The sequence below is a fragment of the Variovorax sp. AB1(2024) genome (genome assembly GCF_037482385.2).
In the GTDB taxonomy this organism is placed as follows: Bacteria; Pseudomonadota; Gammaproteobacteria; order Burkholderiales; family Burkholderiaceae_C; genus Variovorax.
Genome location: NZ_JBBHKP020000001.1, coordinates 57,158 through 167,455, shown reverse-complemented (window position 1 = coordinate 167,455; position 110,298 = coordinate 57,158). Strand labels below are relative to the sequence as shown.

Genomic DNA, 110,298 nt, shown 5'->3' with positions numbered 1-110,298 from the left:
ACGGGGACGAAGTGCCGCAGCGGTTGGCCGCGTATGCGGCGCGGCAGTGGCAGCGGCCTTCGGTCCAGCGGTGGGTGAATCTGGCGCGCTGACCCGCGTCAGCCCACCACCACTTCGCTGATCTGCATCACCGGCGCGATGTCGGTGTAGTTCTTCACGTCGCCCATGATCTCCTTCATGTGCGGGCCGAAGGCCTTCTGGAAGGCTTCGACGGATTCGCTGAACACGTGGCACATGCCGACGTAGGTGGGCGGGGAGCCAGGCGCGCCGCCGGCCAGGCCCTTGTCGATGGTGTACGAGAGGCAGGCGTCGCCCATGCGGGCCTTGAGCAGCGGCATGTGCTTGTCGCGGTAGTAGTCGTGGTCGAACCGCGCGCCGGGGGTGTGGGGGTACATCACGCTGACTTTGATCATGGGTGTCTGTCTCCTGATGAAGTTAGGCGTTCGAGCATAGCCATCCGTGCGCGCCGCGTCAGCGGCTTCACTAAGATTCGGCCCCATGCGAATCACCGTCTACCTCACCGACAACCGCCCAGACCCCTGGATCGAAGGCCTCAAGGCCGAACTCCCCGATGCCGTCATCGAGCCCTGGAAGCCCGGCGCGCCGCAGGCCGACCATGCCGTGGTGTGGGCGCCGCCGCAGGAGCTCATCGACGAGCAGCCGAAGCTGCGCGGCATCTTCAACATCGGCGCGGGCGTCGATGCGCTGCTCAAGCTCAAGGTGCCGGCGCACACGCGCATCGTGCGGCTCGACGACGCGGGCATGTCGGTGCAGATGGCCGAGTACGTGTGCCACACGCTCATTCGCCACTTCCGCGAGTTCGATGCCTACGAGGCCGATGCGCGCGAAGGCAAGTGGAGCTATCGCAAGCCGAAGCTGCGGCGCGACTTCCCGGTCGGCATCATGGGCCTGGGCGTGCTGGGCGAGCGCGTGGCCAGGGCCGTGGCGCAGTTCGAATTCCCGGTGCTGGGCTGGAGCCGCTCGCCGAAGGACATCGACGGCGTGCAGGTGTTCAGCGGCGAGGCGCAGTTCGACGAGTTCCTGTCGTCCACGCGCGTGCTGGTCAACCTGCTGCCATTGACCGAGGCCACGCGCGGCATCCTGAACCGCAAGACGCTCGGCAGGCTCAAGCCCGGGGGCTACCTCATCAGCATCGCGCGCGGCGGCCACCTGGTGGAAGACGACCTGATCCCGATGCTCGATGCAGGCGAACTCGCGGGCGCCACGCTCGACGTGTTCCAGGTCGAGCCGCTGCCCTCGGACCATGCTTTCTGGCGCCATCCGAAGATCACCGTGACGCCGCACGGCTCGGCGCGCACGCTGCGCGAGGAGTCCATCGCCCAGATCGCCGGGAAGATCCGCGCGATGGAGCAGGGCCTGCCGATCGCCGGCGTGGTCGATCCGGCGCGCGGCTACTGAAGGCAGGCGCCACCGCTTCCGGCGCTGCCGTGATTCGGCGCGGGCAGGGGAAACCCTGAAGCGCGAGTTTTTCACAAGCATGAAAATCTTTTCATGACTGTGAAAACTGCGTTTCGGGTGATCGAGATCGTCGAGCTGTTCGCCCGGGAGAAGCAGCCGCTGGCGCTTTCGGAAATGGCGCGGCTGCTCGACATGCCGGTGTCCAGCTGCCTGGGGCTGATCCGTACCCTCGAAGAGCAGGGCTACATGTATGAAACCGGCCGCCGCCAGGGCTACTACCCGACCGGCCGGCTGCTGGCGATGGCGCAGGTCATCGCCGCCCACGACCCGGTGCTCGACCGGGTGAAGGCCACGCTGGAAGAACTGCGCGACGCGGCGCGCGAGACGGTGGTCTTCGGCAAATTCCGCGACGCGGGCCAGGTGGTGTACCTGGAGGTGCTGAGCGCACCGCAAGCCATCCGCTATTCCGCCGAGTCGGGCGAAACGCGCCCGGCCTATGCCAACTCGCTGGGCCGCGCGCTGCTGTCCACGCTCGAACCCGAGGCGCGCCGCAAGCTGCTGGACGGCATGGCGCTCGCGCCGCTGACCGAAGCCACGCTCACCACCGCCGAAGCCATCGAAGCCGAGCTGCAGCGCGGCGCCGCGCGCGGCTGGTACGGCAACCTCGGCGAAAGCATTCCGGACCTGATCGGCCTGGCCTGGCCGCTGCGCATCGGCGGCGAGGCCTACGCCATCTCGGTCGCGGGCCCGCGCTACCGCATGGAGCCGCGCATCGAAGACATCGCCGCGATGCTGCGCTCCGCCTGCCTCGCCATCGAACCCAAGACCGAGAACCCCCGATGACCACCTCCACAGCCCGCTACTTCGTCCGGGAAGCCGACATCGCCGGCTACCACCCCGCCAACCACACCGGCACGCTGAACAAGCGGCTGATCGGCCCCGAGACGGTGGGCGCGAAGCAGCTCGAGGTGCTGGTCGGCCACATACAGAAGGGCAAGGGCGCGCTGCCGCATGCGCACCCTGGCATCGAGCAGGTCTGCTACATGCTCGAAGGCCGCGCGGTCGCCGAGGTGGGCGGACAGCGGCAGGAGCTGCAGCCTGGAGACAGCTGCTTTTTCCCGGCCGACGCGATGCATACCTTCACGGTGGTGAGCGACGAGCCGGTGCGCGTGCTGGTGATCTACAGCCCGCCGTACGAGGAATCGCCGGAGCGCGTGATCCGGCCCTGAAGCGACAACAACCCGGAGACAAGCAAATGCAGACAACGAAGAACGCGACCGAGAAATCGGTCGTGGTGGCAAGCCGCCGCCGTTTCATTTCCATCGGTGCCGCCACGGGCCTGGCCAGTGCGGCGCCCTGGGCCTTCGCGCAGGACGGCGGCTACCCGAAGCAGCCGATACGCATCGTCGTGCCCTTCGCGGCCGGCAGCGGCACCGACGCTGTGGCCCGCATCGCCGGGCAGATGCTCGGCGATGCGATCAAGGGCTCGGTCATCGTCGACAACAGGGCAGGCGCAAACGGCGTCATTGCGGCCGAGTACGTCGCCAAGGCGGCGCCCGATGGCTACACGCTGTTCATGACCACCAACACCACGCACTCGGCCAACCCGAGCCTGATGAAGTCGCTGCCCTACGACCCGGTGAAAGACTTCGCGCCCGTCAGCCGCATGGGCAACCTGCCGTTCATGCTGGTGGTGAACAACGACCTGCCGGTGAAGAGCGTGGCCGAACTGCTGGCCTGGGGCCGCGCACATCCCGGCAAGCTGACTTACGCGAGCGGCAACAGCACCGGCATCGTGAGCGGCGCCACGCTGTCGCGCATGAGCGGCGTGCCGATGCTGCACGTGCCCTACAAGAGCACGCCGCCCGCGATTGCCGACCTGATCGGCGGGCAGGTGTCGATGATGGTGGTCGACCTCGCCGCGGGGCTGGCAACGGTGAAGGCCGGCAAGATGCGTGCGATTGCCGTCACCACGCAGGAGCGCACCAAGCTCTTTCCCGAACTACCGCCGTTGGCCGACACGCCGGAGCTGAAAGGCTTCGACATCACCTCGTGGAACGGCGTGTTCGCACCGGCCGGCACGCCGCGCGACATCGTGCTGAAGCTCAACAAGGTGCTGTCGGACATGGCGAACGGAACGGTCTTCCGCGAGCGCGTGGCGAAGCTGGGCTTCGATGCCTTCGGCAGCACGCCGGAGGAGCTGGGGGCGTTCACAGTGTCGGAGCTGGCGAAGTGGAAGAAGCTGATCCAGGCGGCCGGCATTCAACCCGAATGAGCGAGCTGAACTTCTCCCTCGCCCCAGAGGGGTAAGGAGCCAACACAAAGACATGAGTACATCCGGACCTCTCCAAGGCATCCGCATCCTCGACCTCACGGCCGTGGTGATGGGCCCTTATGCCACCCAGACGCTCGGCGACCTCGGCGCCGACATCGTCAAGGTCGAGCCGCCCGGCGGCGACAACCTGCGCGCCGTGGGTCCGATGCGCCATGCGGGCATGGGCGCGATGGCGATGCACCTCAACCGCAACAAGCGCTCCATCGTGCTCGACCTCAAGCAGCCCGAGGGCCGCGAGGCCTGCTTGAAGCTGGCGGCGGGCTGCGATGCGCTGATCTACAACACGCGACCGCAGGCGATGGCGCGACTGGGGCTCGGCTACGAAGCCGTGGCGGCGGCCAACCCCAAGATCGTCTACCTCGGCGCCTTCGGCTACGGCGAGCAGGGTCCCTACGCGGGCAAGCCCGCGTACGACGACCTGATTCAAGGCGCGGCCGGCATCGCCTCGCTGTTCGCGCAGCAAAGCGGCGGCGAGCCGCGCTACGCGCCCGTCACGCTGGCCGACCGCGCCGTGGGCCTGCAGGCGGCCATCGCATTGCTGGCCGCCGTGCTGCATGCGCAGCGCACCGGCAAGGGCCAGGCGGTGGAGGTGCCGATGTTCGAGGCGCTCTCGCAGTTCGTCATGGGTGATCACCTTGGCGGCCACAGCTTCGAGCCGCCGCTCGGCCCCACCGGCTACGCGCGCCTGCTCGCGCCGCACCGCAAGCCCTATGCGACCTCGGATGGGCATCTCAGCGTGCTGATCTACAACGACAAGCACTGGCAGGCCTTCTTCGACGTGATCGGCCGGCCCGAGCTGCGCGACTCGCCCATGTTCGGCACGCACACCGCGCGCGCCGCGAACATCGGCGCCGTGTACGCCTTCGTTGCCGAAGTGATGGCCACGCGCACCAGCGACGAATGGTTCGCCGCGCTGGCGGCGGCCGACATTCCGGTCGCGCGCCTGCACAGCACCGACAGCCTGCTCGACGACCCGCACCTGCGTGCCGTGGGCTTCTATCCCGAGTTCGACCATCCGAGCGAGGGGCGCATCCGCACCCTCGCGCCGGTCGGCCGCTACAGCGCCACGCCCACTGGCATACGCCGCCTTGCGCCGCGCATCGGCGAGCAGAGCGTGGAGCTGCTGCGCGAGGCGGGCTACGACGACGAGAGCATCGAACGCATGCTGGCGCGCGGCGTCACGCTGCAACCGGAACCAACGAAAGACAGCGAATGAATTTTTCCCTGAACGATGACCAGCGCTCGCTGGTCGCGGCCATCGAGCGCCTGTGCGAAGACTTCCCGGCCGACTACTGGCGCGACCATGACGACCGCGCCGTGTTCCCGCACGAGTTCCACCGCGCCGTGGCCGAGAGCGGCTGGCTCGGCATCGCCATGCCCGAGGCACAGGGCGGCGCGGGCCTCGGCATCACCGAGGCGGCGCTGATGATGCGCGCCATCAGTGCGTCGGGCGCGGGCATGTCGGGCGCGTCGTCGGTGCACATGAACATCTTCGGGCTCAACCCGGTGGTGGTGTTCGGCACAGAGGAACAGCGCCAGCGCTTCCTGCCGCCGCTCATCGCCGGCACCGAGAAGGCCTGCTTCGCCGTGACCGAGCCCGACGCGGGGCTCGACACCACCAGCCTCAAGACGCAGGCGGTGCGCCAGCCCGATGGCGGCTACCTGCTGCACGGCCGCAAGATCTGGATCTCGACCGCGCAGGTGGCCGACCGCATGCTGATCCTCACGCGCACCACGCCGCTCGACCAGGTGAAGAAACCCACGCAGGGCCTCACGCTCTTCTACACGCCGCTGGACCGCAGCAAGGTCGAGGTGCGCGAGATCCACAAGCTCGGCCGCGCGGCGGTGGACTCCAACATGCTCTTCATCGACGGGCTCGCGGTGCCTGAAGAAGACCGCATCGGCGAGGAGGGCAGGGGCTTCGAATACATCCTGCACGGCCTCAACCCCGAGCGCATCCTCATCGCGGCGGAAGCCATCGGCATCGGCCGCGCGGCGTTGCGCATCGCCTCGCAGTACGCGCAGGAGCGGGTCGTGTTCGGCCGGCCCATCGGCCAGAACCAGGGCGTGGCGCATCCGCTGGCGCGTGCCTGGGCCAACCTGGAGGCGGCCGACCTGATGATGCTCAAGGCCGCCACGCTGTACGACGCGGGAGAGCCCTGCGGCGTCGAGGCCAACGCCGCCAAGTACCTCGCGGCCGAGGCTGCGCACGACGCCTGCCAGAACGCGGTTCTCACGCTCGGCGGCATGGGCTATGCCAAGGAATACCACGTGGAGCGGCTGCTGCGCGAGAGCTACATACCGCGCATCGCGCCGGTGAGCCCGCAGATGATCCTGAACTTCATCGCCGAGAAGGCGCTGGGGCTGCCCAAGTCGTACTGAGCCGCGCGGCTGGCACCATTTGCAACCCCGCAGGCAGGCATTGCTACCTTCCGCGACTCGTGCGGCGAGCAGGGCATTTGCAGGTGTCGGACAATCGCAGGCGGTCTTCCATCCTCCCGCGATACAAGAGACATCCCATGAAACTCCCCGCCCAAGTCAAGATCATCGACGTCGGCCCGCGCGACGGCCTGCAGAACGAAAAGCAGCCGGTCTCGGCCGAAGTGAAGATCGGCCTCGTGCACCGCCTGCAGGACGCGGGCCTGAAGGAGATCGAGGTCACCAGCTTCGTGTCGCCCAAGTGGGTGCCGCAGATGGCCGACAACGCCGAGGTGATGCACGGCATCCGCCGCCAGCCCGGTGTGCGCTACTCGGTGCTCACGCCGAACATGAAGGGCTTCGAGGCCGCCATTGCCGCGCCGCGCGAAGAATGGCCCGACGAGATCGTGGTGTTCGGCGCCGCCAGCGAAGCCTTCAGCCAGAAGAACATCAACTGCTCGATCGCCGAGAGCATCGAGCGCTTCGCGCCCGTGGTGGCCGCGGCGCTCGACAAGGGCATCCGCGTGCGCGGCGCCATGTCGTGCACCGTGGGCTGCCCCTATGAGGGCGAGATCGCGCCGGGCAAGGTCGGCTATCTCGCGCAGCTGATGAAGGGCATCGGCGTGCAGCGCGTGGACGTGGCCGACACCATCGGCGTGGGCACGCCGCGCAAGGTGCAGGCGGCCATGGAAGCCACGCTGGCGCACTTCGATGTCGACGCCGTTTCAGGGCACTTCCACGACACCTACGGGCAGGCGCTGGTCAACACGCTGGCGGCACTCGAGCTGGGCGTGTGGAACTTCCAGTCGTCCTCGGCCGGCCTGGGCGGCTGCCCCTACGCAAAGGGCGCGACGGGCAACGTGGCGACGGAAGACGTGGTCTACATGTTGCACGGCATGGGCATCGAGACCGGCATCGACCTCGACCGGCTGATCGACGCGGGCGTGTACATCAGCGAGGCACTGGGCCGCGAGCCGAACTCGCGCGCGTCCAAGGCCATCCGCACCAAGCGGGCGGGTTGAAGCATGGACCTGAATGTCTGGCTCGCATTCCTGGTGGCGAGTTGCGTCATCGCGGTGTCGCCCGGTTCGGGCGCCGTGCTCAGCATGAGCCACGGCCTCAGCTACGGCGTGCGGCGCACCACCGCGACCATCGTCGGCCTGCAGCTGGGGCTGGCGGTGATCCTGCTGGTGGCCGGCCTCGGCGTGGGCGCGGTGCTCACCGCCTCGGCCACCGCTTTCACGGTGATCAAGGTGGTCGGTGCCTGCTACCTGCTGTGGCTGGGCTGGCGCCAGTGGCGCGCGCCCGTGGCGCCGGCGGCGAGTGCAGAAGGCGGCGACGCAGCGCGCGAGCCCGACCTCACGGCGCCGCAGCGCGTGCTGCGCGGCTTTCTCACCAACGTGACCAACCCCAAGGGCATCGTCTTCATGGCCGCGGTGCTGCCGCAGTTCATCCAGCCGACGCGGCCGCTGTGGCTGCAGCTGCTGGTGCTGCTGGCCACGACGGTGATGGTCGACGTGACCGTGATGCACGGCTACGCCTGGCTGGCCGCGCGGCTGCAGGGCGTGCTGCGCAGCGTGCGTGCCCGGCGCGCGCAGAACCGCGTCTTCGGCGGCGTGCTCATGAGCATGGGCGCCTTCCTGTTCCTCTTCAAGCGAAGCGCCTGATAGATTCGAATCCCATGTGCGGCTCCGAACTCCACTCCCTCCCCGAAGGCGTCCAGCGCGTTTCCCGCGTGCTGCAGGACGCCGGCCATCCCCATTCGCCACGCATGCTCGATGACGCCTGCCGCACCGCGCAGCAGGCGGCCGACGCGCTCGGCATTTCCGTCGGGCAGATCGCCAAGAGCATCATCTTCCGCCGCAAGAGCGACGAGGCGGCGGTGCTGGTCATCACCTCCGGCGACAAGCGCGTGGACGAGAAGAAGGTCGATGCGCTGATCGGCAAGACCGGCCGCGCCGACGCCGACTTCGTGAAGGCGCGCACCGGCTTCACCATCGGCGGCGTGTCGCCCGTGGGCCACCTGACCAAGCCGGTGGTGCTGATCGACCGCGAGCTGTTCCGCTTCGAGGAAATCTGGGCTGCGGCGGGCCACCCGCATGCGGTGTTCCAGCTGCGCCCGCAAGACCTCGAGAAGCTCACCGGCGCGCCGGTGGCGGACGTGGTGTGAATTTCGGCGAGGCGCAGACGCTGGCCGAGCGCGCCGTGGCCGTGCAGGCCATGGCCGAAGACGTGCCTTCGCCCTGCTCGTCGGTGTGCCGCATGGACCGCCTGAGCGGCTTCTGCGAAGGCTGCCTGCGCACCATTCCCGAAATCGCGGGCTGGAGCAAGATGGAAGACGAGACGCGGCGCCATGTGTGGCGCGCGATAGAGTTGCGGGCGCTCGCCGGCATCTGGCGCGCCCCAGGAGACCACGCCGCATGAAGCACATCGACTTCTATCTCGACTTCATCTCGCCCTACGCGCACCTTGCGTTCGAGCACCTGCCGGAGGCGCTCGAAGGGCTGAGCTACAGCGTGGCCTACAAGCCGGTGCTGCTGGGCGCGCTGCTCAAGCAGCACGGCCAGCTCGGCCCGGCGGAGATTCCGTCCAAGCGCAGCTGGACCTACCGCCATGTGCTCTGGCTGGGCCACGCGCACGGCATCCCGATCGAGATGCCCGCCTCGCATCCCTACAACCCGCTGGCGCACCTGCGGCTCGCGCTGTCGACCGGCGACGACGGCACCGTCAGCCGGCTCGTGGCGGAGACCGTCTTCCGCCATGTGTGGCGCGGCGGCGAGGAAGCGGGCGACCCGGCCCGCCTTGCCGCGCTCACCGCGCAGCTCGAGCCCCTGCGCGACGCGAACAGCGACGAGAGCAAGGCCCTGCTCAAGCGCAACACCGAAGAGGCGCTGCAGCTGGGCGTGTTCGGCACGCCGGCCTACGTGGTCGACGGGCGCCTGTTCTGGGGCTTCGACGGGCTCGCCATGCTGCGCGCCTACTTGAGCGGCGACGCATGGTTCGACGGCCCGCAATGGACCGCCGCAGACCAGCGCCCGTCCCTGCTGCGCAGCGGCAAGCAGGGCTGAGGACAAACCCGAGCAAGGGTCCGATTTCTTACAAGCTGAAACGCACGGCGCGGGTTTCACCCTAATCCGTAAGCGTCGATTCAGTTTCGCGAAAGCCTCGGGTCAGTCGCGCCTCCAAGAATGCCCCACGGTCCCCGGAATCGGTGGAACCGCATGGACGCATACACACAGGAGACGACCAAATGGCAGCCACACTAGATTCGCGGGGAGTGCCGCATCCGGCCCCCCGGCCCATGTCAGCGGAGGAGAAGAAGGTCATCTTCGCCTCGTCGCTCGGCACCGTGTTCGAGTGGTACGACTTCTATCTCTACGGCTCGCTGGCCGCGATCATCGCCAAGCAGTTCTTCAGCGGCCTCGATGCGGGCGCGGCCTTCATCTTCGCGCTGCTGGCGTTCGCGGCCGGCTTCCTGGTGCGGCCGTTCGGCGCCATCGTGTTCGGCCGCCTGGGCGACATGATCGGGCGCAAGTACACCTTCCTTGTCACGATCCTGATCATGGGCCTGTCGACCTTCATCGTCGGCCTGCTGCCCAGCTACGCGACCATCGGCGTCGCGGCGCCGGTGATCCTGATTGCGCTGCGCATGCTGCAGGGCCTGGCGCTCGGCGGCGAGTACGGCGGTGCCGCCACCTACGTGGCCGAGCACTCGCCGCACGGCAAGCGCGGCGCCTACACCTCGTGGATCCAGACGACGGCCACGCTCGGCCTGTTCCTGAGCCTGCTGGTGATCCTGGGCGTGCGAGAAGGCCTGGGCGAGGCGGTGTTCAACGACTGGGGCTGGCGCATTCCGTTCCTGGTGTCGATCCTGCTGCTGGGCATCTCGGTGTGGATCCGCCTGACGCTGTCGGAGTCGCCCGCCTTCCAGAAGATGAAGGCCGAGGGCAAGACCTCGAAGGCGCCGCTGGCCGAGTCCTTCGGCCAGTGGAAGAACCTGAAGATCGTGATCCTGGCGCTGGTGGGCCTGACGGCCGGCCAGGCGGTGGTCTGGTATTCGGGCCAGTTCTACGCGCTGTTCTTCCTGACGGCACAGCTGAAGGTCGACGCGACCACGGCCAACCTGATGATCGCCGCGGCACTGCTGCTGGGCACGCCCTTCTTCGTGATCTTCGGTACGCTGTCCGACAAGATCGGCCGCAAGCCGATCATCATGGCCGGCTGCCTGCTGGCCGTGGTCACCTACTTCCCGGTCTTCAAGATGCTGACCGAAGCCGCCAACCCCGACCTGGCCCGCGCACAGGCCACCGCCGGCGTGACGGTGACGGCCGACCCGGCGACCTGCTCGTTCCAGGGCAACCCGGTGGCCCGCGAGATCGACTTCAAGAGCTCGTGCGACATCGCCAAGCGCTACCTGGTGCAGAACTCGGTGAGCTATGAGAACGTGGCCGGCGCGCCGGGCTCCAAGGCCGTGGTGAAGATCGGCGACAAGACCGTCGAGGCGCCCATCGGCAACGTGGTGAACCTCAAGTTCGACGAGAACTCCGCCAAGGAAATCGCCGCCTTCAAGAAGGGCGTGGCCGAAGACCTGAAGGTCGCGGGCTACCCGTCCAAGGCCGACCCCGCGAAGATGAACAAGGTGCTGACGGTCCTGCTGCTGTTCTGGCTGGTGCTGCTGGTGACGATGGTCTACGGCCCGATCGCCGCGATGCTGGTCGAGATGTTCCCCACGCGCATCCGCTACACCTCGATGAGCCTGCCGTACCACATCGGCAACGGCTGGTTCGGCGGCCTGCTGCCGACCACCGCCTTCGCCATCGTGGCTTCGACCGGCAACATGTACAACGGCCTCTGGTACCCGATCATCATCGCGGGCATCACGCTGGTGATCGGCACGCTGTTCATCCGCGAGACCAAGGACGTGGACATCTACGCCAACGACTGATTCCGCCGCACGCAGGAGGGCGCAACGCCCTCCGTTCAACAAAGAGGCTTCATGCCACCCCGCATGAAGCCTTTTTCTTGAGCCCTTTCCCTTCATCCCCCCAGTTTTTCAGGAGACCAGACCCATGTGGAAGATCGTCGTCGGCTTCATCGCTTTTGCCGCACTTGCCCTGTTCGTGATTTCCAAGGCCGGCGACAAGGTCGACATGTCTGGCGAAAAGCACGGCGGCGACACGACCACGCACGAGCCCGCGCCGGCCGCCGCGCCGAAGTAGGTTCGCGGAGCTGGCTGGCTAGCGCTTGAAGCGGCCGTCGCTGATGATCGACAGGTCGGCGAAGTCGATGCCGCTGTGGTCCTGCGGCGAGTAGCTCACTTCGAGCCCGCCGCCCAGGTCGAAGCCCTTGATGCTTTCCAGCGCGGCCGTCACCTTGGCGCGCGTGGGCTTGGGGCCGGCGCGGCGCAGCGCCTCCACCAGCACCTTGGCCGACGCGAAGCCTTCCAGCGCGGCGGGCGACAGCTCCACCTGGCCCTTGGCCTGCGCCAGCGTCAGCGCTTCCTTCACCATGGGCTGGCCCAGCGAGCGTTCGTTAGGGAACACCTGCGTCACGATCACGCCCTTGCTTGCATCGCCCAGTTGCTTGATGAAGCCCGACGATGCGTTGTTCGACAGCGTGACCACCTGCGCCGCCGAGCCGGCCGCGCGCAGCGCCTTGATGCCGTCCACCACGGCCACGCCCGAGCCGATCCACACCACGGCCTGCGCATTGGCCTCCTTGATGGCCGGCACGATGGCCTTGTAGTCGGGCTTGTCGCGGTCCGCGGGAATGGTCGCGGTGGGCTTGGCCCCGCCCTTGGCGAAGCCGGCCATCGCGCCTTCCAGCGCGTCCTGCCCGAACGAGTCGGTCACGTACACCACCGCGATGCGCGTGAGGCCGATGGTCAGCAGGTGCTGCACCGCCTTTTCCGCCTCGCGCTGGTAGGTGGCGCGCACGTTGAACACATGCTTCTGCAGCGGCTTGTGCAGCACCATCGCGCCGGTCGAGGGGCCGATGAGCGCCACGTCGTACTTGTCGAGCCAGGGGATGATGGCCTGCGAATGCGGCGTGCCCCGGCTCATGAACAGCGCCAGCACTTTCCTGTCCTCGATCAGCGCGCGGGCGTTGTCGCCGGCGCGCTTCACGTCGAAGCCGTCGTCCATGCGCAGCACCTCGATCTTCTCGCCGTGGATGCCGCCCTGCGCGTTGACCGCGTCGATCACCAGTTGCGCCCCGCCGATGGTCTCGTTCACGCTCGCGGCCACCGAGCCTGTCATGCCTGCGGTCTGGCCGATCAGGAGCTGGGCCGAGGCGCCGGCGGCGCTGAAAGCCAGCAGGGCTGCGGCGCAAAGCGTGCGCGTCTTCGTCATGGAAACCTTTCGGAACAGGGCTGGGAAGCGGTGTGTGAATTGGCGTAAACAAACGTCGTATTTGTTTCCAGAAGTGTCTCGAACTCCATTCGGACAAACCCCTGCGCGGGCACGGACCTTGTGACCCACCGCGCAAGCCCGTCATGGACCACTCCCTAGAATGTTTGCCCCACCCCTCAAGGCATTCATGACACAGGGCTCCATCCGGATTCGCGGCGCGCGCCAGCACAATCTCCAGAACCTCGACCTCGACATCCGCACCGGCGAGATGACCGTGGTCACCGGGCCCAGCGGCTCGGGCAAGTCGAGCCTCGTGTTCGACACCCTCTATGCCGAAGGACAGCGGCGCTACGTGGAGACCTTCTCCGCCTATGCGCGCCAGTTCCTGGACCGCATGGACAAGCCGGCCGTCGACAAGGTGGAGGGCGTGCCGCCCGCCATCGCCATCGACCAGACCAACCCGGTGCGCTCCTCGCGTTCCACGGTCGGCACCATGACCGAGCTGAACGACCACCTGAAGCTGTTGTTCGCGCGCGCGGCCGATCTGTTCGACCGCGAAACCGCGCTGCCGGTGCGGCACGACTCGCCCGACAGCATCTATGCGCAGATCGTCGAGCGCGCAGCGGCTGCGGGCGACCCGCGCCTGGTCGTCACCTTCCCGGTCGAGCTTCCCGCGAGCACCACGGCGGAGGAAGTCACGCAGTGGCTGTCGGCCAGCGGCTTCACGCGCGTGCAGGCCGAGCGCGAAGTGGCCACGCCCACCGGCCCGCGCAAGGTGCTGGACGTGGTGGCGGACCGCTTCCGCGCCTCGAGCGCCGAGCGTTCGCGCGTGGTGGAGGCCATCGAGGTCGCGCTCAAGCGCGGCAGCGGGCGCGTCACCGTGCATGCCACGGGAGCCGAGGAAAACGCTGCAACCGATGTGTGGAAATTTTCGACCGGCCTGCACTGCCCCGAGAGCGACATCCGCTACGCCGACCCGATCCCGTCGATGTTCTCGTTCAACTCGGCCGTGGGCGCCTGCGACACCTGCCGCGGCTTCGGCCGCGTGATCGGCGTCGACCTGGGCCTGGTGATTCCGAACGACAAGCTCACGCTGCGCGCGGGCGCCATCAAGACCATCCAGACGCCCGCGTGGAAAGAAGCGCAGGACGACCTCATGCGCCACGCCGAGACGGCGGGCATTCCGCGCGACACGCCCTGGAACAAGCTCACCGACGAGCAGAAGCACTGGGTGATCGAGGGCACGCCGAACTACAAGGAAGGCAACTGGAACAAGCAGTGGTACGGCGTGCGCCGCTTCTTCGCCTACCTGGAGAGCAAGGCCTACAAGATGCACATCCGCGTGCTCTTGTCCAAGTACCGCAGCTACACGCAGTGCCCGACCTGCAGCGGCGCACGGCTGAAGCTCGACAGCCTGATCTGGCGCATCGGCAGCAAGGAAGACGCCGACGCGGTGCTGCCGCCCGGGAAGCGCTTCATGCCGACCGGCGCGAAGTGGACGCGCGCGCAGCTGGAGGCGCTGCCGGGGCTGTGCCTGCATGACCTGATGCTGTTGCCCATCGAGAGGCTGCGCAGGTTCTTCGACCGCATGGGCAACGGCATGGCTCCCTCCCCCGCTGGGGGAGGGCAGGGGTGGGGGCACGCGGCCTCCGCAAAGGCCGTGGCCGTGGTGGAGGCCGAGAGCCCCCATCCCGACCTTCCCCCGGCGGGGGAAGGAGCAAGACAGGGCGAGGCGCAGGCGCTGAAGCTGCTGTTCGAAGAAATCACCACCCGCCTGCGCTACCTGCACGACGTCGGCATCGGCTACCTCACGCTGGATCGCCAGAGCCGCACGCTGAGCGGCGGCGAGGTGCAGCGCATCAACCTCACCACCGCGCTCGGCACTTCGCTGGTCAACACGCTGTTCGTGCTCGACGAGCCCAGCATCGGCCTGCATCCGCGCGACATGAACCGCATCACCGAGGCCATGCTTCGCCTGCGCGACGCGGGCAACACGCTGGTGGTGGTCGAGCACGACCCGGCCGTGATGCTGGCCGCCGACCGCGTGATCGACATGGGCCCCGGCCCCGGCGCGCGCGGCGGGCAGATCGTGTTCGACGGCACCACCGACCAGTTGCGCGACGCCGACACGCTCACCGGCCAGTACCTGGGCGGTCGCAAGAAGATCGGCATGGGCTTCAAGCGGCTGGTGAGCGAGAACACGCACCGGCTCATCCTCGAAGGCGTGCGCGAGCACAACCTGAAGGACGTGACGGTCGAGTTTCCGCTGGCGCGGCTGGTGTGCGTCACCGGCGTCAGCGGCTCGGGCAAGTCCACGCTCATACAGGACGTGCTGGCGCCCGCGCTCATGCGCCACTTCGGCAAGGCCACGGAAACGCCCGGCGCGCACGACCGCATGCTCGGTGCCGACCACCTCGGCGACGTGGTGTTCGTCGACCAGTCGCCCATCGGCAAGACCGCGCGTTCCAACCCCGCGAGCTACGTGGGCGCGTGGGACGCCATCCGCGAAATTTTCGCGACCGCGGCGCTGTCGCGCCAGCGCGGCTACACCGCGAGCAAGTTCAGCTTCAACTCCGGCGACGGGCGCTGCCCCACCTGCGGCGGCTCGGGCTTCGAGCACGTCGAGATGCAGTTCCTGTCCGACGTGTACCTGCGCTGCCCCGACTGCGACGGCAAGCGCTACCGCCCCGAGATCCTCGAAGTGCGCGTGGAGCGCAAGGGCAGGAGCTACAACGTGGCCGACGTGCTCGACCTCACCGTGGCCGAAGCGGCGGCGGTGTTCGAGGCCGACCGCGACGTGCTGCGCGTGCTGCAACCCATCTCCGACGTGGGCCTGGACTACGTCAAGCTGGGCCAGCCCGTGCCCACGCTTTCCGGCGGCGAGGCGCAGCGCCTGAAGCTCGCCGGCTTCCTGGCCGAGGCCGCGAAGAACGCGACCGCCAGCAAGCAGTCGGTGGCGCGCAAGGGCACCCTGTTCCTGTTCGACGAGCCGACCACCGGCCTGCACTTCGACGACATCGCGCGGCTGATGCGCGCGCTGCGCAAGCTGCTGGACGCGGGGCATTCGCTGATAGTGATCGAGCACAACCTCGACGTGATCCGCGCGAGCGACTGGCTCATCGACCTCGGCCCCGAAGGAGGCGAGGGCGGCGGCCAGGTGGTGGCCGAAGGCACGCCCGAGCAGCTGCGCGAGAACCGCGCCTCGCTCACCGGCGCCGCGCTGGCCGACTACGAGCTTGCCATCGGCCCCGACGCCTACAAGGTGGCCGAGCGCGCCGCGCGCCGCTACATCGCCAACGCGAAGACGGCGCCGGGCAGCAATGCCATCAAGATCGTCAACGCGCGCGAGCACAACCTGAAGAACCTGAGCGTGGACATTCCGCGCGGCAAGTTCAGCGTGGTGACCGGCGTGAGCGGCTCCGGCAAGTCGACGCTCGCGTTCGACATTCTCTTCAACGAAGGCCAGCGCCGGTACCTCGAGTCGCTCAACGCCTATGCGCGCAGCATCGTGCAGCCCGCCGGCCGGCCCGAGGTGGACGCGGTGTACGGCATTCCGCCGACCGTGGCCATCGAGCAGCGCCTGTCGCGCGGCGGCCGCAAGAGCACGGTGGGCACCACCACCGAGGTGTGGCACTTCCTGCGGCTGCTGTACGTCAAGCTGGGCATCCAGCACTGCATTCACGACGGCGCCGCCGTGCAGCCGCAGACGCCCGACAGCATCGCCGCGCAGCTGATGCGCAACTTCAAGGGCCAGCACATCGGCCTGCTCGCGCCGCTGGTGAGCAACCGCAAGGGCGTGTACACCGAGCTGGCCGACTGGGCGCGCCCGCGCGGCTTCACGCACCTGCGCGTGGACGGCGACTTCCTGCCGACCACCGGCTTCCCGCGCATCGACCGCTTCAAGGAACACAGCATCGAGCTGCCCGTGGCCAGCCTCGACGTGCTGCCGTCGAAGGAAACCGAACTGCGCGAGGCGCTGACCAGGGCGCTCGAACACGGCAAGGGCGTGGTGCATGTGCTGAGCGAACTCGACGGCCTGCGCGCCGCGATGATGGCGGGCGTGTCCGCCGCGGGCATCGGCCGCGTGAACGTGTTCTCCACGCTGCGCGCCTGCCCGGTGTGCAGCACCAGCTATGCCGAGCTCGATCCGCGCCTGTTCAGCTACAACAGCAAGCACGGCTGGTGCCCCGATTGCGTGGGCACCGGCGTCAAGCTCAGCAAGGACCAGCGCAAGGTGTTCGACGACTCCGTGCGCGACGACGACAACAAGGGCCGCGAGCAGACCTTCGCCGAACCCGAGGTCGAGGACCTGGCCGACGTGGTCTGCCCGACCTGCGAGGGCACGCGCCTGAACGCCACCGCCCGCGCCGTGGGCTTCGGCACCGCGGCCGACGGCACGGGCGGCATCGGCATCACCGAGCTTGCGCGCATGAGCGTGACCGAGGTGCGCCAGTGGTTCGAAGGGCTGGCGCTCACGGGCCGCGAAGCCGAGATCGCGCGCGACTTGGTGCCGGAAATCAAGAGCCGGCTCGAATTCCTCGAAGAAGTGGGCCTGGGCTACCTCACGCTCGACCGCGGCGCGCCCACGCTCTCCGGCGGCGAGGCGCAGCGCATCCGCCTGGCGGCGCAGCTGGGCAGCAACCTGCAGGGTGTGTGCTACGTGCTCGACGAGCCGACCATCGGCCTGCATGCGCGCGATAACCAGATCCTGCTGAACGCGCTGCACAAGCTGGGCGACAAGGGCAACACGCTGGTGGTGGTGGAGCACGACGAAGACACCATCCGCCGTGCCGACCACATCATCGACATCGGCCCGAGCGCGGGCAAGCGCGGCGGCCGGCTGGTGGCCGAAGGCTCGGTGGCCGACATCCAGAATGCCGGCGATTCGCAGACCGGCCGCTACCTGCGCGATGCCATCCGGCACCCGCTGCAGGCACGCCGCACGATTCCCTCGCCCGACCCGAAGGCCGAGGAGAGCGGCGATTGGCTCACCGTGCACGGCGCCGACCTGCACAACCTGCAGGACGTGACCGCCACGCTGCCGCTGCACCGCCTGGTGGTGGTCACCGGCGTCAGCGGCTCGGGCAAGTCGACGCTGGCGCGCGACGTGCTGCTGGCCAACGTGCAGGGCATCGTGGTGCAGCGCATGACGAAGGCGGGCCGCGACGCCGACGCCGCCGGCAAGCGCCCGGCATGGGCCGGCTGCAGGAAGGTCGACGGCTACGAGACCATCGACCGCGTGCTCGAGGTCGACCAGACGCCCATCGGCAAGACGCCGCGCAGCTGCCCGGCCACCTACATCGGCTTCTGGGACACCATCCGCAAGCTCTTTGCCGACACGCTCGAAGCCAAGGCGCGCGGCTACGGCCCGGCGCGCTTCAGCTTCAACACCGGCGAAGGCCGCTGCCCGGGCTGCGAGGGCGCGGGCGTGCGCACCATCGAGATGAGCTTCCTGCCCGACGTGAAGGTGCCCTGCGAGGTCTGCCACGGCGCGCGCTTCAACCCCGAGACGCTGGCCGTGAGCTGGCGCGGCAAGAGCATCGGCGACGTGCTGAAGATGGAAGTCGACGAGGCCGTCGAGTTCTTCGCGAGCATGCCCAACATCGCGCATCCGCTGCAGCTGCTGAAGGACGTGGGCCTGGGCTACCTCACGCTGGGGCAGCCCTCGCCCACGCTGTCGGGCGGCGAGGCGCAGCGCATCAAGCTGGTGACCGAACTCAGCAAGGTGCGCGACGACATCACCCGCCGCGGCCAGAAGCCGCCGCACACGCTGTACGTGCTCGACGAGCCGACCGTGGGCCTGCACATGGCCGACGTCGAGAAGCTGATCCACGTGCTGCACCGGCTGGTGAACGGCGGCCACAGCGTGGTGGTGATCGAGCACGACCTCGACCTGATCGCCGAGGCCGACTGGATCCTCGACCTGGGGCCGGAAGGCGGCAACGCGGGCGGGCGCATCGTCGCGGCGGCGCCGCCGGAAGAAGTGGTGCGCCTGGGTACCCACACCGGGGTGGCGCTGGCGCCTGTGCTGGCGCGCTGACCGCCGCCGCTCAGGCGGGGGCCTCCCAGCCGGCAGCCCCGCGCAATGCCTCCAGGCAGGCGGCCACCGCCGGCCTGTCGCTGTCCGAACCCTGCAGCACGCCCAGGCCCTCGAACTCGCCGCCGAGTTCGTAGGGCACACGGGCGACCACGCCCCACTCCACGAAGGGCGCGATGATGCTGCGCGGCACCAGCGTCAGCACGCGGTGGTTGCGCAGCAACTCGAGCACCAGCGGCAGCGAGGTGCTGGAGATCGGGTGAAGCTGGGGCTTCGGTGCATCGGGCGTGTCGAACAGCGCATCGAAGACGCTGCGCACGCCGATGCCGCGCACAGGCTCCATCCATCGCGCGGCGTGCAGATCGGCCAGCGTCGGCCGGGCATTGCGCACGAGCGGATGGCGGCGACCCGCCACGATCCAGGGGACGTCCGGCGCGAGCATCTCGAAGGTGCAGGGCGCGGGCAGTTCGGGCGGCCGGCGGCACAGCGCCATGTCGACGCGGCCCGACATCACGTCGGCCAGCAGTTGAGCGCCGGGGGCCTCCAGCACCTCGATGCGCAATGACGGGTGCCGCGTTGCAAACGCGGGCAGCACCCGGCACAGCAGGCCACCGACGCCGGCGGTGATCGCGCCCACGCGCAGCACGCCGCCGGCGCCTTCCGCCAGCGCATGCACCGTGTCAGCGGATGCGCGCAAGGCGCTCAGCGTGTTGCGCGCCATCGGCACCATTGCGTGGCCCGCGGGTGTGAGCCGCATGCCGCGCACGTGACGGTCGAACAGAGGGGTGCCGAGCAGGAACTCGATGTCGGCCAAGGCCTGCGTCGCCGCCGGCTGGCTGATACCTATTTGTTCGGCCGCGCGCCGCACGCTGCCCGAATCTGCGACCGACACCAGGAGCTGCAGGTGCCGCAAGCGTCCCTTCGTGACCAGCCGGGAATAGAGGACGGAGGAGGCTGGTGTCGCGGCGTGCATGCGGGCTCCGGGGTATTGGATTTGCTTATACGAAGGGCCGCGAATTTATTGGATGCCGATCATGGGCGTCAACATAATCCGACAACTTTCGGCATACACGGATCACCAACCCATGAAGCTCTCACGTCGCCGGTTTGCCGCCATCCCGGCCGCCCTGCTGGGCCAGCTCGCGCTTCCGGCAGCGGCGCAGGACAGCTATCCCCAGCGCCCGGTCAAGCTGATCGTGCCGTTTGCGCCCGGCGGCTCCACCGACATCGTGGCCCGCCTGGTGGCGGACAAGATGCAGGCCACGCTGGGCCAGCCGGTGGTCGTGGACAACCGGGCGGGCGGTGGCGGGATGATCGGCTCGGAAGCAGTGGCCCGCGCCGAAGCGGACGGCTACACCCTGGGCATCGGCACCGTGAGCACGCTGACCGTCAATCCGGTCATGCTGAAGGCCAACCGCGTCGATCCGCTGAAGGACCTCGCACCGATCACCATGCTGGCGACCGCGCCCACGGTCCTCATGGTGCATCCTTCGTTCCCGGGGCGCAGTTTCGAGCAGGTGGTGGCCGAGGTGCGCGCCAGGCCCGACATCTACAACATCGGCTCGTCGGGCCCCGGTTCCATCAGCCACCTGCTGATCGAGGCGATGAATGCCGACCTCAAGTTCAGGCTGCGCCACGTCCCGTACCGCGGAATGGGGCCGGCCATGACGGCCGCGCTGGCGGGCGAGACCCAGGTGTCGATCGACCAGTACCCCTCGTCGGCCCCGCATGTCAAGAGCGGCAAGCTGGTGCCTTTTGCCGTGGGCGCCTCGAAGCGGCTGCAGGCGTTGCCTTCCGTGCCCACGCTCAAGGAACTCGGCCAGCCGGATCTCAACCAGCTTGCGATGACCTGGTTCGGCCTGGTGGCGCCGGCGAAGACGCCGGCCGCCATCCAGAAGAGGCTGCACGACGCCGCGGTGGCCGCGTTGCGCGATCCGGCGCTGATCGCGCGCCTGAACGAGATGGACGCGGACCCGGTCGGCGGTTCTGCCGACGCCTTCCGCTCGCAGATCGAAAGCGGGCTGGCGCGCAACCGCCGCATCATGCAGGCTGCGGGCATTAGTCCCGAGTGAGCGACGGCACCATGAACGTATTCAGCACGCGGTTCTCGCTCGCCGGCATCGCCGAGACCATCGAATCGCAGTCGCAGCGCCAGCATGCCGAGGTCGTCGCATGGCGGCGCCATATGCACCGCCACCCCGAACTCTCGTTCAAGGAGGTGGATACCGCCAACTTCCTCGAACGCGAGCTCGCTGCCATCAAGGGCCTGGAAGTGAGCCGTCCCACGCCGACCAGCCTGCTCGCGCGGCTGGCCGGCGGCAGGAAAGGCCGCACGCTGGCGATGCGCGCGGACGTCGATGCGCTGCCGCTGCAGGATCGCAAGCGCTGCGACTATGCCTCGAAGAGACCCGACGTCATGCACGCCTGCGGCCACGACGGCCACGCTGCGATGCTGCTCGGCGCGGCGCGCATCCTGGCCGGCCTGCGCGCGCAGGTGCCGGGCGAGGTGCGCTTCTTCTTCCAGCATGCCGAGGAACAGCATCCGGGCGGCGCCCAGCAGATGGTGGACGCGGGCGTGATGCGGGGCGTAGACCAGGTGATCTCGGCGCACGTCATGTCGACGCTGGACACCGGCAGCATCGCCGTGCTCGACGGCCCGGCGCTGGCCAGCTCCGACCGCTTCGTGCTGCGCCTGCGCGGGCGCGGCGGCCATGCGGCCAACCCCGACCGCTGCATCGATCCGATCATGATAGGCGCCCAGATCGTCGGCAACCTGCAGGCCGTGGTCTCGCGCAACGCCGATCCGCACGAGGCGCTGATCCTGTCGATCACCCGCTTCGAAGGCGGCAGCGCCTTCAACGTGATTCCGGACACGGTGGAGCTGTGGGGCTCGGTGCGCTGTTTCAGCGAGCATGTGCGCGAACTGGTACCGGCCCTGGTCGAACGCATCGCCAATGGTGTGGCGGGCGCGCACGGCGCCTCCTGCGACCTGGAATACGTCCGCGGCTACAGCCCGGTGGTCAACGACCCGGCCGTGGCCGAACGCATGCGCGAGGTGGTGCGCCAGGGCGTTTCCACGGCGGCGCTGCAGCCGATCCGGCCGCTGCCGAACAGCGAGGACTTCGGCGCCTTCCTGAAGCATGCGCCGGGCGCCTATGTCTTCATCGGTGCGCGCAGCGCGGCCAAGGGCATCGTGCATCCGCATCACCATCCGAATTTCGACTTCGATGAAGACGCGCTGCTGCACGGCGTGCAGCTGTTCGCCAACGCGCCGTTCCATCTGAACGCATAGGCCTTTCGGGGGCCTCGCCAAGGTCGTGGAAAGCGGCGCACAATGGCTTCAACCCTTGGCGCAGGCGCATCCTGAATCAGCCATGGTGGAGACCATTTGAAGGGGTGAAGCGCCGTGCCGCGGGCCACGCAAGGAGCCATGTCATGACCCGCTTCATCGATGTTCACAGCCTCGTTCGCCTGGTGGACGAGACCGGCGTTCCGCAATTCCTCGAGGCCCTGGCCGACGCGTTGCGCGACGACTTCCTGCGGTGGCGCGAGTTCGACAAGAAGGCGCGCGTGGCCAGCCATTCGCACCTCGGCGTGATCGAGCTGATGCCGGTGGCCGACGACGGCGCCTATGCCTTCAAGTACGTCAACGGGCATCCCCACAACACGCAGGTCGGGCTGCCGACGGTCATGGCCTTCGGCGTGCTGGCCGAGGTCGACACGGGCTACCCCATGCTGCTGTCGGAACTCACGCTCACCACCGCGCTGCGCACGGCCGCCACCTCGGCAATGGCCGCGAAGGCGCTGGCGCGGCCCGACTCGCGCAGCCTCGCGCTGATCGGCAACGGCTCGCAGAGCGAGTTCCAGGCCCTGGCCTTCCATGCGCTGCTGGGCATCGAGCAGGTGCGCGTGTTCGACACCGACTCGCACGCCACCGACAAGCTGGTGCGCCATCTCTCGGCCTGCACGCCGCTGGAGATCGTGCGTGCGCGCTCGGTGGCCGAAGCCGTGCGCGGCGCCGACATCGTCACCACCGTCACCGCCTACCAGGGCCGCGCGACCGTGCTCACGCCCGACATGATCGAGCCCGGCATGCACATCAATGCCGTGGGCGGCGACTCGCCCGGCAAGACCGAGCTGCACCCCGACGTGCTGCGGCTGGCGCGCGTGTTCGTCGAGTACGAGCCGCAGACCCGCGTGGAGGGCGAGATCCAGCAGGTGGCGGCCGACTTCCCGGTGCACGAACTGTGGCGCGTGCTGCTGGGCGAAGTGCCCGGCCGCGAGAGCCCGGGGCAGGTCACGCTGTTCGATTCGGTCGGCTTCGCGCTGGAGGACTACACCGCGCTGCGCTACATCCAGCGCATTGCCACCGAGCGCGGCATCGGCCAGCAGATCGCGCTGGTGCCCGAGCTGGACGACCCGAAGGACCTGTTCGGCCTCACGGCCTCGGGCCGGCGCCGGGCGGTGCTGCGGCGTGCGGCATGATGGGCGGCTTCATCACAGCCGATGCCGCTCTTCTTCATCCATGCTCACCATCTACAACGACCAGCACGTTCTCCACCAGGGCAAAGTCGAGATGTTCCGCGGCGAACTCGTGCCGTGCTTCGAGGTGCCCGCACGCGTCGACCATGTGAAGCATGAACTGGAGCGCCGCGGCCTCGGCCCGCTGCAGGCGCCCGATGCGTTCGACGAATCGCTGCTGGCCAGGGTGCATGCGCCGCGCTACCTGGACTTCATCGCGCATGCCTGGGACGAGTGGGTGGCGCTGGACCCGGCCAACGCGTCGCGCGATGCGCTGCCGTCGTACTGGCCCACGCGCGGCATGCGCACCGACGTGCTGCCCAAGAGCTTTCCGGCGCGCATGGGGCTGTTCTCGTTCGACTCCGGCACGCCGCTGATGGCCGGCAGCTGGGCGGCGGCGCGGCATGGCGCCGCCTGTGCGTGGACTGCGGCGCGGCGCGTCATCGGCGGCGAGCGCGCGGCCTTTGCCCTCACGCGCCCGCCGGGCCACCATGCGGGCGCCGATTTCTTCGGCGGCTACTGCTTCATCAACAACGCCGCCGTCGCCGCGCAGGCGCTGCGCGATGCGGGCGTGGGGCGCGTGGCGGTGCTCGACGTGGACTACCACCATGGCAACGGCACGCAGGCCATCTTCTACGAGCGCGACGACGTGCACTTCGCCAGCCTGCACGGCGATCCGCTGACCGACTACCCGTACTACCTGGGGCATGCCGACGAGCGCGGCGCGGGCAGGGGCGAGGGCTTCAACCACAACCTGCCGCTGCCGCGGGGCACCGATTTCACGGCGTGGCGCGCGGCGCTGAAGGCCGCGCTCGAGCGCATCGCCGAGGTGAAGGCCGGCGCGCTCGTGGTCTCGCTCGGCGTCGACACCTTCGAGGGCGACCCCATCTCCGGCTTCAGGCTGAAGAGCGACGACTACCTGCGCATGGGCGAGGACCTGGCACGCGCCGGCCTGCCGACGGTGTTCGTGTTCGAGGGCGGCTATGCGGTGGCCGAGGTGGGCGTGAACGCGGTGAACGTGCTCGAAGGCTTCGGGCAGGCATAGCCGCCGGCTGGCTGACGCGCAGGCGACTCGGATCGCCCCATTCACCCCTCGCCGGGCGGGAAATCAGGGCAGTCCCGATTGCCTTCGCGCACCGGGCAAGGCCCAATCGGCGCTTTTCCAAGTCAGGATCCAGTCAGCCATGCTCCGCCGTTCATCATTCCTCTGCGCCGCTACGCTCGCCGCGTGCGGCCTCGTTTCTCCTCTGGCGGCTTTCGCACAGGGCTTTCCCACCAAGCCGGTCAAGCTGGTCATCGCCTTTCCGGCGGGCGGCCCGACCGACATCACCATGCGCCAGCTTGCCGACAACGCGAGCAAGATCCTCGGCCAGCCGGTGATCATCGACAACAAGCCCGGCGCCGGCGGCACGCTGCCCGCGCAGGCGCTGCAGACCGCGCAGCCCGACGGCTACACCGTCGCGCAGATTCCGCTGGGCGTGTTCCGCCTGGGCTACACCACCAAGATCAACTGGGACCCGCTGAAGGACATCACCTATGTGCTGAACGTCACCGGCTATGCCTTCGGCATCGTGGTGCCGGCCGATAGTCCCTTCAAGACCTGGGCCGACTTCGTCGCCTACGCCAAGGCCAACCCCGGCAAGCTCACCTACGGCTCCACCGGCACGCTGACCAGCCCGCACCTGACCACCGAAATCGTCGCGCAGAAGGCCGGCATCGAGCTGCAGCACGTGCCCTACAAGGGCAGCGCCGACCTGATGCTGGCGGTGGTCAGCGGCCAGCTGATGGCCGCCGCCGACAGCACGGGCTTCGCGCCGCAAGTGGAAGCCGGCAAGCTGCGCGTGCTCAACACCTGGGGCGAGAAGCGCCTGGCCAAGTTCCCCGATGCCCCCACGCTGAAGGAACTGGGCTACGACGTGGTGCAGAACTCGCCCTTCGGCATCGGCGCACCCAAGGGCACGCCGCCGGAGGTGGTGAAGAAGCTGCACGACGCCTTCAAGCAGGCGATGGAAGAACCCAGCTACGTGGCGTCGCTGGGCCGTTACGACATGCTGCCGAACTACATGAGCTCGGCCACGTACACCAAGTTCGCGCAGGATACGGTGGTGCGGGAGAAGGCGGTGATCGAGAAGCTGGGGTTGGCGAAGGAAGTCAAGACGAACTGATCGCAAACAGCTCGTCCACCAGCCGCGCCGCCAGCTCCGGCTTCACCGGCTCACTCCCGAACACCAGCCTGAACACGATCGGCGCAATCAGGTGATCGATCACCTGCTGCGGCTCGGGCGCGCGCTCGCCGCGCGCATGCGCCTGCTCCACCAGCGTCAGCGCTTCCCTGCGGCGGTTGCGCAGGCAGTCGGTGTCCGAATCGCTGTTGGCCAGCGCGGCCGCGGCTTTCAGCAATGAGGTATTGCACGGCTTGGCCAGGTGCTCGATGAGTTCGCGCGCCCAGGCTTCCAGGTCCTGGCGCAGGGTGCCGGTGTCCGGCAGCGGGCGGTTCGGGTCCAGCCGATGGGTGGCCGTTTCGGCCAGCAGGCCCTGCAGGTCGCCCCAGCGGCGGTAGATGCTGGACGCGCTGACGCCCGCGCGCTCCGCCACGGCCGGCACGGTGACGCGCTCGCGGCCCTGCTCGGCCACCAGTTCTTCCAGCGCGGTACGCACCTGCGCCTGCACCTGCGCGCTGCGGCCGCCGGGACGCTTGTTGGGGAGGGTGACGTCGTTCATGTACGGACTTTAACGCAAAGATATTTGCTTTAGAAGATTCACAGGTCTAGAATCACAAAAGCAAAAAAAGTTGCATTAAGGATTCGACATGCCGTCCACCTGCCCCGAACTCGCAGCCGCCACCGCCGACATCGCCGCCCGCGCCAAGCCCCGGCGGCTACCTGCGAGCGTGGCGTTCCCGTTGCTGGCCGCCGTGCTGTTCGCCTTCTTCTTTGCGGCCGCGGCGCCATCGCCGCTGTTCGTGGTGTTCCAGCACGCCTGGCATTTCTCGTCGTCGTTGCTCACCGTGGCCTTCGCGATCTATGCCATCGCGCTGCTGATCTCGCTGCTGGTGGCGGGCTCGCTGTCCGACCACATCGGACGGCGGCCGGTGGTGCTCGGAGCGCTGGCGCTGCAGGCCGTGGCGATGGGGCTCTTCCTGCTGGCGCAGAGCATCGGCGGCCTGATCGTCGCGCGGGTGGTGCAGGGCGTGGCCACGGGCGTTGCGAGCGGCGCGCTGAGCGCGGCGGTGGTCGAGGCCGCACCGGCATCGCGCAAGCGGCTGGGCGCGCTGATCACCAGCGTGTCGCCGATGGCCGGCCTTGCGCTCGGCGCGCTGCTGACGGGCGTGGCGGTGAAGTTCTCGCTCCAGCCCGTGGCGCTGGTGTTCGGCGTGCTGGCAGCGGTGTTCGCGCTCGGCGCGGCAGTGGTGCTGTGGATGCCCGAGACGGTGACGCGCCGCCCCGGTGCCTGGGCCTCGCTGGTGCCGCGCGTGTCGATCCCGGCGCGCGCGCGCGCCGAGTTCGCGCGCGGCCTGCCGGTGTTCGTCGTGGTGTGGGCGCTCGGCGGGCTGTTTCTTTCGCTGGCGCCGTCGCTGATGCTGCATGTCTTCGACGTCGACAACGGCGTGGTCAACGGGCTCACGGTGGCGGTGCTGTCGGGTGTCGGCGCCATCGCGCCAACGCTGCTGGGCCGCCTTGCCGCGCCGCGGCCCGCCATCGTCGGCATGGCCAGCATCGCGGCTGGGCTGGTGCTGCTGCTCGCGTCGCTGGCCACGGGCTCGCTCGCTCTGTTCTTCGTCGGCACCGCCGTGGCGGGCGTGGGCTTCGGCGGCGCGTTCTCGGCGCTGGTGCAGGCGCTGGCGCCGCTGGCGCAGCCGCATGAGCGCGGCGAACTGTTCGCGGCCATCTTCGTGGTGAGCTATCTCGCGTTCAGCCTGCCGGCGATGCTGGCGGGCTTTCTCGTCAAGCCGCTCGGCCTGCTGGCGACGGTGGAAGGCTATGCCGCCGTGCTGCTGCTGATTGCCGCCTTCGGCGCATGGAACTACTGGGCGGTGCTGCGGAAGGCGCCCGGCGCCTGAGCCCCGGCGTCGGCTATGCGCGGCGCGCGGCCAGCACGGCGCGCGCCGCCTCGGCAAACCCCGTGCCGCGCTCTCCCTGCGTCACGTAGCGCGGCAGGTGCGCCAGCTGCGGCACGAAGCGCGCCACATTCGCCACCCCGATGCTGTGCGCGAAGGTGCGGAACATCAGCTGGTCGTTGGTGGAGTCGCCCACGTAGGCCCAGCGGTCCATCTCGTCGTCGAGCGTGCGGCCCCACAGCTCGCGCACGATCCAGCGCGCGCCTTCGAGCTTGTCGTTGTCGCCGTACCAGCCGTTGATGTGGATGCTGCTCACGGTGGCGTGCATGCCTTCGCCGCGCATCAGCGCCACCACCCGCGCCACGGTGGCGTCGTCGAGCTGGACGAACTCGCTGTGGTCGATGGCGATGTCGGTCTCGCGGCCCGGTGAATCGGTGGCGCGCGCGGCGCCGGGTATCTCGCGCTCGATGCGTGCCAGCACGGCCTGCATCCGCGCGAAGTTGGCGGCGCGCGTGGCTGCATCCTGCTGGTAGCGCTTCTCGACTTCCCCGCCCGCGGCCGGCAGCAGCGCCACCGCGCCGTTCTCGGCCACGATGGCATCCACCGGCCAGGCATTGACGAAGGGCAGGCTCCAGCCCACCGGCCGGCCCGTGATGGCAACCACCGCGAGGCCCGCGGCCTTGAGGTCGGCCAGCGCCTCTAGGGCGTCCGGCGTGATCGCGCCATCGCTGGTCAGCGTGTCGTCGATGTCGGTGAACACGCCCGTCAGCGCGCCGCGCGCGGATGCCTCCCAACGTGTCAGAGGCATCAGGTGGTTCGGCGAAACGGGCAGTGAAGACGGCGCTGGCATGGCGTGCAGGAGGGGGCAGATGAGGATGAGAGGAGGCGTGATCGTAGCGGCGCTTTTCGTGTAGCATCCCGCCCCCGCCGCGCATCGAGCCCGGTGCGGCGCCCTTCATGCCCCACATCCTCGTCGACAACCTCCTCAAGACCTACCGCATCTCCGAGCGCGACCCCGGCGTGATGGGCGCGCTGCGCGGCCTCGTGCACCGCCGCCATCGCACGGTGGAGGCGCTGTCGGGCGTGTCGTTCTCGCTCGAGCGCGGCGAGCTGCTGGGCTTCATCGGACCCAACGGCGCGGGCAAGTCGACCACCATCAAGATCCTCGCGGGCATCCTGCGGGCCGACGGCGGGCGCGTGGAGATCAACGGGCGCGACCCCTTCGCCGACCGCGAGCGGCACGTGGGGCGCATCGGCGTGGTCTTCGGCCAGCGCACGCAACTGTGGTGGGACCTGCCGGTGGGCGACGGCTTCGACCTGCTGCGCGACATCTACCGGGTCGACCCCGTGCGCTACCGCCGCACGCGCGACGAGCTGGTCGCGCTGCTGCACCTGGAGCGCGTGCTCGACCAGCCGGTGCGGCAGCTGTCGCTGGGCCAGCGCATGCGCGCGGAAATCGCGGCGGCGCTGCTGCACGAGCCCGACATCCTGTTCCTCGACGAACCGACCATCGGGCTCGACGCGCCGTCGAAGCTGGCGGTGCGCGACTTCGTGCGCCGCGCCAACCGGGAGCGCGGCACCACCGTGCTGCTGACCACGCACGACATGCACGACATCGAGGCGCTGGCGCAGCGCGTGATCATCATCGGCCACGGCCGCGTGCTGGCCGACAGTCCGGTGGAAGCGCTGCGCGCGCAGGTGATGGCCGAGCGCCGGCTGGTGGTCGACTTTGCGCAGGACGCGGCGCTGCCCGCGCAGGTGGAAGGCGCCAGGGTGCATTCGCGCGACGGCCAGACGCTGGTGCTGGACTTCGACCCGGCGGTGACGACGGCGCCCGCGCTGATCGCCCGCATCGCGGCCGGCCATGCGGTGGAAGACATCCGCCTCGAAGGCCTGGCCATCGAGGCCGTCATCGCGCGCTTCTACGCGATGCACGGAGCGGCCGAAGCGTGACGACGGTCCTGCGCGAACTCGCGCGCCCCTACATCGCGGCCTTTGCCTCGCGCTTCCTGCAGATGCTGCAGTACCGCACGGCCGCGCTCGCGGGCTTCGGCACGCAGTGCTGGTGGGGCGGCATCAAGGTGATGGTGCTGGCCGCGTTCTACGGCGGCGCGTCGATGGCCGGCACGCCGATGTCGTTGACGCAGGCGATCACCTACAGCTGGCTCTCGCAGGGCCTGCTGGTGCTGGTGCCGTGGCTCGGCGACCCTGAGGTGGCCCAGGCCGTGCGCACCGGCGCGGTGGCCTATGACCGCCTGCGGCCTGTCGATGCCTACGCCCTGTGGTTCGCGCGCAGCGCGGGCTGGATCGCGGCGCGCGTGTTGCCGCGCGTGGCGATGATGGCGGCCTTCGCGGGCATCGCGCTGCCGCTGGCCGGGCTGGGCGATTGGGCCTGGCAGCCGCCGGCGAGCTTTTCGGCAGCTGTCGCATTTCTCGCGTCCGCGGTGCTGGCGTTGCTGCTGTCCACGTCGATGGTCATGCTGCTCAACATCGCGGCGACCGCGGCGCTCAACGAGCGTGGCATCAACGCGCTGGCGGGGCCGGTGGTCATCGTGTTCTCTGGAAACCTGCTGCCGCTGGTGCTGTTGCCCGACGCATGGCAGACGGCGCTGCTGCTGCAGCCGTTCGCGGGCGTGGTCGACATTCCCGCGCGGATCTACTTCGGGTTGATGAGCGGCTGGCAGGCCATGCTGGGGCTGGGCCTGCAGTCTTTCTGGATCGTGGTGCTGGTCGTGTTCGGCCGCATGGCGATGCAGCGGACGATGCGGCGGCTGGAGGTGCAGGGTGGTTGACGTGCTCTCTTTTTCGTCGATGCATTCGGGGCTCGATCACGCCGCCTGGGTACTCTGCTCCGCGAATGTCCCCCGGCCTGCGGCCTCCTCCTTTATTTCGCTGCGCAGAGCACCCAGCCGGCGTGATCGTTCAGAGCACTGGTTGATCGGCGAGCACGACGGCAGCGTCCACTGTGCGCAGGGCGCCGGGTGGCTCCCGCAGCGAAATGAAGGAGGAGCCCGAAGGGCGGGGGACATTCGCGGAGGGAGCTACCCGGTGGCCTGTGCACGCACCCACAGCACACGCAAAACAATTCGGAGCCACTGAACAAATGGGATCGCTCCGCCTACTCATGAGGCTCATCGCAGCCTCGCTCAGCGGCCAGGCACGCTATCCAGCCTCGGCGCTGATGCTGACCACGGGCCAGTTCCTGGGCACCGGCATCGAGGTCATCGCAGTGTGGGCCTTGTTCCATCGCTTCGGCGAAGTGCAGGGCTGGCAACTTGGCGAAGTGGCGCTGTTCTACGGGCTCGTGAACTGCATGTTTGCCGTGGCCGACGCGCTGGGGCGCGGCTTCGACACGCTCGGCACCGAGTTCCTGCGCACCGGCGCCTTCGACCGTCTGCTGCTGCGTCCGCGCCCCGTGGCATTGCAACTGATGGGGCACGACTTCCGCATCAGCCGCGCGGGCCGGCTGCTGCAAGGCATTCTGGTGCTCGTGTTCGCGACGGTGCAGGCCGGCATCGCGTGGACGCCGGGCGCCGTGGGCATCGCGCTCTTCGCGCTGGCCGGCGGCGCGGCGCTGTTCCTCGGCATCCTGGTGCTGCAGGGCACGCTGTCGTTCTGGACCGTCGAAAGCCTGGAGATCGCCAACGTGCTGACCTACGGCGGCGTACAGGCGGCGCAATATCCGCTGGCGCTGTATGCGCAGTGGTTCCGGCGCGTGCTGACCTTCATCGTGCCGCTCGCCTGCGTGGCGTACTACCCGGCGCTGGCGATCCTGGGCAAGCCCGATCCGCTCGGGGCGCCCGCGTGGATGGGCCTCGTGTCGCCGCTCGCGGGCTTCGTGTTCCTCGCGGCGGCTTTCGGGGTGTGGCGCTTCGGGTTGCGCCACTATGCTTCCACCGGGAGCTGATCCCGTCCGGGCTCTCAGCCCGCGCTCTGCAGCGCCAACCCCGCATGCTCGCGCAGCGGATGGAAGTGGATCTTCGGAAAGCGCTCCTGCGCCAGCCGCACGTCGTACGGCGAGGTGCACAAGAAAGCCAGTGTGTCCGCGGCGTCCTTCGCCATGCGCTGCGGATAGGCGTTGACGAACTCGCGCAGCTCGGCCGGGGTGTCGGCGGTGATCCAGCGCGCGCCGGTGTACTGGCAGCCTTCGAGCCGCACGTCGGCGTCGTACTCGGCCTTCAGGCGGTGCTGCACCACTTCGAACTGCAGCTGGCCGACGGCGCCCAGCAGCATCGGGCCGCCGATCTCGGGGCGGAACACCTGGATCGCGCCCTCTTCGCCGAGCTGGGCCAGGCCCTGCTGGAGCTGCTTGGTGCGCAGCGGGTTCTTCAGGATCACGGTCATGAACAGCTCGGGCGCGAAGAAGGGCAGGCCGGTGAACTGCAGGCTCGCGCCGTCGGTGATGGTGTCGCCCAGCTGCACGCCGCCGTGGGTGGTGAAGCCCACGATGTCGCCCGCGTAGGCCTCTTCGACCGCCTCGCGCCGCTGGCTCATGAAGGTCACGACGCTGGTGGGGCGCAGTTCCTTGGCGGTGCGCTGCACCTTGAGCTTCATGCCGGGCGTGTACTTGCCAGAGGCCATGCGCACGAAGGCGATGCGGTCGCGGTGGTTGGCGTCCATGTTGGCCTGCACCTTGAAGACCACGCCCGCGAAGTCCTTGTCCTCGGGCTGGATCTCTTTCACCACCGGCTGGCGGTTGACCATGGTGGTGCTGGTGCGCGACTGCGGCGAAGGCGCCAGGTCGACCAGCGCGTCGAGCACTTCCATCACGCCGAAGTTGTTCACGCCGGAGCCGAAGAAAACAGGCGTCTGCTTGCCGGCCAGGAAGGCTTCGCGGTCCCAGGTGGGCGATGCGCCGGTGGCCAGCTCCATGCTTTCCATGGCGGTCTCGAAGTCGGCGCCGAAGCGCTTGGCGAGCGTGTCGCGCTCGCTCAGCGGAATGGTCTCGAAGTCCTGCGGCAGCCGCTCGCTGCCCGACTCGAACACCGTCATGGCCTGCGTGCGCAGGTTCATGATCCCGCGGAAAGTCTTGCCCTGGCCCACGGGCCAGGTCATGGGCACGCAGGGCATGCCGAGTTCGCGCTCCACCTCGTCCAGGATGTCCAGCGGCTCGCGCACTTCGCGGTCCATCTTGTTGACGAAGGTGATGATGGGCGTGTCGCGCTGGCGGCAGACCTCGATCAGCCGCCGCGTCTGCGCTTCCACGCCGTTGGCCGCGTCGATCACCATCAGCGCCGAGTCGACGGCGGTGAGCACGCGGTAGGTGTCTTCCGAGAAGTCCTTGTGGCCGGGCGTGTCGAGCAGGTTGATGACGTGGTCGCGGTACAGCATCTGCATGACCGACGAGGCCACCGAGATGCCGCGCTGCTTTTCGATTTCCATCCAGTCGGAGGTGGCGTGGCGCGAGGCCTTGCGCGCCTTCACCGAGCCGGCGATCTGGATCGCGCCCGAGAAAAGCAGCAGCTTCTCGGTCAGCGTGGTCTTGCCGGCGTCAGGGTGGGAAATGATCGCGAAGGTGCGACGGCGGCGGGTTTCGGCAACAAAAGACAAGGTGGGCAATCGGGCAGGGGAATGCCGCGATTTTAGAAGGCCGGGGATTTCCGCCCGCCGGCCGGCGCAAAGCGCCCGCGAACGCCGGTGCTTCCTTACTTGCGCTGCAGCATCTTCGTGACCTCGTCCACGTTGGACTGGATGCGCTGGCGCACCACGTCGAACGCGTCGGCCTGCGACTTGGCGGCAAGGTTGGCCAGCTCCTTGATGTCGTCGATGGCGCGCTGGAACGACTGGCGCCCGAGCTCGTCGAGCCTGGCGAGGTTTTCCTTCGCATCCTTGCCCGGCATTTCCTTGGCGGCGGTCTGCCATTCGGTGATGGCGTGCTTGATCATCTCGGTCTGCCGCTGCACCACGGTCTGCAGGCCCTGGTAGGACTTCTCGTTGGCCTGCATCAGGGCCGCCAGGTCCTTGCGGCCGCTTTCCAGCAGCTTGCCGGCGCCACCGGTCAGGTTGAGGTCCTGCAGCCGGTCGGCCATGCCCTTCAGCGGATTGAGCATGTCCGCGGCAGTCGGCGCCGCCTTCTTCGCGCTGGCGGTGCTGTCGCTGCTGCTGCTGGTGGTGGTCTTCTTGGCGGCGGCTTTCTTGGCTGTGGCCATGGTGCGGAATCTCCTGTGACGGTGAACGGATGGATGGCGAGGACCGGCCGGACGGCAAAAGTCCATCGCCACGATACGCCGCACCGGCATGCCGCCACGAAAAAAATGCCTGCGGGATTTCCCTTGGATGGATTACATCGGAGGCGCGAAGCCGTTGCGGCCTGCGGTCACGCGCAGCGCCGTGGGCGTGCCGTTCTTTTCCTGCGCGTTCACCATCACCTTGGCGCCGGGCACCAGCAGCGCGTCGGTGCCGGGGCGGAAAGTGACCACCGGCACGTCGGGCGGCACGATGACGGTCTTCTCGCCGCCCTTGTAGGTCAGCCGCATCTGCTGGCCGCCGCGCACCGACTTCGGCGCCGCGGCCAGGTCGGCGACGGTGGCGTTGGTCATGGTGCTCTCGGGCAGCAGGTCCCAGGGGCGGTGGCCTTCGCCGGTGCCGCGCGCGGCCTCGGGGAACACCACCACTTCGATCGCCTTCTGCGTACCGTCGGCCTGCGGCATGGCGGCCGTGCCGACGAAGCTGCCGCGCTTGATGTCGGACAGCTTGATGCGGTAGACCTCCGACACCGGCATGTCGGCCGGCCGAGCGAGCGAGACGACCTCGCCGCCGCGGTCCTGCACGACGAGGGTCTTCGCGTCGACGCGGACGATGGTGCCGCGGATGCGCACGGGGTCGGAAGTCTGGGCGGCTGCGCCGGTCGGCAGCGCGGCGAAGCCCAGGCTGAGGACCGTGGCGGCGAGCAGCGCCCGGCGGTTGTGGGACAGGAAGATCTGCATGGGTGCTTTCGGCGGAGTGGGAGTCGGGGCAATGTACGCCGCCGCGCCGGAATCTGCTGGCGGCCGACTTAGGACTGAATGAGCAAGGGCCGCATGCCGGCGTTGCGGCATGCGGCCCCGGGAGCGGGCGACGCGCCGGCGCGTCAGTCGACCAGGCCGATTTCAAGCGCGCCGGCGGTGGCCGGACTGCGTGCGCCGACCATCGCGAACAGCTTGCTGCTCTGGCTCGAGAAATGGAAGGTCGAGTTGGGGAAGCCCACCGCGCGCATGTTGATCGGGCCGACGATCCCCATGGAGCCCAGCGTGGCGTTCAGCGTGCCCGCCGTGCCGTCGGGAAGCACCCGGGTGCGCGCATAGCTCGAGGCATCGACGGCCGTGCTGCCCCAGCCGCCGTTGGCGGCGCCGCCGCGCGCGGTGACCGTGGGCCAGGCCGCGCGTTCGGGCAGGCCGATGCGGAACACCGACGTGGTGGGCGTCGCGGGCACGATGCCGGCCGAGAGATAGACGTTCTCGTTGCCCACCCGTGCGATCGCGAAGCTGCCGTGGTCAGACGGGTTCGCCACGTTCACGATGTTCCAGGTGTCGACGGTGGCGCCGGGCGACACCGTGTAGGTCAGCAGCGTTGCCGAGGGGCAGGTGTCGATGCGGTAGATCGCGGCGTTGTTGCACAGGTAGAGCGTGGTGCCGCCGTTGGCAACCTGGATCTGCGTGATCGACGAATCGCCCGTGGTGGCCGTCAGGTTGATGCCCAGCCGGTTGTAGACGCCGTCGAGCGCGGCCTGCGTCTTCACCAGGGCGCGCGATGCCACGAAGGGCCGCACGCCGTAGCTCGCCGGCGTGACCTGCGCGACCGCGAACGGGAACGATCCGACCACCGTGTCCGCGGCCAGCCGGAAGCGCGCCGTGTTCACCGGGCTCGTGATGCGGCTGCTGTCGAAGACGAAGCTGCCGGGCTCGGCCGTGTCCTCGGCGAAGCTGCCCGAGGCGAGGGTGCCGCTTTCGTCCGTCATCTCGTAGCGCTTGCTGTCGAGGTTCAGCGCCAGCGTCTGCCGCGTGCCGTTGGTGGCGTACACCTTGTAGCTGCCGTTGCGCGCATCGGGCGCTGCGCCGGTGTCGATCAGGTTGAGCTGCAGGTAGCCCTGCGTGTTCGGGTTGCGCGCGCCGACGAGCACCGAGAGCAGGCCGTTCTGCATGGCGAAGTACTTGCTCGTGCCGCTGCCGTTGACGAGCCGGATGCCTTCGGGCTGCTGCGCAAACGTGCCGCCCACAGGCAGGGTCAGGCTGCCGTAGGTGCCGTCCGCGCCGGTGGACGTGCGCACCGAGTTCGCGGTGTCGATCAGGTTGCTGCCCCAGCTGCCCGTGGTCGACGCGCCGACACCGCGGGTGGTGGGCCAACTCGACGACTCGGGCAGGCCGATGCGCATGAACTGCACGGCCGGCGCCAGGTTGACGCCACCCGCGAGATAGACGTTCTGGCCGCCGATTCGCGCCATGCGGAAGTTGGCGACGTCGCTGCTGTTGGCGACGTTGGTGCCGACCCAGGTGTCGTCGGCGCCGGCCGCCACCGAATAGGTGCGCTTCGAGGCCGCAGGGCAGAGATCGATCTTGTAGATGATCGCGTCGTTGCAGATCTCCAGCACCGTGCCGCTGCCAGAGAGGCGCATGGCCAGCAGTGTCGAGTCCTGCGCGCCGCCCGGGCTGCGCGTGACGCTGAAGCGGTTATAGGTGCCGTCCAGCAGCGCCGCGGTGCTGACGAATTCGCGTGCCGCCACGAAGGGCTGCGCGGCGTAGGCCGCGGGGCTCGAGTACGCCGCTTGGAACGGGAACGCGCCGACCACCACATCCGCCGCCACGCGAAAGCGCGCCGTGTTGGCCGCCGTGGTGATGCGGCTGCTCGCGAAGACGTAGGTGCCGGGCTCGGTGAAGTCTTCGGCGGAGGTGCCGGACTCGGCCGCGCCGAGGTTGTCCGTCATCGTGTAGCTGCCGGCGTCGAAGTCGAGCGCCAGTTGCTGCTGGGTGCCGTTGGATGCATAGACGCGGTAGGTGCCGCTGCGCGCGTCGGCGCCGGCCAGTGCGGCCTTGGCCGCCTTCGCCACTTGCGCGGACTCGGGCGCGGCCGAGGCCTGCGCCTGCGGCGCGCCGCCGTCCAGGCCCGCCAGCGGCAGCCCGCTGCCCGTGGCACCGCCACCGCTGCCTCCGCCCCCGCAGGCCGCCAGCAAGGCGGCCAGTCCACAACCCGCGAGATATCTCGTCATCCTCATGTTGAGCCCTCTTCTTTGTCTGATGGGCCCGGCAGCGAGCCGGCTGGCTCCTGAACCGAACCTGAGCAAATCGTAAAAACAGGGGGCTTTAACGTTGAGGCTGGCAAATGTCAGCCGAAGAGGGCAGAAGACGCTCGAAATGCGCGCAAATCCCCGAGGTTGGCGCGGCTGTTCGCCCCGTCTACAATGCCCCGTCCCGAGGAGCGTTGCAGCGCCGCCAGGCGTGAGGCTCGGATCCACATCGCAACCACGCTCACCCGCTGTTCTCGCGGTGAGTCCTTTTCCCCGAACGCAGTGGCATCTTTCAAACCAGTTTTGTTGGAGTTCTCATGAGCGCTGTTCTCAAGCCCACCCCCGTCTCGACCGCCGACCAGGCGATCGCCGACCTGTCCCTCGCTGCCTGGGGCCGCAAGGAAATCCGCATCGCGGAAACCGAAATGCCCGGCCTGATGGCCATCCGCGAGGAGTTCGCGAAGGGCCAGGCGCTCAAGGGCGCGCGCATCACCGGCTCGCTGCACATGACCATCCAGACGGCCGTGCTGATCGAGACGCTGCAAGCCCTGGGCGCCGAAGTGCGCTGGGCCTCGTGCAACATCTTCTCGACGCAGGACCACGCCGCCGCCGCCATCGCCGAAAAGGGCACGCCGGTGTTCGCCATCAAGGGCGAGTCGCTGAAGGACTACTGGGACTACACCCACGCCATCTTCGACTTCGGTCCCAAGGGCTCGAAGGGCGAAGGCCCGAACATGATCCTGGACGACGGCGGCGACGCCACGTTGCTGATGCACCTGGGCCAGCGCGCCGAAAAAGACCAGAGCGTGCTGGCCAACCCGACCAGTGAAGAAGAACGCATCCTGTACGCCGCCATCAAGGCCAAGCTGGCTGTCGATCCGACCTGGTACACCCGCAAGTCCGCCGAGATCATCGGCGTGACCGAGGAAACGACCACCGGCGTGCACCGCCTGAACGAAATGTCGGCCAAGGGCACGCTGCTGTTCCGCGCCATCAACGTGAACGACTCGGTCACCAAGAGCAAGTTCGACAACCTGTACGGCTGCCGCGAGTCCCTGGTGGACGGCATCAAGCGCGCGACCGACGTGATGATCGCCGGCAAGGTGGCTTGCGTGGCCGGCTACGGCGACGTGGGCAAGGGCTCGGCACAGGCGCTGCGCGCGCTGTCGGCGCAAGTGTGGGTCACCGAGATCGACCCGATCAACGCCCTGCAGGCCGCGATGGAAGGCTACAAGGTCGTGACGATGGAGTACGCCGCCGACAAGGCCGACATCTTCGTGACGACCACGGGCAACAAGGACGTGATCACGCACGACACCATGGTCAAGATGAAGGACCAGGCCATCGTCTGCAACATCGGCCACTTCGACAACGAGATCGACGTCGCTTCGATCGAGAAGTACGAGTGGGAAGAAATCAAGCCGCAGGTCGACCACATCACCTTCCCGGACGGCAAGAAGATCATCCTGCTGGCCAAGGGCCGCCTCGTGAACCTGGGTTGCGGCACGGGCCACCCGAGCTTCGTGATGTCGTCGTCGTTCGCGAACCAGACCATCGCCCAGATCGAGCTGTTCACCAAGCCCGACGCCTACGAGGCCGGCAAGGTCTACGTGCTGCCCAAGCACCTCGACGAGAAGGTCGCTCGCCTGCACCTGAAGAAGGTCGGCGCCATGCTCACCGAGCTGACCGACGCGCAGGCCGCCTACATCGGCGTGGACAAGAACGGTCCGTACAAGCCGGACACGTACCGCTACTGATCGACAGCGCATGCGCGCCGATCAATTGCTGGTGGAGCGCGGCCTGGCCGCGTCGCGTTCGCAGGCCGTGCGGCTCATCGCCGGCGGCATGCGCTGGCGCGACGCGGGCACGAGCGACGCGTGGCGCAACGTCGCCAAGAACAAGGACGAAGTGCCCGAGTCGGCCGAGCTCGAGCTGGTCGACGCGGCCGAGGCGCGCTATGTGTCGCGCGGCGGCCTCAAGCTCGAAGGCGCGCTGGCCGCGAGCGGCGTCGATCCGGCCGGCAAGCTGTGCCTCGACGTGGGCCAGTCGACCGGCGGCTTCACCGACTGCCTGCTGCAGCGCGGCGCCACCAGGGTGGTGGGCGTCGACGTCGGCCACGGGCAGCTGCACGCGAAGCTGCGCGAGGACGAGCGCGTGGTGCCCATCGAGGGCGTTAATGCGCGCGCGCTGTCGCCCGAGGACCTCGGCGAAGAGGGCGAGTCGCGCTTCGACCTGATCGTGGGCGACCTGTCGTTCATCTCGCTCACGCTGGTGCTGCCGGCGGTGGTCGAGTTCCTGGCGGACGACGGCCGCCTGCTGATGCTGGTCAAGCCGCAATTCGAACTGCAGCCGGGCCAGGTCGGCAAGGGCGGCATCGTGCGCGACGAGTCCATGTATGCGGTGGTCGAGAAGCGCCTGCGCGACGCCTGCGAGGCCCTCGGCCTGCGCGTGCTGCAGTGGTTCGACAGCCCGATCGCCGGCGGCGACGGCAACCGCGAGTTTTTCATTCACGCCGTGCGCGCTGTTCACGCGGACGGTTCCTAAGGAGACGCAGGTGCGCCTTCCGCTGAGTTTCGAATTCTTCCCGACCAAGACGCCCGAAGGCGCGGTCAAGCTGCGCGCCGTGCGCCAGCAGCTGTATGCGCGCAAGCCGCAGTTCTGCTCGGTCACCTACGGCGCTGGCGGCTCCACGCACCAGGGCACCTTCGGTGCGGTGCAGGAGATCCTGTCCGAGGGCGTGGACGCGGCGAGCCACTTCTCGTGCATCGGCGCCACGCGCGCCACGGTGCGCGAGCAGCTCGCCGAGCTCAAGGCCATGGGCGTCAAGCGCCTCGTGGCGCTGCGCGGCGACCTGCCGAGCGGCTACGGCATCGGCGGCGAGTTCCAGTACGCGAGCGACCTGGTCGCCTTCATCCGCGAGGAGACCGGCCGCGACTTCCACATCGAGGTGGCCTGCTACCCCGAGATCCATCCGCAGGCCCGCTCGCCCGAAGCCGACCTGCAGGCCTTTGCCGCCAAGGTGAAGGCGGGCGCCGATTCGGCGATCACGCAGTACTTCTTCAGCCCCGAGGCGTACTTCCGCTTCGTCGACGACGCGCGCAGGCTGGGGCTCGACACGCCCATCGTGCCGGGCATCATGCCGATCACCAGCTCGACGCAGCTCATGCGCTTCTCGGACGCCTGCGGCGCCGAGATCCCGCGCTGGATCCGCCTGCGCCTGCAGGGCTTCGGCGACGACACGGCGTCGATCAAGTCCTTCGGCCTCGACGTGGTCACGGACCTGTGCGCGCGCCTGGCCGAGGGCGGCGCGCCGGCGATGCATTTCTACACGATGAACCAGTCGGCCGCGACGCTGGCTCTGCTGGAGCGCCTGGATTGAGAGGGCGCGCGGTCGGGGTGACGGCAGCATCGCTGCGCAGCGTGCTGCACGCGGCCCTCGTGGCCGCGACCTGCGCACTCGTGGGCTGCGCCATGCCGCCCGCCACCGATGCCGAAGGCGATGGCAGCCTGAAACCCCTGCCGCGGGCGCTGGCGGTGCCGCCGGGCGTCGCGGCGCGGTCGAGCGTGCCCTCGGTGCGCTATGACCTGGCCGTGTCCGGCACGGGCGAACTGACGCCGGACGACGGCGTGCCCGGCGACGACGGCCCGCGCGAGATCTTCGAGCGCGGCGGCGCTTCCTGGTACGGCATCCAGTTCCACCAGCGCAAGACCGCCAGCGGCGAACGCTTCGACATGACCGCCATGACCGCGGCCCACAAGACATTGCCCTTCAACACGCGCGTGTGCGTGCGCAGCCTCGTCAACGGCAGCGAGGTGCTGGTGCGCATCAACGACCGCGGCCCCTATTCGATGGGCCGCGTGATCGACCTGAGCCGCGCCGCGGCCGACCGCATCGGCCTGACCGGCCTGGGCATCAAGCAGGTGGCGCTGACCGTGGTGGACCACGACGGCATGCGCTGCGGCGGCTTGCCGGTGGAGCCGGGCGACGCGCAGGCGCCGGTGGCGTCGGCCGAGCCGCAGCAGCGTGCCAAGGTGCAGGTTCCGGCGCGGCGCAAGGTGATCGTGCCGCAGCGCCGCCGCAAGTAGCGGGAAAGGGCTAGCCGCCCGATTCGAGCGAGAAGGTGGCGTTGCGGTCCTGCCCCAGGCGTTCCGCCAGCTGTGGCAGCGCTTCGGCGAGCAGCGGCTTCAGCGTGTAGGGCGGATTGATCAGGAACATGCCGCTGGCCGGCAGGCCCGGGCGCTGCGTTTCGCCCGATGCGGCGTCCTTCGTGATCTTGCTCGACTTGACCGTCAGCGTGGCATGCAGCCACGACTTGCCGGCCTTGGTCGCCATTGTCTTCAGGCGACGCGGCAGGTCGTGCGCCTCGGGACGCGGAATGATCGGATACCAGATCGCGTAGGTGCCGGTGGCAAAGCGCTTGAGCGCCTCGGCCGCGAAGTCGAGCACGCGGCCGTAGTCGGTCTTCATCTCATAGCTCGGGTCCATCAGCACCAGCGCGCGGCGCGAGGGCGGCGGCAGGAACTTGGTGGCGCTGCCGAAGCCGTCTTCCAGCAGCACGGCGATCTGCCGGCCGGCTTCGAGCTGAGCGATGTTGGCGCTCAGCGTGCGCGAGTCGGTCGGGTGCAACTCGAACAGCTTGAGCTTGTCGTGGTCGCGCAGCAGGTGCTGGATGATGAACGGCGAACCCGGGTAGACGCGCGCGCCGCCCTTGGGGTTGAAGTCGCTGATCACGCCGAGATAGCGGGCGATGGCGTCGGCCAGCGGGTCTTCGGCGTCGGGTGCCGCCTTCTTCGCGGCCGACTTCGCCGCGGGTGCGGGTGCTGCTGCTGCTGCGGGCGCGGCGGGCTCTTTCTTGCCCGAAAGAAGGCGAAGGATGCCTTCGGCGGCTTCGCCGCTGGTGCCGGCGTAGTCGCCGTCGAGGCGGTACAGGCCGGCGCCGGCGTGGGTGTCGACGACCGTGAGGGCCGCGTCTTTTTCGAGCAGGTGGTCGAGCGTGGCAATCAGCACCGTGTGCTTGAGCACGTCGGCGTGGTTGCCGGCATGGAAGGCGTGGCGGTAACTGAACATGAGGAATGGGCCTGAAAAAAGTGGATGGACGACGCTAGACTCTCGCGCCGAAACATCGATTTACAAAAAGAGGGCGTCGCAGATGCGAGGAGCTGGATGGCGATTTTGGGGCCTGTGCGCCTGCACGGGTGTTCTGTCTATTCTGACGGGCTGCGCGTCGGTGACGCACGGCACCACGCAGAACGTGAAGATCGAGACCATGACGTCGACGGGCAAGGTGGTCGACGGCGCGAAATGCCTGGTCACCAACGACCGCAACGACTCGGTGATGCGCTCCGGCGACACGGTGCCGATCAGGCGCTCTAGCGCCAATCTCAACATCGAATGCAGCCAGCCCGGCTTCGCACCGGCCAACGGACAGGCCGTGTCGCGCGCCAACGTGGGCATGGCGGGGAACATCCTGATCGGCGGATTGATCGGCGCGGCGGTCGATGCCGGCACGGCGGCGGGCTACAACTATCCGAGCTGGATCCAGCTGATTTTCGGCGAAGTGCGAAGCATCGACCGCAGCGCCCAGACGGGCGAGGGGCCGACGGCAGGTGTCCGCATCGGCACGACCGAGATGGCCGCGGCACCGCCGGCGGCGCCCAAGGCCGTGGCGGTGAAGCCGCCCGAGGAGGCGCGTCCGGCGCCCGTGGTGCCGGTGCCTGAGCCGCCGCCTGCGGTCAAGGTGGTGGCGCCGGCCGCTCCGGTGGCCCCGCCTGCGCCGCAGCCCAAGGCCGAAACACGGGTTTCGATGGACGACCTGAGCGGCTTGCTGCCGAACAAGCCATGAGCGGCCCGGTGAAGGCCGTGCCGCTGCGCACGGCATCCGCGTTCCTGGGCCTGGCCCTCGCGGCGGGCGCGGCCGCCGCGCTGGAGCCGGAAGTGCTGTTCAGCAAGGTGTCGGGCAGCGTCTGGGCGGTTCGCACCTTCGACGCGCAGGAGCGGCCCCTGCGCGCCGGCAGCGCGGTGGTGATCGCGCCCGGGCGCCTCGTCACCAACTGCCACGTGCTGGCCAAGGCGAGCAGCTTCGTCATCAAGCAGGACAACGTCACCTACGGGGCGACGCTGGAGTTTCCAGACCCGGCGCGCGACCTGTGCCAGATCAAGGTGGCCAATTTCACGGCGCCCCCGGTCGCGCTGGCGCCCGCGGGCAGCGCGCGCGTCGGACAGCGGGTGTATGCCATCGGCAACCCGCGCGGGCTGGAGAACACGCTCAGCGAGGGCATCCTGTCGGGTCTGCGCGGCGGCACCGGTGGTGGTGGCGCCGGGGAGCCGGAGGCGCGGCTGCTGCAGACCACGGCGGCCATCTCTCCCGGATCGAGCGGCGGAGGCCTGTTCGACAGCGAAGGGCGCCTGCTCGGCATCACCACCTTTGCCGCGCGCGACGGCGGCAGCCTGAATTTCGCGATGCCGGTCGAGTTCCTGGCGGAATTGCCTGTGCGTGCGAAGGCGATGCTGGAGGCCCGGGCCAGCGAGCCCGCGGGCAGCGCCCGCCGGGGGGCCGGCAGCAGCGTCGCCCTGAACGAACCGCTGCGCGCCGGCGATGCGCTCGAATACGTGCGCACCGACAAGCTCACAGGCACCCGCGCGACGGTGATCTACCGGGTGGACCGGATCAACGGGGACGAAATTGTCTTCAACGGTGGCGGCAAGGTCGAGAAGACCGACGGGCAAGTGGTGTCGGTCACGTCGCCGGCCGGCGGGCTGTTCGACTCGTCCTCGCCGCCAGGCGGGTGGGCGCGCAACAATCTGCTGCCCGGCATGCGCTGGCAGGCGAACTACGCGTCCGCCGGCGAAAACCAGCGCTATGAGCTCGTCGCCACGGTGGGCGGAGAGCGCTCGGTACGCGTGGACGGGGTCGAGCTCCAAGTGCTCAGCATCGGGTACGAAGGCTGGATCTATGCCTCCAGCATGAGCGCACCGCTCGCCAGCGGCAGCGTCCGCTTCTCCGGGGCCGCCCTCTACAGCCCCGAGTTGCGCCGCGTCGTCCGCTTCGAAGCCGCGTACCAGCGAGGCATCGTTTCCGGCGGAAACGAGGTTCTGGAGCTGGTCCGCATCCAGCGCTGAAACCGGCCCGAACCCCGGAAATTGGCCATTTCGCCGTTTCTTCATATAATCGCGGGCTTCGCAGCGTTTTTGTAGCCCCGCGGCGAAGACTTCAAACCCACCTAAGAGATTCCCACCAGAGGAACGCCGACCGTGGAAAAGGGCTCGCCAAACCCTCTTTTCAAGAGAAAAACTCATGACCAAAACGTTCAGCGCCAAGCCCGCTGACGTGACGCACGAGTGGTTTGTGATTGACGCGACCGACAAGGTCCTCGGACGAGTAGCCAGCGAAGTTGCTCTCCGTTTGCGCGGCAAACACAAGGCCATTTACACGCCTCACGTCGATACCGGTGACTTCATCGTCATCATCAACGCCGCGCAACTGCGCGTCACCGGCGCCAAGTCGATCGACAAGGTGTACTACCGTCACTCGGGCTACCCGGGCGGTATCACGGCGACGAACTTCCGCGACATGCAGAACAAGCACCCGGGCCGCGCCCTGGAAAAGGCTGTCAAGGGCATGCTGCCCAAGGGCCCGCTCGGTTACGCAATGATCAAGAAACTCAAGGTGTACGGTGGCGCTGAGCACCCGCATACCGCCCAACAGCCCAAAGTGCTGGAACTGTAAGGAGCCTTGAGAATGATTGGTGAATGGAACAATGGCACCGGCCGTCGCAAATCCAGCGTCGCCCGCGTGTTTCTGAAAAAGGGCACAGGCAAGATCACGGTCAACGGCAAGGACATCCAAGCGTTCTTCGGCCGCGAAACCTCGATCATGATCGCGAAGCAGCCCCTCGTGCTGACCAACAACCTCGAAGCTTTCGACGTGATGGTCAACGTGAACGGCGGCGGCGAATCGGGTCAAGCTGGCGCCACGCGCCACGGCATCACCCGTGCGCTGATCGACTACGACGCAAGCCTGAAGCCCGTCCTGAGCCAAGCCGGCTTCGTGACGCGCGATGCACGTGAAGTCGAGCGTAAGAAGGTCGGTCTGCACTCCGCCCGTCGTCGCAAGCAGTTCAGCAAGCGCTGATCCTGTTCGCTTCGAACAAAAAGCCGCCTCCGGGCGGCTTTTTCGTTGCGACGTCTTTGCGCATTGCCGTCCGACCCCACTTGCATAGGGGTGCACGCCACAGTCCGCCTGCCGAAAATGCGGCATTGCAGTAGCATTCGTTCCATTGGCCGCCTGTTCGGCCCACCAGGAGTTATTACCCCATGAGCGCCGTAGCCGAAAACATCCAGACCCAGATGCCCGAGCCGATCGTCTTCACCGACAGTGCGGCAGCCAAGGTGGCCGACCTGATCGCCGAAGAAGGCAACCCCGACCTGAAACTGCGCGTGTTCGTGCAAGGCGGCGGCTGCTCCGGCTTTCAGTACGGCTTCACCTTCGACGAGATCACCAACGAAGACGACACCACCATGACCAAGAACGGTGTGTCGCTGCTGATCGACGCCATGAGCTACCAGTACCTGGTCGGCGCCGAGATCGACTACAAGGAAGACCTGCAAGGCGCCCAGTTCGTGATCAAGAACCCCAACGCCACCAGCACATGCGGCTGCGGATCGAGCTTCTCGGCCTGATGCCCGGATGCCGCTGACCAAGCCCTCTCCAGAAAGCCGCCTCCGGGCGGCTTTTTCGTTCCTGCTCCTTTCCCCTTGCCCATGACTTCAGAGGCCGAAACCGCCGTCCAACCCGTTCGCAAGAGCCTGCTGTGGCTCGTCGCCGTCGGCTTCTTCATGCAGACGCTCGATGCCACCATCATCAACACGGCGCTGCCGGCAATGGCGGCCAGCCTCGGCGAGAGCCCGCTGCGCATGCAGTCGGTGGTGGTGGCCTATGCGCTGACCATGGCGATGCTGATTCCGGCCTCGGGCTGGATCGCCGACCGCTTCGGCACGCGCCGCATCTTCTTCTCGGCCATCGTGCTGTTCGCGCTCGGCTCGGTGCTTTGCGCGCTGTCGCACAGCCTTGGGCAGCTGGTGGCCGCGCGCGTGGTGCAGGGGCTCGGCGGGGCGCTGCTGCTGCCCGTGGGGCGGCTGTCGCTGCTGCGCACGGTGCCGCGCGGGGAGTTCCTCCAGGCGATGAGTTTCGTGGCCATCCCGGGGCTCATAGGGCCCTTGCTGGGCCCCACGCTGGGCGGGTGGCTGGTGCAGTACGCCTCCTGGCACTGGATTTTCCTGATCAACGTGCCCGTGGGGCTGGCCGGCTGCATCGCCACGCTCAAGTACATGCCCGACCTGCGCGGCGTGGTGCAGAAGCGCTTCGACAGCGTCGGCTATGCGCTGCTGGCCTTCGGCATGGTGGCGATCTCGCTTTCGCTCGACGGCGTGGGCCTGCGCCAGGGCGGCGTGATGGTCGTGCTGATCTTCGGCTTTGCCAGCATCGCCGCTTACTGGCTGCGCGCCTCGCGCACGCCCGAACCGCTGTTCGCGCCCTCGCTCTTCCAGGTGCCGACGCTCAGCATCGGGCTGATCGGCAACCTGTTCTCGCGGCTCGGCAGCAGCTGCATGCCTTTCCTGGTGCCGCTGCTGCTGCAGGTGTCGATGGGCTATTCGCCGGTGCGCGCCGGTCTGATGATGCTGCCGATCGCGCTGGCCGGCATGGCCATGAAGCGCTTCGCCACGCCGCTGATCACGCGCTACGGCTACCGCCGGGTGCTGGTGGTCAACACGGCCCTCGTGGGCTGCACCATGGCCAGCTTCGGCCTCACGGCGCCGGGCCAGCCGATGGTGCTGCACGTGCTGCAGCTGCTGGCTTTCGGCGCGGTCAATTCGCTGCAGTTCACCGCCATGAACACCATCACGCTGAAGGACCTGGACGGCAGCATGGCCAGCAGCGGCAACAGCCTGCTGTCGATGGTGCAGATGCTGGCCATGAGCATGGGCGTGGCCGCCGCCGGCGCGGTGCTGGCGGGCTACAACGGCATCTTCGGCACCGAGACGGCCGCCCACACGCTCGATGCCTTCCAGGCGACCTTCGCGACCATGGGGCTGATCACCGTGGCGTCCGCTCTCATCTTCTGGCACCTGCCGTCGGAGGTGCGCGCGGCGCACCCCGCGCAGCCGGAAGTGTCCGGCCAGGGCTGACGGACGGCCGCTGTCAGGCGGGGTAGATGGCGCCCAGCACGCGCGCCCCGCGCGCGCCGGTCACGCTGGCAAGGTTGCCGGGCTCGCGCCGCACGGTGGCGCGGGCCAGCCAGGCAAAGGCCGCGGCCTCGACCTGCTGTGGCGGCAGGCCGTGGTCGGTCGATGCCTCCACGCTGACGCCGGGCAGCAGCGCGCGCAGGCGGGCGAGCAGGTGGCCGTTCAGCGCGCCGCCGCCGCAGACGATCAGCAGCCTGGCGTCTTTTCCGTGGCGGCGCAGGTCGGCCGCGCAGGCGCTCGCGGTCAGCTCGGCCAGCGTCGCCTGCACGTCGGCGGGCGGCAGGGCCGTGGTGCCGAGTTGCGCGGCCAGCCAGTCCGGATTGAACAGGTCGCGCCCCGTGCTCTTGGGCGGCGCCTTGCCGAAGTAGGGGTCGGCCAGCAGCTGCGCGAGCAGCCCGGGCAGCACCTGGCCGCTGGCCGCCCACTGTCCGTCGCGGTCGAAGGGCTGGCCCTGGTGGGCCTGGCACCAATGGTCCATCAGCGCGTTGCCGGGGCCGCAGTCGAAGCCGAGCACGATCGCGCCTTCGGGCGCGTCGGCGGGCGGCAGCAGGCTCAGGTTCGAGATGCCGCCGATGTTGAGCACCGCGACCGGCTCGCCGGCGCGGGCGAACAGCGCGCGGTGGAAGGCCGGCACCAGGGGCGCGCCCTGGCCGCCGGCAGCCAGGTCGCGGCTGCGGAAGTCGCCGACCACGTCGATGCCGGTCAGCTCGGCCAGCAGCGAGGGGTTGTTGATCTGGAGCGTGTAGCCGACGTCGTCGAACTCCAGTGGCCGGTGGCGGACCGTCTGCCCGTGCGCGCCGATGGCGGTGACGGCGCCGGCATCGGTGCCGCTGTCCGCCAGCAGTTGCCGGACCACGCCGGCATAGGCCCTCGCGAGCCCGTTGCCGGCCAGCGCCGCGCGGTGCAGTTCGTTGTCGCCGGGGGTGTTGAGCGCGAGCAGCTCGGCGCGCAGTGCCACGGGAAAGCCGGCCGTGGCGTAGGACCGCACCGCGATGCGGCCGCCTGAAAGCTCGGCGAGCACGCCGTCGACGCCGTCGAGCGAGGTGCCCGACATCAGGCCGATGAAAAGTTCGGCGGCCATCCTGGCGTCAGGTGAAGAAAGAAGGGCCGCCGCGCGTGCTCAGTCCGCGCTGGCCTGGATGACGGAGAAGGCTGCCGCCAGCTCGGTGCGGGCACCGACGGCGATGCGCTCGAAGGCCGGGCGCATCGCCGCGGTGATCGGCGCGCCGCCTTCCTGCGCGATGGAGGTCGGGTTCTGGTAGACCCCGCCCACGCGGAATTCGAAGTGCAGGTGCGGGCCGGTGGCCCAGCCGGTCATGCCCACGGCGCCGATCGTCTGGCCCTGGCTCACGCTCTGGCCGGACTTGACGTCGATGCGGCTCAGGTGGGCGTACGCCGTCTGCTGGTTGTTGCGGTGATTGATGATGACGATGTTGCCGTAGCCGTTCTGCGTGCCCGCGAAATCGACCGTGCCGTCGCCGACCGTGCGCACCGAAGTGCCCGTGGGTGCGGCGTAGTCGATGCCGTTGTGCTGGCGCCAGCTGTTCAGGATCGGGTGCATGCGCATCGCGAAACCGCTGGATACGCGCGAGAACTCGACCGGCGTCGCCAGGTAGGCCTTGCGCAGGCTGTCGCCGTTCGGGCGGTAGTAGCTGCCCTTCTGGCCCGCGCCCGGGGGCTGGAACCAGACGGCCTGGTGGATCTTGCCGTTGTTCTCGAACTCGGCCGAGAGCACGCGGCCGCTGCGCAGCGCCTGGCCGTCGGCTTCCAGGGTCTCGTAGACCACGGCGAAGCGGTCGCCCTTGCGCAGGTTGCGCACGTCGACGTCGCCCGCGAAGATGTCGGCCAGCTGGCTCGCCACCGCGTCGGGAATGCGCGAGTCGTCGGTGGCGGCGAACAGCGAGGTGCGGATGGTGCCGCTCGCCAGGCGCGTGCCTGCCGTGAGGGTGTCGCGCTCGGTCACGCCGGCAAAGCCGGTCGGCGTGCGTTCGATCACGTAGCGCTTGAAGCCGCCGTCGCCGTCCGGAATCCAGCGGGCGCTGAGCTTCTTGAGCTGGTTTTCCTGCGTGGCCTCGGCCGTCACGGTGCGGCCGGCGCGCGAGAACAGCGCGTTGCGGGCCTCGACGCTGCCGCGCACGAAGGCGGTGGCGGCGGGGTCGGAAATGCCCAGGCGCTTCAGCAGCGCCTCGGCCGTGTCGCTCGAGCGGGTGACGTCGGTGCGGAACAGCGTGAAGCTGAAGCTCTCCAGCGCTTCGCTCTGGTCGGCCACTGAAACAGGTGCCGTGGCTTCCAGGATCTGGCGCACGGGGAGGTCGGATGCATCCGGGCCGAGCGATGCCACCGCGAGGGTGCCGGCGCTCAGCAGGGCAGCCGCGATGACTGCGGTGATCTGCTTGGGGTACGTCCGGAATGTGTAGGCCACGCGGGAAGCAAGGAGCTCCTCGGCGGCAAGAATGCCGTTGATCAAACTTGAATTCCAGCTCAGGTTCTGCAAATCCGTGCTGCAAGGCCCAGTACGTTCAGGGCGGCAGGAGACGGTGCGGAAAAAAGCGCCGCTTAGAATCCGGCGCTTGAAAAGTCGGGCTGAGTATAGCTTCGGCACCCCAAAAGTCAGCCAAAAAAGCCCGTAAAGGCCGAATCTGTTACATCCATGAGCCTCTCAAATAGTGTAGGACGCGCGCTCGAAATATCCCTCCGGGGCGCTGACGAGCTGCTGCCGCAGGACGAATGGGTGCGCAAGCTGCAGCGCTCCGAAGCCACCGGGACGCCCCTGCGCATCAAGCTGGGCCTGGACCCGACCGCGCCGGACATCCACATCGGCCACACCGTGGTGCTCAACAAGATGCGCCAGCTGCAGGACCTGGGCCACCGGGTGATCTTCCTGATCGGCGACTTCACCAGCACCATCGGCGACCCCTCCGGCCGTAACAACACCCGCCCGCCGCTCACCCGCGAGCAGATCGAGGCCAACGCCCAGACTTATTACAAGCAGGCCAGCCTGGTGCTGAACCCCGAGAAGACCGAGATCCGCTACAACTCCGAGTGGAGCGACCCCCTGGGCGCGCGCGGCATGATCCAGCTGGCCGCCAAGTACACGGTCGCCCGCATGATGGAGCGCGACGACTTCAACAAGCGCTTCAAGGCCGGCCAGTCGATTTCGGTGCACGAGTTCCTCTACCCGCTGATGCAGGGCTACGACTCGGTCGCGCTCAAGAGCGACCTCGAACTGGGCGGCACCGACCAGAAGTTCAACCTGCTCGTCGGCCGTCACCTCCAGCAGGAATACGGCCAGGAACCGCAGTGCATACTGACCATGCCGCTGCTGGAAGGCCTCGACGGCGTCGAGAAGATGTCGAAGAGCAAGAACAACTACATCGGCATCAGCGAGGACGCCAACACCATGTTCGCCAAGGTGCTGTCGATTTCCGACGACCTGATGTGGCGCTGGTACACGCTGCTGAGCTTCCAGTCGCTTGAGCAGATCGCGGCGCTGAAGGCCGAGATCGAAGGCGGCCGCAACCCGAAGGACGCCAAGGTCGCGCTGGCCAAGGAAATCACCGCGCGCTTCCACAGCGCGGCAGCGGCCGAGGCGGCCGAGCAGGATTTCATCAACCGCAGCAAGGGCGGCGTGCCCGACGAGATTCCCGAAGTGGCGCTGAGCGGCGCCCCGCTGGGCATCGCCCAGGTGCTCAAGCAGGCCAACCTGGCACCGTCGACTTCGGAGGGCAACCGCCTGATCGACGGCGGCGGCGTGCGGATCGACTCCGCCGTGGTCAGCGACAAGGCGCTGAAGCTGCCCGCGGGCAGCTACGTGGTGCAGGTCGGCAAGCGCAAGTTCGCGCGCGTGACGCTGAGCTGACCGGGACGGCGCTAGCGGACTTCGATGGTGACGCGCCGGTTGCGCGGCTCGTCCACGTCGTCCGCGGTCGGTACCGCCAGTTCGCGCTCGCCGCGCCCGACAGCCTCGATGCGGCGCGACGGGAACTGGCGCTCCACCAGCAGCTGGACCACTTCCTGCGCACGCCGGCGCGACAGCTCGTCGTTCTGCTCGATCGAGCCCTTGGTGTCGGTGTGGCCGGTGACGACGATGTCGCTGCCGCTGCGCGCCTGCGCTTCGGCCAGCGCCTCGGACAAGGTCAGCTGGGAAGACGGCGTGAGCGTGGTGCCGCCGAGCTCGAAATACACCGTGTAGCGCTTCGGCGGCGGCGGGCGCATGTCGAACAGCTGCCTGTTCTCCGCCTGCACTTTGGCCGCGTCGGCCTGGTCGACGACCGGGGCGCCGCTGGCACCGACGGCGGCGGTGGCGCGCTGGTAGGGCTTGGACAGGACTTCTTCCCCGTCCTTGGCGCGAACCACCACGGCGGAAGGCGTGCCGTCGGCCTGCGGCAGCAGCACCACGCGCGTGCCGGGTGTCGAGCATGCGACGAGCGACAGCGCGAGGACGGTGAGGAGTGCGAAACGGGTCTTCATGGGCGCCCGTCCGCTTGAACGATGAAATCGGTGCCACGGATGCCGATGGTGGCTGTCTGGGTTTCGACCCGCACCGCGTCGGGGTTGGTCTTGCCGATCAGGCCGGTGATCATGCGCATCGAGCCGCGCAGCAGCGACAGCAGCATGCCGCCTTCGTGCGTGGTGCCGTCGAAATGGAATTCCTTCAGGTCGAGGCGCGACGCGGGGCCGACCACCAGCGTCGTGTCGTCGCGCATCACCACGGAGGCCGAGGAGTCGGGCCCGGTGACGATGCGGTCCACGGAGCCCAGCGCATCGCCGGGACTGGCGTTGCGGACGGCGCCGCCCGCATCGAGCAGCTGCACGCTGCCGCGCACGGACTTCACGAAGCCTGCCTTCGGTTCGGCGGCGGGCGTCTGGGCGAGCGCGGCCGAGCCCACAATGGCGAGGCCGCACAAGGCGATCACGGTTTTTTTCATCATCCTGACTTTTCTGCGCGAGATGTTTCGCAACGGTCACAAATATTAAGGCGAAGGCGTTACATATGGACACGAGGCCGAAAATTCAGCCGGATCTTGCGGCCTATTACCGCTTTTTGCGTGGCCATTCGTCCAAATCCACACCCGATCCCGCATGACGCTGACCCCCAAGACCCTGCTTCGCCTCTCCGTCGCGGTCGCCCTGATCACCATCGTGCTCAAGGGAACGGCCGGCTACATCACCAATTCGATGGGCCTGATCTCGGATGCGATGGAGTCCTTCGTCAACCTCGCGAGCGCCATGTTCGCGCTGGCCATGGTGACCATCGCCGAGCGTCCGGCCGACGACGAGCACCCCTACGGCCACCACAAGGCCGAGTACTTCTCGTCGGGCTTCGAGGGCATCCTGATCGTCGGCGCGGCCATCGCGATCCTCTGGGTGTCGGTGCAGCGCCTGCTTTCGCCGCAGCCTCTGGAGCAGGTCGGCTGGGGCCTGGCGCTGTCGGTCGTGAGCTCGGGCCTCAACGCCGGGCTGGCCGTGATGCTGTTCCGGGCCGCCCGCGAACGCCGCTCCATCGCCCTGGAGGCCGACGGCCGCCACCTGATGACCGACGTCTGGACCTCGGCCGCGGTGGTGATCGGCATCGTCGGCGTGCAGCTCAGCGGCTGGCTCTGGCTCGATCCGGTGCTGGCCATCGGCGTGGCGCTCAACATCGTGCGCGAGGGCGCGAAGCTGGTGTGGCGTTCGTCCCAGGGGCTCATGGACCGCGCGCTCGACCCCGAGACGCTCGCCACCGTGCGCGCCACCCTCGACGCTTTCGCCGCCCGCATGCCCGAAGGCACCCGGCTGCGCTTCGACGACATGGTGACGCGCAGCGCCGGCCAGCGCCGCTTTGCCGACCTCCACATGCACGTGCCCGGCGACTGGACGCTGCAGCACGCCGCCAGCATGCGCGACCAGCTCGAGCAGTCCCTGATGGACGCCGTGCCGGGCCTGCGCGTCACCATCCAGCTCCTGCCCCTGACCATGGAAGCCCGCGCCACCCAGGCCGGCGAACATCACCCCCCATGAAAGCCGTTCTCCAGCGCGTCGCCCATGCACGCGTCGACATTTCGGGCCGCACCGTCGGCGCCATCGATTCCGGCCTGCTCGTTCTGCTGTGCGCCGAGCGCGGCGACGTCGATGCGCTGGCCGACCGCATGCTCGCCAAGATCCTCAAGCTGCGCATCTTTGCCGACGAGGCCGGCAAGATGAACCGCAGCGTGCAGGACATCGGCGGCGGCCTGCTGGTGGTGAGCCAGTTCACGCTCGCGGCCGACGCGAGCGGCGGCAACCGTCCCAGCTTCACACAGGCGGCGCCGCCCGACGAAGGGCGCCGGCTCTACGAATATTTCGTGGCGCAGGCCCGTGCCGCGCACCCGGTGGTGGCCACCGGCGAATTCGGCGCCGACATGCAGGTGCACCTGCTGAACGACGGGCCGGTGACGATCCCGCTGCAGATGACGGCGTAGCCGACGCCGCCCGGCTACTTGCCGTACGGGCTGCGGATGCCCAGGCCCGCGAGGATCTCGATCTCGCAGGCCTCCATCTCGTCCGCGTCGGCCTCGCTGGTCTCGTGGTCCCAGCCCTGCGCATGCAGCGTGCCGTGCACCAGCAGATGCGCATAGTGGTCGGCCAGGGTCTTGCGGTTCTCCTTCGCCTCGCGCGCCACCACCGGCGCGCACAGCACCAGGTCGGCCATCACCAGCGGGCTCTGCGCATAGTCGAAGGTCAGCACGTTGGTGGCGTAGTCCTTGCCGCGGAACTCGCGGTTCAGGCGCTGGCCTTCCTCGGCATCGACGATGCGCACGGTGATCTCGCCGTCGATGTCGAGCGCATGGCGGATCCAGCGCGTCACGCTGTGGCGCGGCAAGGCGGCGCGGTGCCGCTCCACGCCCTTGAAGCGGCCGAACTGCAGCGACAGGGACAGTGCCGGGAGCTTCGATGCGGCCATCTCAGTGCGCTCCCGCGCGCTTGCGCTGGCCGTCGTAGGCGTCGACGATCTTCGCCACCAGCGGGTGGCGCACCACGTCGGCGCTGGTGAAGTGCGTCATGGCGATGCCGCTCACGCGCTTGAGCACGCGCTCGGCGTCGATCAGGCCGCTCAGCTGCTGCTTGGGCAGGTCGATCTGGCTCACGTCGCCCGTCACCACCGCGCGCGCGCCGAAGCCGATGCGCGTGAGGAACATCTTCATCTGCTCGGGCGTGGTGTTCTGCGCCTCGTCGAGGATCACGAAGGCGTTGTTCAGCGTGCGCCCGCGCATGAAGGCCAGCGGCGCGATCTCCAGCGCGTTGCGCTCGAAGGCCTTCTGCACCTTCTCGTAGCCCATCAGGTCGTAGAGCGCGTCGTACAGCGGGCGCAGGTAGGGGTCGACCTTCTGCGTCAGGTCGCCGGGCAGGAAGCCGAGCCGCTCGCCCGCTTCCACGGCCGGACGCGTGAGCACGATGCGCTGCACCGCCGCGCGCTCCAGCGCATCGACCGCGCAGGCCACTGCCAGGTAGGTCTTGCCGGTGCCGGCCGGTCCGATGCCGAAGGTGATGTCGTGCTTGGCGATGTTGTCGAGGTAGACCGCCTGCGTGGGCGTGCGCGCGCGCAGGTCGGTGCGGCGGGTGACCAGCATCGCGATGTCGTCGTCGCCCTCGAGCATCGAGCCGTCGCCGGCCAGCGTGAGCTGCACCACGGCCGGGTCGATCGTGCGCTGGGCGATTTCATAGAGCGCCTGCAGCACGTCCATCGCACGCTGGGCGGCGGCCTTGGGGCCGTCGACCTTGAACTGCTCGTGGCGGTGCGCGATCTTCACGCCCAGCGCTTCCTCGATGCGGCGCAGGTGGGCGTCCAGAGGTCCGCACAGGTGGCCGAGGCGCGAATTGTTCAGTGGGGTAAAGGTGTGTCGCAGAATCACGCGGTATCCATTTCCATCTAATTGGCAGCCCATGCAAGACCAGCCACGCTCGAAAAAACGCAGTCCAAGGCGGGAAACACCGCGGAACCGGCTTTGCCGGGCCGCCGGTGTTGCCCCCTGGAGGGGGGAAGCGGCTACACGAAGTGAGCAAGCAACGGGGGGGAGCCAATGATAGGCAAACTCACCGGCACGCTGGCCGAACGCAACCCGCCGCAGGTGGTGGTGGACTGCAACGGCGTCGGCTACGAGGTCGATGTGCCGATGAGCACGTTCTACAACCTGCCGAACGTCGGCGCGAAGGTGTCGCTGCTCACGCACTTCGTCGTGCGCGAGGACGCGCAGATTCTCTACGGCTTCGGTACCGCCGAGGAGCGTGCGGCTTTTCGCCAGCTCATCAAGATCACCGGCGTGGGGCCGCGCACCGCGCTGGGCCTGCTGTCGGGCATGAGCGTGGGCGAACTGGCGCAGGCGATCACCACCCAGGAGCTGGGCCGGCTCGTGAAGATCCCGGGCATCGGCAAGAAGACCGCCGAACGGCTGCTGCTGGAGTTGAAGGGCAAGCTCGGCGCCGACATCGGGCTGCCGGCGCATGCGGCCTCCGACGCGCAGGCCGACATCCTCCAGGCGCTGATCGCGCTGGGCTACAGCGACAAGGAAGCCGCGCTCGCGCTGAAGGCTTTGCCGAAGGACGCGACGGTGAGCGAGGGCATCAAGCTCGCGCTGAAGTCGCTGGCCAAGTGAGCCTGCGCGGCGCCTGGTCACGCGTCCAGGCGCTTGGCCAGGAGTCGGTCCGCAGCGACGAACTGCTGATGCGCGCGGCCCATGTCGGCTGCGTGCCGATCCTGCTGGCCTACGGCTGCGCGGGGCTCGTGTACGGCAACCTGCCGATGTTCACGCCGATCGGCTTCGTCGACATGCCGGGCGCCTGCGCCTGGCTGACGGCCGCGATGGCCTTTGCGCTGGCGATCTTCGCCATCGACTGGCTGGTGCGCGGCGCGCTGTCGGTGGCGCCGCCGCCGGTCATTGTGGTGAAGCGGGTCTGGCGGGCGGGGCAATTTCCGTCGCCCGCGCTGCCGGCGCATGCCTTTGCGCAGCCGCGCTCTTCTCCCTTGCGCATCGGCTGCCTGAGCGTCGCGGCCGTGGCCTGTGCGTCCGCGCTGGTGGGGCGCATCACGCTCGCGCTGGGCTGGCAGGCCTTTGCGCGCCCCGGCGGCCTGGCGCCGCAGGCGGAATGGCCGCTCTACCCGCTGCAATGGGTCTGGCCATGGCTGCTGCCGCTGGCCCGCGACCGCTTCGTGCTCGGGCTGATCGGTGTCGGCGTGGCGTTGTTCGTGGCGGCGCAGCTGATGTCGTGGCGCAAGGTGCGCGGCGCGTGGTTTCCGCTGCTCACCATCCTGCCGCTGTTGCTGACGCTCAACTTCCTCGGCTCGGCGGGCTTCGACTTCGCCGCCGCGCGCGGGCTCGGCGGCCTGAACGAACCCGATCTGGCGAGCGCGCTCGCGCAGCAGCCCGGGCGCTACAACGTCTTCACCTTCCTGAGCCTCTGGATCGCCATCGGCTTCGGCACGGTCGGCATGATCCTGGGCTTCTGGTTCGGCCGGTCACGGCACATGGACGACGACTGACCGCTCGTTGGTGCAGTTCGGTTTCAGGAGTGGATCTTCTCGCCCTTGGCCAGCATCTCGACGAACTGCGCGATGCGGCGCGCGCGGGTTTCTGGCTTCTTCGCGCCCTGGGTGCGGAACAGCACCGCGAAGCGGTTGCGGGAGTCGAGCGTGGCGAAGAACTTCGCAGCCTTCTTGTTGGCGTCCAGCGCGGCCTGCAGGTCGGGCGGCACCGTGGCCGCAGCGACGCCCTCGTAGGCCGCGTCCCAGCGGCCGTCGGCCTTTGCGCGGTCGATCTCGGCCAGCCCGGCCGGCTGCATGCGGCCTTCGTCGATGAGCTTCAGCACCTTGGCGCGGTTGACCTGCGACCAGATGCTGCGCCTGGTGCGCGGCGTGAAGCGCTGCAGAAAGTATTGCGCGTCGTCGCTCTTGCGCTGGCCGTCGATCCAGCCCCAGCACAGCGCCTCTTCCAGCGCGGCGGGGTGGTCGATGGAGGCGATGCCGCTGTCCTTCTTGGCGATGCGCAGCCACACGCCGGCGGCGCTGGCGTGGTGGCGCTCGAGCCAGCGCGTCCACGACGCGGCGTCGGCGCACTCGACGGGCGTGTCGTGCGCCACGCGCTCCGCGTCTTTGGCCGCCTTGCTCACGGCACCCACCAGTAGCGCAGCGCGTGGAAATAGATGGGCGCCGCGAAGATCACCGAATCGAGCCGGTCGAGCATGCCGCCGTGGCCCTCGATCATCGAGCCCCAGTCCTTCACGCCGCGGTCGCGCTTGATGGCCGACATCACCAGCCCGCCGAAGAAGCCCATGAGGCAGATGGTCAGCGCCATCAGCGCCGCCTGCCACGGGTTGAAGGGTGTGGCCCAGTAGAGCGCAGCGCCCAGGGCGGTGGCGCTTGCCACGCCGCCGATCAGGCCTTCCCAGGTCTTGGAAGGCGACAGCTCGGGCGCCACCTTGCGCTTGCCGAAGAGCTTGCCCCACACGTACTGGAGCACGTCGCTGCCCTGCACCACGATGACGAGGAAGGCGATCAGCAGCAGGTTGCGGCCCTCGAAGCCGGGGATCTGCAGCGTCAGCAGCGCGGGCACGTGGCTGATGCAAAACACGCACACCATCAGGCCCCACTGGATCTTCGAGGTGCGCTCCAGGAAGCGCTGCGTGTCGCCGCCCACCGCCGCAAGAATGGGCAGCAGCAGGAAGGCATAGACCGGGATGTAGATGGCGTAGAGCCCGTACCAGTCGATCCAGATCAGGAAGTACTGCCCCGGCAGCGCGAGGTAGAAGGCCAGCGCAATGGCGCCGTGGTCGCCGCGCCGGGTGTAGGCCAGGCTGATGAACTCGCGCAGCGCATAGAAAGAGATCAGGTAGAACAGCACGATCACGCCGCCCTTGCCGAAGGCGAAGGCAATGCCGATCACCGCCACCATCACCCACCAGGCGTTGACGCGCGCGTTGAGGTTGTCGATCACCGAGTTGGGCTGGCCGTGCGCCACGCGCCACTTGAGCAGCGCACCGATGGCCGAGGCCAGGATGAGCACGCCCGCGACGCCGCCGAACAGCTCCAGCGTGGTCTGGGTGGAAGCGGAGATGTTCATGGCGTCGTCGTCGTTGTCGTTGTTTTTTCTTGTTCGGGAACGCGGTCGTACTCGGGGCGCATGTCGAGCATGGCGGCGCGCGCCCGTGCCAGGAACGACACCTTGTCTTCGCCTTCGCCCAGCGTGATGGGCGTGCCGAAGCGCACCGTGCAGGCCAGCGGAATCGGCAGCAGCACGCCCTTGGGCAGCACGCGCTTCAAGTTCTCGATCCACACCGGCACCAGCCGCACGTTGGGGCAGGCGCGCGCCAGGTGGAAGAGGCCGCTCTTGAGCGGCAGCAGGATGTCGTCGCCGGTGTTGCGCGTGCCTTCCGGGAACATGATGAGCGAGTCGCCGCCTTCCAGCGCCTCCTTCATCTGGTCGACCGGATTGCCGCCCTGGCCCGAGCCGTCGCGCCGGATCATGAGCGCGTTGAACACGTCGCGGCCGATGAAGTTGCGCAGCCTGGAGGCCTCCCAGTAGTCCTGCCCCGCCACCGGCCGCGTGAGCGCGCGCAGGTCGGGCGGCAGCGTCGCCCACAGCAGCACGAAGTCGCCGTGGCTCGTGTGGTTGGCGAAGTACAGCGTCTGCTCGGCCTTGGGGCTGGTGCCCGACCAGATGGCGCGCACGCCGGTCAGCAGGCCGGCCACGCCGATGATGAGTTTCCCCACCACCACGGCGAGCGCGCGCCGCAGCACCGTGCTTTCGGCCGGCGGCTTGTCGTTCTTGTTGTTGTCGTCTGCTTCGGTCAAGAGATGTCCTGTGTCATCAAGGCAAGGAGGAACATGGCGCTCTGGCAGGCCACCACGATGGCGTGGCGCTGCATGAGCTGGCGGGTGCCGGCCACGCGGTCGTCGAGCGGGCGGGTGGTGCGTGGCTGCTGTTGCTGTTGCTGTGTCTCGCGCAGGCCGAGGCTCGACAGCGCGCCGTCGAGCGCCTCCAGCGACGCGATGCGGCCCTTCGCAAGGCCGTCGAACAGCGCCTCGTCGAAGCGCAGCCGGAATGAAAAGTAGCGCTCCAGCGCGCCCAGGATCACGACGGCGCCGAGGCTCATGGTGGCGGTGGTCGAGAGCGAGCGCAGCGTCAGCGCGATCACCAGCGCCGCGATGCATGTCAGCGCGAAGCCCCACAGGGTCAGCACGGCAGCGGCGCGCAGCAGTCCGGCCAGCGTGGCGCAGGTGGCGCGGTCGTTGTCATTCATGGCTGCGTGTCTCCGCGGCGGGGTTCAGGGCCTCCAGCGATACGCGCCATGCCCGCCGAAGCACGATCTGCGGACGTGCGCGGCGCACCGCGTCTTCGGCCTGCGCGACGCCGCCGGCAGCGCCGTAGCGGTCCAGCCAGGCGATCACCGCGGCGGCGCTGCGCGAGAAGCCGAGCGCGCAGCACACCCACACCGCCGCGCCGCCGGCAGCGCGGCGCTGTCCTTCGATGACCGCCGCCGCGCGCTGCAGCCGCACCGGCGGCGGCACCGTCAGGTCGAGCAGCGGCACGCAGCGCGCATGCGGCACGCCGGACGGCAACTGCAGCTCGGCGCAAAGGCTCATCAGCCGGGGCCGGCCGGCCGCGAGCCATTCGGCGTGCGTCGGCCGGCGGCCCAGCCGCAGGCCGGGCACCACCTCGACCGAGGCCGGCAGCTTGCGCGTCCAGAGCCAGGCATTGACTGCCGCGCCCAGCCGGTACGGCGCGAACAGCCAGCGCGCGGCCCAGCCCATGCGGCCATGCCCGTCCATCTGGAAACCGCGCGCCCCGAAGCCGATGTAGTTGAGCGCCACCAGCGCGAGCGACGCGGCCGGCCATGCGAGCCACAGCGCGATGCCGCCGCCGTAGAGTGCGGCCGCCAGGAACAGCACCGCGCCCACCGCATAGAAACCCGCCAGCTTCCATCGCTGCGGGTCGCGGGTGACACGCCACGCGCGCGGCATCGACACCACGCGTTCCAGCGGCCACAGCCACACGCAGAACAGCCCGAGCAGCGCACCGGTCGGGATGTCGATGAAGTGGTGCTGCCACGTCGTGAGCACCGACGCGCAGATGGCGAAGGCCCACACATGCAGCACCAGCCGCGCCCACAGCGGGCGGATGAACTGCCGGTACCAGTCCCACAGGATCACCGCCAGCGCGATGTGCAGCGACGGCGCCTGGTTGAAGGGCTGGTCGAACCCGCGCAGCGCGTTGAACAGAAAGGCCGGCGCACCGTCGACCGGCGGCTGGCCGAAGCTGAAGTGCAGCGGCCAGAGGATGAAGCAGGTGCAGGCCACCAGTGTGGCCGTCACCAGCCGCAGCGCATGCCGGTCGAGCGTGTGCCTGCTGCGCGCGAGGAACAGCGACAGCGCGTAGAAGACGTTGATCGTCCAGTACGGAAAGATCGTCCACGGCCAGAACGGAATCTGACGCTCCCAGCCGAAGGCCATCGACGGCACGTGGGCCCGCGTGGTCGCCCACCAGTTGGCGAAGCCGTAGGTCGCATAGAACAACGGCCCGAGGAACACCAGCCATGCGGCGGCGCGCTTCCAGGGCCGTCGTGCCAGCCGGGCGCTCATCGCTCGGTGCGCACCGCCAGCGAAACCGTGAAGATGCCCCACTCGTCGATGCGCTGGTCGATCTTGCGGAAGCCCGCTTCCTCCACCAGCTGGTCCATCTCGTACTGGGTGCGGCGGCGCATCACCCAGGCCTCGCCCTGGCGGTGGCTGGTGAGGGCGCGCGCGATCATCTCGAGCTGCGGATGCCAGGGCTGGCCGGTGTAGACCAGGTAGCCGCGGTCTTCCACCGCGTCGCCGACGCCCGCGAGCGAGCGGCGCACCATCTCGTTGTCGGGGAACAGCTCGTACAGGCCCGACACCACCGCCAGCGTGGGCCGCGGCGTCACGCTCGCGAGGCTCATGCGGTCGAAGGCGTCGGCCTGCACGAACTGCGCGACGTCTTCCAGGCCCTTCTCGGCGATGAGCGCGCGGCCGTCGCGCACGTTGATGTCGCTGTAGTCGCGCAGCAGGATCGAGCTGGCCTTGACCGGGCTCGCGAGCACCGCGTCGAGCACGTAGCGGCCGTGGCCGGCGGCGATGTCCATCACGCGCACCTCGCGGTGCATTTCGGCCAGCCGCTCCATCGCGATGCGCAGCAGCTCCTCGACGTGGATCTTGCGCTGGCGGATGCCGCGCCAGCCGATCGATTCCAGATAGGTCTTGTCGATGGACCGGCCGATGAACGAGCCGCCCCTGGGCTGGTTGCGGTAGACGTAGTCGAGCGTGCTGCCGGAGTCGAAGCCGGTGTCGTGGCCCAGCTTGATGCCCTCGGACATCCTGCCGCCCAGCTTCAGCCCGGCGCGGGTCATGGCCCAGTAGGCGCCGCGCGGCGACAGGGGCGACAGCGGCTCGGCCAGCGCGCGCGACTCGTCGGCGGTGTCGCCGCTCAGGTGCGCCTCGCGGCGGTCGACCGGCACGGCCGGCTCGTCGAAGCGCTGCAGGATGAATTCGCGGATCTGTGCCACCGCAGGCGCACGGTCTTTCTCGCCCAGCGTGTCGTGGAAGAAGCCCGGCAGCTCGGTCTTGGTCTTCACGGCGCTGCCCAGCCGATCGAAGAACTGGTGCTGCGGCTTGTGGTGCACCACCCAGTCGGCGCCCGAGATGAGCAGCTGCACCGGCAGCGTGATCGCGTTGGCGTCGGCCACCACGCGGTCGGCCGCCTCGTACAGGCCCAGCAGGATGTTGACCGCGATGGGGCGGCTGATGAGCGGGTCGCTCTCGTAGCTGGCGATGCGCTCGGGGTCGTGCGTGAGGAACTTGGCCTTCACGTAGCTGTTGACGAAGAACAGCCCGCGCAGCTTGTGCATCAGCGCCAGGCCGGGCCGCGCGAACGGCACGTAGAGCTTGACCTTGAAGGCCGGCGAGGCGAGCGTGAGGCCGCGCACCTTGGGCGCGTAGTCGTGCGCCCAGGTGGCGATCAGCACCGCGCCCACGCTTTGCGCGACCACGTGGATGTCGTGCTCGGGCACGCCGTGCGCCGTGCCGATGTGCTGCACGAAGGTCTGAACGTCGCGCACCGAGGTGCCGAAGCTGGGGCTGTAGCCGCGCTGGCCCGGCGAGCGGCCGTGGCCGCGCGCGTCCCAGGCGAAGAAGTCGAAGTCGGGCAGGTCGAGTTCGTCGACCAGGTGCGCCATGCGCGCGCCGTGTTCATGGCCGCGGTGGAACAGCAGGACGGCGCCGCGCCGTGCGCCGCCGGTGGCGGGCCAGTGGCGGTAGAACAGCGATTCGCCGTCGTGCGTCTGGAAGTGGTGTTCTTGCGGAACGCGTTGCGTGATGTCGGTCATTGAATCCCTGTGAGTCTTGTTCTGTGTCAGTGGCTGGCGGGGACGCCCGCCTCGGCCTCGGCCAGCGCGCGGCGGATGCGGTTGGCGGTGGTCCAGGCCACCAGCAGTGCCAGCAGCGGCATCAGCCATGCCGTCCAGCCCGGCAGCGGCCAGCCCAGCGCCACATAGAGGCCGAGCGCGCCGAACACGAAGGCCCGGTCGCTCTTGCCCAGCGGGCCGTCGTAGCGGCGCGAGGCGCCCACCGTGGGGCCCAGCGCCCCGGCGAATTCGCTCAGGCCGGCCAGCACGATCACCGTGCCGACCCAGAAGCCGCTGAACGGCGCCACCAGTGCGAAAGGCAGGTAGAGCGCGGCGTCGGAAACCACGTCGGTCAGTTCGTTGAGGAAGGCGCCCAGCCTGCTCTGCTGGTTGTGCTCGCGCGCCAGCATGCCGTCGATGGCGTTGAAGGCCATGCGCAGGAACATCCACAGCGGGATGAGCGCGAAGGCGGCGGGCGAGGGCGCCGCGAAGAAGAGCCAGAGCCCGAGCACCACCGACACGACACATGCCGCCAGCGTGACCTGGTTGGCGGTGACGCCCATCGCATGCAGGCGGACCACCAGCGGCCGCAGCAGGGCCTGGAAACGCGGCTTCAGTTCGTAGATCGACACGTGCTGGCTTCCCCTCGTTCTTTGTATGGCCGGAGCATTCTGCCAGTGTGCAGGTACTAAACTCGTAGGCGAAAAACCTCTCTCATGACTATCCAGACAGACGATTTCGCGCCCGTCCCCCAACGCGTGGTGTCCGCGGCCCCCGCATCGCCCAACGAAGAGGCGATAGAGCGGGCACTGCGCCCCAAGCTGCTGGACGAGTACGTCGGCCAGGCCAAGGTGCGCGAGCAGCTCGAGATCTTCATCGGCGCCGCGCGCAAGCGCAAGGAGGCGCTCGACCACGTGCTGCTGTTCGGCCCGCCCGGCCTGGGCAAGACCACGCTGTCGCACATCATCGCGGCCGAACTGGGCGTGAACCTGCGCCAGACCTCAGGCCCCGTGCTCGAGAAGCCCAAGGACCTGGCGGCGCTGCTGACCAACCTGGAACCCAACGACGTGCTCTTCATCGACGAGATCCACCGGCTGAGCCCGGTCGTCGAAGAAATCCTGTACCCCGCGCTGGAGGACTACCAGATCGACATCATGATCGGCGAAGGCCCCGCGGCGCGCAGCATCAAGCTCGACCTGCAGCCCTTCACGCTGGTGGGCGCCACCACCCGCGCCGGCATGCTGACCAACCCGCTGCGCGACCGTTTCGGCATCGTGGCGCGGCTGGAGTTCTACACGCCCGAGGAACTGGCGCTGATCGTGCACCGCAGCGCCGGCCTGCTCAAGGTGGAGACCGACGCCGCCGGCGGCTTCGAGATCGCCCGCCGTTCGCGCGGCACGCCCCGCATCGCCAACCGGCTGCTGCGCCGCGTGCGCGACTACGCCGAGGTCAAGGGCAACGGCCGCATCACCGAAGACATCGCGCACAGGGCGCTGGCCATGCTCGACGTCGATCCGCAGGGCTTCGACCTGATGGACCGCAAGCTGCTCGAGGCCGTGATCCACCGCTTCGACGGCGGCCCGGTCGGGCTGGACAACGTGGCGGCCAGCATCGGCGAGGAGCGCGACACCATCGAGGACGTGATCGAGCCCTACCTCATACAGCAGGGCTACCTGCAACGCACGCCGCGCGGTCGCATCGCCACGCTGGCGGCCTACCGCCACCTTGGCGTGGCGCCCCCATCGGGCCGCGGCGACGTTCCCGATCTCTTCGGAGCCTGAGCATCCCATGCACACCCATGACCTGAGCGCCTGGCGGCACGACCACCAGTTCGGCGCGGACAACACCTCCGCCGAGCGCAGCACCCGCCTCGTGATGTGGATCACCGCCGTGATGATGGTGGCCGAGATCGGCGCGGGGTGGTGGTTCAACTCGATGGCGCTGCTGGCCGACGGCTGGCACATGAGTTCGCATGCATTGGCCATCGGCCTGAGCGCCTTCGCCTATGCCGCCTCGCGGCGCTATGCGCGCGATCCGCGCTTCGCCTTCGGCACCTGGAAGATCGAAGTGCTCGGCGGCTTTGCCAGCGCGCTGGCGCTGCTGGGCATTGCGGTGCTGATGGTGGTGGGCTCGCTGGAGCGGCTGTGGTCGCCCGCGGCCATCCACTACCCCGAGGCGATCTCGGTGGCGGTGCTGGGGCTGGTGGTCAACCTCGTCTGCGCGAGGCTGCTGGGTGGGGCGCACCATCATCACGGGCACGACCATGGGCATGCACACGACCACCACCACCACGACCATGGCCACGGCCATGACCTGAACCTGCGCTCCGCCTACATCCACGTCGTGGCCGACGCCGCCACCTCGGTGCTGGCCATCGCGGCGCTGCTGGGCGGCTGGTTCTACGGCTGGGCCTGGCTCGACCCGGCGATGGGCATCGTCGGCGCGGTGCTGGTGGCGGCCTGGGCCAAGGGGCTGCTGAAGGAAACCGGCAAGGTGCTGCTCGACCGCGAGATGGACCACCCGGTGACCGAGGAAATCCGCGAAGGCGTCGAGACCCTGCTGGCCGATTCCGAAACCCGCGTGGCCGACCTGCATGTGTGGCGCGTGGGCCGCGAGGCTTACGCCTGTGCGCTCACGGTGGTGACGCACTCGCCCACGCTGACGGCCGACCAGGTGCGAGCCTGCTTCTCGATGCACGAGGAGATCCGCCACTCGACGGTCGAGATCCAGCGCTGCGTGGACTAGGTTTTGCTCCTTCCCCCTCTGGGGGAAGGAGAAACACAAAGTCAGCCCTTGGGCCGCGCGTTCCGCACTATCAACATCTGCGCCGTGTAGTAAGTGCCCAGTACCCACAACGACGCCAGCGGCAGCGGCGTCACGAACCGGTTCGTCGCCAGCAGCGAATCGCTCAGCATGAAGAAGCATGCCCCCACCGCCACCCACCGCGCGGATGGGTCCGTGGCGTGCAGCACGGCCGCGCGCCCGATCGCCTGCGCCGCCATGCAGGCGATCACCACCACATAGGCCGCGACCGGAATCCGCAGGGCTGCGGGCAGTCCGCCCAGCCACAGGAACGCATACATGCCCGCGCCGATCAGCAGCGTCGCGGCCAGCACCCCGCGCCGGGGAAACATGCCGACCCCCATGCTGAACAACGCGATGTACGCCAGGTGTGCCAGCAGGAAGGCCACGAGCCCGGGCACGAACAGCGTCGCCGGGCCCATCAGCAGCACGTCGCCTGCGAGCGAAGCCGCCAGCCCGGCGAGCAGCAGCCCATCGAACCGGGTCGCCGTGCCCGCCGCCATCGCACGCCTGGCCACGAAGAAGATCGCGATGGCCAGCGCCAGCGGCTTGAAGACGAGATGCAGCCAGCCGATGCCCAGCGCCGCGCTCGCCGTGGCCAGGGCGGCCGCTTCGATGAACAGCACCTCGGTCACGCTCAGCCGCCCCTGCAGCACACCGCCGATGGCCCACAGGCTCGCCGTCAGCGCGGCGAGCCACACGGCGGCCTGCGGCAGCGGCATGACGTCGGAGAACCACAGGAAGACCACCGCGCACCCGACCAGCAGCAGGAACTGCAGCCCCGCGAACCACTGCACGCCAAGGCTCACCTCGGGCTCGTAGCGCGTCACCTTGGCGATGTCGAAGGGCGGCTTCGGAAAACGCGCCGCCACGTCCGCCGGCCGCCAGCCCGGCGGCTTGAGCCACACGCGCAGCTTGTCGGCCCAGCTCTTCGCATGCCATGAATCCCTGGCCAGCGCCCAGTACACCTCGGCGTTGGCCCACAGCGGGTCCCAGCTGCGCAGCTCGCCGCGCGTGCCGTACACGCAGCGCTCGTCTTCTTCGCGGAAGGTGCCGAACATGCGGTCCCACACGATCAGGATGCCGCCGTAGTTGCGGTCGAGATAGTTGTCGTTCACCGCGTGGTGCACCCGGTGGTTCGACGGCGAGCAGAACCAGCGGTCGAACCAGCCCAGCTTGCCCACCTGCTCGGTGTGCACCCAGAACTGGTAGAGCAGGTCGATGAGCGCCACCACGCCGAACACCAGCGGCGGCACGCCGGCCACGGCCATCGGCAGGTAGAAGATCCAGCTGAACAGCGCGCCGCTGGAGGTCTGCCGCAGGGCGGTCGACAGGTTGTAGTGCTGGCTCTGGTGGTGCACCACGTGCGCCGCCCACAGCACCGCCGACTCGTGGCCCATGCGGTGCAGCCAGTAATAGCAGAAGTCGTAGAACACCAGCGCCAGCAGCCAGCCGTACCAGGTGGTCCAGAAGTCCTTCGCGGACTCCAAAGGAAAAAGCGCCACCGCCGAATACACCGCCGAGTAGATGCCGATGCGCAGCAGCCCGGTGAGCACCGCGCTGATCTGGCTCAGCATGCCCAGGCCGATGCTGTTCAACGCGTCGGCCAGGCGGTAGGTGTCGCGTCCCGTGCCACGGCGGGCGCGCGCGCGGCCCACCGCGAATTCGATCGCGATAAGAAGAAAGAAGACAGGCGTTGCAAGAACGATGATCTGGCCGGGGCGCATCGCGGCATTGTGGCGTTGCCGGGCGGCAACGCGTCACCGGGATGTCACGGGTGTGCCATCGCGCGGTCATGGGGCGGTGGGAGCCTACCCGTCCATGCAACGCGACGACGCTTTCCTTCGCGCATGGCGCGACTCCGCCACCCAGGCCCTCGACCCCGAGGACGAAGATCGCGCACGTCCGCCGCTGCAATTCCGCACCCTCTGGATCTCCGACCTGCACTTGGGCACGCCCGGCTGCCAGGCCCGCGCACTGCTCGACTTCCTGAAGCACACCGAGTGCGAGACCCTGTTCCTGGTCGGCGACATCATCGACGGCTGGCAGCTCAAGCGCCACTGGTACTGGCCGCAGGCGCACAACGACGTGATCCAGAAGCTGCTGCGCAAGGCACGCAAGGGCACGCGTGTGATCTTCATTCCGGGCAACCACGACGAGTTCGCCCGCAAGTACCTGCATCACAACTTCGGCGGCATCGACGTGGCCGACGAATGGATCCACGAAACGGCCGACGGCCGCAAGCTCTGGATCATCCACGGCGACCTGTTCGACGGCGTGATCCAGTGCGCCAAGTGGCTCGCCTACGTGGGCGACTCGCTCTACGAATTCACGCTCAAGCTCAACCGCCACCTCAATTCGCTGCGCGCGCGCATGGGGCTGCCGTACTGGTCGCTCTCCAAATACCTCAAGGGCAAGGTCAAGCGCGCCGTGAGCTACGTGGGCGACTTCGAGAATGCCGTGGCCCGCGAGGCCCGCAACCGCGGCGCCCAGGGCGTGGTCTGCGGCCACATCCACCATGCCGAGATGCGCGACATCGACGGCATCCTCTACTGCAACGACGGCGACTGGGTCGAGAGCCTGACCGCATTGGCCGAGCACGCCGACGGCAGCCTCGAGATCATCGACTGGGCCCGGCACATGCCCGTGCCGTCGAAGGCGGCGGCGACGCGCGAAGCCGTCGCGGCCTGAGAGGGCTGTTCCCCGTTCGATCTTCGTCCGATCCGACGATGCCGCCCGGGCATTCCGGGCGCACACTGCGTGGTGCATTCCAACGGGACGACACCATGGCCTGGACCCTCAGCGCGGCGGAGACCGCAGTCCGAGACGAAGTGCGCGACTTCCTCGCGCGCGAACTGACGCCCGAGCTGCGCGCGGCCGGCCGACGCTGCTCCGGCATCTTCACCGACTACGAGTACGGCAACCGCTGGCACCGCATCCTCGCCAAGCGCGGCTGGAGCGTGCCGCACTGGCCCGTGGAGCACGGCGGCACCGGCTGGACGCCGATGCAGCACTACCTTTTCGCGAGCGAACTGGCGGCGGCCGACGCGCCGCCGCGCGCGCCCATGGGCCCCGGCATGGTCGCGCCGGTGATCATCGCCTTCGGTGCCGAGGCGCAGAAGCGCGCCTGGCTGCCCGGCATCCGCTCGGGCGAGGACTACTGGTGCCAGGGCTACTCGGAGCCGCAATCGGGCTCCGACCTGGCTTCGCTGCAATGCAGGGCAGTACGGCAGTCCGGCGAAGGCGACCACTACGTCATCAACGGCACCAAGATCTGGACCACGCACGCGCAGTACGCCAACCGCATGTTCTGCCTGGTGCGCACCGCCTCGGGCGGCAAGCCGCAGCAGGGCATCAGCTTCCTGTGCTTCGACATTCCCGCGCCGGGCATCACCATCCGCCCGATCATCAGCATCTCGGGCGACCATGAGCTCAACCAGGTGTTCTTCGACGACGTGCGCGTGCCCGCCGAGGGCCTGATCGGCGAGGAGAACCAGGGCTGGGCCATCGCCAAATATCTGCTGCAGCACGAGCGCGGCGGTGCCTGGGCGCCCATGCTGCGTGCGCGCCTGCGCCGCCTGAGCACCGCGGCCGATGCGGCGTTCGCGGCAAACACCGGCCATGACGGCCATGACGGTGATGAGGCCGGCGACATGGCCCTGCGCCTGGCCGAGATGGACTGCGCCATCGACGCGCTGGAAGCCACCGAGCTGCAGTCGCTGCGCGCGCAGGCACGCGGCGAGCCGCACGGCATCCGTCCGTCGATGGGCAAGGTGCTCGGCTCCGAGCTGCGCCAGCGGCTGACCGAGCTGGGCGTGGAAATCGCCGGCCATTACGCCGCCGCCAGCCTGCCGCTGGACGACGGTCTGGCGGGCGAACCGCCGATCCCCGAAGAGGCCGTGTTCTCGATGTCGGCCTACCTCAACGACCGCGCCGCTTCGATCTATGCCGGCTCCAACGAGGTGCAGCGCAACATCGTCGCCGCCCACCTGCTCGCCCGCTGAGTCCGCCGCCATGAACACACGCACCGGACAGGAAGACACCCTCTCGATGCTGCGCGACAGCCTCGCGCGCTACCTCGACAACCACCACGGCTTCGAGCAGCGCCTGCATGCGCTGGCCAACGCCGGCGATGCGCCGCCGCCGTTTTGGCAGGGCCTGTCGCGCGAACTCGACCTGCTGGGCGCGGCCCTGCCCGAATCGCACGGCGGCATGGGCTTGGGCATGGCCGCGCACCTCGCGCTGATGGAAACGCTGGGTGGCGCGCTCGCGGCCGAGCCGTACCTGTCGACGATGGTCATCGGCGCGGGCCTGCTGCAGCGCCACCCCGGTACGCTGGCCGACGCCTTGCTCGCGCGCGTCGTCGCGGGGCAGGCCGTGCTGGCCTTTGCGCACGGCGAGCCGCAGAGCCGGCACGACCGGGCCGACGTACGGGTGCGCCTGGTGCGCGAAGGCGACGGCTTCCGGCTCGACGGCCACAAGGCAATCGTGCAGGCCGCGCCGTGGGCCGGCCACCTGATCGTCAGTGTGCGCAGCCGGGGCGCCCCCGGCGATGCGGACGGGCTCTCGCTGGTCGTGGTGCCGAAGGGCGCGCCGGGCCTGCGCATGCGCGCCTACCCCACGCGCGACGGCGCTCGTGCCGCCGACATCGTCTTCGACAGCGTGCGCGTACCGTCCGATGCCTTGCTCGGCATCGAAGGCGAGGCGCTGCCGCAGATCGAGCAGGCGCTCGACGAGGCCACGCTCGCCGTCTGCGCCGAGTCCATCGGCGTCATGCGCCGGCTGATGCGCGACACGCTCGACTACCTGCGCCAGCGCAAGCAGTTCGGCGTGCCGATCTCCAGCTTCCAGGTGCTGCAGCACCGGCTGGCCGACATGCACATGGCGCTGGAACAGGCCGATGCGCTCACCGCGAGCGTGGGCGAGTCGATCGACGAGGCCGCGCCGCATGAGCGCGCACGCGCCGTGTCGTCCGCCAAGGTGGCGGTCGCCAAGGCCTGCCGGGCGGTGGGACAGGGCGCGGTGCAGATGCACGGCGGCATGGGCATGACCGAGGAACTGGCCGTGGGCCACTACTTCCGGCGCGCCACGCTCATCGAGACCCAGTTCGGCCCGCCCGCATGGCATTTGCGCCGCGTGGCGCGGTGGCGAGGTGGCGCGGCCTGACTCGATGCATCGGGCGCCGCATTCGTCGTTTTGGACGATGCAGCGCCGCCGCCCGCGCGCCAAGATGGCCGCTCGCAACAGGAGACAAGCCATGGCAGGCCCATTGCAGGGACTACGGGTGATCGAGATGGCGGGCATCGGCCCCGGGCCGTTCTGCGCGATGCTGTTCGCCGACATGGGCGCGGAGGTGCTGCGCATCGAGCGCCCCGGCACGCGCACCGCGCCGCACGACATCCTCGCGCGCGGGCGCAGCACGCTGCAGGTCGACCTGCGCGCGGAGGGCGCGGCGCAACAGGTGCTCGAAGCCATCGAAAAGGCCGACGTGCTCATCGAAGGCTTTCGCCCCGGCGTGATGGAACGCCTGGGCCTGGGCCCCGCGCCCTGCCACCAGAGGAACCCGCGCCTGGTGTACGGCCGCATGACCGGCTGGGGCCAGCACGGCCCGCTGGCGCATGCGGCGGGGCACGACATCAACTACATCGCGATCAGCGGCGCGCTGCACGCCATCGGCCGCGCTGGCGAGCCGCCGGTGCCGCCGCTCAACTACGTGGGCGACTTCGGCGGCGGCGCGATGCTGCTGGCCTTCGGCATCCTGGCCGCGCTGCACGAGGCGAAAAGCTCGGGGCAGGGCCAGGTGGTCGACGCCGCCATGACCGACGGCGCCGCGCTGCTGTCGGCCATGATGTACGGCTTCAAGTCGGCCGGCCAGTGGAGCAACCAGCGCGGCGAGAACATGCTCGACGGCGGCGCGCACTTCTACGACACCTACGCCTGCGCTGACGGCAAGCATGTGGCCGTGGGCGCCATCGAGCCGCAGTTCTATGCATTGATGCGCGAGCGCTGCGGCATCGCCGACGACCCCGCCTTCGACGCGCAGATGGACGCCGACCGCTGGCCGGTGCTCAAGCTGCGCATGGCGGACATCTTCCGCACCCGCACGCGCGACGAATGGTGCGTGCTGCTCGAGGGCAGCGACGCCTGCTTCGCCCCCGTGCTCGACTGGGACGAGGCCCCCGCGCATCCGCACAACGTGGCGCGCGGCACCTTCGCCAGCGTGGGCGGCGTGGTGCAGCCCGCGCCCGCGCCGCGCTTCAGCCGCACCGCGCCGTTGGTGCCGCCGGCCGCCGCGCGCGACGACGGGCCGACCGTGCTGCGCCGCTGGGGCGTGGCGGCGGAGGCCATCGCGCCGCCGGGCGCTTCCTGAACGAAAAAGAAGAGCAACGAAGAACGGAGACAGACCCCATGTTCCTCACCCAACCCCTGCACAAGGGCCGGCGCGAAAAAGGCAAGGCCACCGCCGTGGTCTGCGGCGGCACGCGGCTCGACTTCGCCGGGTTCACCGACCGCGTCGCGCGCCTCGGCGCGGTGCTGCGGCAGCTCGGCATGCAGCCGGGCGACCGGGTCGGCATGATGAGCCTCAACTCGCACCGCTTCGTCGAATACTTCTTCGGCACCTGGTGGGGCGGCGGCGTCATCAACCCGGTCAACATCCGCTGGAACCCCAAGGAAGTGGCGTACTCGCTCGACGACTGCGACACCCGCATCCTGCTGGTGGACGACGTCTTCGCGCCCATGGCCGCAGAGCTGCGCCGGCTCTCCCGCTCGCTGCGCACCGTGGTCTATTGCGGCGACGGCGCGGTGCCCGAAGGCATGCTCGGCTACGAGGCGCTGCTCGCCGCCACGGAACCCGCCGAAGATGCCCCGCACGGCAGCGACGAGCTGGCCGCCGTCATGTACACCGGCGGCACCACCGGCCAGCCCAAGGGCGTGATGCTCACGCACGGCAGCCTGTGCATCAACGCGCTGGGCACGGTGGCCGCGCTGCCGCGCGACACGCAGGACGCCGCGGCCATCGTCGCGGCGCCCATGTTCCACGTGGCCGGCTGCGGCGTGGCGCTGCAGAGCCTGATGCGGCTGGTGCCGGTGCACGTGGTGCCGGTGTTCGACGAGCTGGCGGTGCTGCAGACGCTTCAGTCGGCGCGCATCACCGAGATGTTCCTGGTGCCCACCATGATCAAGCGCGTGATCGAGCATCCGCGCTTCGCGGAGTTCGACCTCTCCAGCCTGCGCCTGCTGTCGTACGGTGCGGCGCCCATCGACGCGGCGCTGCTCGACCAGGCCATGCGCGCCTTTCCGGGTACGGCATTCGCGCAGGTCTACGGCATGACCGAGCTGTCGCCGGTGGTTACCGCGCTGCCGCCGTATTGCCACGCGCCGGGGCCGGATCGGGAGCGCCTGCTGCGCTCGGCCGGCACGCCCATCTCCATTGCCGAGCTGCGCATCGTCGACGGCGACGACAACGAAGTGCCCTTCGGCCAGGTCGGCGAGATCGTCGCGCGCGGGCCGATGGTCATGAAGGGCTACTGGAACAAGCCGAGGGAAACCGAGGCCGCGCTGCGCGGCGGCTGGATGCACACCGGCGACGGCGGCTACATGGACGAGCAAGGGTTCGTTTTCGTGGTCGATCGCATGAAGGACATGATCGTGAGCGGCGGCGAGAACGTGTATTCGGCCGAGGTCGAGAACGCCATCGCCCAGCTCCCGCAGGTGCTGATGTCCGCCGTGATCGGCGTGCCCGACGACAAGTGGGGCGAGCGCGTGCACGCGGTGATCGTGCGGCGCGAAGGCATGGCGCTGGAAGCGGAGGCCGTCATCGCGCATTGCCGTGAGCAGATTGCCGGCTACAAGTGCCCGCGCAGCGTGGAGTTTCGCGACGCGCTGCCGCTGTCGGCCGCGGGCAAGCTGCAGAAGTTCCAGCTGCGCGAGCCCTTCTGGACCGGCAGGAGCCGCCGCGTCGGCTGACCGAAGAACACCTCAAGGAAGAAGAAAATGCCCATCGATTTCCGCCGTTCCTGGAGCGACGAAGACCTCGAGCTGTACCGCGACAACGTGGTGCGCTTCATCGAGACCGAAGTGCTTCCGCACGACGAGGAAGCCCGCAAGCGCGGCCACGTCGGCCACGAGGTCTGGCGCAAGGCCGGCGCGCTCGGCCTGCTGTGCGCCGACATCCCCGAGGCGTACGGCGGCGCGGGCGGCGACTTCCGCCACGAGGCTGTGTTCTACGAAGAGATGTCGCGCCGCGCGCTCACCGGCATGGCCACGTCGGTGCATGCCATCGTGGCGCACTACTTCCTCAACCACGGCACGGAGGAGCAGAAGCGCCACTACCTGCCGCGCATGGCGCGCGGCGAGATGGTCGGCGCCATCGCCATGACCGAGCCCGGCGCCGGCTCCGACCTGCAGGGCGTGCGCACGCGCGCCGAGAAGGACGGCGGCGGCTTTCGCATCAACGGCTCGAAGACCTTCATCACCAACGGCTACCTGGCCGGCGTGGTGCTGGTGGTGTGCAAGACCGACCCGGCGCAGGGCGCCAAGGGCACCTCGATCCTCATCGTCGAGACCGAAGGCTGCAAGGGCTTTCGCGTGGGCCGCGTGCTCGACAAGATCGGCATGAAGGCGCAGGACACTTCCGAGCTTTTCTTCGACGACGTGCGCGTGCCGGCCGATGCGCTGCTGGGCGGCGTGGAAGGGCAGGGCTTCTTCCAGCTGATGAGCGACCTGCCGTACGAGCGCACCATCATCGGCCTGAGCGCGCTCGCCACCATGGAGGGCGCCTACGAGGCCACGCTCGACTACGTGCGCGACCGCAAGGCCTTCGGCAAGCCGATCGCCGAGTTCCAGAACACCAAGTTCAAGCTGGCCGAGATCGCGACGCAGATCAAGGTGGGCCGCGCCTTCATCGACCGCTGCGTGGAAGACCTGGTGGCCGGCAGGCTCGACACCGCCACCGCGTCGATGGCCAAGCTCTGGGGCTCGGAAGCGCAGGGCCGCGTGATCGACGAGTGCCTGCAGCTGTTCGGCGGCTACGGCTTCATGAACGAATACATGGTGGCGCGCATGTACGCCGATGCCCGCGTGCAGCGCATCTACGGCGGCACCAACGAGATCATGAAGGAGGTGATCTCGCGGGCGCTGTGACCCGACACGGCCTGCTAGGACAGCCGCCGGATCTCCGCCCGCGCGATCTCGCGGTGCAGGTGCGAGGGCGAGATGCCGATGAACGCCGTGTATTTCTCGCGCGCCGCGGCGGTCTTGCCGGCTTCTTCCAGCGCCAGCGCCTCCATCGTGAATTCGGTGAAGAGGCGGCTGGCGTCGGCTTCCTTCGGCGAGGCCGCCAGCGACTTGGGCGCCAGCTCCGGCTGTTCCTCGTAGATGCGGCGCTGCACTTCGATCACCTCGATCAGCGCGCGGCCGATGCGCTCGACGTTTTCCTGCACCGGCTCCAGATCTGTCGCGTGGACCTCGGCGGCCGCCTGGTCCAGCAGGTGCGATGCCACGCGCAGCAGCTGGTGAATGGACTTGAGCGTCATGGCCGGGCACCCGTGGCGGGCTTCGCCGCAGCGGCGAAGCCGCGTCTGTCTTGTGCCATCAGCGGTCCTGGCCCAGCTTCGCGGCGAGTTGATTCGCGCGTTCGGCGATCGCCAGGCGCTTGGCCATGTCGTGGCCGTGTTCCTTCACCGAAAAAGCCTTGCTCACGCTGCCCTTGCCGGTGGTGTAGGTGATGGCCAGCCAATAACCGGGATGGCTGGCGTTGGGCGTCTTGAAATGCACGCCGCTCACGCCGCTGGTGTTGTTGCGCCGGGTGATCTCCGACTTCGAGCGCTTGGCCGCGCGGGGCGCTGGCGCATGGGTCGCGAGGCCCATGCGAATCGCTTCCTCGGCCGGGTGCAGCCGCACCAGCCCCTGCATGCGTTCGAGCTGCCGCTCGCGCTCGCGGATGGCCAGCGCCTGGGCCGCGTCGCCCAGGTGGTCGACGATGAAGTCGGTGCGAAGGATCTCGCCCTGCCCGATGTAGGTCTTGGCCATCCAGGCCCGCACCTGGCCGCCGGCGGACATCTGGTGGAACACGCCCGGCACGCCGGTGCTGTTGTTGGCCCTGAGCTTTTGCGCGCGCTCGCGCCGCGTGGGCGGCGGCACGCTGCGCACGATGGCGTCGCGCCAGTCCTGCGCCTGCAGCAGCGCCTGCGCCTCGCCGCCGTAGCTGGCCTTGCCGAACTGCCTGTAGTGGCGTACGCCGTTGCGCACGATAGAGACTTCGAATCCCCAGGGTCTGATGCAGATGCCGTACATGGCGGCCGGATTGGGGATTCCTTTGGGCATTCTCGACGTGCTGCTTTTCTGCGCACTGCTGTTGGCGGGCTCCCCGAACTGCGCGGCGCTCGTCGGCGCACGCATTTGCCCGCTATTCTGGCCGAAGCGGCATGGCGATCCGGCGAACCCGCACGCCCGGCCTGCCCGCCGCTGCCGAAGCCTCACAGCCGGACCTGCCCTGCCTCCGGCGCGCCGGCGCCCGCCGTGCCTTGCGAACGCGCTTCCTGGCGGTAGGCGATGGGGCCGATGGCGGTGTCGGTGCGCACATCGGTGGCGGCGCGGTTGCGGCCACCCGACAGCTTGGCCTCGAGCTGGCGCTCGCGCTCCGCGATGGCCAGGCGCTTGGCTTCCTCGGGCCCGTGTTCCTTGATGGAGAACGCCTTGCTCACGCTGCCCTTGCCCGCCGTGTAGGTGATGGCGAGCCAGTAGCCCGGGTGGCCGACGTTGGGCGCCTTGAAGTGCACGCCGCTCACGCCGCTGGAATTGGTGCTGCGCCGGATCTCGGACTTGGAGCGCTTGGGCGACAGCAGTTCGGCCGGCAGCCTGTCCTGGCTCTTGCGGATCGACTCCTCGGCCGGATGCAGGCGGGCCAGGCCTGACATGTGTTCCAGCTGCCGCGCGCGCTCCTGAATGGCCAGCGCCTGCGCATCGCCGCCGGCGGCATCGACCGGGAAATCGGTGCGCAGGATCTCGTTTTCTCCAAGATAGGTCTTGGCGACCCATGCCCGCACCCGGCCGCCCGACGCGACCTGGCAGAACACGCCCGACACGCCCGTGGTGTTGTTGGCGCGCAGCTTCTCGGCCCGCGTGCGCCGCGCGACCGGGGGGAAGCTGCGCACGATCTCGTCGCGCCAGGCCTGCGCATGCAGCAGGGCCTGCTCCTCGCTGCCGTAGCTGGCGCGGCCGAACTGCTTGTAGAAGCGGTTGCCGTTGCGCACGATCGACACCTCGAAACCCCAGGCGCGTGGGGCGATGCCATACATGGGGGCCGGGTTGGGGATTCCTTTGGGCATGGTGGCTTCGCTCCTGTCGCTCTGTGTGTCGATGACTCCCTGCGCGGCCTGCCGCATTCGGCCGGACGCTGCGCTTCCGCCGCCGCGCCGCACCATGGCAACCGCGGCAGCAGGAAGGCTCTGATCTCTCTGAGGGAATGCTATGGACGGCCAGAGGCGGGCGGTATCACCGGAATCCGTAGTATTTGTAATGCCACCGGTGGCGCCGCCTACCGGATCACGCCCAGCCGCCGCGCGATCGCCACCGCCTGCGTGCGGCTCTTCGCGTCGAGTTTCATGTTGATGTTGCGCAGGTGCGTGCGCACCGTGCTGTCCGACACGAACAGCTTCTCCGCCATCGCGCTGTTCGAATACCCCTCGGCCAGCAACTGCAGCACCCGGATTTCCTTGCGCGTGAGCGGCTCCTTCATCGCGTCGGCGCAGGATGCGGGCGCATCCGCGTCGGCCGCCGGCATCGGGCCGACGAGCTGCAGCAGGCGCTGCAGGTAGTCCGCCAGGATCGGGTCGCCGCGCGCGGCGGGCGCCTCCTGCGCCGACTGCGCATAGCGGTGCACCAGCGCGCCGACGGCCGGGCCTTCGTCGAGGATCAGCCGCACGAAGCCTTCCTGGCTTGCGGCCTGCAGCACGGTCTCGAATTCCTTGACGGCCGCCGACGCGTCGCCCGCGGCCTGCAGCGCCAGCGCGCGCAGCACCCGCAGCTTGAGCGCGCGGCGGTTGTGCGCCACGGCCAGCGCGGCATGCAGTTCGGCGTCGAGCGCGTCCAGCGCGGCGCGCGCATCGCCGAACGCGATGTCCCAGCGCGCCCGCGCCAGGGCCATGTAGTCGAGGTCGTGCGCCGGCAGGCGCTGGCGCCTCTCGCGTTCCCACAGCGCGGGGTCGTCGGCGCGGGCCAGTTCGTCGCGCGACGCGGGTCCGTTGCCCTGCAGCAGCAGCATGCGCGAGCGCTCCAGCTTGGCGCCGGCCACCACGCGCGGCAGCTGCCGGTGGTGGCCGAGGTATTCCAGCTCGGTCAGCGCCTGGAACGCGGCGTCGATGTCGCCCGCGTGGAACGCCAGCCGCGAGCGCATCACGTGGCTCAGGATCATGTGGTCCGGCAGGCCGACGTCGCGCGCCAGCGGCAGGTACACGTTCAGCAGGTGCTCGGCCTGCACGAGCTGGTTGGTCTCGTACACCGCGCCCGCATACAGCACGCCGGCCCAGGCGTTGCCGTGGCTGTGGTTGTACGACACGGCATGGGTGGAGTCGACCGCCATGCGCAGCCGCGCGGTGGCCTGCCGCAGCCGCCCTTCGTGCAGGTCGAACAGGCCGGCCAGCGACTCGGTGTACATGCGGTTGAAGGTGCTGCTGCCGCGCTCGCGCGCGGCCTCCAGCATGCGGCGCGCCTCGTGCTGGTCGCCGCGCACCGCGAGGATGTGGGCCATGCCGTTGAGCAGCACGCTGTCGGCGAACGGCAGGCCGGTGGGCAGTCGCGCCAGGCTCTGGCGGCCGGCCTCGTAGGCCTCGTCGTGGCGGTCCTGCATGGCCAGCAGCAGCGGCACCAGCGTGTGGGCGCTCGCGCGCACCTCGGGGATGGGGCTTTCGAGGCAGCCCGACTGATCGAGCATGCGCATCGCCTCCCACGGGCCGTGCGTGAAGCAGGTGGCCCACAGCGCGATGGGCTGCAGGAACGGATGCTCGCGCAGCTGGTGTTCCGGAATGGCAGAGAACCAGCGCGCCAGCATGCGCATGCGGCCCTGTTCGAGGAACTGCGCCGCGTAGCTGTCGAGCAGCGCCAGCGCATACGGATGGTCGCCGCCCTCGATGGCGTGGTCGATGGCGGGCACCGGCCGGTCGTGCGACTCGTACCAGCCTGCGGCCGCGAGATGCAGCCGCGCCGTTTCGCCGGGCTGCTCGTGCGCGAGCCGCGCGCGCAGGAAGTCGGCGAACAGGCTGTGATAGCGCCACGCGCCGCCGTTTCCGCCATCTCCGCCGTCGCCGCTCACCGGCGTGAGGAACAGGTTGGACGCGGCCAGCCGTTCCAGGATGGCCGCGCAGTCGGCGCGCGGGCACAGCGCCTGGCACACCGAGGCGTCCAGCTGCCGCAGGATGCTGGTGCGCAGCAGGAAGTCGCGGATGTCGGCCGGCTGGTGCGCGAGCACGTCCTCGGCCAGGTAGTCGGCCACGGCGCGGTCGGAACCCGAGAAGCGCTCGACGAAACCGGTCTCGGTGCCGTGGCGCTCCAGCGCCATCGAAGCCAGCCAGATCGCTGCCACCCAGCCTTCGGTCTTGCGATGCAGCTGCGAGAGCAGGTCGGCGGGCAGCGCCTGCATCGCCTGCTTTGCATGCGCCATGCGCAGGCCGAAGAAGGCGCTGGTTTCCTCCAGGCTGAAGCGCAGCCGGTCGGTGTCGATCTCGATGAGCTGCCCGCGCGCGCGCAGCCGGCCCAGGCCCAGGTCGGGCAGGCCGCGCGAGCCGATCACGATCTGGCCGCGGCGCGGCAGGTGCTCGACGATCTCGCGCACCAGGCCGAGCACCGCCGGCTCCTGCACCACCTCGAAGTCGTCTAGGAACAGCGTGAAGGGCGCGTCGTGCGCGGCCAGCGCGGCCACGGCGTCGAACGGCCCGTTGGCGCGCGGCTCGTCCACGCCCAGGCGCTGCGCGGCTTCGGCCAGGCAGTCGAGGAAGCGCGACACGTCGTTGTCGGCGCGGTCGAGCGTGAGCCACGCGGTGGCGATGCCCTGCGCCTCCATGCGCTCGCGGATCTGCGCCATGGCCGTGGTCTTGCCGAAGCCGGCCGGCGCGCGCACCAGCACCAGCTTGACGGCGGCCGCGGCGATCTCTTCGCGGATGGCGGTGCGCGGCACCTGCGTGGCGTTGGCGGCCGGCGGGTTGAGCTTGGTTTCGAGGATGCGGGGCGTGGGAGGCGACATCGGCGGGCGGGCAAGGGCGGTTGGCGCACCGGAGCCCGAACGGCCCGGATTTCCGTCGTTTCCGACGATGCCGCCGCCGATTCTGCTTCCTAAACTGGCCCGCGGAAACCGCCACTTACCCTGCAAGGACCGCATCTCATGCAACTCGATTCCAGCATTGCCGCCGTCGTCACCGGCGGCGCTTCCGGCCTCGGCGCCGCCACCGCGCGCCGCCTGGCCGGCCACGGCGTGAAGGTCGCGCTGTTCGACCTCAACGCCGAACAGGGCGAGGCCCTGGCCAGGGAACTGGGCGGCGTCTTCTGCAAGGTCGACGTCACCTCCGAAGAGCAGGTGGACGCGGCCTTCGCCAAGGCCCGCGCCGCGCACGGGCAGGAGCGCGTGCTGGTCAACTGCGCCGGCACCGGCAACGCGGTGAAAACCGCGAGCCGCGACAAGGCCACCGGCGAGATCAAGCACTTTCCGCTCGCCAATTTCGACCGCATCATCCAGATCAACCTGGTGGGCACCTTCCGCTGCATCGCCAAGTCGGCCGCCGGCATGCTCACGCTCGGCATGCTGCAGGACGGCGAGCGCGGCGCCATCGTCAACACCGCCTCGGTGGCCGCGCAGGACGGGCAGATGGGCCAGGCGGCCTATACCGCGTCGAAGGCCGGCATCGTCGGCATGACGCTGCCCATTGCGCGTGACCTGATGGCCGAGGGCATCCGCGTCAACACCATCCTGCCGGGCATCTTCGACACGCCGCTGCTGCAGGGCGCGCCCGACAACGTGAAGGCCGCGCTGGCGGCGTCGGTGCCGTTCCCCAAGCGGCTGGGCAACCCGGCGGAATACGCGACGCTGGCCGAGCTGATGATCACCAACGGCTACTTCAACGGCGAAAGCGTGCGGCTCGACGGGGCCATCCGCATGGCGCCGCGCTGAGCCCGCACCACCCACGAACACAGGAGACTTTCTTGCCCGAAGCATTCATCGTCGCCGCCGCGCGCACCGCCGGCGGCCGCCGCAACGGCCGCCTGGCCGGCTGGCACCCGGCCGACCTCGCCGCGCAGGTGCTCGACGCACTGGTGGAGCGCACCGGCGCCGACCCCGCGCTGGTCGAGGACGTCATCATGGGCTGCGTCGGCCAGGCCGGCGAGCAGGCCTCGAACATCGCGCGCAACGCGGTGCTGGCGTCGAAGCTGCCCGAGTCGGTGCCGGCCACCTCGGTCGACCGGCAGTGCGGCTCGTCGCAGCAGGCGCTGCACTTCGCGGCGCAGGCCGTGATGTCGGGCAGCATGGACATCGTGATCGCGGCTGGCGTGGAAAGCATGACGCGCGTGCCCATGGGCCTGCCCACCACGCTGCCGCTGAAGAACGGGCTGGGCTTCTACGTGAGCCCGCAGATGGCCAGGCGCTACCCCGACGTGCAGTTCAGCCAGTTCACCGGCGCCGAGATGATCGCCAGGAACTACGGCATAGAGAAAGCCGAGCTCGACGCCTACGCGCTGCGCAGCCACCGCAACGCCATCGCCGCGACGAAGGCGGGCCACTTCGAGCGCGAGATCGTGCCGGTGGCCGTGCGCATGGCCGACGGCACCGAGACCGGCGAACTGCACACCGTCGACGAAGGCATCCGCCACGACGCCACGCTGGAGAGCATCGCCGCCGTCAAGCTGATCGCCGAGGGCGGGCGCTGCACCGCCGCCACCGCCAGCCAGATCTGCGACGGCGCGAGCGGTCTGATGGTGGTCAACGAGCGCGGCCTCAAGACGCTGGGCGTGCAGCCGCTCGCGCGCATCCACCACATGAGCGTGATGGGGCACGACCCGGTCATCATGCTGGAGGCGCCCATTCCCGCCACCCGGCGGGCGCTGGCGAAGGCGGGCATGAAGATCGGCGACATCGACCTGTACGAGGTCAACGAGGCCTTCGCGCCGGTGCCGCTGGCCTGGCTGCAGACGCTGGACGCCGACCCGGCGCGGCTGAACGTGAACGGCGGCGCCATCGCGCTGGGCCACCCGCTCGGCGCGTCCGGCACCAAGCTGATGGCCACGCTGGTGCATGCGCTCGGCCAGCGCGGCAAGCGCTACGGGCTGCAGACCATGTGCGAAGGCGGCGGCATGGCCAACGTGACCATCGTCGAACGGCTCTGAGCCGCGCCGGAGGCCTTGGGGCGGCTTCCCGGAAGGCAATGTCAACATAATCAATAATCTCGCCCCATGGGCGCATTGCCATCCCTTCTCGACCCCCGTTCCGTCATCGTGCTGGCCGGCCTCATGGGCGTCATGATGGCCCTGGTGATGTTCTTCATGCGGCGCAGCTACCCGGCCAGCATCCGCGGGTTGAGCGAATGGGCGCTGGCGCCGCTGCTGGCTTTCACCAGCACCATGCTGTTCGCGGCGCGCGACTACCTTCCGGACTTCCTCACGATCGTGGTCGCCAACGTCGTGCTGTTCCAGGCGTGCATCCTGTATTACTCGGGCAGCCAGAAGTTCCTGCTTGGGAGCAGCGACACCCGGGGCTGGACGCTGCTGAACGGGTTGATAGGGCTGTCCATGTTCTGGTTCAGCACCGTCAAGCCCGACTTCGAGGCCCGCCTGCTGATCGTCACCTTCGCGGTGTCCTTGCTGTTCTTCGCGCATGCCCTGCTCTACCTGCGCCACCGGCCCCGCGTGTTCGGCCAGCCGCTGATGATCGGCCTGCTGCTGGCGCAGGCTGCGGTGGCGGCACTGCGCTTCGTGTCGGTGGTGCTGGGCATGGCCGGCAGCAACCTGATGGACGGCAACTGGATCCAGTCGCTCTACATCAGCATGTATTCGTTCTCGGTGCTGCTGCTGTCGATCTCCGTCATCCTGATGGCCACGGACCGCGTGCACACCGAGTTCGAGTACCTGGCCACGCGCGACTCCCTGACCGGCGCGCTCAACCGCCGCGCGCTGCTCGATGCCTGCCGCGGCGCCTTCGCATCCGACCGGCGGCACATGGCGCTGCTGATGGTGGACCTGGACCACTTCAAGGACGTCAACGACCGCTTCGGCCACCAGATGGGCGACAAGGTGCTGCGCGAGGCCGTGCGGCGCATGCAGCGGGCGGTGGGCGACGCCGGCGTGCTCGGGCGCTACGGCGGCGAGGAGTTCGTGGTGCTGCTGCCCGGCACCGGCCAGGTCGAGGCCATGGCCATCGCCGCGCGGCTCAAGCAGGCCATCGGCGAGCCCTTCGGCGCCGACTCCCCCATGGCCGAGGTCGGCTCCATCGCGGTGAGCATCGGCGTGGCCGCGAACGACGGCGGCCGGGGCGTCGACGAAGTGCTGGCGCGCGCCGACGCGGCGCTCTACAAGGCCAAGGCGATGGGGCGGGACCAGGTGATCGCGGCGGCCTGAGGCGCGGCCGGACCTTCTTTTCTTTCAGCCGAGGCCTGACCAGTCGCAGCGCAGCACGTGCTGCCTGCTCGCGTAAGTCAGCGAGCCCCTGGTCCTGGCGACGCGCAGCGCGACGCCCTTGCCGGCGATGGCGCGCATCGACTGGCGGCGGTAGTCGGCCGATTGGCGTTGCAGCGTCAATCGCTCGGACGACGCAGGCGCCACGCCGTCGTCACGCGACACGACCAGGTCGGTCAGGCGGCCGGAAGACAGGCTGAACTGGACCTCCGCCGAATACGGGCTTCCTTGGCAGAAGAGGCTGCCGTTGGCCGATGCGGGAAGGGACGCGCATGCCAGCAGCACGCTGCACAGGGCGGCGGCGTAGCCGTTCCTCGTCATTCGGGTACGCCAGCTTCTGGGGCGGTGCTGCTCATGTCCGATGGCCGTCGCCGGCTACTTGGCGCCCCAGCGCCAGCGCGGCGGCTCACCCTTGATCCAGCAGACCGCGACCAGCGCGAGGCTCAGGCCGGAGACGGCCGCGGCGAACAGAAAGGGCTTCTGTTCAGGATGAATCGACACCAGGGCAGTTACCAGCAACACCGCATACACGGCCACCACCGCCCAGCCCTGCCAGCAGGTCGGCGGACCCCAGCCCCAGCCGTAGCGCTTGGCGGGAAACCAGTAGTGGTTGCTCTGCATCACAGTTCCTTGTCAGTTGGCATGTGCTCGTCTTCGACACCGCGCCATTGCATGCTCACCGCGCCAGATACGCCTCGACAGTCGGCCCCCACAGCTGTTGTTGCACGACCAACTGGTGCCCGTTGATGCCGGGCTCCAGCACATAGGTCGAGAAGCTTCCCTTGCCGCCTGCGGCGGTGAAGGCCTCGAAGTTCTTCCGGCTGTGAGAGAGCGCATAGAAGCTGTCGTTCTCGCCGTAGAGCCATAGCGTTTGGCGAGGGAACGCCGCGCCGCGCCTGAAGCTGACCGGATTGATTGCGTCCGCCGTGTTGCCGGGGCATTTGTCGCTCATCCAGCCTCCGACGAAGTTGATTGCGCCCTGGAACACGTCGGGCCGCGTTCCCGCGTAGGCGACGGCGAGGATGCCGCCGCGCGAGTGGCCGGCGATTGCCACGCGCTTCGTGTCCACGTCGGAGTCTTTGCGCAGCCACTCGACGGCGGCGTCGACGTCGGCAAGCGCATGGTCGAAGCCCGCCAGCGACAGCGCGGGGTCGCAGCTGTAGTGCTCGCGTTTTGGCGTGAAGCCTTCGTCATACAAACCGTCCGACTGGCCGCGCCCGCGCCGCTGCGGGAACGCTACCAGCCAGCCGCGCTGCGTGAACCACCTGGCCAGGCGCTCGGGTGCATAGGTGTGCTTGAACAGCTTCGGGTCGTTGCCGATGCCGGTGGAGCCGTGGTTGAACACCATGGTGGGGAAGGGACCGTCGCCTTCGGGCTTGAAAATCACCATCTCCAGCGTGACGGGCATCCCGTTTTCGACGAAAGGCGTGGGCACGCGCACGGTGCTGCGTTCCTGCGCCCAGCAGGAGGCGGTGGCAAAGCACAGCAGGGCGGCGGCGAGGAGTATCAGCTTTCTCATGAGGCGGGCATCCTTTCGAGGTTCGCGGCATTCTGCCCGCCCTTCCTGAAGGTGCTATGGGCGCTGCTGCGTCTCCTGCGCGCGCCACCGGACCGCACCACTCGCCAGCACGATGCCAGGTACCACCAGCGCAAGGGCCAGCAGTACTTCCCCGGTGATCGGTTCGTTCATGCATGCCGCGGCTCCCAGCGTGGTCAGCACCGGCACCAGCGCCGCCGACAGCGAAGCGCGCGCCGCGCTCAGCCGCGCGACGGCCAGCATGTAGACCATCAGCCCCAGCAGGCCCGCGACCACGCCCTGCATCACGGCTTGTATGGCGACATCCGTCCACGGTGCGGTCAGCAGCCTTGGCGCACCGACCGTGCCCAGCAGCGGCAGCAGGAGCAAGGTCGACCACCCGTTCACGAACGCCGTGCCCTGCCACGGCGTGAAGTCGCAATGCGCGAAGGCGAGCGAGTGGACGGCCCACAGCACAGCCGCCGAAAGAAAGAGCAGGTCGCCGCGCCAATCGAGCGAGCCGTCGCGCAAGCTGTCCGTCGCAAACAGCGCGATGCCGACCGCGATGCAGCCCAGCCCCAGCAACCGGATGCCGCCTACCTTCTGCCCTTTGTGCAGCCGTGCGCCGATGGCGGTGAACAGCGGCAGGCTGCCCGCCATGAAGATGCCCATGTGGCTGGCGGGTGCCCAGCGTGCGCCCGCCAGCACGAGCAGGCCGAAAGGCAGGCCGCCCCCGATGACGAGCAGCACGAGCGCAAGGCGCGAGGCCTTGGGCGGAACCAGGCCCTTGCCGAGCCACAGCGGGGAGAGCAGCAAAGCGGGAATGCCGTAGCGCAGCAGCACCAGTTCCATCGGGCCCAGCGTGGTGGTCACACCGTGGCGCGAGACCAGTTGCCACGCGCTGCCAATCAGTGCCGCGGTGAGCGCGGCGAAAACGCCTGTGCGAAGGTTCTTCTTGTCCATCGCCAGAAGTCTCGCGGCCGTGCCGCGCGGCGGCTATCAGATTCGTGCGGTGGTCAGCGCGCGGCGCGCTTCACCCAGCGTCACGCCCACCTCGCGCCGGAATACCGCGCCCAGATGGCTCTGGCTGCAGTAGCCGAGATCGTGCGCAATGCCCGCCAGGTCCTGGTCGCCGCAGGCCAGCCGATCAAGGGCCGTGGCGAGCCGCAGGTGCTGGCGGTACTGGTGCAAGCTCAGGCCGGTCTGCTGGCGAAAGCTGCGTGCCAAGTGGAACGGAGAACGCGAGACGGCATCGGCCAGCGCGTGCATCGAGAGCCGCGCTTCACGGTCGGTGGTTTCCGCAAGCAGTCTTTTTGCGCGCGCCACTGTGCCATTCAAAGGCATCAATTGGCGCGACGTGCCGATCTCGTCGAGTAGCTGCGCGACGGTCTGCGGACCCGCGTCGCCGTTGCGCAGCTGCTTTTGCGCCGCATGAACGCGATACAGCGACGCCGGCGACAGCAGGCTGAAGACCGGCGCCTTGCTTGCACGAGGCGCCTGGTATCCGCTGACCACCATGCTGTGCCGCGTCGCGTGTGTTGGCGAGGGCCGCAGCTGGTAGACCATGGCGTCGTTGAGGTGCATGGCGGTCAGTCCGTCGACCAGCCAGGTGCTGTCGCCCGAGCGCACGTCGAGCACCGTGTGCCCCACCGGCAGGACAATGCGCCGCGAGCCAATGGTGTAGTACGCACTCCAGTCAGGCCCGTGCGTGCGCGAGCACACGTGCTCCACCGTGAACTCGGTTCCGGCGTAGAGAAGGGTGCGTTCGCTGGGCATCGGCCGCATTCTGCGCGCCCGGCGGCCTGGGCTGCCGCCAGGCGCTCGATCACGCAAACTCACGCAAACGGATACGGCCCCTCCATCGCCCCGACGTGGCTCACATGGCTCACCATGCCATGCACCTCGTCCCACAGATGCAGCATGCAGCCCGGCCGCCCCATGTAGGAGGCCGGCGCCGCACCGTCCGCGAGCCGCAGTGCGATTTCCGTCGTGCTGCTGGGGCAGGAGCACACGACCGTGCCCGCCCAGCGCCGCAGCATCGTGCGGTGCACATGCCCGCAAAGCACGCGCTCGATGTTGCCGAAATCGCGCAGCACGGCTTCGAGCGGCGCGGGGTTGGCGTAGCTGTAGGTATCCATGTAGGGAATGCCGCTGGCGAAGGGCGGGTGGTGCAGCATCAGCAGTGTCGGCTTCGCGCGGTCGGCCTCCAGCGTGCGCCGCAGCCACGCGAGGCCTTCTGCGTCGACATCGCCGTGGTGCAGGCCGGGAACGCAGGAGTCCAGCGCCACGATGCGCACCGCATGGTCGTCGATGCAGTAGTGCATCGGGCCTTCGGCCGGCAGGTAGGCGTGGTCCGCGAAGGCCGTGCGGAAGTTCTCGCGGTGGTCGTGGTTGCCGGGAATCACGAGGCAGGGAATGGCCAGCTTCGACAGCAGTCGGCGCGCCTGCGCGTATTCGTCGGGCCGGCCTTCGTCGACGAGGTCGCCGGTCAGCAGCACGAGCGCGGGCCTGCGGTCAAGGGCGTGCAGATGGTCGATGGCTTCCTCGAACATCCGGTTCGAATCGGCCACGCCCTGGTAGAGCTGGCCGGCGGGGCGGATGTGCGGGTCGGAGATCTGGGCAATGAGCATCATCGGGCGCTTCGTGGAGTACGCCCGGCGGCAAGCAGGTTCCGTTCCTCGGCTCAGATGCCCGTGAACTCCGCCACTTCATCGAGCGGCGCGCGCTCGGTCACCAGTGCGTCGAGCGGCCTGCTCCTGTCGGCGTAGCCGATGGCCATGCCGGTGAAGAGCATGCGCTCGGGCGGCAGTTCGATGAACCGGCCGATGGTCTGCGGGTAGATGGCCCAGCATTCCTGCGGGCAGCTGTCGAGCCCTTCGGCGCGCAGCAGGAGCATCACGTTCTGCAGGAGCATGCCCAGGTCGGACCACTGCGGCGGCCCCATGCGGCGGTCGACGGTGCAGAACAGCGCGAGCGGCGCGCCGAAGAACTGGTAGTTGCGCGCGAACCATTCGCGGCGCGCGGCCTTGTCCTCGCGCGGGATGCCCAGGCGTGCGTACATGGCCTCGCCCACGGCGAAGCGGCGGTCGCGGTAGGGCGCGACCAGCTCGCGCGGGTAGATGTCGTACTCGCTGCCTTCGCCGCCGGGCGCCTCCTGCACGCGGGTGCGCATGATGGTTTTCAGCTCCGACAGCCTGTCGCCGCCCACCACGTGCAGGTGCCACGGCTGCAGGTTGCCGCCCGAGGGCGCGCGCAATGCCTGCGCGAGCACGCGGCGGATGACGTCGCCGGGCACCGGCGTGTCGAGAAAATCGCGCACCGAGCGGCGGGTGGCGATGGCGTCCTGAACGTTCATGCAAGGGTCCTCTTGAAGATCGATGCTAGGGGCAACCCTCGAACGCCCTCAATCGTCCGTTCCGACGATGCGGCGCGGCACGGCGGCTGCCTAGCATCGCCCCAGCGTACAGGAGGCAAGACCATGTTCGGATTGATGCAAGACCGCCCGCTGCTGATCTCGTCGCTGATCGATCACGCGGCCACCTTCCACCCGCGCGCCGAGATCGTCGGGCGCACCGTGGAGGGCCCGGTGCACCGCACAAACTACGCGGAGATACAGCGCCGCTCCAAGCAGGTGGCCAATGCGTTGAAGACGCTGGGCATCGAGCCCGGCGACCGCGTCGGCACGCTGGCCTGGAACACGTATCGCCACCTGGCGCTGTACTTCGGCGTGTCGGGCTCGGGCGCGGTGCTGCACACGGTGAACCCGCGGCTCTTTCCCGAGCAGATCGACTACATCGTCAACCATGCGGAAGACAAGGTGCTGTTCTTCGACACCACCTTCGCGCCGCTGGTGGAGAAGCTCGCACCGGGCCTGAAGTCGGTGCGCGCCTTCATCGCCATGACCGACCGCGCGCACATGCCCGCCATCGACGTGCCCAATCTGCTGTGCTACGACGAACTCATCGGCGCGCAGAGCGAGGCCTACGCCTGGCCCGAGTTCGACGAGCGCACCGCCTCTTCGCTCTGCTACACCTCGGGCACCACCGGCAACCCGAAGGGCGTGCTGTATTCGCACCGCTCGACCGTGCTGCATTCGCTGATGGAATGCGCGCCCGACACCTTCGGCGCCAATTCGCAGATGACGCTGCTGCTCGCGGTGCCCATGTTCCATGCCAACGCCTGGGGCATGCCGTATGCAGCGGCGATGGCCGGCGCGAAGCTGGTCATGCCCGGCCCGCACATGGACGGCCAGAGCCTGTACGAGCTGATGCGCGACGAGAAGGTAGGCTTCTCGCAGGCCGTACCCACCATCTGGCTCATGCTGTTCCAGTACTTCGACGCGCATCCTGAAATCGACACCCGCGCCATCGGCCTCAAGCGCATCGGCGTGGGCGGCGCCGCCACGCCGCGCAGCATGATCGAGCGCTTCGAGCGCGACTTCGGCGCCGACTTCGTGCAGGGCTGGGGCATGACCGAGACCAGCCCCATCGGCGTGATCGGCAACCTGCTGCCCAAGCACCTGTCGATGCCCAAGGAAGAGCAGCTGCGCGTGAAGATGCGCCAGGGCCGCGGCGTGTGGGGCGTGGAACTGAAGATCGTCGGCGAAGACGGCCGGCGCCTGCCGCACGACGGCAAGGCCTTCGGCCACCTGCATGTGCGCGGACCGTGGATCGCGAGCGGCTACTTCAAGAGCGAGGGCGGGCCGGTGCTCGACGCCGAAGGCTTCTTTCCCACGGGCGACGTCGCCAACATCGACGAAGACGGGTATGTGCAGCTGGTCGACCGCGCGAAGGACGTGATCAAGTCGGGCGGCGAATGGATTTCCTCCATCGACCTCGAGAACACGGCGAGCCTGCACCCGGCGGTGGCCGAAGCGGCCGTCATCGGCATCGCGCATCCGAAGTGGCAGGAGCGGCCGCTGCTCATCGTTGTCAAGCGCGCAGGAGCGGAAGTGACACGAGAGGAACTGCTCACATTCCTTGCAGAGCGCGTCGTGAAATGGTGGCTACCGGACGACGTAGTGTTCGTCGACAGCCTGCCGCACACCGCCACCGGCAAGCTGCTGAAGACGAAGCTGCGCGAGCAGTTCAAGGGTTACACGGCGACGACATCTGTTTGACGGTTTGATGACTTGTTCGATTTTTCTGTGGACAACTCTGTGGGTTGTGCGGGGAGTCGGATCGGCGGAGCAAGCATCGGCGTGGGTTCCCGCCACGTTGCCTGTTGAATAGGCAGCCGCGCGCCCAGCCGTTGGCGCCGACCGCTTGCGGCGCCGGTTGGCCGGAATTCCAGATGCCGCGCAATCACCTGGTCGCGCTTCGCGCCAGATGCGCCCGGCCGAAAGGCGTGATGCGCTTGATCACCGCCAGCCCCTGCGGCTCGCCGTCGGCGGCCTTCCATGTGAGCGCCGGGCCGATGACCGCATCGACGAAGCCCGCCTGCTTCAGTGCCTCCACGCAGCCGATCGCCTCCCTGTCCTGCACCCGAAGGGGGAAGGCCGAACTTTCTATGGCGCGAAGGTAGTCGAGCGGCTCGAGCCTGGCGTTCGATGCCTTCTTCGGCGATGTGCTGCTGCCTTTGCCCTCGCCGCCGCGCAGCCGGTCGATCTCGGCATGTCCGTCGTCGGTGATGCAGATCACCAGCGCGTCCTGCGCCAGCCTGTAGCTGCCCTTGCCGGTGTCGTAGGCCGGGTCGATGGCGGCCTCGATGAGGCCGGTCGCCTTCAGGACGGAGACCCGGCGCACATCCTGCGCGCCGGTCACGTGCATCGGCAGGCGAGCGTTCTCCAAGTGGAGCAGGTAGCTGAGCGGCACTGAAAACCCCCGTATGCACCTCCCTCGGCCATCCGGCCCACGAAGACGCCGGCCGGGGAGGGGATGGTTTGTCAATATTTATTAACAATTCTTGTGCGTCCCGGGGGCGGGCGCCATCACCGAAACAGGGTAGTTCCTTCAGCCGGTCCCGCGCCGGGGCGCTCAGTGCTTGTGCCCGCCGTGGCCCGCCGCCGGCTGCGCCGACGCATTCAGCGCCCGCACCGGCGCCTTCACCTCCACCGTCTCACGCTTGCCGTCCTTGCCCTCGAACACCAGCGTGAGCGGCACGGTGTCGCCTTCTTTCACCTGCTGCTTGAGGTCGAGCAGCATCACGTGATAGCCGCCGGGCTTGAGTTCGACGGCCTTGCCGGCCGGCAGGTCCAGCGCGGCGATCTGGCGCATGCGCATCACGTTGTCCTGCATGGCCATCTCGTGCACTTCGACGACCGGCGTGACGGGCGAGCTGGCCGACACCAGCCTGGTGTCCTTTGCGGCGCTCAGCTGCATGAACGCGCCGGTGGCCTTCTGCTGCGGCACGGTGGCGCGCACCCAGGCGTCCTTGACGGTGACTTGCGCGTGCGCTGCATGGGCGGTGAGCAGCAGCGCTGCGCTGGTGACGGCGAGGATGTGTGCAATGCGGTTCTTCATGGTCTGGATCTCCTTGGATTTGATTTGAATGGTTGAAAAGGTCAGGCCTGCAGGATCTTGCGCAGGTCGTCGGCGCATTCCTGCGCGCTCTGCTCGTGGCGCAGCACGAGGCGGATCTTTCCCCTGGGGTCGAACACGTAGCTGAAGGCCGAGTGGTCCATGGTGTACGAGGAGCCGGTGGGCACCTTCTTGTAGAAGACCTTGAACTCCTTCGCGGTGTCGCTGGTCTTCTGCGCGTCGCCATACAGGCCGATGAAGCTCGGATCGAAGGCCTGGGTGTAGGCCTTGAGCACCACGGGCGTGTCGCGCTCGGGGTCGACGGTGACGAAGATCACCTGCAGCCGTTCGCCGTCGGCGCCGAGCAGCCGCCTGATCTCGGCGGCGCGCACGAGCGCGGTGGGGCATACGTCGGGGCATTGCGTGAAGCCGAAGAACATCATCACCGCCTTGCCCTTGAAGTCGGCCAGCGTGCGCTCGCGGCCGTCGGGGTCGGTCAGGCGGAAGTCCTGCGCGTAGGTGGCGCCGCTGATGTCGACGCCGTTGAAGCTGGCGGGCAGCACTTTGCCGTTGTCGCAGCCGGCGAGGGCCAGGGCCGCAAGCGCAGTGCTGCCGGACAGCAGCAGGCCACGGCGTGAAAGCGTGGAATGAGTCATGGATAAAAGCTCTCTGGCGCCCGGACGCGAGCGCCGATCGATGCGTTGTGCGGAGGACCGCGATGCGACGAAGCCAGCCCTCAGGCGGCGGCATCGCATGCGCGGACGAGCGAAACGGGAAGCGTCAGGAGAGCGAAGGAGGGCCGCGCGCGGGCGGAGGTGCCGCTGTGCCCACGGCGACGTGCGCGGCCGGAACCGGCTGCACCGCATGGCACGGCGGCACGAGCGCGGGAAGTTCGACCGCGGGCGTCGCGGGCGGCGCGCCTGCCAGCACGCACAGCGGGCAGTCCATGTGGCCCATGCCCAGCTCTTGCGCGCCGTCGTCGGTATGCACGATGGCCTTGACCGACCCGGCGCTCGAGCACACCAGCTCCACGGACTGCGGATGCACCACCGGCGACGCGATGGCCGCGCCGAGCGACAGCGCGAACCACAGCAAGACCCAGCGGATCAGGCCCGCGCCGGGACGACGCAGGCCTGCGCGGGCGGCAGGCTTGGTCCGAGTGGCGCGGAAGGAGGCGGGCATTGCCGCCGATTATCCTTCGGCCAAGAAAAAAGCCTTGCAAGTCAATGACTTGCAAGGCTTATATTGTTGGTGGCTCTTCACGGACTCGAACCGCGGACCTGTGGATTATGATTCCATCGCTCTAACCGACTGAGCTAAAGAGCCGTTCGGCATTGTTTGGTGCCGAGCCCAAGATTATAGCCCAGATTTTTGCCCGAGTTCAACAGCCTGCTGGCCACCCGAGTCGATTTTTGCCGGCTCGAACCCCGAAGCCGCTCGTCGCCCGTACAAGCCCGGGTGAAAATCCTCCGATGTCCGCGCTTCCCCGCGCCCCTTCCGCCGACAGCGCCACCGAGCGACAGGCCATGCCCGACGACCAGTTGATGCTGGCCTACGCGCAGGGCGACGCCGCCGCGTTCGACGTGCTCTATGCGCGCCACGAGGGCGGGCTGTTCCGCTTCGTCAAGCGGCTGCTGGGCGCGCGGCTCGCGGCGCAGGCCGACGAGGTGTTCCAGGACACCTGGGTGCGGATCATCTCGGCGCGCGACAGCTTCTCGCCGCAGGGCGCCGCCTGGCGCACCTGGGCCTTCACCATTGCACACAACCTTGCGATGGACCGCCTGCGCGTGAGCGGACGCGAAGTGGCGCTCGATGCGCATCCCGACGACGACGGCGATCCCGTGCCCGCGCTCGAGCGCGGCGTGCGCGGCGCGATGGACGCTGCCGCGCATCCATCCGCCGAGGAGCTCGCTTTCTGGCGCGCCGCCGGCCGCCGGCTGCTGGCCTGCCTGGACGAGCTCCCGAGCGACCAGCGCGCCGCGTTCCTGCTGCACCACGAAGACGGCCTGACCGTCGAGGCGCTGGCCGCGAGCCTGGAGATCGGTTTCGAGACCGTGCGCAGCCGCCTGCGCTACGGCCTGCAGAAGCTGCGCGGCTGCATGGCGCGTTATCTTGCGGTGCTGGAGCAGCGGGCATGAGCGGCAACGGCACTACCGGTTTCGACCGCGACGATGAACGCGACCTGCGCGACCCGGCCCTGCGCCGCGCGCTGGACCATGCGCCCGACAGCGCCGCAACCCCCGACCCGCGCACGCGCGATGCCATCCTGAAGATGGCGCACAACCTTGTCGCCACCGTGCCGGCCGCGCAGAACACCGTCGCCAACACCGCCGCCAACAGCGCGAGCGCCGTGCCGTGGTGGCGCCGTGTCTTCGGTGGTGGCGGGGAGCCGCGTTCGCGCATGCCTTGGAATGCGGCGTTCGCCACGGTGCTGCTGGCGACTTTCGTGACGGTGCTGTGGCATCGCGAACCGGTGCCGGATGCACAGCTGGATGGCGAGGCACGCGTTGCCGGCGCTGCAGCGCCAGCGGCGGCACCACCTGCGCCTGCGCCCGCTCAACCGGCGGCCGAGGCCGCGCCTCCTGCGGAACCGCCGCTGGCTGCCGCGCCTGCGCCTCGACCGGCATCGCCGCCATCTGCTGCCGCCAAAAAAGCGCCCGCCGACCAACAGAAACAAGCGCAGGCCCAGCGCGATGCCGGCGCGGATGCCGTTCGCCGCCCCGCGCCTCCATTGCAGGCTGCCCCAGCGCCAGTCGCGCCGGCGCCTGCATCGCCCTCAGCCGCAGTGGCTGAGCAGGCCGCTCCTTCGCGCAGCGACGAGCAACGTGAAGAGCGCTTGGAAAACGAACGCCGGCGCGCCTATGCGGCGGAGGCTCCGGCGCCTGCCGCAGCGCCTGCACCGGCCATCGCGCCGCCGCCACCGCAAGGCGACAACGCGAGCGCAGACGCCTCCGGCGCGCTGCAGCGCGCCCCCGCCCCGCGCGCTGCAGTACCCAAGTCGGTCCTGCGGGCAGAAGGCCCGGCGGGCTTCACTGCGCTGGACAGGTGGACGTCCTTCAGCTTCGCGGGCTCAGGCGCCGAAGTGCGCCACGCGCGCGGCGACATCGAAGGCTTGCCCGCGCTCGTCGGCACCGTGGCCCGTTCGGCGACGGCGCCCGGCGAAGCACTCGCCGCGCCGGTCGAGGCGCGTCTCTCGCTCTATCGCGGCAGCACGCTGGTCGCCGTGCTGGAGCTCGCCGGCGGCCAGGTGCGCTGGACGCCGCAGCCCGGCGGCACCGCGCTGGTCGGCACGCCGCCCGCGCAGGCGCTCGACGCGCTGCGCGCGCTGCTCACGCGCTGACCGGAACGCATCCGGCCGCGCGCATCCGCCCTCAGGCGTTCTTGAAGTCCGGCTGGCGCTTGTTCAGGAAGGCGTCCATGCCTTCCTTCTGGTCCTGCGTGGCGAACAGCGCGTGGAACAGCCGGCGCTCGAACATCACGCCGTCGCTCAGGCCGCTTTCGAAGGCGCGGTTGACCGATTCCTTGGCCGCCATCACCGAGATCTGCGAGAAACCGCAGATCACCAGCGCCGCGCCCAGCGCCTCGTCGGCGAGCTTCTCGAGGGGCACCACGCGGCTCACGAGGCCGGCGCGCTCGGCTTCGGCCGCGTCCATCATGCGGGCCGTGAGCACCATGTCCATGGCCTTGCTCTTGCCCACCGCGCGCGGCAGGCGCTGCGTGCCGCCGGCACCGGGGATCACGCCGATCTTGATCTCGGGCTGGCCGAACTTCGCGTTGTCGGCCGCGATGATGAAGTCGCACATCATCGCCAGCTCGCAGCCGCCGCCCAGCGCGAAGCCGGCCACCGCGCCGATCACCGGCTTGCGGATCGAGCGGATGATTTCCCAGTTGCGCGTGATGTAGTCGCCCTTGTAGGTGTCGATGAAGCTGTACTTCGCCATCGCCGCGATGTCGGCGCCGGCCGCGAAGGCGCGCTCGCTGCCCGTGAGGATGATGCAGCCGATGGCATCGTCCGCATCGAAGGCCTTCAGGGCCTGGCCCAGTTCGGTCATCAGCGCATCGTTCAGCGCATTCAGGGCCTTCGGGCGGTTGAGGGTGATGATGCCGACCTTGCCTGCTTCGGTCCGCACTTCGATGTTTTCGTAGCTCATGGTGTCTCCGGGGAAGGGGAAGAAAAACGCGCTTCACTATACCCAGCATGGCCGGCGTGGGTGGCAGGGCATGGCGAGTTCCCATAGAGTGCCCGCCATGAGTTCCAACTATGCCTACCTGTTCGTCGCCATCGTGGCCGAAGTGATCGCCACCAGTTTCCTCAAGGGCTCGGATGGTTTCACGCGGCTGTGGCCCACGCTGGCCTCGGTGGCCGGCTATGTGGTCGCGTTCTTCTTCCTCTCGCTGACGCTGCGCACCATTCCGACCGGCATCGCCTATGCGATCTGGTCGGGCGTGGGCATCGTGCTGATCTCGCTCGTGAGCTGGCTGTGGTTCGGCCAGAAGCTCGACGGGCCGGCCATCGCGGGGCTCGGGCTGATCATCGCGGGCGTGGTGGTGGTGAACGTGTTCTCGAAGTCGGTTTCGCACTAAGCACCAAATGGACTTCAGTTGAGAATTGCTCTCATCTAGAATGCCCGCCATGGAGTTCCCGATGCAAGAACATGCCGTGTTGCTGCGGGCCTATGCCCGGGCCCAGGAGCGCTGCTCGCGCCTGCTGGCCGAGCAGGCCGCGCTGGTCGAAAGGCTCGAGGCGCAGATCGTCCGTTTGCGCGGCGCACTGGTGGCGCGCGATTCGGCCGTTGCCATCGTGCGCGAGGAGCTGGCCGCGCGTGCCGCCGCGGGCGGGGCGCTGCCCAAGCGGCTGAATGCGCTGCTGTCGCCGGGCAGCCGGCGCCATCTGCGGCCGTCCCGGCCGCAAGCGCCCGCCGATCTGCGCGAGAAAGCCGTGCTGTGCGTCGGCCATGAAGACCAGGCGCCGTCGCTCGCACGCCAGCTGGTCGAAATCGCGGGAGGACGCTACCTGCACCACGACGGCGGTGTCGACGCGGACGATCCCGCGCTCGAAGCCAGCCTGCGTGCCGCCGACCTGGTGATCTGCCAGACCGGCTGCGTGAGCCACGGCGCCTATTGGCGCGTGCAGGACCACTGCCGCAGGACCGGCAAGCCCTGCGTGCTGGTCGGGGAGCCGCAGCCGATGATGTTCGTGCGGCACCCGGCCGCGCCGGAAAACGCCTAGCTAGCCGGCCAGCCAGCCCGCCGCCTTGGCGGCATCGTGCGCGAACAGGCGCCAGGTGGTCGCGTTGGCCGGCAGCGCGAGCGGCAGCCTGAGCAGCTTGCGGTCACGCGCGACGATGGCCGTGAACTTCGTCGCATCGCCCAGGTACAGCGCGAGGTCGTCGAGCTTGGCGATGCGCCAGGCTTGCGCCGGCCGCTGCTGGCCCTTCCGGCCGACAGCAGGCAGCTCGATGCCGATCCACTCGTCGTTCGCCGAAAAGCCGGCCTTCTCGGCCGCTCCGCCGCGCAGCACCACCTTGACCTGCACGCTGCCGTTGGTTTCGGCCACGCGCAGGCCCAGTACCTGCGCCTGCTGCGACGGGTCTTCCAGCGTGGCGACGCCGTGCGCACGCAGAAGCTGCGCAAGCGGAAGCTCCTCGGTCGAATGCACCCAGCGCGCGAGTTCCGCCGCATACGAGCGGCCGCTCACGGCCTCCAGCGCGGCCGCGAAGTCGGCTTCGCTGATCGGCCCGCCGCCGCTGTGCGTCCACAGGTGGCGCATCACGTCATCAAGGGTGCCCTTGCCTTCATGGCGCAGCGTGAGGTCGAAGCACAGCGCCACCAGCGCGCCCTTGGTGTAATAGCTCACCGTGCTGTTGGGCGTCTGCTCGTCCTGGCGGTAGTACTTGACCCAGGCGTCGAAGCTCGCGTCGGCCACCGGCTGCACCAGCCGGCCCGGCGTCTGCATGACCTGGTTGATGGTCTTGTTCAGCAGGCGCAGGTAGGCCGCGTCGTCGATGCGGCCGGCGCGGCGCAGCAGCAGGTCGTCGTAGTAGCTGGTGAAGCCCTCGAAGAACCACAGCAGCTGCGTGTAGTTTTCCTGGCTGTAGTCGTAGCGCGCGAACTCGGCGGGCCGCATGCGCTTGACGTTCCAGGTGTGGAAGTACTCGTGGCTGATGAGGCCCATCAGCGTGGTGTAGCCCTCGGGCTGCTTTTTCTTCTCGCCGCGCTGCGGCAGGTCGCGGCGGTTGCAGATAAGCGCCGTGGAGTGGCGATGCTCGAGCCCGCCGTAGCCGTCGTCCACCGCATTGAGCATGAACACGTAGCGGTCGATCGGCAGCTTCGGGCCGCCGCGCTTGCCGGCCTTGTCGCCGTGCCAGAAGCGCATCTCTGCTTCGCAGATGGCCTTGGTGTCGGCAATGAGCCGGTCGCCGTCGAACGAGGCTGCGGCGCCCGCCACCACGAAGCGGTGCGGCACGCCGCAGGCTTCGAAATCGGCGCTCCAGAAGGCGCCCAGTTCGACCGGGCTGTCGGCCAGCTCGTCGTAGTCGGCGGCGCGGTAGCTGCCGAAGCCGTGTTTGTCGGTCTTGAGCGGAACCAGCGCGGTGGCGCAGGACCAGCGCGCGGCATCCTCAGGCAGCACGGGCGCGACGATCTCCAGCGCATGCGGCGCGTCGGTCTGGCCTTCGACCCGCAGGCATACGCTGGTGCCGTTGAAGAAGCCGCGCTCGGCGTCGAGCCAGGCGGTGCGCACCGAGTTGTCGTAGGCGCAGACCTGGTAGTTCAGCACCAGCGGCTGGCCGGGCGTGCATTCGACGAGCCAGCTGCATTTGTCGAGCTGCGTCAGCGTCGGCTTGCGGCGCCCCTGCGTGGCGCGCAGGCCCTGCAGGTTCTTGGCGAATTCGCGCACCAGGTAGCTGCCCGGAATCCACACCGGCAGCGACACGCGCTGCTGCGCGGCGGGCGCGTCGATGGTCAGCGTCACCCCGAACAGGCGCGCATGGAGATCCGCGCATTCGACGCGAAAGCGCACGCCGGCCACGGGCACGGCGGTAGCGGCGGTACTGCGCCGCGCAGGAGCCTTCGTCGCCATCAGCTCGACGAAGCGGCGAGTTGCTTCTCGACCTGCTCTGCGGGAATGGCGCCGGGCGTGCGCGTGCCGTCGCTGAAGATCAGCGTGGGCGTGCCGGTGATGTTGTACTTGCGGCCGAACTCGACGTTGCGCTGCAGCGCGGTCACGTCGCAGCTGCTGGGCGCGGTGGCGGGACGGGTGCTCGACTCCATCCAGTCGCCCCAGGCCTTGCCCTTGTCCTTGCTGCACCAGATGTCGCGCGACTTGATGTTCGAATCGGGGCCGAGCACGGGGTACAGGAACAGGTAAACGGTCACGTTGTCGACCGTCTTCATGTCCTTCTCGAAGCGCTTGCAGTAGCCGCAGTTCGGGTCTTCGAACACGGCGAGCTTGCGCTTGCCGTTGCCGCGCACGATCTTGATCGAGTCCTTCAGCGGCAGCTGGTCGAAGGCGACGGCGCTGAGCTTCTCGACCCGTTCCTCGGTCAGGTTCTTGCGCGACTTCACGTCGATCAGGTTGCCCTGGATCAGGTAGTTGCCCTGCTCGTCGGTGTAGAAGATCTGCGAGCTGTTCACGCGCACTTCGTAGAGGCCCGGAATCGGCGACTTCGACACTTCGTCGATGGCGGGGAACTGCGGAATGCGCGCCGGCAGGTTCTTGCGGATCTCGGCTTCGCCGGCTGTGGCGGCCACGACCGCGCCCAGCGTGCAGGCGGCGAGTAGGAGGTTGCGTGCGAGTGTCATCGGGAGATCCGTTGGTTCGATTCGAGAAGATGGCGGGGCGTCAGGCCTTCAGGCCCATCGCCTGGGCCGTGATCCAGTGCTTGACGAGGCGCGTGCGGTCGAAACCGCGCATGCCCCAGTTGCGCAATGCAGGCAGCGGCCCCAGGTTGTGCGAGAAAAGTTGCTGCAGTCCGTCGGTCGCCAGGCTCATCTGCAGCACGTCGGCACGGCGGGCGCGTTCGTAGCGGCGCAGCAGGCGCGCGTCGCCCACGCTGCGCCAGTAGTCGCGGTTCTTGATCACATCGGCCAGCGCAGAGGCGTCGGCCAGGCCCAGGTTCAGGCCCTGGCCGGCGAGCGGGTGCACCGTGTGGGCGGCGTCGCCCGCCAGCGCCCAGGAGCGGGCCGGCTGGCCGGGCATGGCGCCGGTCCAGCGATCGGCGATGGCGCGGGCCAGCGGCCAGGCACCGCGCTCGCTCGTGAGCTTGAGCGCACCGAGCGCCGCGCGGCTGGCCTCGGTGACCGCGGCATTGAATTCTTCGTCGCCTTGCGCAAGCAGGGCCGGTGCGCGCAACTGGTCGACCGACCAGACCAGCGCGACCGTCCTGCCGTGCACGCCGCCCAGAGGCAGCAGCGCGAGCACCTCGCCCTTGTCGTTGAACCACTGGCGCGCGATGCCGTCGTGCGACTGCTCTGCCTCGAGCCGCGCCGCTATCGCATGCTGGGGATAGCGCGTGACCTCGTAGCTCACGCCGAGCGCCTCGCGCGTGGCGCTGGCCTTGCCTTCGCACACCACGGTGAGCGGTGCGGCGACCGGCTCGGCCACGACTTCGATCAGGGGCTGGAAGCGCACGGCGTCTGCCAGTTGCTGCTCGAGCGCGGGCACGTCGACGATCCAGGCCAGCGCGTCGACTTTCTGGCGCGTGGCGCTGAAATGCACCCGGCCGCCTTCGTCGCCGTGCACGAGCATTTCGCGCACCGGCGTGGCGTGCGCGGCGTCGGGCCAGGCGCGCAGCGATTCGAGCAGCGTGCGGGAGGCGGTGTTCAGCGCATAGGCGCGGACGTCCTGCTTGCCCTGCGTGGCCGGGGGCACCACCAGCGCGACGCGCACACGCTCGCGCGCGAGCAGCAGGGCCAGCGTGCGGCCGACGATGCCGGCGCCGCGAATGCAAACTTCTGGGGGGAGAGCCATGAAACGATTGTATGGATTACGCCCGCCCCCTCGCGGGGGCGCTACCAGCGGCCCGGCGGAGCCGGTCCCGCAGTATCCCCGGAACGGCTCAGGGTACTTTCCAAAGCTGCGGGACAATTGCCGCCGATTTCCAAGGAACCCCCACCGTGTCCCAGCCCGCTTTCGACCTCGAAGCCACCATCGCGCGCCTGTTCATCTACCCGGTCAAGTCCTGCGGCGGGGTCGAGCTTCCCGAGGTGCTGCTGACCGAGACCGGCCTGGAATTCGACCGCGCCTGGATGGTGGTCGACGCCCAGGGCGAATTCGTCACCCAGCGGCAGCTGCCGCGCATGGCGCTGATCAAGCCGCAGATGAAGCACATGGAAGTGGTTCTGCGCGCCCCCGGCATGCTGGCGCTGCACCTGGCCTTCGACCGCGTCGAGAAACCGGTGCGCGTGCGCGTCTGGAAGGACGAAGTGGCGGCCTACGACATGGGCGACATCGCCGCGCAGTGGTTCAGCGATTTCCTGTCGGAGCCCGGCAAGCCGCAGACCCTGCGTCTCGTGCGCTTCGACCCGGAACACAAGCGCCTGTCCAGCCTGAAGTGGACCGGCGGCATCGAGGCCGAGAACCAGTTCGCCGACGGCTACCCGGTGCTGGTGGCGAGCGAAGGCTCGCTGGCCGAGCTGAACGAGCGCCTTGCCGCGCAGGGCCACGATGCCGTGGGCATCGAGCGCTTCCGGCCCAACATCGTGCTGGCGGGCATCGAGTCGCACGACGAGGACCGGGTGGACGCGCTGCACATCGCCACCGGCGAGGGCGAAGCCGAACTCCGCCCCGTCAAGCCCTGCACGCGCTGCCCGATCCCGGACATCGACCCGGCCACCGCCGTCAGCAGCCCCGAGGTCGGCAACACCCTGCGCACCTACCGCGCCGATCCGCGCGTGGACGGCGGCATCACCTTCGGCATGAACTGCATCGTGATCCGGGGCGTGGAGCACGTGCTCAAGGTCGGCCAGCCGGTGGGCGCGAACTACAAATTCGAATGACCGGCGGCGCCCGGGCGGTGCCGCTTCAGAACTTCACGCCAGCGATCAGGATGATGTTGGCGTAGGGCGTGCATTCGCCCGTGCGCACCATGGCCCGGGCCTTCGCGGTGCGGCGCTTGAATTCTTCATGCGCTACCGTCTGCGGCGCGATGCCCAGCGACTGCGGATACCAGCCCGGCGGATTCTTCGCGTCGTCCAGCGCTTCGTCGGCCACCACGATGCCTTCGACCTGCATCTCCGACAGCACCGCCTGCAGCACCTCGTCGAGCCGCGGCACGCCGCGCGCCACGGCCAGGTCGATGCGGCGCGGGCCGTCGGGAATCGGCAGGCCGGCGTCGCCGAGCACGAGCATGTCGCCGTGACCCAGCGAGGCGATCACATGGGAGAGTTCGGCGTGCAGCAGGGGAGAACGTTTCACAGCGTGATCCAGTCGGGCGGCAGCGGGCTCAGCAGAACGGCGTCGCGCTGCGGAATGGAGGGTTGGGCGCCCGGCTGCTGGATGCACAGCGCGGCGGCGCGGATGCCCAGGCGAACGGCGTCGTCGAAAGACTGGCCTTCGCCCAGCGCGACCGCGAGCGCACCCAGGAAGGTGTCGCCGGCGGCCGTGGTGTCGACCGCCTGCACCTTGGGCGCGGGATGGTGGCGCGCACCGTCGGCATCGACGGCCACCGCGCCGCGCGCGCCCAGCGTGACGACCACGCGCGCGATGCCCTTGGCGCGCAGCGCCCGGCCGGCCTGCGCCGCTTCCTGCGGGCTGTCGGCGGACTGGCCGCACAGCGCCTGCGCCTCGATCTCGTTGACCACCAGCGTGTCGATCAGCGGCCACAGGGGCTCGGCGATCGGCTGTACCGGCGAGGGGTTGAGCATCACCTTGCAGCCCGCGCCATGCGCCACGGCGATGCCGCGCGCCACCTGGTCCAGCGGCGTCTCGAACTGCGCCACCAGGAAGGCCGCGCCCTGCACCTGCTGCGCCAGCGCGGCTTCGTCGACCTCCAGGCGCGCGTTGGCGCCGGGAATCAGCACGATGCGGTTCTGGCCGCTGTCCTCCACGAGGATCAGCGCCGTGCCGGTGGGCTCGCCGGCCACGGTGCGCAGGGCGGCGGTGTCGATGCCGTCGCGCTGGAGCGCATCGCGCAGCGCCGAGCCGTGCGCGTCATCGCCGACGCAGCCGATCATGCGCACCTGAGCGCCCTCGCGCGCGCAGCTCACGGCCTGGTTGGCGCCCTTGCCGCCGGGGATGGTGGCGATCGAATGGCCGAGCAGGGTTTCGCCCGCGGCCGGGGCGTGCGGCACGCGCAGCACCAGGTCCATGTTGAGGCTGCCGAGCACCACGATGCGCGGGGCCCGGGCTGGGCTGCTGGAGGAAGGCTTCAGGCTCACGGGGTGCGGGACTTTCGGGTTTGCGTGGAAGGCGTTTCGGCCGGAACGGGGGCGGCGGGCTCGCGGAAACTCGCGTGCCGCGCAGTCGAGGCGCGCACGCGCAGCTCGGGCTGCAGCACCACCTTGCGCGCATCGCGGCGCTTGCCGCCGACGCGCTCGAGCAGCATGTCGACCGCCAGCGCTCCGATGCGCTCCTTGGGCTGCGCCACCGTGGTGAGCGGCGGGCTGGTGTAGGCAGAGAGTTCGATGTCGTCGAAGCCGACGATCGAAAGATCGTCCGGCACGCGCACGCCGCTCTCGTGCGCGGCGCGCAGCGCGCCGATGGCCATCAGGTCGTTGCAGACGAACACGGCCGAGGGCTTCTGTTCGGTGCGCAGGATGGCGTGCATGGCCTCGTAGCCGCCCTGGCTGGTGAAGCCGCCGCGCCAGAGCAGTGCTTGCGCATTCGCGATGTCGGGCGTTGCGCCGGTCTCGGCCAGCGCCATGCGCCAGCCCTCGATGCGCTGCTCGCTCGGCATCACGCCCACCGGCCCGCCGATGCAGGCAATGCGCTTGTGGCCCAGCGACAGCAGATGCCGCACCGCGAGCAGGCCGCCCTGCATGTGCGCGGTCTCCACCAGGTCGCAGGCCGGGTCGGCGATCTCGCGGTCGACCAGCACCGTGGGCATGCGCAGGCCGCGCAGCTGCTTCATGAGGGATTCCTCGTCGCCCGCGCCGGTCGACACCACGATCAGCCCGTCGATGCGGCGCTCGGCCAGCACCTGCAGGTAGACGCTCTGGCGGTGGGGCTCGTCGTCGGTGTTGCACAGCACCAGCGTGTAGCCGGCGCCGAAGCAGCGGTCTTCCACGATGCGCACGATCTCGGCAAAGTAGGGGTTCGAGCTGTTGGGAATCAGCATGCCCAGCGTCGAAGTGGTGTTGCTCTTCAGGCTGCGCGCCATCGCGTTGGGCACATAGCCCAGTTCGCGGATGGCGAGCTCCACGCGCTCGCGCACCTTGGCGCTCACGTGGCGTGTGTCGTTCACCACGTGCGACACGGTGGTGACCGAAACCTCCGCCTTGAGCGCGACGTCCTTGATGGTGGCCATGGGGCTTGTCCTTTTCCTGGTTGGCGGGTGCCGTCAGGCCAGCCGGCGTTCGGCACGGCGCTGGCGCAACGTGTCGATGATGACGGCCACGACGATCACCGCGCCGGTGATGATCCGCTTGCTCGGCTCGCTGGCCCCCACCTGCGCGAGGCCGGCCTCCAGCACCGCGATGATCAATACGCCGAAGAAAGTGTTGATGACCGAGCCGCGCCCGCCCATGAGGCTGGTGCCGCCGATCACCACCGCCGCGATCACCTGCAGCTCGATGCCGACGCCGGCATTCGGGTCGGCGGCTTCGAGGCGGGCCGACTGCATCAGGCCCGCGAGCCCGGCCAGCAGCCCGGTGACTGCGAAAACGATGATGCGGATCGGGCGCGGGTCGACGCCCGCCAGGCGCATCGCTTCTTCGTTCGTGCCGATGCCCACCACGTGGCGGCCGAACACCGTGCGCGTGAGCACCAGCTGCCCGATGACGACCAGCACCACCGCCAGCACGAAGGCGGCCGAGATGCCGCCGATCCACGGCGCGGCCAGGCCCGAGATGGCGTCGCCCACGTACTGCGTGCGCGAATCGGTCACCAGGTAGGCACCGCCGCGTACCGCCTCGAGCATGCCCAGCGAGACGATGAAGCTCGGCAGCCGCCACGCGACCGACACCGCGCCGGTGACCGTGCCGCAGACCAGCCCGGTGGCGAGGCCGAGCGCCGCGGCCACCGGCACCGACAGCTTCCATTCGAGGATGGCCGCCGCCGTGACGGCCGCGCTCAGCGCCAGCACCGAGCCGACGGAAAGATCGATGCCCGCGATGATCAGCACGAAGGTCATGCCGACCGCCATCACGGCCAGCGCGGGAATCTCGTTGGCGATGGAGACGAAGGTCTCGCGCGTCAGGAAGTATTCGCTGAGCGAGCCGAAGAGCGCGATCATGCCCACGAGCACGACCGTCAGGCCCAGGTAGGTGCCGAGCTGGCCCTTGAGTGCGGAGGGCGAGGACGGCGGGGTGGATTTCGTGGAGGCTTCGGCGTTCATTGTGTGTCGGCGGTGACCGGGGTCGAATCGGAAACGGGGGATGCCGTCGGCGGATTGTTGGCGGCGCGTCCGGCCGCGTCGCTGAATGCTGCGGCCAGCAGCGATTGTTCGGTCCATTCGCCGCGTTCGAACACCGCCACCAGCCGGCCGGCGCTCATCACGCCGATGCGGTCGCACATGGCCATCAGTTCGCGCAGGTCGCTCGACACCATCAGCAGCGCCTTGCCGGCGTCGGTCATGCGGTCGAGCTCGGCGTACAGGTCGGCGCGCGCGCCCACGTCCACGCCGCGCGTGGGCTCGTCGAGCAGCAGCACCTTGCATTCGCGGTGGAGCCAGCGCGCGAACACCACCTTCTGCTGGTTGCCGCCGCTGAGCGTGGCAACCGGTTGTTCGATGCTGCGCGAACGGATGCGCAGCAGCTCCACCAGCTTCTGCGCAATGCCGCGCTCCTTGGCGCGCTGCAGCCAGCCGGCGTGGGAAATGGCCCCGAGGTCGCTGAGCGTGGCGTTCACGCGGATCGACTGCGTCAGCAGCAGGCCCTGCGACTTGCGGTCTTCGGTGACGAGGCCGATGCCGGCGCGGATGGCCTGCATCGGCGAGCGCCAGCCCTTGCGCGCGTGCTGCGCGGGCTGGCCGTTTTCATGAAGGGTGATCTCGCCGCGGTCCGCGCGGTCGGCGCCGAACAGCAGCCGCACCAGTTCGGTCCGGCCCGAGCCGACGAGGCCGGCCAGGCCCATGACTTCGCCCGCGCGCAGGTCGATGTCGACGTCGCGCACGACCTGCGCCCGGCCGATGCCGCGCGCGCTCAGCAGCACCGGGCCGGCGGTGCGGCGCTCGCGGCCTTCGTGCTCGTGCACCGCGCGGCCGACCATGCGCTGCACCAGTTCGGATTCGCGCACGCCGGCCATCGCGCGCACGTCCACCAGCCGGCCGTCGCGCAGCACCGCCACGCGGTCGGCGATGCGCTGCAGTTCTTCGAGGCGGTGCGACACGTAGACGATGGCCACGCCGCGCGCCTTCAGCAGGTCGATCTGCTCGAACAGGTGCGAGGTTTCTCGCGGTGTGAGCATGGCGGTGGGCTCGTCGAGCACCAGCACGCGCGTGTCGTCCTGCAGGTTGCGCGCGATCTCCACCATCTGCTGCTGGCCGATGCCCAGCCGCGCCACCGGCGTGGCCGGGTCGATGTTCTGCATGCCGATCTTGGCGAGCTGGCGCGCGGCCAGCTCGTGCAGCTTGCCGCGGCGGATCCAGCCGGTCTTGTTGGGCAGGCGGTCGAGCAGCAGGTTCTCGGCCACCGAGAGGGTGGTGACGAGGCCCAGCTCCTGCATGACCATGCGCACGCCCAGCCGCTCGGCGTCGCGGCGCGAGCCGGGCGCAAAGGGCTTGCCGTCGAGCAGCATCTGGCCGCGCGTGGGCTGCACCAGGCCGCAGACGATCTTCGACAGCGTGCTCTTGCCGGCGCCGTTCTCGCCCGTGAGGGCCAGCACTTCGCCGGCGTTGAGCACGAGCGAGACGTCGTCCAGCACCGGCGCCGCATAGTCCTTGCCCATGGTGCTCAGCGTGAGCACGGGCTGGGCGCGGTTGTCGTTCATTGCGGCGGGTGCGGTCAACGGAGGCTCTTTTCTTCGGTCGGGAGATTGTTTTTACTTGGACGACTTGGTGACCAGCACCACGTCGGTCTTCACTTCGGCGGGCATGTCGGCCTGCTTCTTCTTGTCGGCGATGGCCTTCAGCGCGGTCTCGATGCCGAACACGGCCTGCTTGGCGGCGAACTGGTCGGCCGTGGCGAGCACGCGGCCGTCGGCCAGCATCGGCTTGATGGCGCCGATGTTGTCGTAGCCCACCACCAGCACCTTGCCGGTCTTGCCGGCGGCCTTGACGGCGGCCACGGCGCCCAGCGCCATGCTGTCGTTGCCCGCGAGCAGCGCCTTCAGGTCGGGGTGCTCGCGCATCATGCCGGCGGCCACCGTGTTGCCCTTGTCGATTTCCCACTGGCCGGACTGCACGCCCACCACCGTCACGCCGGCGGCCTTCATCGCGTCCTGGTAGCCCAGCGTGCGCTGCTGCGCATTGAAGGTGGTCGACACGCCCTCGATGATGCCGACCTTGTCGCCCGACTTCAGCTCCTTGGCGAGCGCGTCGCCCACCAGCTTGGCGCCGGCGCGGTTGTCGGGGCCGACGAACGGCACCTGGATGCCCTTTTCCTTGAGCGCGGCGGCGTCGAGCTGGTTGTCGATGTTGACCACCAGGATGCCCTTGTCGATGGCGGCCTTGATGACCGGCACCAGCGCCTTCGAATCGGCCGGCGCGATGACCAGCGCGTTGATCTTCTGCGCGACCATCTGCTCGACCATCTTGATCTGGGCGGAGGTGTCGGTCTCGTCCTTGATGCCGTTGGCCACCAGCGTGTATTCGGAGGCATGGGCCTTCTGGTGCGCCTTGGCGCCGTCTTCCATGGTGCGGAAGAACTCGTTGGCCAGCGACTTCATGACCAGGGCGACCTTCGGCTTGTCCTGGGCGAAGGCGGGCGTTCCGGCGATGGCGCCCAGCAGCGTCAATGCAGCAACGCTTTGCAGGGTACGGCGGGTGAATTTCATGGTGGATGTCTCCTGGGGTGGTTGATCAAAGCGGTACGCCGGTCTTTGCCGGGGGCCCCGATGTTAACCAAGGGAAACGTTTGCGCAAACGTTTGCCCATCGGGGCTAACCCTGAGCTTTCCGGGGGCGGATGACAGGGTTGCAAGAAGCGGTTCCAAGACCTGCCGGGCGGGCATGCAGCCATGCTCGCCTAAAATCGCCGGTTACCCAAGAGGACCTCCCATGAGTTTGCAATGCGGCATCGTCGGCCTGCCCAACGTCGGTAAATCCACCCTTTTCAATGCGCTGACCAAGGCCGGCATCGCGGCGGAGAACTATCCCTTCTGCACCATCGAGCCCAACGTGGGCGTGGTGGAAGTGCCCGACCCCCGGCTCGCGCAGCTGAGCGAGATCGTCAAGCCCGAGCGCGTGGTGCCCGCCATCGTCGAGTTCGTGGACATCGCCGGCCTGGTGGCCGGCGCCAGCACCGGCGAAGGCCTGGGCAACAAGTTCCTGGCGCACATCCGCGAGACCGACGCCACCGTCAACGTGGTGCGCTGCTTCGACGACGAGAACGTGATCCACGTGGCCGGCAAGGTCGACCCGATCTCCGACATCGAGGTGATCCAGACCGAACTCTGCCTGGCCGACCTGGCCACTGTCGAGAAGGCGCTGCACCGCCACACCAAGGTCGCCCGTTCCGGCGACAAGGACGCGCAGAAGCTCGTCGGCCTGCTCGAGCGCTGCCAGGCCGCGCTGAACGAGAACACGCCGGTGCGTGCGCTCGAGTTCACCAAGGAAGAGCTGCCGCTGGTCAAGAGCTTCACGCTCATCACCGCCAAGCCCGCGATGTTCGTGGGCAACGTGTCGGAAGACGGCTTCGAGAACAACCCGTATCTCGACCGCCTGCGCGAGTACGCCGCCAGGCAGGGCGCGCCCGTGGTCGCCATCTGCGCCAAGATCGAAGCCGACCTGGCCGAGATGGACGACGAAGACAAGAAGATGTTCCTCGCCGAGATCGGCCAGGAAGAGCCGGGCCTGAACCGCCTGATCCGCGCGGCATTCAAGCTGCTGGGCCTGCAGACCTACTTCACCGCCGGCGTGAAGGAAGTGCGCGCCTGGACCATCCACATCGGCGACACCGGCCCGCAGGCCGCCGGCGTGATCCACGGCGACTTCGAGAAGGGCTACATCCGCGCCCAGACCATCGCCTTCGAGGACTACATCGCCTTCAAGGGCGAGCAGGGCGCCAAGGACGCGGGGAAGATGCGTTCGGAAGGCAAGGAATACGTCGTCAAGGATGGCGACGTGATGAATTTCCTGTTCAGCTCCTGATACCCCGGGCGAAGATGTCCCGCCGATGAGCCATTCGAAGATCGTCATCATCGCGGGGCCGAACGGCGCAGGCAAGACAACCTTCGCCCGCGCTTTCCTTCCGCAGGAAGCTCGGATTTCCCGTTTCATCAATGCGGACCTGATCGCGGCCGGGCTGTCGCCCTTTGCGCCCGAGGCGGAGGCCGTCAAGGCCGGGCGACTGATGCTCGAGGAGATTGCCCAGTGCGTGCGTCGCCGGGAGAGCTTTGCGTTCGAGACCACGTTGTCGGGGCTGGGTTATCTGCGCCATATTGGCGCCTGGAGGAAGTTGGGCTATCACGTGAGCCTGTTCTTTCTGGCGCTTCCGACGGCGGAGTTTGCGATTGCTCGGGTGGCGGAACGCGTGCGGCAGGGAGGCCATCACATTCCTGAAGATGTGATTCGCCGCCGTTTCGAGGCAGGGCGCCGGAATTTCGACGACCGGTACCGCGCTGCGGTGGATGCCTGGGCGCTCTACGACAACGCTGGCGAAGAGCCGGATCTCATCGAATGGGGAGAAGCACCATGACCCGTGAACAGCTCATGCAGGCCAAGGACAAGGATCTGGCCGCTTCACTGATAGCGATTCGGCGCGCGGCCCGGGCGGCGCGGGAGGCGGCCGTTCGCACGGACACCGCCATCGTTGTGCAGCGCGATCAGAAGCCGGTCCGCATCACTGCAGAGGAATTGCGCAAGGCGGGCGTGAAATAGGCGTTGTTCGGTAGACTTCGCGCGCCCTGAATTTCTCCACAAGCCCCGCCCCAATGCTCACCGTCCACCACCTCAACAACTCGCGCTCGCAGCGCGTGCTCTGGCTGCTCGAAGAGCTCGAGCTGCCTTACGAGATCGTCCACTACCAGCGCGATCCGCAGACCATGTTGGCGCCCGCTTCGCTGCGGGCCGTGCATCCGCTGGGCAAGTCACCGGTGGTGACGACGGATGACGGGCTCACGCTCGCGGAGTCGGGGGCGATCGTGGAGACGCTCATCGAGCGCTTCGGCAACGGCCGCCTCGCGCCCGCGCCGGGCACGCCGGATGCGGTGCGCTATCGCTACTGGCTGCACTTCGCCGAAGGCTCGGCGATGTCGCCCCTGTTGCTCAAGCTGGTGTTCGACCGCATCGAGACCACGAAGATGCCGTTCTTCGCGAAGCCGATCGCCAAGGCCATCGCGAGCAAGACGAAGTCGGCGTTCATCAATCCGAACATCGTGAGCCACCTGAACTTCATGGAGACCGAGCTCGGCAGGAGCGAGTGGTTCGCCGGCGACGCTTTCACCGGCGCTGACATCCAGATGAGCTTCCCGGTGGAGGCGGCGCAGGCGCGCGGCGGGCTCGATGCGAAGCGGCCGAAGCTCATGGCCTACCTGGAGCGCATCCACGCGCGCCCGGCGTACAAGCGCGCGCTCGAGCGCGGCGGTCCCTACGGCCTGCTGAGCTGATACGGAGCGGGGCGAAGTCGATCAGAAGATCTGCAGCAGCGCCACCGTCATGGTGACGTAGCGCAGGAACTTGCCGATGGCCATGTAGGCCAAGCAGGGCCAGAACGGCAGCTTGAGCCAGCCCGCCACCGCGCACAGCGGATCGCCCACCAGCGGCAGCCAGCTCAGCAGGCAGGCCTTGGGGCCGAGCTTCTCCAGCCAGCCCAAAACCCGCACATGGTGTTTCGAGTGCGAGTATTTGTCGGCCACCTTGTGCGCGCCGTAGCCCATCCACCAGTCGACCGCGCCCCCCAGCGTGTTGCCCACCGTCGCGACCGCGATGGCCGGCCAGAACATGTCCGGGTTGAGCTTGAGCAGGCCGAAGAGCACGGGCTCGGAGCCCACCGGCAGAAGGGTCGCCGAGACGAACGCTGCGACGAACAGGGTCGAGAGACCGTACTGCGGCAGCGCCATCAGCGCCAGGAGGGAGTCGAGCCAGGCTTGCATAAGGTCGCGCAGTATAGGCAGCGCTCACGTCGCGCCCGCGTGGGATAAGGCCCCGGCACGCACCCGTGTTTTCACGGGTACCCAAGCGCAAATCGTTTCAGTCGCTGAAATGCCACGTGGCTACAATCGTGCCTCATTTTTCAGCAGCCGAACGCGCACCGCTTCCTCCCAAATGACCTTGCAGATCGGCAACCACACGCTGGAAAACCGCCTGTTCGTCGCGCCCATGGCCGGCGTGACGGACCGGCCCTTCCGCATGTTGTGCCGTGCGCTGGGCGCGGGCTACGCGGTCAGCGAGATGGTCACGTCGCGCAAGGAGCTTTGGGGCACGCTCAAGACATCACGGCGCGCCAACCATGACGGCGAACCGGGCCCCATTGCGGTGCAGATCGCAGGCACCGACGCCGACATGATGGCCGAGGCCACGGTCTACAACATCGAGCGCGGCGCGCAGATCATCGACATCAACATGGGTTGCCCGGCCAAGAAGGTCTGCAACAAATGGGCGGGCTCGGCGCTGATGCGCGACGAGCCGCTGGCGCTGGAGATCGTGCAGGCGGTGGTCG

Annotated in this window: 110 protein-coding genes, 1 tRNA gene, 1 pseudogene and 1 riboswitch (2 of these 113 only partly in view); of the genes and pseudogenes, 61 read left to right on the top strand and 51 right to left on the bottom strand. The window is 68.8% G+C overall.

Annotation, left to right across the window (positions count from 1 at the left end; translation table 11 throughout):
* Nucleotides 1-92: pseudogene (locus WIX39_RS00805) on the top strand (glutathione transferase); its annotated part reaches 199 nt to the left of the window's first position; the annotation flags it as partial.
* Between the two features lie 6 nt (nt 93-98).
* Here WIX39_RS00805 and WIX39_RS00800 read toward each other — a convergent pair.
* A complete protein-coding gene (locus tag WIX39_RS00800) occupies nt 99-413 on the bottom strand; it encodes an EthD family reductase (protein ID WP_409194334.1) in 315 nt (104 codons plus the stop codon).
* Nucleotides 414-498: 85 nt separating this feature from the next.
* Between WIX39_RS00800 and WIX39_RS00795 the strand changes: the two genes are divergently transcribed.
* The 13 genes from WIX39_RS00795 (at nt 499) to WIX39_RS00735 (ending at nt 11,391) form a co-directional block, all read left to right on the top strand.
* Nucleotides 499-1,419 (top strand): 2-hydroxyacid dehydrogenase, encoded by a 921-nt coding sequence (locus WIX39_RS00795; RefSeq protein ID WP_409194333.1) that lies wholly within the window; start codon nt 499-501, stop codon nt 1,417-1,419.
* A 93-nt stretch (nt 1,420-1,512) separates the two neighbouring features.
* Entirely contained in the window at nt 1,513-2,262 is a 750-nt protein-coding gene (locus WIX39_RS00790) for an IclR family transcriptional regulator (protein WP_106936720.1), read from the top strand.
* Nucleotides 2,259-2,648 carry a cupin domain-containing protein gene (locus tag WIX39_RS00785; RefSeq protein ID WP_409194332.1) on the top strand — a complete coding sequence of 130 codons (390 nt, stop codon included), beginning with the start codon at nt 2,259-2,261 and terminating at the stop codon, nt 2,646-2,648. Before WIX39_RS00790 ends, WIX39_RS00785 begins: the two co-directional genes overlap by 4 nt.
* Before the next feature lie 26 nt (nt 2,649-2,674).
* On the top strand, nt 2,675-3,694 hold the full coding sequence (locus tag WIX39_RS00780; protein WP_409194331.1) for a Bug family tripartite tricarboxylate transporter substrate binding protein: 1,020 nt from the start codon (nt 2,675-2,677) through the stop codon (nt 3,692-3,694).
* A gap of 52 nt (nt 3,695-3,746) precedes the next feature.
* Nucleotides 3,747-4,970, top strand: a complete 1,224-nt coding sequence (locus tag WIX39_RS00775) for a CaiB/BaiF CoA transferase family protein (RefSeq protein ID WP_409194330.1) — start codon at nt 3,747-3,749, stop codon at nt 4,968-4,970.
* Nucleotides 4,967-6,136: an acyl-CoA dehydrogenase family protein gene (locus WIX39_RS00770; RefSeq protein ID WP_081269659.1), complete on the top strand. Its 1,170-nt coding sequence runs from the start codon at nt 4,967-4,969 to the stop codon at nt 6,134-6,136. Before WIX39_RS00775 ends, WIX39_RS00770 begins: the two co-directional genes overlap by 4 nt.
* 137 nt (nt 6,137-6,273) lie before the next feature.
* Nucleotides 6,274-7,194 (top strand): hydroxymethylglutaryl-CoA lyase, encoded by a 921-nt coding sequence (locus WIX39_RS00765; RefSeq protein ID WP_409194329.1) that lies wholly within the window; start codon nt 6,274-6,276, stop codon nt 7,192-7,194.
* A 3-nt stretch (nt 7,195-7,197) separates the two neighbouring features.
* Nucleotides 7,198-7,839 (top strand): homoserine/homoserine lactone efflux protein, encoded by a 642-nt coding sequence (gene rhtB / locus WIX39_RS00760; protein WP_409194328.1) that lies wholly within the window; start codon nt 7,198-7,200, stop codon nt 7,837-7,839.
* Between the two features lie 14 nt (nt 7,840-7,853).
* The gene (locus WIX39_RS00755) at nt 7,854-8,342 is read left to right on the top strand and encodes a YbaK/EbsC family protein (protein WP_081269662.1); all 489 of its coding nucleotides are present in this window, start codon (nt 7,854-7,856) and stop codon (nt 8,340-8,342) included.
* Entirely contained in the window at nt 8,339-8,596 is a 258-nt protein-coding gene (locus tag WIX39_RS00750) for a DUF1289 domain-containing protein (protein ID WP_081269663.1), read from the top strand. Before WIX39_RS00755 ends, WIX39_RS00750 begins: the two co-directional genes overlap by 4 nt.
* Nucleotides 8,593-9,240 (top strand): 2-hydroxychromene-2-carboxylate isomerase, encoded by a 648-nt coding sequence (locus WIX39_RS00745; protein WP_081269664.1) that lies wholly within the window; start codon nt 8,593-8,595, stop codon nt 9,238-9,240. Before WIX39_RS00750 ends, WIX39_RS00745 begins: the two co-directional genes overlap by 4 nt.
* A gap of 182 nt (nt 9,241-9,422) precedes the next feature.
* Nucleotides 9,423-11,117 carry an MFS transporter gene (locus WIX39_RS00740; RefSeq protein ID WP_081269665.1) on the top strand — a complete coding sequence of 565 codons (1,695 nt, stop codon included), beginning with the start codon at nt 9,423-9,425 and terminating at the stop codon, nt 11,115-11,117.
* A 124-nt stretch (nt 11,118-11,241) separates the two neighbouring features.
* Nucleotides 11,242-11,391 carry a hypothetical protein gene (locus WIX39_RS00735; RefSeq protein WP_172839900.1) on the top strand — a complete coding sequence of 50 codons (150 nt, stop codon included), beginning with the start codon at nt 11,242-11,244 and terminating at the stop codon, nt 11,389-11,391.
* 18 nt (nt 11,392-11,409) lie between these two features.
* Here WIX39_RS00735 and WIX39_RS00730 read toward each other — a convergent pair whose 3' ends face one another.
* Entirely contained in the window at nt 11,410-12,522 is a 1,113-nt protein-coding gene (locus WIX39_RS00730; protein WP_409194327.1) for an ABC transporter substrate-binding protein, read from the bottom strand.
* A 187-nt stretch (nt 12,523-12,709) separates the two neighbouring features.
* Between WIX39_RS00730 and uvrA the strand changes: the two genes are divergently transcribed.
* Nucleotides 12,710-18,562 (top strand): excinuclease ABC subunit UvrA, encoded by a 5,853-nt coding sequence (gene uvrA, locus WIX39_RS00725; RefSeq protein WP_285414286.1) that lies wholly within the window; start codon nt 12,710-12,712, stop codon nt 18,560-18,562.
* 10 nt (nt 18,563-18,572) lie between these two features.
* On the opposite strand, the gene WIX39_RS00720 is transcribed toward uvrA, so the two are convergent.
* Nucleotides 18,573-19,532, bottom strand: coding sequence for a LysR family transcriptional regulator (locus tag WIX39_RS00720; RefSeq protein WP_409194326.1), 960 nt, complete (start codon nt 19,530-19,532; stop codon nt 18,573-18,575).
* A 112-nt stretch (nt 19,533-19,644) separates the two neighbouring features.
* On the opposite strand from WIX39_RS00720, the gene WIX39_RS00715 reads away from it, so the two are divergent.
* The 5 genes from WIX39_RS00715 to WIX39_RS00695 all read left to right on the top strand — a co-directional run bounded on the left by WIX39_RS00715 (nt 19,645) and on the right by WIX39_RS00695 (nt 25,245).
* Nucleotides 19,645-20,631 (top strand): Bug family tripartite tricarboxylate transporter substrate binding protein, encoded by a 987-nt coding sequence (locus tag WIX39_RS00715; RefSeq protein WP_409194325.1) that lies wholly within the window; start codon nt 19,645-19,647, stop codon nt 20,629-20,631.
* An 11-nt stretch (nt 20,632-20,642) separates the two neighbouring features.
* Entirely contained in the window at nt 20,643-21,851 is a 1,209-nt protein-coding gene (locus WIX39_RS00710) for an amidohydrolase (protein WP_409194324.1), read from the top strand.
* A 143-nt stretch (nt 21,852-21,994) separates the two neighbouring features.
* Entirely contained in the window at nt 21,995-23,044 is a 1,050-nt protein-coding gene (locus WIX39_RS00705; RefSeq protein ID WP_409194323.1) for an ornithine cyclodeaminase, read from the top strand.
* Between the two features lie 40 nt (nt 23,045-23,084).
* On the top strand, nt 23,085-24,125 hold the full coding sequence (locus WIX39_RS00700; protein WP_409194322.1) for a histone deacetylase family protein: 1,041 nt from the start codon (nt 23,085-23,087) through the stop codon (nt 24,123-24,125).
* Between the two features lie 139 nt (nt 24,126-24,264).
* Nucleotides 24,265-25,245 (top strand): Bug family tripartite tricarboxylate transporter substrate binding protein, encoded by a 981-nt coding sequence (locus tag WIX39_RS00695; protein ID WP_409194321.1) that lies wholly within the window; start codon nt 24,265-24,267, stop codon nt 25,243-25,245.
* Here the strand turns inward: WIX39_RS00695 and WIX39_RS00690 are convergent.
* Nucleotides 25,232-25,801 carry a TetR/AcrR family transcriptional regulator gene (locus WIX39_RS00690; protein ID WP_106936735.1) on the bottom strand — a complete coding sequence of 190 codons (570 nt, stop codon included), beginning with the start codon at nt 25,799-25,801 and terminating at the stop codon, nt 25,232-25,234. The genes WIX39_RS00695 and WIX39_RS00690 overlap by 14 nt on opposite strands.
* Before the next feature lie 88 nt (nt 25,802-25,889).
* On the opposite strand from WIX39_RS00690, the gene WIX39_RS00685 reads away from it, so the two are divergent.
* Entirely contained in the window at nt 25,890-27,140 is a 1,251-nt protein-coding gene (locus tag WIX39_RS00685) for an MFS transporter (protein WP_106936736.1), read from the top strand.
* Nucleotides 27,141-27,153: 13 nt separating this feature from the next.
* Here the strand turns inward: WIX39_RS00685 and WIX39_RS00680 are convergent, their stop codons facing one another.
* A complete protein-coding gene (locus tag WIX39_RS00680) occupies nt 27,154-27,987 on the bottom strand; it encodes an HAD-IIB family hydrolase (RefSeq protein WP_409194320.1) in 834 nt (277 codons plus the stop codon).
* Between the two features lie 107 nt (nt 27,988-28,094).
* Here WIX39_RS00680 and WIX39_RS00675 point away from each other — a divergent pair, with 107 nt between their 5' ends.
* From WIX39_RS00675 to WIX39_RS00665, 3 genes are all read left to right on the top strand, one after another.
* On the top strand, nt 28,095-29,090 hold the full coding sequence (locus WIX39_RS00675) for an ABC transporter ATP-binding protein (protein ID WP_409194319.1): 996 nt from the start codon (nt 28,095-28,097) through the stop codon (nt 29,088-29,090).
* A 62-nt stretch (nt 29,091-29,152) separates the two neighbouring features.
* Nucleotides 29,153-29,929, top strand: a complete 777-nt coding sequence (locus WIX39_RS00670; RefSeq protein WP_409196303.1) for an ABC transporter permease — start codon at nt 29,153-29,155, stop codon at nt 29,927-29,929.
* A 311-nt stretch (nt 29,930-30,240) separates the two neighbouring features.
* Nucleotides 30,241-31,044, top strand: a complete 804-nt coding sequence (locus WIX39_RS00665) for an ABC transporter permease (protein ID WP_106936740.1) — start codon at nt 30,241-30,243, stop codon at nt 31,042-31,044.
* 14 nt (nt 31,045-31,058) lie between these two features.
* Here WIX39_RS00665 and WIX39_RS00660 read toward each other — a convergent pair whose 3' ends face one another.
* From WIX39_RS00660 to WIX39_RS00645, 4 genes are all read right to left on the bottom strand, one after another.
* Nucleotides 31,059-32,687 (bottom strand): peptide chain release factor 3, encoded by a 1,629-nt coding sequence (locus WIX39_RS00660; RefSeq protein ID WP_081269679.1) that lies wholly within the window; start codon nt 32,685-32,687, stop codon nt 31,059-31,061.
* Between the two features lie 95 nt (nt 32,688-32,782).
* Nucleotides 32,783-33,286, bottom strand: coding sequence for a TIGR01841 family phasin (gene phaP / locus WIX39_RS00655; protein ID WP_205367616.1), 504 nt, complete (start codon nt 33,284-33,286; stop codon nt 32,783-32,785).
* 132 nt (nt 33,287-33,418) lie between these two features.
* Complete coding sequence (locus tag WIX39_RS00650; RefSeq protein WP_081269681.1) at nt 33,419-34,063, bottom strand: hypothetical protein; 645 nt, start codon at nt 34,061-34,063, stop codon at nt 33,419-33,421.
* Nucleotides 34,064-34,206: 143 nt separating this feature from the next.
* Entirely contained in the window at nt 34,207-36,324 is a 2,118-nt protein-coding gene (locus WIX39_RS00645) for a hypothetical protein (protein WP_159053687.1), read from the bottom strand.
* A gap of 192 nt (nt 36,325-36,516) precedes the next feature.
* Nucleotides 36,517-36,586: riboswitch (S-adenosyl-L-homocysteine riboswitch) on the top strand.
* Between the two features lie 67 nt (nt 36,587-36,653).
* On the opposite strand from WIX39_RS00645, the gene ahcY reads away from it, so the two are divergent.
* The 4 genes from ahcY to WIX39_RS00625 all read left to right on the top strand — a co-directional run bounded on the left by ahcY (nt 36,654) and on the right by WIX39_RS00625 (nt 40,422).
* Nucleotides 36,654-38,093 (top strand): adenosylhomocysteinase, encoded by a 1,440-nt coding sequence (gene ahcY / locus WIX39_RS00640; RefSeq protein WP_106936743.1) that lies wholly within the window; start codon nt 36,654-36,656, stop codon nt 38,091-38,093.
* Between the two features lie 10 nt (nt 38,094-38,103).
* Entirely contained in the window at nt 38,104-38,880 is a 777-nt protein-coding gene (locus WIX39_RS00635; RefSeq protein WP_106936744.1) for a TlyA family RNA methyltransferase, read from the top strand.
* A 10-nt stretch (nt 38,881-38,890) separates the two neighbouring features.
* Nucleotides 38,891-39,715 carry a methylenetetrahydrofolate reductase [NAD(P)H] gene (gene metF / locus WIX39_RS00630; protein WP_081269685.1) on the top strand — a complete coding sequence of 275 codons (825 nt, stop codon included), beginning with the start codon at nt 38,891-38,893 and terminating at the stop codon, nt 39,713-39,715.
* A gap of 92 nt (nt 39,716-39,807) precedes the next feature.
* Complete coding sequence (locus WIX39_RS00625; protein WP_081269708.1) at nt 39,808-40,422, top strand: septal ring lytic transglycosylase RlpA family protein; 615 nt, start codon at nt 39,808-39,810, stop codon at nt 40,420-40,422.
* Nucleotides 40,423-40,432: 10 nt separating this feature from the next.
* On the opposite strand, the gene WIX39_RS00620 is transcribed toward WIX39_RS00625, so the two are convergent.
* Nucleotides 40,433-41,404 carry a 23S rRNA (adenine(2030)-N(6))-methyltransferase RlmJ gene (locus tag WIX39_RS00620; protein ID WP_106936746.1) on the bottom strand — a complete coding sequence of 324 codons (972 nt, stop codon included), beginning with the start codon at nt 41,402-41,404 and terminating at the stop codon, nt 40,433-40,435.
* A 160-nt stretch (nt 41,405-41,564) separates the two neighbouring features.
* Here WIX39_RS00620 and WIX39_RS00615 point away from each other — a divergent pair, with 160 nt between their 5' ends.
* From WIX39_RS00615 to mdtD, 6 genes are all read left to right on the top strand, one after another.
* On the top strand, nt 41,565-42,179 hold the full coding sequence (locus WIX39_RS00615) for a hypothetical protein (RefSeq protein WP_159053688.1): 615 nt from the start codon (nt 41,565-41,567) through the stop codon (nt 42,177-42,179).
* Nucleotides 42,176-43,456, top strand: a complete 1,281-nt coding sequence (locus WIX39_RS00610; RefSeq protein ID WP_106936749.1) for a S1C family serine protease — start codon at nt 42,176-42,178, stop codon at nt 43,454-43,456. Before WIX39_RS00615 ends, WIX39_RS00610 begins: the two co-directional genes overlap by 4 nt.
* 175 nt (nt 43,457-43,631) lie before the next feature.
* On the top strand, nt 43,632-44,063 hold the full coding sequence (gene rplM / locus WIX39_RS00605; protein ID WP_007827946.1) for a 50S ribosomal protein L13: 432 nt from the start codon (nt 43,632-43,634) through the stop codon (nt 44,061-44,063).
* A 12-nt stretch (nt 44,064-44,075) separates the two neighbouring features.
* On the top strand, nt 44,076-44,468 hold the full coding sequence (gene rpsI, locus WIX39_RS00600; protein WP_081269689.1) for a 30S ribosomal protein S9: 393 nt from the start codon (nt 44,076-44,078) through the stop codon (nt 44,466-44,468).
* Between the two features lie 182 nt (nt 44,469-44,650).
* Nucleotides 44,651-45,016, top strand: a complete 366-nt coding sequence (gene erpA, locus WIX39_RS00595) for an iron-sulfur cluster insertion protein ErpA (protein WP_007827949.1) — start codon at nt 44,651-44,653, stop codon at nt 45,014-45,016.
* Nucleotides 45,017-45,097: 81 nt separating this feature from the next.
* On the top strand, nt 45,098-46,522 hold the full coding sequence (gene mdtD / locus WIX39_RS00590) for a multidrug transporter subunit MdtD (RefSeq protein ID WP_106936750.1): 1,425 nt from the start codon (nt 45,098-45,100) through the stop codon (nt 46,520-46,522).
* A gap of 13 nt (nt 46,523-46,535) precedes the next feature.
* Here the strand turns inward: mdtD and WIX39_RS00585 are convergent, their stop codons facing one another.
* Both WIX39_RS00585 and WIX39_RS00580 read right to left on the bottom strand, forming a co-directional pair.
* On the bottom strand, nt 46,536-47,660 hold the full coding sequence (locus WIX39_RS00585) for an anhydro-N-acetylmuramic acid kinase (protein WP_106936751.1): 1,125 nt from the start codon (nt 47,658-47,660) through the stop codon (nt 46,536-46,538).
* A 39-nt stretch (nt 47,661-47,699) separates the two neighbouring features.
* Nucleotides 47,700-49,046, bottom strand: coding sequence for a M23 family metallopeptidase (locus WIX39_RS00580; protein WP_106936752.1), 1,347 nt, complete (start codon nt 49,044-49,046; stop codon nt 47,700-47,702).
* 183 nt (nt 49,047-49,229) lie between these two features.
* On the opposite strand from WIX39_RS00580, the gene tyrS reads away from it, so the two are divergent.
* Nucleotides 49,230-50,438: a tyrosine--tRNA ligase gene (gene tyrS, locus WIX39_RS00575; RefSeq protein WP_106936753.1), complete on the top strand. Its 1,209-nt coding sequence runs from the start codon at nt 49,230-49,232 to the stop codon at nt 50,436-50,438.
* Between the two features lie 11 nt (nt 50,439-50,449).
* On the opposite strand, the gene WIX39_RS00570 is transcribed toward tyrS, so the two are convergent.
* Together WIX39_RS00570 and WIX39_RS00565 are read right to left on the bottom strand one after the other, a co-directional pair.
* Nucleotides 50,450-51,049 (bottom strand): OmpA family protein, encoded by a 600-nt coding sequence (locus WIX39_RS00570; RefSeq protein WP_106936754.1) that lies wholly within the window; start codon nt 51,047-51,049, stop codon nt 50,450-50,452.
* Nucleotides 51,046-51,510, bottom strand: a complete 465-nt coding sequence (locus WIX39_RS00565; protein ID WP_106936755.1) for a FecR family protein — start codon at nt 51,508-51,510, stop codon at nt 51,046-51,048. Before WIX39_RS00565 ends, WIX39_RS00570 begins: the two co-directional genes overlap by 4 nt.
* 151 nt (nt 51,511-51,661) lie before the next feature.
* Between WIX39_RS00565 and WIX39_RS00560 the strand changes: the two genes are divergently transcribed.
* Both WIX39_RS00560 and dtd read left to right on the top strand, forming a co-directional pair.
* Nucleotides 51,662-52,579 carry a cation diffusion facilitator family transporter gene (locus WIX39_RS00560; RefSeq protein ID WP_106936756.1) on the top strand — a complete coding sequence of 306 codons (918 nt, stop codon included), beginning with the start codon at nt 51,662-51,664 and terminating at the stop codon, nt 52,577-52,579.
* Complete coding sequence (dtd, locus tag WIX39_RS00555) at nt 52,576-53,019, top strand: D-aminoacyl-tRNA deacylase (protein WP_106936757.1); 444 nt, start codon at nt 52,576-52,578, stop codon at nt 53,017-53,019. The genes WIX39_RS00560 and dtd overlap by 4 nt, the downstream gene beginning before the upstream one ends.
* A gap of 14 nt (nt 53,020-53,033) precedes the next feature.
* On the opposite strand, the gene ybeY is transcribed toward dtd, so the two are convergent.
* Both ybeY and WIX39_RS00545 read right to left on the bottom strand, forming a co-directional pair.
* Nucleotides 53,034-53,501 carry an rRNA maturation RNase YbeY gene (gene ybeY / locus WIX39_RS00550; protein WP_106936758.1) on the bottom strand — a complete coding sequence of 156 codons (468 nt, stop codon included), beginning with the start codon at nt 53,499-53,501 and terminating at the stop codon, nt 53,034-53,036.
* Between the two features lies 1 nt (nt 53,502).
* Complete coding sequence (locus tag WIX39_RS00545; protein ID WP_081269709.1) at nt 53,503-54,450, bottom strand: PhoH family protein; 948 nt, start codon at nt 54,448-54,450, stop codon at nt 53,503-53,505.
* A 168-nt stretch (nt 54,451-54,618) separates the two neighbouring features.
* Between WIX39_RS00545 and ruvA the strand changes: the two genes are divergently transcribed.
* Together ruvA and WIX39_RS00535 are read left to right on the top strand one after the other, a co-directional pair.
* Nucleotides 54,619-55,191, top strand: a complete 573-nt coding sequence (gene ruvA, locus WIX39_RS00540; protein ID WP_106936759.1) for a Holliday junction branch migration protein RuvA — start codon at nt 54,619-54,621, stop codon at nt 55,189-55,191.
* Nucleotides 55,188-56,075 carry a hypothetical protein gene (locus WIX39_RS00535; RefSeq protein ID WP_409194318.1) on the top strand — a complete coding sequence of 296 codons (888 nt, stop codon included), beginning with the start codon at nt 55,188-55,190 and terminating at the stop codon, nt 56,073-56,075. The genes ruvA and WIX39_RS00535 overlap by 4 nt, the downstream gene beginning before the upstream one ends.
* Nucleotides 56,076-56,098: 23 nt before the next feature.
* Here the strand turns inward: WIX39_RS00535 and WIX39_RS00530 are convergent, their stop codons facing one another.
* The 7 genes from WIX39_RS00530 to WIX39_RS00500 are packed head-to-tail and all read right to left on the bottom strand — an operon-like array spanning nt 56,099 to nt 62,583.
* Entirely contained in the window at nt 56,099-56,710 is a 612-nt protein-coding gene (locus tag WIX39_RS00530; protein ID WP_409194317.1) for a YdeI/OmpD-associated family protein, read from the bottom strand.
* Nucleotides 56,698-57,651 carry a phosphatidate cytidylyltransferase gene (locus tag WIX39_RS00525; RefSeq protein WP_081269701.1) on the bottom strand — a complete coding sequence of 318 codons (954 nt, stop codon included), beginning with the start codon at nt 57,649-57,651 and terminating at the stop codon, nt 56,698-56,700. Before WIX39_RS00525 ends, WIX39_RS00530 begins: the two co-directional genes overlap by 13 nt.
* A complete protein-coding gene (locus WIX39_RS00520; protein ID WP_106937665.1) occupies nt 57,648-58,328 on the bottom strand; it encodes a lysophospholipid acyltransferase family protein in 681 nt (226 codons plus the stop codon). The genes WIX39_RS00525 and WIX39_RS00520 overlap by 4 nt, the downstream gene beginning before the upstream one ends.
* Nucleotides 58,329-58,378: 50 nt before the next feature.
* Entirely contained in the window at nt 58,379-58,831 is a 453-nt protein-coding gene (locus WIX39_RS00515; RefSeq protein WP_409194316.1) for a hypothetical protein, read from the bottom strand.
* Complete coding sequence (locus WIX39_RS00510) at nt 58,824-60,170, bottom strand: phosphatase PAP2/dual specificity phosphatase family protein (RefSeq protein WP_409194315.1); 1,347 nt, start codon at nt 60,168-60,170, stop codon at nt 58,824-58,826. The genes WIX39_RS00515 and WIX39_RS00510 overlap by 8 nt, the downstream gene beginning before the upstream one ends.
* Nucleotides 60,167-61,933, bottom strand: coding sequence for a bifunctional alpha/beta hydrolase/class I SAM-dependent methyltransferase (locus WIX39_RS00505; RefSeq protein ID WP_409194314.1), 1,767 nt, complete (start codon nt 61,931-61,933; stop codon nt 60,167-60,169). Before WIX39_RS00505 ends, WIX39_RS00510 begins: the two co-directional genes overlap by 4 nt.
* Nucleotides 61,934-61,959: 26 nt before the next feature.
* On the bottom strand, nt 61,960-62,583 hold the full coding sequence (locus tag WIX39_RS00500; RefSeq protein ID WP_409194313.1) for a CDP-alcohol phosphatidyltransferase family protein: 624 nt from the start codon (nt 62,581-62,583) through the stop codon (nt 61,960-61,962).
* Nucleotides 62,584-62,667: 84 nt separating this feature from the next.
* Between WIX39_RS00500 and ruvB the strand changes: the two genes are divergently transcribed.
* The gene (ruvB, locus tag WIX39_RS00495; protein WP_106936765.1) at nt 62,668-63,732 is read left to right on the top strand and encodes a Holliday junction branch migration DNA helicase RuvB; all 1,065 of its coding nucleotides are present in this window, start codon (nt 62,668-62,670) and stop codon (nt 63,730-63,732) included.
* Between the two features lie 7 nt (nt 63,733-63,739).
* Nucleotides 63,740-64,696, top strand: a complete 957-nt coding sequence (dmeF, locus tag WIX39_RS00490) for a CDF family Co(II)/Ni(II) efflux transporter DmeF (protein ID WP_106936766.1) — start codon at nt 63,740-63,742, stop codon at nt 64,694-64,696.
* 41 nt (nt 64,697-64,737) lie between these two features.
* On the opposite strand, the gene WIX39_RS00485 is transcribed toward dmeF, so the two are convergent.
* The gene (locus tag WIX39_RS00485; RefSeq protein ID WP_409194312.1) at nt 64,738-66,480 is read right to left on the bottom strand and encodes a lysoplasmalogenase family protein; all 1,743 of its coding nucleotides are present in this window, start codon (nt 66,478-66,480) and stop codon (nt 64,738-64,740) included.
* A 94-nt stretch (nt 66,481-66,574) separates the two neighbouring features.
* Between WIX39_RS00485 and WIX39_RS00480 the strand changes: the two genes are divergently transcribed.
* The 6 genes from WIX39_RS00480 (at nt 66,575) to WIX39_RS00455 (ending at nt 73,897) form a co-directional block, all read left to right on the top strand.
* Complete coding sequence (locus WIX39_RS00480) at nt 66,575-67,444, top strand: UDP-2,3-diacylglucosamine diphosphatase (protein WP_285414182.1); 870 nt, start codon at nt 66,575-66,577, stop codon at nt 67,442-67,444.
* Between the two features lie 95 nt (nt 67,445-67,539).
* Nucleotides 67,540-68,757, top strand: coding sequence for an acyl-CoA dehydrogenase family protein (locus WIX39_RS00475; RefSeq protein WP_409194311.1), 1,218 nt, complete (start codon nt 67,540-67,542; stop codon nt 68,755-68,757).
* 10 nt (nt 68,758-68,767) lie between these two features.
* Nucleotides 68,768-69,919, top strand: a complete 1,152-nt coding sequence (locus WIX39_RS00470; RefSeq protein WP_409194310.1) for an acyl-CoA dehydrogenase family protein — start codon at nt 68,768-68,770, stop codon at nt 69,917-69,919.
* A gap of 91 nt (nt 69,920-70,010) precedes the next feature.
* Entirely contained in the window at nt 70,011-71,123 is a 1,113-nt protein-coding gene (locus WIX39_RS00465; RefSeq protein ID WP_409194309.1) for a CaiB/BaiF CoA transferase family protein, read from the top strand.
* A 38-nt stretch (nt 71,124-71,161) separates the two neighbouring features.
* Entirely contained in the window at nt 71,162-72,721 is a 1,560-nt protein-coding gene (locus tag WIX39_RS00460) for a long-chain-fatty-acid--CoA ligase (protein ID WP_409194308.1), read from the top strand.
* A 27-nt stretch (nt 72,722-72,748) separates the two neighbouring features.
* Entirely contained in the window at nt 72,749-73,897 is a 1,149-nt protein-coding gene (locus WIX39_RS00455; RefSeq protein ID WP_081271124.1) for an acyl-CoA dehydrogenase family protein, read from the top strand.
* 14 nt (nt 73,898-73,911) lie between these two features.
* Here the strand turns inward: WIX39_RS00455 and WIX39_RS00450 are convergent, their stop codons facing one another.
* From WIX39_RS00450 to WIX39_RS00435, 4 genes are all read right to left on the bottom strand, one after another.
* A complete protein-coding gene (locus tag WIX39_RS00450; protein ID WP_081271123.1) occupies nt 73,912-74,289 on the bottom strand; it encodes a hypothetical protein in 378 nt (125 codons plus the stop codon).
* Nucleotides 74,290-74,347: 58 nt separating this feature from the next.
* Nucleotides 74,348-75,079 (bottom strand): AP2 domain-containing protein, encoded by a 732-nt coding sequence (locus WIX39_RS00445; protein WP_253820029.1) that lies wholly within the window; start codon nt 75,077-75,079, stop codon nt 74,348-74,350.
* A 152-nt stretch (nt 75,080-75,231) separates the two neighbouring features.
* Nucleotides 75,232-76,083, bottom strand: coding sequence for an AP2 domain-containing protein (locus tag WIX39_RS00440; protein ID WP_106937668.1), 852 nt, complete (start codon nt 76,081-76,083; stop codon nt 75,232-75,234).
* Nucleotides 76,084-76,292: 209 nt separating this feature from the next.
* Complete coding sequence (locus WIX39_RS00435) at nt 76,293-78,992, bottom strand: LuxR C-terminal-related transcriptional regulator (protein WP_106936774.1); 2,700 nt, start codon at nt 78,990-78,992, stop codon at nt 76,293-76,295.
* Nucleotides 78,993-79,130: 138 nt separating this feature from the next.
* On the opposite strand from WIX39_RS00435, the gene WIX39_RS00430 reads away from it, so the two are divergent.
* The 3 genes from WIX39_RS00430 to WIX39_RS00420 all read left to right on the top strand — a co-directional run bounded on the left by WIX39_RS00430 (nt 79,131) and on the right by WIX39_RS00420 (nt 82,351).
* The gene (locus tag WIX39_RS00430; RefSeq protein ID WP_106936775.1) at nt 79,131-79,913 is read left to right on the top strand and encodes an SDR family NAD(P)-dependent oxidoreductase; all 783 of its coding nucleotides are present in this window, start codon (nt 79,131-79,133) and stop codon (nt 79,911-79,913) included.
* Nucleotides 79,914-79,945: 32 nt separating this feature from the next.
* On the top strand, nt 79,946-81,124 hold the full coding sequence (locus tag WIX39_RS00425) for an acetyl-CoA C-acetyltransferase (RefSeq protein ID WP_106936776.1): 1,179 nt from the start codon (nt 79,946-79,948) through the stop codon (nt 81,122-81,124).
* Between the two features lie 66 nt (nt 81,125-81,190).
* Entirely contained in the window at nt 81,191-82,351 is a 1,161-nt protein-coding gene (locus WIX39_RS00420; protein WP_106936777.1) for a GGDEF domain-containing protein, read from the top strand.
* Between the two features lie 24 nt (nt 82,352-82,375).
* Here the strand turns inward: WIX39_RS00420 and WIX39_RS00415 are convergent, their stop codons facing one another.
* The 7 genes from WIX39_RS00415 to WIX39_RS00385 are packed head-to-tail and all read right to left on the bottom strand — an operon-like array spanning nt 82,376 to nt 87,279.
* Nucleotides 82,376-82,729 carry a hypothetical protein gene (locus tag WIX39_RS00415; protein ID WP_106936778.1) on the bottom strand — a complete coding sequence of 118 codons (354 nt, stop codon included), beginning with the start codon at nt 82,727-82,729 and terminating at the stop codon, nt 82,376-82,378.
* 54 nt (nt 82,730-82,783) lie between these two features.
* Nucleotides 82,784-83,029, bottom strand: coding sequence for a hypothetical protein (locus WIX39_RS00410; protein WP_106936779.1), 246 nt, complete (start codon nt 83,027-83,029; stop codon nt 82,784-82,786).
* A gap of 55 nt (nt 83,030-83,084) precedes the next feature.
* Entirely contained in the window at nt 83,085-83,927 is an 843-nt protein-coding gene (locus WIX39_RS00405) for a dienelactone hydrolase family protein (RefSeq protein WP_106936780.1), read from the bottom strand.
* 54 nt (nt 83,928-83,981) lie between these two features.
* Complete coding sequence (locus tag WIX39_RS00400) at nt 83,982-84,887, bottom strand: DMT family transporter (protein WP_106936781.1); 906 nt, start codon at nt 84,885-84,887, stop codon at nt 83,982-83,984.
* Between the two features lie 36 nt (nt 84,888-84,923).
* Complete coding sequence (locus WIX39_RS00395; protein ID WP_106936782.1) at nt 84,924-85,700, bottom strand: helix-turn-helix domain-containing protein; 777 nt, start codon at nt 85,698-85,700, stop codon at nt 84,924-84,926.
* 59 nt (nt 85,701-85,759) lie between these two features.
* Nucleotides 85,760-86,557: a phosphodiesterase gene (locus WIX39_RS00390; protein ID WP_234382311.1), complete on the bottom strand. Its 798-nt coding sequence runs from the start codon at nt 86,555-86,557 to the stop codon at nt 85,760-85,762.
* Between the two features lie 50 nt (nt 86,558-86,607).
* A complete protein-coding gene (locus tag WIX39_RS00385) occupies nt 86,608-87,279 on the bottom strand; it encodes a nitroreductase (RefSeq protein WP_106936783.1) in 672 nt (223 codons plus the stop codon).
* A 123-nt stretch (nt 87,280-87,402) separates the two neighbouring features.
* On the opposite strand from WIX39_RS00385, the gene WIX39_RS00380 reads away from it, so the two are divergent.
* Nucleotides 87,403-89,043 carry a 3-(methylthio)propionyl-CoA ligase gene (locus tag WIX39_RS00380; protein ID WP_409194307.1) on the top strand — a complete coding sequence of 547 codons (1,641 nt, stop codon included), beginning with the start codon at nt 87,403-87,405 and terminating at the stop codon, nt 89,041-89,043.
* A 184-nt stretch (nt 89,044-89,227) separates the two neighbouring features.
* On the opposite strand, the gene WIX39_RS00375 is transcribed toward WIX39_RS00380, so the two are convergent.
* From WIX39_RS00375 to WIX39_RS00355, 5 genes are all read right to left on the bottom strand, one after another.
* Complete coding sequence (locus tag WIX39_RS00375) at nt 89,228-89,713, bottom strand: hypothetical protein (protein WP_409194306.1); 486 nt, start codon at nt 89,711-89,713, stop codon at nt 89,228-89,230.
* A 186-nt stretch (nt 89,714-89,899) separates the two neighbouring features.
* Nucleotides 89,900-90,385 carry a copper chaperone PCu(A)C gene (locus WIX39_RS00370; protein WP_081271115.1) on the bottom strand — a complete coding sequence of 162 codons (486 nt, stop codon included), beginning with the start codon at nt 90,383-90,385 and terminating at the stop codon, nt 89,900-89,902.
* A gap of 41 nt (nt 90,386-90,426) precedes the next feature.
* Entirely contained in the window at nt 90,427-91,038 is a 612-nt protein-coding gene (locus tag WIX39_RS00365) for an SCO family protein (protein ID WP_106936785.1), read from the bottom strand.
* A gap of 124 nt (nt 91,039-91,162) precedes the next feature.
* On the bottom strand, nt 91,163-91,564 hold the full coding sequence (locus WIX39_RS00360) for a DUF2946 family protein (RefSeq protein ID WP_234382316.1): 402 nt from the start codon (nt 91,562-91,564) through the stop codon (nt 91,163-91,165).
* Nucleotides 91,565-91,631: 67 nt separating this feature from the next.
* Nucleotides 91,632-91,708, bottom strand: a tRNA-Met gene (locus tag WIX39_RS00355).
* A gap of 146 nt (nt 91,709-91,854) precedes the next feature.
* Between WIX39_RS00355 and WIX39_RS00350 the strand changes: the two genes are divergently transcribed.
* Nucleotides 91,855-92,520: a sigma-70 family RNA polymerase sigma factor gene (locus tag WIX39_RS00350; RefSeq protein ID WP_106936786.1), complete on the top strand. Its 666-nt coding sequence runs from the start codon at nt 91,855-91,857 to the stop codon at nt 92,518-92,520.
* Nucleotides 92,517-93,722: a hypothetical protein gene (locus WIX39_RS00345; RefSeq protein ID WP_199851881.1), complete on the top strand. Its 1,206-nt coding sequence runs from the start codon at nt 92,517-92,519 to the stop codon at nt 93,720-93,722. The genes WIX39_RS00350 and WIX39_RS00345 overlap by 4 nt, the downstream gene beginning before the upstream one ends.
* Nucleotides 93,723-93,753: 31 nt before the next feature.
* Here WIX39_RS00345 and WIX39_RS00340 read toward each other — a convergent pair whose 3' ends face one another.
* The gene (locus WIX39_RS00340) at nt 93,754-94,533 is read right to left on the bottom strand and encodes an enoyl-CoA hydratase (protein WP_106936787.1); all 780 of its coding nucleotides are present in this window, start codon (nt 94,531-94,533) and stop codon (nt 93,754-93,756) included.
* Between the two features lie 97 nt (nt 94,534-94,630).
* Between WIX39_RS00340 and WIX39_RS00335 the strand changes: the two genes are divergently transcribed.
* Together WIX39_RS00335 and WIX39_RS00330 are read left to right on the top strand one after the other, a co-directional pair.
* A complete protein-coding gene (locus WIX39_RS00335) occupies nt 94,631-94,966 on the top strand; it encodes an SMR family transporter (RefSeq protein WP_093130430.1) in 336 nt (111 codons plus the stop codon).
* A 61-nt stretch (nt 94,967-95,027) separates the two neighbouring features.
* Nucleotides 95,028-95,612 (top strand): DUF2325 domain-containing protein, encoded by a 585-nt coding sequence (locus tag WIX39_RS00330; RefSeq protein ID WP_106937673.1) that lies wholly within the window; start codon nt 95,028-95,030, stop codon nt 95,610-95,612.
* On the opposite strand, the gene WIX39_RS00325 is transcribed toward WIX39_RS00330, so the two are convergent.
* Genes WIX39_RS00325 through WIX39_RS00315 form a run of 3 tightly spaced genes read right to left on the bottom strand, consistent with a single transcriptional unit; the run spans nt 95,613 to nt 99,353 of the window.
* On the bottom strand, nt 95,613-97,463 hold the full coding sequence (locus tag WIX39_RS00325; protein ID WP_106936788.1) for a M61 family metallopeptidase: 1,851 nt from the start codon (nt 97,461-97,463) through the stop codon (nt 95,613-95,615).
* The gene (locus tag WIX39_RS00320; RefSeq protein WP_081271109.1) at nt 97,463-98,185 is read right to left on the bottom strand and encodes a DsbC family protein; all 723 of its coding nucleotides are present in this window, start codon (nt 98,183-98,185) and stop codon (nt 97,463-97,465) included. Before WIX39_RS00320 ends, WIX39_RS00325 begins: the two co-directional genes overlap by 1 nt.
* 40 nt (nt 98,186-98,225) lie before the next feature.
* Nucleotides 98,226-99,353 carry an FAD-dependent monooxygenase gene (locus WIX39_RS00315; protein ID WP_106936789.1) on the bottom strand — a complete coding sequence of 376 codons (1,128 nt, stop codon included), beginning with the start codon at nt 99,351-99,353 and terminating at the stop codon, nt 98,226-98,228.
* A 146-nt stretch (nt 99,354-99,499) separates the two neighbouring features.
* Here WIX39_RS00315 and WIX39_RS00310 point away from each other — a divergent pair, with 146 nt between their 5' ends.
* A complete protein-coding gene (locus WIX39_RS00310; RefSeq protein ID WP_106936790.1) occupies nt 99,500-100,381 on the top strand; it encodes an MOSC domain-containing protein in 882 nt (293 codons plus the stop codon).
* A 25-nt stretch (nt 100,382-100,406) separates the two neighbouring features.
* On the opposite strand, the gene rbsD is transcribed toward WIX39_RS00310, so the two are convergent.
* From rbsD to WIX39_RS00280, 6 genes are read right to left on the bottom strand one after another with little or no spacing between them, the layout of a single operon-like run.
* Nucleotides 100,407-100,799, bottom strand: a complete 393-nt coding sequence (gene rbsD / locus WIX39_RS00305; protein ID WP_106936791.1) for a D-ribose pyranase — start codon at nt 100,797-100,799, stop codon at nt 100,407-100,409.
* Nucleotides 100,796-101,761 carry a ribokinase gene (gene rbsK, locus WIX39_RS00300; protein ID WP_106936792.1) on the bottom strand — a complete coding sequence of 322 codons (966 nt, stop codon included), beginning with the start codon at nt 101,759-101,761 and terminating at the stop codon, nt 100,796-100,798. The genes rbsD and rbsK overlap by 4 nt, the downstream gene beginning before the upstream one ends.
* Nucleotides 101,758-102,849 (bottom strand): LacI family DNA-binding transcriptional regulator, encoded by a 1,092-nt coding sequence (locus tag WIX39_RS00295; RefSeq protein WP_081271104.1) that lies wholly within the window; start codon nt 102,847-102,849, stop codon nt 101,758-101,760. The genes rbsK and WIX39_RS00295 overlap by 4 nt, the downstream gene beginning before the upstream one ends.
* Before the next feature lie 33 nt (nt 102,850-102,882).
* The gene (locus WIX39_RS00290) at nt 102,883-103,878 is read right to left on the bottom strand and encodes an ABC transporter permease (RefSeq protein ID WP_106936793.1); all 996 of its coding nucleotides are present in this window, start codon (nt 103,876-103,878) and stop codon (nt 102,883-102,885) included.
* Entirely contained in the window at nt 103,875-105,470 is a 1,596-nt protein-coding gene (locus WIX39_RS00285; protein ID WP_081271135.1) for a sugar ABC transporter ATP-binding protein, read from the bottom strand. The genes WIX39_RS00290 and WIX39_RS00285 overlap by 4 nt, the downstream gene beginning before the upstream one ends.
* Before the next feature lie 51 nt (nt 105,471-105,521).
* A complete protein-coding gene (locus WIX39_RS00280) occupies nt 105,522-106,475 on the bottom strand; it encodes a sugar ABC transporter substrate-binding protein (RefSeq protein ID WP_409194305.1) in 954 nt (317 codons plus the stop codon).
* Between the two features lie 222 nt (nt 106,476-106,697).
* Between WIX39_RS00280 and ychF the strand changes: the two genes are divergently transcribed.
* Genes ychF through WIX39_RS00260 form a run of 4 tightly spaced genes read left to right on the top strand, consistent with a single transcriptional unit; the run spans nt 106,698 to nt 109,246 of the window.
* Complete coding sequence (gene ychF / locus WIX39_RS00275) at nt 106,698-107,789, top strand: redox-regulated ATPase YchF (RefSeq protein WP_081271101.1); 1,092 nt, start codon at nt 106,698-106,700, stop codon at nt 107,787-107,789.
* A 25-nt stretch (nt 107,790-107,814) separates the two neighbouring features.
* Nucleotides 107,815-108,336, top strand: a complete 522-nt coding sequence (locus tag WIX39_RS00270) for a zeta toxin family protein (RefSeq protein WP_081271100.1) — start codon at nt 107,815-107,817, stop codon at nt 108,334-108,336.
* Nucleotides 108,333-108,518, top strand: a complete 186-nt coding sequence (locus WIX39_RS00265) for a hypothetical protein (protein WP_081271099.1) — start codon at nt 108,333-108,335, stop codon at nt 108,516-108,518. Before WIX39_RS00270 ends, WIX39_RS00265 begins: the two co-directional genes overlap by 4 nt.
* 53 nt (nt 108,519-108,571) lie before the next feature.
* Entirely contained in the window at nt 108,572-109,246 is a 675-nt protein-coding gene (locus WIX39_RS00260; RefSeq protein WP_081271098.1) for a glutathione S-transferase, read from the top strand.
* Between the two features lie 21 nt (nt 109,247-109,267).
* Here the strand turns inward: WIX39_RS00260 and WIX39_RS00255 are convergent, their stop codons facing one another.
* Nucleotides 109,268-109,732: a YqaA family protein gene (locus WIX39_RS00255; protein WP_081271097.1), complete on the bottom strand. Its 465-nt coding sequence runs from the start codon at nt 109,730-109,732 to the stop codon at nt 109,268-109,270.
* A 172-nt stretch (nt 109,733-109,904) separates the two neighbouring features.
* Between WIX39_RS00255 and dusB the strand changes: the two genes are divergently transcribed.
* Nucleotides 109,905-110,298, top strand: the 5' portion of a protein-coding gene (gene dusB / locus WIX39_RS00250) for a tRNA dihydrouridine synthase DusB (protein WP_081271096.1). The gene runs 668 nt beyond the window's last position; the window shows 394 of its 1,062 coding nt (coding positions 1-394); its start codon is at nt 109,905-109,907; its stop codon lies off the right edge, out of view.

Excerpts from the sequence above, each read along its gene's own strand:
- WIX39_RS00400 (WP_106936781.1), bottom strand. The coding sequence starts at position 84,887 with ATGGACAAGAAGAACCTTCGCACAGGCGTTTTCGCCGCGCTCACCGCG.
- WIX39_RS00255 (WP_081271097.1), bottom strand. The coding sequence starts at position 109,732 with ATGCAAGCCTGGCTCGACTCCCTCCTGGCGCTGATGGCGCTGCCGCAG.
- WIX39_RS00740 (WP_081269665.1), top strand. The coding sequence starts at position 9,423 with ATGGCAGCCACACTAGATTCGCGGGGAGTGCCGCATCCGGCCCCCCGG.
- WIX39_RS00770 (WP_081269659.1), top strand. The coding sequence starts at position 4,967 with ATGAATTTTTCCCTGAACGATGACCAGCGCTCGCTGGTCGCGGCCATC.
- WIX39_RS00270 (WP_081271100.1), top strand. The coding sequence starts at position 107,815 with ATGAGCCATTCGAAGATCGTCATCATCGCGGGGCCGAACGGCGCAGGC.
- WIX39_RS00380 (WP_409194307.1), top strand. The coding sequence starts at position 87,403 with ATGTTCGGATTGATGCAAGACCGCCCGCTGCTGATCTCGTCGCTGATC.
- WIX39_RS00650 (WP_081269681.1), bottom strand. The coding sequence starts at position 34,063 with ATGCAGATCTTCCTGTCCCACAACCGCCGGGCGCTGCTCGCCGCCACG.
- WIX39_RS00645 (WP_159053687.1), bottom strand. The coding sequence starts at position 36,324 with ATGAGGATGACGAGATATCTCGCGGGTTGTGGACTGGCCGCCTTGCTG.
- WIX39_RS00325 (WP_106936788.1), bottom strand. The coding sequence starts at position 97,463 with ATGGCGACGAAGGCTCCTGCGCGGCGCAGTACCGCCGCTACCGCCGTG.
- mdtD (WP_106936750.1), top strand. The coding sequence starts at position 45,098 with ATGACTTCAGAGGCCGAAACCGCCGTCCAACCCGTTCGCAAGAGCCTG.
- WIX39_RS00785 (WP_409194332.1), top strand. The coding sequence starts at position 2,259 with ATGACCACCTCCACAGCCCGCTACTTCGTCCGGGAAGCCGACATCGCC.
- WIX39_RS00565 (WP_106936755.1), bottom strand. The coding sequence starts at position 51,510 with ATGATGAAAAAAACCGTGATCGCCTTGTGCGGCCTCGCCATTGTGGGC.
- WIX39_RS00265 (WP_081271099.1), top strand. The coding sequence starts at position 108,333 with ATGACCCGTGAACAGCTCATGCAGGCCAAGGACAAGGATCTGGCCGCT.
- WIX39_RS00430 (WP_106936775.1), top strand. The coding sequence starts at position 79,131 with ATGCAACTCGATTCCAGCATTGCCGCCGTCGTCACCGGCGGCGCTTCC.
- erpA (WP_007827949.1), top strand. The coding sequence starts at position 44,651 with ATGAGCGCCGTAGCCGAAAACATCCAGACCCAGATGCCCGAGCCGATC.
- WIX39_RS00635 (WP_106936744.1), top strand. The coding sequence starts at position 38,104 with ATGCGCGCCGATCAATTGCTGGTGGAGCGCGGCCTGGCCGCGTCGCGT.
- WIX39_RS00620 (WP_106936746.1), bottom strand. The coding sequence starts at position 41,404 with ATGTTCAGTTACCGCCACGCCTTCCATGCCGGCAACCACGCCGACGTG.
- WIX39_RS00700 (WP_409194322.1), top strand. The coding sequence starts at position 23,085 with ATGCTCACCATCTACAACGACCAGCACGTTCTCCACCAGGGCAAAGTC.
- WIX39_RS00485 (WP_409194312.1), bottom strand. The coding sequence starts at position 66,480 with ATGCGCCCCGGCCAGATCATCGTTCTTGCAACGCCTGTCTTCTTTCTT.
- WIX39_RS00800 (WP_409194334.1), bottom strand. The coding sequence starts at position 413 with ATGATCAAAGTCAGCGTGATGTACCCCCACACCCCCGGCGCGCGGTTC.
- WIX39_RS00775 (WP_409194330.1), top strand. The coding sequence starts at position 3,747 with ATGAGTACATCCGGACCTCTCCAAGGCATCCGCATCCTCGACCTCACG.
- ybeY (WP_106936758.1), bottom strand. The coding sequence starts at position 53,501 with ATGGCCGCATCGAAGCTCCCGGCACTGTCCCTGTCGCTGCAGTTCGGC.
- WIX39_RS00420 (WP_106936777.1), top strand. The coding sequence starts at position 81,191 with ATGGGCGCATTGCCATCCCTTCTCGACCCCCGTTCCGTCATCGTGCTG.
- uvrA (WP_285414286.1), top strand. The coding sequence starts at position 12,710 with ATGACACAGGGCTCCATCCGGATTCGCGGCGCGCGCCAGCACAATCTC.
- WIX39_RS00260 (WP_081271098.1), top strand. The coding sequence starts at position 108,572 with ATGCTCACCGTCCACCACCTCAACAACTCGCGCTCGCAGCGCGTGCTC.
- WIX39_RS00330 (WP_106937673.1), top strand. The coding sequence starts at position 95,028 with ATGCAAGAACATGCCGTGTTGCTGCGGGCCTATGCCCGGGCCCAGGAG.
- WIX39_RS00410 (WP_106936779.1), bottom strand. The coding sequence starts at position 83,029 with ATGCAGAGCAACCACTACTGGTTTCCCGCCAAGCGCTACGGCTGGGGC.
- WIX39_RS00435 (WP_106936774.1), bottom strand. The coding sequence starts at position 78,992 with ATGTCGCCTCCCACGCCCCGCATCCTCGAAACCAAGCTCAACCCGCCG.
- WIX39_RS00415 (WP_106936778.1), bottom strand. The coding sequence starts at position 82,729 with ATGACGAGGAACGGCTACGCCGCCGCCCTGTGCAGCGTGCTGCTGGCA.
- WIX39_RS00315 (WP_106936789.1), bottom strand. The coding sequence starts at position 99,353 with ATGGCTCTCCCCCCAGAAGTTTGCATTCGCGGCGCCGGCATCGTCGGC.
- WIX39_RS00705 (WP_409194323.1), top strand. The coding sequence starts at position 21,995 with ATGACCCGCTTCATCGATGTTCACAGCCTCGTTCGCCTGGTGGACGAG.
- WIX39_RS00680 (WP_409194320.1), bottom strand. The coding sequence starts at position 27,987 with ATGCCAGCGCCGTCTTCACTGCCCGTTTCGCCGAACCACCTGATGCCT.
- WIX39_RS00625 (WP_081269708.1), top strand. The coding sequence starts at position 39,808 with ATGCCGCCCGCCACCGATGCCGAAGGCGATGGCAGCCTGAAACCCCTG.
- phaP (WP_205367616.1), bottom strand. The coding sequence starts at position 33,286 with ATGGCCACAGCCAAGAAAGCCGCCGCCAAGAAGACCACCACCAGCAGC.
- WIX39_RS00370 (WP_081271115.1), bottom strand. The coding sequence starts at position 90,385 with ATGAAGAACCGCATTGCACACATCCTCGCCGTCACCAGCGCAGCGCTG.
- ahcY (WP_106936743.1), top strand. The coding sequence starts at position 36,654 with ATGAGCGCTGTTCTCAAGCCCACCCCCGTCTCGACCGCCGACCAGGCG.
- WIX39_RS00450 (WP_081271123.1), bottom strand. The coding sequence starts at position 74,289 with ATGACGCTCAAGTCCATTCACCAGCTGCTGCGCGTGGCATCGCACCTG.
- WIX39_RS00585 (WP_106936751.1), bottom strand. The coding sequence starts at position 47,660 with ATGGCCGCCGAACTTTTCATCGGCCTGATGTCGGGCACCTCGCTCGAC.
- WIX39_RS00280 (WP_409194305.1), bottom strand. The coding sequence starts at position 106,475 with ATGAAATTCACCCGCCGTACCCTGCAAAGCGTTGCTGCATTGACGCTG.
- dmeF (WP_106936766.1), top strand. The coding sequence starts at position 63,740 with ATGCACACCCATGACCTGAGCGCCTGGCGGCACGACCACCAGTTCGGC.
- WIX39_RS00345 (WP_199851881.1), top strand. The coding sequence starts at position 92,517 with ATGAGCGGCAACGGCACTACCGGTTTCGACCGCGACGATGAACGCGAC.
- WIX39_RS00665 (WP_106936740.1), top strand. The coding sequence starts at position 30,241 with ATGGGATCGCTCCGCCTACTCATGAGGCTCATCGCAGCCTCGCTCAGC.
- WIX39_RS00505 (WP_409194314.1), bottom strand. The coding sequence starts at position 61,933 with ATGACCGACATCACGCAACGCGTTCCGCAAGAACACCACTTCCAGACG.
- WIX39_RS00405 (WP_106936780.1), bottom strand. The coding sequence starts at position 83,927 with ATGAGAAAGCTGATACTCCTCGCCGCCGCCCTGCTGTGCTTTGCCACC.
- WIX39_RS00455 (WP_081271124.1), top strand. The coding sequence starts at position 72,749 with ATGCCCATCGATTTCCGCCGTTCCTGGAGCGACGAAGACCTCGAGCTG.
- WIX39_RS00385 (WP_106936783.1), bottom strand. The coding sequence starts at position 87,279 with ATGAACGTTCAGGACGCCATCGCCACCCGCCGCTCGGTGCGCGATTTT.
- WIX39_RS00745 (WP_081269664.1), top strand. The coding sequence starts at position 8,593 with ATGAAGCACATCGACTTCTATCTCGACTTCATCTCGCCCTACGCGCAC.
- WIX39_RS00335 (WP_093130430.1), top strand. The coding sequence starts at position 94,631 with ATGAGTTCCAACTATGCCTACCTGTTCGTCGCCATCGTGGCCGAAGTG.
- WIX39_RS00320 (WP_081271109.1), bottom strand. The coding sequence starts at position 98,185 with ATGACACTCGCACGCAACCTCCTACTCGCCGCCTGCACGCTGGGCGCG.
- WIX39_RS00465 (WP_409194309.1), top strand. The coding sequence starts at position 70,011 with ATGGCAGGCCCATTGCAGGGACTACGGGTGATCGAGATGGCGGGCATC.
- WIX39_RS00755 (WP_081269662.1), top strand. The coding sequence starts at position 7,854 with ATGTGCGGCTCCGAACTCCACTCCCTCCCCGAAGGCGTCCAGCGCGTT.
- tyrS (WP_106936753.1), top strand. The coding sequence starts at position 49,230 with ATGAGCCTCTCAAATAGTGTAGGACGCGCGCTCGAAATATCCCTCCGG.
- WIX39_RS00710 (WP_409194324.1), top strand. The coding sequence starts at position 20,643 with ATGAACGTATTCAGCACGCGGTTCTCGCTCGCCGGCATCGCCGAGACC.
- WIX39_RS00780 (WP_409194331.1), top strand. The coding sequence starts at position 2,675 with ATGCAGACAACGAAGAACGCGACCGAGAAATCGGTCGTGGTGGCAAGC.
- WIX39_RS00440 (WP_106937668.1), bottom strand. The coding sequence starts at position 76,083 with ATGCCCAAAGGAATCCCCAACCCGGCCCCCATGTATGGCATCGCCCCA.
- WIX39_RS00445 (WP_253820029.1), bottom strand. The coding sequence starts at position 75,079 with ATGCCCAAAGGAATCCCCAATCCGGCCGCCATGTACGGCATCTGCATC.
- dtd (WP_106936757.1), top strand. The coding sequence starts at position 52,576 with ATGAAAGCCGTTCTCCAGCGCGTCGCCCATGCACGCGTCGACATTTCG.
- WIX39_RS00480 (WP_285414182.1), top strand. The coding sequence starts at position 66,575 with ATGCAACGCGACGACGCTTTCCTTCGCGCATGGCGCGACTCCGCCACC.
- ychF (WP_081271101.1), top strand. The coding sequence starts at position 106,698 with ATGAGTTTGCAATGCGGCATCGTCGGCCTGCCCAACGTCGGTAAATCC.
- WIX39_RS00670 (WP_409196303.1), top strand. The coding sequence starts at position 29,153 with ATGCTGCAGTACCGCACGGCCGCGCTCGCGGGCTTCGGCACGCAGTGC.
- WIX39_RS00525 (WP_081269701.1), bottom strand. The coding sequence starts at position 57,651 with ATGAACATCTCCGCTTCCACCCAGACCACGCTGGAGCTGTTCGGCGGC.
- WIX39_RS00730 (WP_409194327.1), bottom strand. The coding sequence starts at position 12,522 with ATGACGAAGACGCGCACGCTTTGCGCCGCAGCCCTGCTGGCTTTCAGC.
- WIX39_RS00390 (WP_234382311.1), bottom strand. The coding sequence starts at position 86,557 with ATGATGCTCATTGCCCAGATCTCCGACCCGCACATCCGCCCCGCCGGC.
- WIX39_RS00395 (WP_106936782.1), bottom strand. The coding sequence starts at position 85,700 with ATGCCCAGCGAACGCACCCTTCTCTACGCCGGAACCGAGTTCACGGTG.
- WIX39_RS00675 (WP_409194319.1), top strand. The coding sequence starts at position 28,095 with ATGCCCCACATCCTCGTCGACAACCTCCTCAAGACCTACCGCATCTCC.
- WIX39_RS00735 (WP_172839900.1), top strand. The coding sequence starts at position 11,242 with ATGTGGAAGATCGTCGTCGGCTTCATCGCTTTTGCCGCACTTGCCCTG.
- WIX39_RS00690 (WP_106936735.1), bottom strand. The coding sequence starts at position 25,801 with ATGAACGACGTCACCCTCCCCAACAAGCGTCCCGGCGGCCGCAGCGCG.
- WIX39_RS00285 (WP_081271135.1), bottom strand. The coding sequence starts at position 105,470 with ATGAACGACAACCGCGCCCAGCCCGTGCTCACGCTGAGCACCATGGGC.
- WIX39_RS00560 (WP_106936756.1), top strand. The coding sequence starts at position 51,662 with ATGACGCTGACCCCCAAGACCCTGCTTCGCCTCTCCGTCGCGGTCGCC.
- WIX39_RS00685 (WP_106936736.1), top strand. The coding sequence starts at position 25,890 with ATGCCGTCCACCTGCCCCGAACTCGCAGCCGCCACCGCCGACATCGCC.
- WIX39_RS00610 (WP_106936749.1), top strand. The coding sequence starts at position 42,176 with ATGAGCGGCCCGGTGAAGGCCGTGCCGCTGCGCACGGCATCCGCGTTC.
- rhtB (WP_409194328.1), top strand. The coding sequence starts at position 7,198 with ATGGACCTGAATGTCTGGCTCGCATTCCTGGTGGCGAGTTGCGTCATC.
- WIX39_RS00570 (WP_106936754.1), bottom strand. The coding sequence starts at position 51,049 with ATGAAGACCCGTTTCGCACTCCTCACCGTCCTCGCGCTGTCGCTCGTC.
- WIX39_RS00360 (WP_234382316.1), bottom strand. The coding sequence starts at position 91,564 with ATGCCCGCCTCCTTCCGCGCCACTCGGACCAAGCCTGCCGCCCGCGCA.
- WIX39_RS00765 (WP_409194329.1), top strand. The coding sequence starts at position 6,274 with ATGAAACTCCCCGCCCAAGTCAAGATCATCGACGTCGGCCCGCGCGAC.
- ruvB (WP_106936765.1), top strand. The coding sequence starts at position 62,668 with ATGACTATCCAGACAGACGATTTCGCGCCCGTCCCCCAACGCGTGGTG.
- WIX39_RS00340 (WP_106936787.1), bottom strand. The coding sequence starts at position 94,533 with ATGAGCTACGAAAACATCGAAGTGCGGACCGAAGCAGGCAAGGTCGGC.
- rplM (WP_007827946.1), top strand. The coding sequence starts at position 43,632 with ATGACCAAAACGTTCAGCGCCAAGCCCGCTGACGTGACGCACGAGTGG.
- WIX39_RS00515 (WP_409194316.1), bottom strand. The coding sequence starts at position 58,831 with ATGAATGACAACGACCGCGCCACCTGCGCCACGCTGGCCGGACTGCTG.
- WIX39_RS00475 (WP_409194311.1), top strand. The coding sequence starts at position 67,540 with ATGGCCTGGACCCTCAGCGCGGCGGAGACCGCAGTCCGAGACGAAGTG.
- WIX39_RS00715 (WP_409194325.1), top strand. The coding sequence starts at position 19,645 with ATGAAGCTCTCACGTCGCCGGTTTGCCGCCATCCCGGCCGCCCTGCTG.
- WIX39_RS00720 (WP_409194326.1), bottom strand. The coding sequence starts at position 19,532 with ATGCACGCCGCGACACCAGCCTCCTCCGTCCTCTATTCCCGGCTGGTC.
- WIX39_RS00350 (WP_106936786.1), top strand. The coding sequence starts at position 91,855 with ATGTCCGCGCTTCCCCGCGCCCCTTCCGCCGACAGCGCCACCGAGCGA.
- WIX39_RS00295 (WP_081271104.1), bottom strand. The coding sequence starts at position 102,849 with ATGGCCACCATCAAGGACGTCGCGCTCAAGGCGGAGGTTTCGGTCACC.
- WIX39_RS00290 (WP_106936793.1), bottom strand. The coding sequence starts at position 103,878 with ATGAACGCCGAAGCCTCCACGAAATCCACCCCGCCGTCCTCGCCCTCC.
- ruvA (WP_106936759.1), top strand. The coding sequence starts at position 54,619 with ATGATAGGCAAACTCACCGGCACGCTGGCCGAACGCAACCCGCCGCAG.
- WIX39_RS00470 (WP_409194310.1), top strand. The coding sequence starts at position 68,768 with ATGAACACACGCACCGGACAGGAAGACACCCTCTCGATGCTGCGCGAC.
- WIX39_RS00695 (WP_409194321.1), top strand. The coding sequence starts at position 24,265 with ATGCTCCGCCGTTCATCATTCCTCTGCGCCGCTACGCTCGCCGCGTGC.
- WIX39_RS00790 (WP_106936720.1), top strand. The coding sequence starts at position 1,513 with ATGACTGTGAAAACTGCGTTTCGGGTGATCGAGATCGTCGAGCTGTTC.
- WIX39_RS00460 (WP_409194308.1), top strand. The coding sequence starts at position 71,162 with ATGTTCCTCACCCAACCCCTGCACAAGGGCCGGCGCGAAAAAGGCAAG.
- WIX39_RS00365 (WP_106936785.1), bottom strand. The coding sequence starts at position 91,038 with ATGACTCATTCCACGCTTTCACGCCGTGGCCTGCTGCTGTCCGGCAGC.
- WIX39_RS00795 (WP_409194333.1), top strand. The coding sequence starts at position 499 with ATGCGAATCACCGTCTACCTCACCGACAACCGCCCAGACCCCTGGATC.
- WIX39_RS00510 (WP_409194315.1), bottom strand. The coding sequence starts at position 60,170 with ATGAGCGCCCGGCTGGCACGACGGCCCTGGAAGCGCGCCGCCGCATGG.
- rpsI (WP_081269689.1), top strand. The coding sequence starts at position 44,076 with ATGATTGGTGAATGGAACAATGGCACCGGCCGTCGCAAATCCAGCGTC.